123 protein-coding genes, 9 tRNA genes and 1 riboswitch (2 of these 133 only partly in view) are annotated in these 107345 nt (G+C 65.7%); of the genes, 87 read left to right on the top strand and 45 right to left on the bottom strand.

All coding sequences use genetic code 11. The annotated features are described in order from the left end of the window. The 5 genes from ACVOJ1_RS03435 to ACVOJ1_RS03415 all read right to left on the bottom strand — a co-directional run. A protein-coding gene (locus ACVOJ1_RS03435; protein WP_346480021.1) for a lipoprotein N-acyltransferase Lnb domain-containing protein crosses the window boundary here: on the bottom strand, positions 1 to 1062 show its 5' portion. 168 nt of this gene lie to the left of the window's left edge; only the first 1062 of its 1230 coding nucleotides appear in the window; it begins with the start codon at positions 1060 to 1062; the stop codon falls past the left edge of the window. Next, positions 1059 to 1940, bottom strand: a complete 882-nt coding sequence (locus tag ACVOJ1_RS03430; RefSeq protein ID WP_053516583.1) for an HlyC/CorC family transporter — start codon at positions 1938 to 1940, stop codon at positions 1059 to 1061. The genes ACVOJ1_RS03435 and ACVOJ1_RS03430 overlap by 4 nt, the downstream gene beginning before the upstream one ends. A 64-nt stretch (positions 1941 to 2004) precedes the next feature. Then, complete coding sequence (locus ACVOJ1_RS03425; RefSeq protein WP_053516584.1) at positions 2005 to 2559, bottom strand: hypothetical protein; 555 nt, start codon at positions 2557 to 2559, stop codon at positions 2005 to 2007. 65 nt (positions 2560 to 2624) lie between these two features. Beyond that, positions 2625 to 3110 carry an rRNA maturation RNase YbeY gene (gene ybeY / locus ACVOJ1_RS03420; protein WP_346480020.1) on the bottom strand — a complete coding sequence of 162 codons (486 nt, stop codon included), beginning with the start codon at positions 3108 to 3110 and terminating at the stop codon, positions 2625 to 2627. After that, the gene (locus tag ACVOJ1_RS03415) at positions 3107 to 4093 is read right to left on the bottom strand and encodes a PhoH family protein (protein WP_346480019.1); all 987 of its coding nucleotides are present in this window, start codon (positions 4091 to 4093) and stop codon (positions 3107 to 3109) included. Before ACVOJ1_RS03415 ends, ybeY begins: the two co-directional genes overlap by 4 nt. 297 nt (positions 4094 to 4390) lie before the next feature. On the opposite strand from ACVOJ1_RS03415, the gene ACVOJ1_RS03410 reads away from it, so the two are divergent. From ACVOJ1_RS03410 to ACVOJ1_RS03400, 3 genes are all read left to right on the top strand, one after another. After that, complete coding sequence (locus ACVOJ1_RS03410) at positions 4391 to 7570, top strand: type VI secretion system Vgr family protein (RefSeq protein ID WP_346480018.1); 3180 nt, start codon at positions 4391 to 4393, stop codon at positions 7568 to 7570. 167 nt (positions 7571 to 7737) lie between these two features. Continuing rightward, complete coding sequence (locus tag ACVOJ1_RS03405; RefSeq protein ID WP_346480017.1) at positions 7738 to 10881, top strand: phospholipase D-like domain-containing protein; 3144 nt, start codon at positions 7738 to 7740, stop codon at positions 10879 to 10881. Beyond that, a complete protein-coding gene (locus tag ACVOJ1_RS03400; RefSeq protein ID WP_146256252.1) occupies positions 10878 to 12434 on the top strand; it encodes a hypothetical protein in 1557 nt (518 codons plus the stop codon). Before ACVOJ1_RS03405 ends, ACVOJ1_RS03400 begins: the two co-directional genes overlap by 4 nt. Before the next feature lie 245 nt (positions 12435 to 12679). On the opposite strand, the gene miaB is transcribed toward ACVOJ1_RS03400, so the two are convergent. Beyond that, complete coding sequence (gene miaB / locus ACVOJ1_RS03395) at positions 12680 to 14101, bottom strand: tRNA (N6-isopentenyl adenosine(37)-C2)-methylthiotransferase MiaB (protein WP_053516592.1); 1422 nt, start codon at positions 14099 to 14101, stop codon at positions 12680 to 12682. A gap of 133 nt (positions 14102 to 14234) precedes the next feature. Continuing rightward, complete coding sequence (locus ACVOJ1_RS03390; RefSeq protein WP_053516594.1) at positions 14235 to 14855, bottom strand: glutathione S-transferase family protein; 621 nt, start codon at positions 14853 to 14855, stop codon at positions 14235 to 14237. An 81-nt stretch (positions 14856 to 14936) separates the two neighbouring features. Here ACVOJ1_RS03390 and ACVOJ1_RS03385 point away from each other — a divergent pair, with 81 nt between their 5' ends. From ACVOJ1_RS03385 to ACVOJ1_RS03355, 7 genes are all read left to right on the top strand, one after another. Further along, on the top strand, positions 14937 to 15845 hold the full coding sequence (locus ACVOJ1_RS03385; RefSeq protein WP_346480016.1) for a helix-turn-helix transcriptional regulator: 909 nt from the start codon (positions 14937 to 14939) through the stop codon (positions 15843 to 15845). 106 nt (positions 15846 to 15951) lie between these two features. Further along, positions 15952 to 16869, top strand: coding sequence for a lytic transglycosylase domain-containing protein (locus ACVOJ1_RS03380; RefSeq protein ID WP_253119571.1), 918 nt, complete (start codon positions 15952 to 15954; stop codon positions 16867 to 16869). Positions 16870 to 17058: 189 nt separating this feature from the next. Continuing rightward, positions 17059 to 17679 carry a ubiquinol-cytochrome c reductase iron-sulfur subunit gene (gene petA, locus ACVOJ1_RS03375; RefSeq protein WP_053516597.1) on the top strand — a complete coding sequence of 207 codons (621 nt, stop codon included), beginning with the start codon at positions 17059 to 17061 and terminating at the stop codon, positions 17677 to 17679. After that, positions 17679 to 18938 carry a cytochrome b gene (locus ACVOJ1_RS03370; protein WP_053516598.1) on the top strand — a complete coding sequence of 420 codons (1260 nt, stop codon included), beginning with the start codon at positions 17679 to 17681 and terminating at the stop codon, positions 18936 to 18938. Before petA ends, ACVOJ1_RS03370 begins: the two co-directional genes overlap by 1 nt. Continuing rightward, on the top strand, positions 18931 to 19680 hold the full coding sequence (locus ACVOJ1_RS03365; RefSeq protein ID WP_346480015.1) for a cytochrome c1: 750 nt from the start codon (positions 18931 to 18933) through the stop codon (positions 19678 to 19680). The genes ACVOJ1_RS03370 and ACVOJ1_RS03365 overlap by 8 nt, the downstream gene beginning before the upstream one ends. Before the next feature lie 134 nt (positions 19681 to 19814). Further along, on the top strand, positions 19815 to 20450 hold the full coding sequence (locus ACVOJ1_RS03360) for a glutathione S-transferase N-terminal domain-containing protein (RefSeq protein WP_053516601.1): 636 nt from the start codon (positions 19815 to 19817) through the stop codon (positions 20448 to 20450). Positions 20451 to 20535: 85 nt separating this feature from the next. Then, positions 20536 to 20988 (top strand): ClpXP protease specificity-enhancing factor, encoded by a 453-nt coding sequence (locus tag ACVOJ1_RS03355; RefSeq protein WP_053516602.1) that lies wholly within the window; start codon positions 20536 to 20538, stop codon positions 20986 to 20988. A 116-nt stretch (positions 20989 to 21104) separates the two neighbouring features. Here the strand turns inward: ACVOJ1_RS03355 and ACVOJ1_RS03350 are convergent, their stop codons facing one another. The 4 genes from ACVOJ1_RS03350 to ACVOJ1_RS03335 form a co-directional block, all read right to left on the bottom strand. Then, on the bottom strand, positions 21105 to 21455 hold the full coding sequence (locus ACVOJ1_RS03350; protein WP_053516603.1) for a DUF3301 domain-containing protein: 351 nt from the start codon (positions 21453 to 21455) through the stop codon (positions 21105 to 21107). A 68-nt stretch (positions 21456 to 21523) separates the two neighbouring features. Beyond that, positions 21524 to 22504 (bottom strand): DUF2272 domain-containing protein, encoded by a 981-nt coding sequence (locus tag ACVOJ1_RS03345; RefSeq protein ID WP_065175856.1) that lies wholly within the window; start codon positions 22502 to 22504, stop codon positions 21524 to 21526. Positions 22505 to 22672: 168 nt separating this feature from the next. Further along, entirely contained in the window at positions 22673 to 23524 is an 852-nt protein-coding gene (nadC, locus tag ACVOJ1_RS03340; RefSeq protein ID WP_111186038.1) for a carboxylating nicotinate-nucleotide diphosphorylase, read from the bottom strand. Then, positions 23521 to 23790 (bottom strand): Trm112 family protein, encoded by a 270-nt coding sequence (locus ACVOJ1_RS03335; RefSeq protein ID WP_005408847.1) that lies wholly within the window; start codon positions 23788 to 23790, stop codon positions 23521 to 23523. The genes nadC and ACVOJ1_RS03335 overlap by 4 nt, the downstream gene beginning before the upstream one ends. Before the next feature lie 58 nt (positions 23791 to 23848). On the opposite strand from ACVOJ1_RS03335, the gene purE reads away from it, so the two are divergent. The 3 genes from purE (at position 23849) to ACVOJ1_RS03320 (ending at position 25933) form a co-directional block, all read left to right on the top strand. After that, complete coding sequence (gene purE, locus ACVOJ1_RS03330) at positions 23849 to 24352, top strand: 5-(carboxyamino)imidazole ribonucleotide mutase (protein ID WP_053516607.1); 504 nt, start codon at positions 23849 to 23851, stop codon at positions 24350 to 24352. After that, complete coding sequence (locus tag ACVOJ1_RS03325) at positions 24349 to 25494, top strand: 5-(carboxyamino)imidazole ribonucleotide synthase (protein ID WP_053516608.1); 1146 nt, start codon at positions 24349 to 24351, stop codon at positions 25492 to 25494. The genes purE and ACVOJ1_RS03325 overlap by 4 nt, the downstream gene beginning before the upstream one ends. A gap of 97 nt (positions 25495 to 25591) precedes the next feature. Beyond that, positions 25592 to 25933, top strand: a complete 342-nt coding sequence (locus tag ACVOJ1_RS03320; RefSeq protein WP_053516609.1) for a carboxymuconolactone decarboxylase family protein — start codon at positions 25592 to 25594, stop codon at positions 25931 to 25933. Between the two features lie 58 nt (positions 25934 to 25991). On the opposite strand, the gene ACVOJ1_RS03315 is transcribed toward ACVOJ1_RS03320, so the two are convergent. Further along, the gene (locus tag ACVOJ1_RS03315; protein WP_346480014.1) at positions 25992 to 26570 is read right to left on the bottom strand and encodes a superoxide dismutase; all 579 of its coding nucleotides are present in this window, start codon (positions 26568 to 26570) and stop codon (positions 25992 to 25994) included. Positions 26571 to 26691: 121 nt separating this feature from the next. Between ACVOJ1_RS03315 and grxD the strand changes: the two genes are divergently transcribed. The 11 genes from grxD to ACVOJ1_RS03260 all read left to right on the top strand — a co-directional run bounded on the left by grxD (position 26692) and on the right by ACVOJ1_RS03260 (position 40877). After that, positions 26692 to 27012: a Grx4 family monothiol glutaredoxin gene (gene grxD / locus ACVOJ1_RS03310; protein ID WP_053516610.1), complete on the top strand. Its 321-nt coding sequence runs from the start codon at positions 26692 to 26694 to the stop codon at positions 27010 to 27012. Further along, entirely contained in the window at positions 27009 to 27785 is a 777-nt protein-coding gene (locus ACVOJ1_RS03305; RefSeq protein ID WP_346480013.1) for an SDR family NAD(P)-dependent oxidoreductase, read from the top strand. The genes grxD and ACVOJ1_RS03305 overlap by 4 nt, the downstream gene beginning before the upstream one ends. A gap of 232 nt (positions 27786 to 28017) precedes the next feature. Next, entirely contained in the window at positions 28018 to 31254 is a 3237-nt protein-coding gene (locus ACVOJ1_RS03300; protein ID WP_111186041.1) for a TonB-dependent receptor, read from the top strand. 252 nt (positions 31255 to 31506) lie between these two features. After that, entirely contained in the window at positions 31507 to 32895 is a 1389-nt protein-coding gene (gene ppnN / locus ACVOJ1_RS03295) for a nucleotide 5'-monophosphate nucleosidase PpnN (RefSeq protein ID WP_065175860.1), read from the top strand. A gap of 162 nt (positions 32896 to 33057) precedes the next feature. After that, entirely contained in the window at positions 33058 to 33576 is a 519-nt protein-coding gene (locus ACVOJ1_RS03290) for a GspH/FimT family pseudopilin (RefSeq protein WP_346480012.1), read from the top strand. After that, the gene (pilV, locus tag ACVOJ1_RS03285; protein WP_053516615.1) at positions 33573 to 34040 is read left to right on the top strand and encodes a type IV pilus modification protein PilV; all 468 of its coding nucleotides are present in this window, start codon (positions 33573 to 33575) and stop codon (positions 34038 to 34040) included. Before ACVOJ1_RS03290 ends, pilV begins: the two co-directional genes overlap by 4 nt. Continuing rightward, positions 34040 to 35227 carry a PilW family protein gene (locus ACVOJ1_RS03280; RefSeq protein ID WP_065175861.1) on the top strand — a complete coding sequence of 396 codons (1188 nt, stop codon included), beginning with the start codon at positions 34040 to 34042 and terminating at the stop codon, positions 35225 to 35227. Before pilV ends, ACVOJ1_RS03280 begins: the two co-directional genes overlap by 1 nt. A gap of 7 nt (positions 35228 to 35234) precedes the next feature. Continuing rightward, complete coding sequence (locus ACVOJ1_RS03275) at positions 35235 to 35723, top strand: pilus assembly PilX family protein (RefSeq protein WP_053516616.1); 489 nt, start codon at positions 35235 to 35237, stop codon at positions 35721 to 35723. Then, positions 35720 to 40297: a PilC/PilY family type IV pilus protein gene (locus ACVOJ1_RS03270; protein WP_197600452.1), complete on the top strand. Its 4578-nt coding sequence runs from the start codon at positions 35720 to 35722 to the stop codon at positions 40295 to 40297. Before ACVOJ1_RS03275 ends, ACVOJ1_RS03270 begins: the two co-directional genes overlap by 4 nt. A 23-nt stretch (positions 40298 to 40320) precedes the next feature. Further along, complete coding sequence (locus tag ACVOJ1_RS03265) at positions 40321 to 40734, top strand: type IV pilin protein (RefSeq protein ID WP_053516619.1); 414 nt, start codon at positions 40321 to 40323, stop codon at positions 40732 to 40734. Positions 40735 to 40800: 66 nt separating this feature from the next. Beyond that, positions 40801 to 40877, top strand: a tRNA-Asn gene (locus ACVOJ1_RS03260). Positions 40878 to 40934: 57 nt separating this feature from the next. Here ACVOJ1_RS03260 and ACVOJ1_RS03255 read toward each other — a convergent pair. Then, the gene (locus tag ACVOJ1_RS03255) at positions 40935 to 41465 is read right to left on the bottom strand and encodes a GspH/FimT family pseudopilin (RefSeq protein WP_111186044.1); all 531 of its coding nucleotides are present in this window, start codon (positions 41463 to 41465) and stop codon (positions 40935 to 40937) included. 128 nt (positions 41466 to 41593) lie between these two features. Here ACVOJ1_RS03255 and uvrB point away from each other — a divergent pair, with 128 nt between their 5' ends. The 3 genes from uvrB (at position 41594) to ACVOJ1_RS03240 (ending at position 43970) form a co-directional block, all read left to right on the top strand. After that, positions 41594 to 43618, top strand: coding sequence for an excinuclease ABC subunit UvrB (gene uvrB / locus ACVOJ1_RS03250; RefSeq protein WP_053520440.1), 2025 nt, complete (start codon positions 41594 to 41596; stop codon positions 43616 to 43618). A gap of 105 nt (positions 43619 to 43723) precedes the next feature. Then, a tRNA-Val gene (locus tag ACVOJ1_RS03245) sits at positions 43724 to 43798 on the top strand. 97 nt (positions 43799 to 43895) lie between these two features. Then, positions 43896 to 43970, top strand: a tRNA-Val gene (locus tag ACVOJ1_RS03240). 93 nt (positions 43971 to 44063) lie between these two features. On the opposite strand, the gene ACVOJ1_RS03235 is transcribed toward ACVOJ1_RS03240, so the two are convergent. Continuing rightward, a complete protein-coding gene (locus tag ACVOJ1_RS03235; RefSeq protein WP_111186045.1) occupies positions 44064 to 44405 on the bottom strand; it encodes a hypothetical protein in 342 nt (113 codons plus the stop codon). A gap of 181 nt (positions 44406 to 44586) precedes the next feature. On the opposite strand from ACVOJ1_RS03235, the gene ACVOJ1_RS03230 reads away from it, so the two are divergent. Continuing rightward, a complete protein-coding gene (locus ACVOJ1_RS03230) occupies positions 44587 to 44727 on the top strand; it encodes a hypothetical protein (protein ID WP_181452099.1) in 141 nt (46 codons plus the stop codon). Between the two features lie 84 nt (positions 44728 to 44811). Here ACVOJ1_RS03230 and ACVOJ1_RS03225 read toward each other — a convergent pair whose 3' ends face one another. Together ACVOJ1_RS03225 and ACVOJ1_RS03220 are read right to left on the bottom strand one after the other, a co-directional pair. After that, the gene (locus tag ACVOJ1_RS03225) at positions 44812 to 45096 is read right to left on the bottom strand and encodes a hypothetical protein (RefSeq protein WP_065175865.1); all 285 of its coding nucleotides are present in this window, start codon (positions 45094 to 45096) and stop codon (positions 44812 to 44814) included. A 28-nt stretch (positions 45097 to 45124) separates the two neighbouring features. Next, on the bottom strand, positions 45125 to 45892 hold the full coding sequence (locus ACVOJ1_RS03220; RefSeq protein ID WP_346480011.1) for a MipA/OmpV family protein: 768 nt from the start codon (positions 45890 to 45892) through the stop codon (positions 45125 to 45127). A 137-nt stretch (positions 45893 to 46029) separates the two neighbouring features. Between ACVOJ1_RS03220 and ACVOJ1_RS03215 the strand changes: the two genes are divergently transcribed. The 19 genes from ACVOJ1_RS03215 (at position 46030) to ACVOJ1_RS03125 (ending at position 64473) form a co-directional block, all read left to right on the top strand. Further along, positions 46030 to 46701, top strand: coding sequence for a response regulator transcription factor (locus ACVOJ1_RS03215; protein WP_065175867.1), 672 nt, complete (start codon positions 46030 to 46032; stop codon positions 46699 to 46701). Position 46702: 1 nt separating this feature from the next. Beyond that, entirely contained in the window at positions 46703 to 48046 is a 1344-nt protein-coding gene (locus tag ACVOJ1_RS03210) for a sensor histidine kinase (protein WP_053519968.1), read from the top strand. Between the two features lie 59 nt (positions 48047 to 48105). Then, positions 48106 to 50505 (top strand): DNA internalization-related competence protein ComEC/Rec2, encoded by a 2400-nt coding sequence (locus ACVOJ1_RS03205; RefSeq protein WP_065175868.1) that lies wholly within the window; start codon positions 48106 to 48108, stop codon positions 50503 to 50505. Between the two features lie 3 nt (positions 50506 to 50508). Further along, a complete protein-coding gene (locus tag ACVOJ1_RS03200; RefSeq protein ID WP_053519966.1) occupies positions 50509 to 51177 on the top strand; it encodes a MotA/TolQ/ExbB proton channel family protein in 669 nt (222 codons plus the stop codon). A 3-nt stretch (positions 51178 to 51180) separates the two neighbouring features. Further along, positions 51181 to 51603 (top strand): ExbD/TolR family protein, encoded by a 423-nt coding sequence (locus tag ACVOJ1_RS03195; RefSeq protein WP_053519965.1) that lies wholly within the window; start codon positions 51181 to 51183, stop codon positions 51601 to 51603. Continuing rightward, positions 51600 to 53348 carry a lipid A export permease/ATP-binding protein MsbA gene (gene msbA / locus ACVOJ1_RS03190; protein ID WP_053519964.1) on the top strand — a complete coding sequence of 583 codons (1749 nt, stop codon included), beginning with the start codon at positions 51600 to 51602 and terminating at the stop codon, positions 53346 to 53348. Before ACVOJ1_RS03195 ends, msbA begins: the two co-directional genes overlap by 4 nt. Then, positions 53348 to 54367, top strand: coding sequence for a tetraacyldisaccharide 4'-kinase (gene lpxK, locus ACVOJ1_RS03185; protein WP_346480010.1), 1020 nt, complete (start codon positions 53348 to 53350; stop codon positions 54365 to 54367). Before msbA ends, lpxK begins: the two co-directional genes overlap by 1 nt. A 75-nt stretch (positions 54368 to 54442) precedes the next feature. Further along, positions 54443 to 55216 (top strand): 3-deoxy-manno-octulosonate cytidylyltransferase, encoded by a 774-nt coding sequence (kdsB, locus tag ACVOJ1_RS03180; RefSeq protein ID WP_346480009.1) that lies wholly within the window; start codon positions 54443 to 54445, stop codon positions 55214 to 55216. Next, the gene (locus ACVOJ1_RS03175; protein ID WP_346475510.1) at positions 55213 to 55701 is read left to right on the top strand and encodes a low molecular weight protein-tyrosine-phosphatase; all 489 of its coding nucleotides are present in this window, start codon (positions 55213 to 55215) and stop codon (positions 55699 to 55701) included. Before kdsB ends, ACVOJ1_RS03175 begins: the two co-directional genes overlap by 4 nt. Next, positions 55698 to 57110, top strand: a complete 1413-nt coding sequence (locus tag ACVOJ1_RS03170) for a hypothetical protein (protein WP_253119602.1) — start codon at positions 55698 to 55700, stop codon at positions 57108 to 57110. The genes ACVOJ1_RS03175 and ACVOJ1_RS03170 overlap by 4 nt, the downstream gene beginning before the upstream one ends. Further along, complete coding sequence (gene uvrC, locus ACVOJ1_RS03165; protein WP_340044796.1) at positions 57107 to 58951, top strand: excinuclease ABC subunit UvrC; 1845 nt, start codon at positions 57107 to 57109, stop codon at positions 58949 to 58951. The genes ACVOJ1_RS03170 and uvrC overlap by 4 nt, the downstream gene beginning before the upstream one ends. A gap of 18 nt (positions 58952 to 58969) precedes the next feature. Then, on the top strand, positions 58970 to 59599 hold the full coding sequence (gene pgsA / locus ACVOJ1_RS03160; protein ID WP_053519958.1) for a CDP-diacylglycerol--glycerol-3-phosphate 3-phosphatidyltransferase: 630 nt from the start codon (positions 58970 to 58972) through the stop codon (positions 59597 to 59599). A 113-nt stretch (positions 59600 to 59712) separates the two neighbouring features. After that, positions 59713 to 59788, top strand: a tRNA-Gly gene (locus ACVOJ1_RS03155). A 180-nt stretch (positions 59789 to 59968) separates the two neighbouring features. Further along, a tRNA-Gly gene (locus tag ACVOJ1_RS03150) sits at positions 59969 to 60044 on the top strand. 155 nt (positions 60045 to 60199) lie between these two features. Continuing rightward, a complete protein-coding gene (locus ACVOJ1_RS03145; RefSeq protein ID WP_346480008.1) occupies positions 60200 to 63511 on the top strand; it encodes a hypothetical protein in 3312 nt (1103 codons plus the stop codon). Between the two features lie 55 nt (positions 63512 to 63566). After that, positions 63567 to 63642, top strand: a tRNA-Gly gene (locus ACVOJ1_RS03140). A gap of 155 nt (positions 63643 to 63797) precedes the next feature. Beyond that, positions 63798 to 63873: transfer RNA gene (locus ACVOJ1_RS03135), tRNA-Gly, on the top strand. A 67-nt stretch (positions 63874 to 63940) separates the two neighbouring features. Continuing rightward, positions 63941 to 64014 (top strand) — tRNA-Cys (locus ACVOJ1_RS03130). Positions 64015 to 64203: 189 nt separating this feature from the next. Then, positions 64204 to 64473 carry a hypothetical protein gene (locus ACVOJ1_RS03125; RefSeq protein ID WP_053520307.1) on the top strand — a complete coding sequence of 90 codons (270 nt, stop codon included), beginning with the start codon at positions 64204 to 64206 and terminating at the stop codon, positions 64471 to 64473. Here the strand turns inward: ACVOJ1_RS03125 and ACVOJ1_RS03120 are convergent. Both ACVOJ1_RS03120 and ACVOJ1_RS03115 read right to left on the bottom strand, forming a co-directional pair. Beyond that, positions 64470 to 65549, bottom strand: a complete 1080-nt coding sequence (locus ACVOJ1_RS03120; RefSeq protein WP_346480007.1) for an alpha/beta hydrolase — start codon at positions 65547 to 65549, stop codon at positions 64470 to 64472. The genes ACVOJ1_RS03125 and ACVOJ1_RS03120 overlap by 4 nt on opposite strands. A 73-nt stretch (positions 65550 to 65622) precedes the next feature. Then, positions 65623 to 66117: a DUF6265 family protein gene (locus tag ACVOJ1_RS03115; protein ID WP_346480006.1), complete on the bottom strand. Its 495-nt coding sequence runs from the start codon at positions 66115 to 66117 to the stop codon at positions 65623 to 65625. 133 nt (positions 66118 to 66250) lie between these two features. Here ACVOJ1_RS03115 and ACVOJ1_RS03110 point away from each other — a divergent pair, with 133 nt between their 5' ends. Further along, positions 66251 to 67084: an AraC family transcriptional regulator gene (locus ACVOJ1_RS03110; RefSeq protein WP_065175878.1), complete on the top strand. Its 834-nt coding sequence runs from the start codon at positions 66251 to 66253 to the stop codon at positions 67082 to 67084. A 4-nt stretch (positions 67085 to 67088) separates the two neighbouring features. On the opposite strand, the gene crcB is transcribed toward ACVOJ1_RS03110, so the two are convergent. Continuing rightward, positions 67089 to 67481, bottom strand: a complete 393-nt coding sequence (gene crcB, locus ACVOJ1_RS03105) for a fluoride efflux transporter CrcB (protein WP_053520303.1) — start codon at positions 67479 to 67481, stop codon at positions 67089 to 67091. A gap of 81 nt (positions 67482 to 67562) precedes the next feature. Next, positions 67563 to 67626: riboswitch (Fluoride riboswitch) on the bottom strand. Positions 67627 to 67648: 22 nt separating this feature from the next. Beyond that, on the bottom strand, positions 67649 to 68050 hold the full coding sequence (locus ACVOJ1_RS03100; protein WP_053520302.1) for a hypothetical protein: 402 nt from the start codon (positions 68048 to 68050) through the stop codon (positions 67649 to 67651). A 111-nt stretch (positions 68051 to 68161) separates the two neighbouring features. Here ACVOJ1_RS03100 and ACVOJ1_RS03095 point away from each other — a divergent pair, with 111 nt between their 5' ends. Both ACVOJ1_RS03095 and ACVOJ1_RS03090 read left to right on the top strand, forming a co-directional pair. After that, positions 68162 to 68371: a helix-turn-helix domain-containing protein gene (locus ACVOJ1_RS03095; RefSeq protein WP_065175879.1), complete on the top strand. Its 210-nt coding sequence runs from the start codon at positions 68162 to 68164 to the stop codon at positions 68369 to 68371. A 349-nt stretch (positions 68372 to 68720) separates the two neighbouring features. Further along, positions 68721 to 68957 (top strand): hypothetical protein, encoded by a 237-nt coding sequence (locus tag ACVOJ1_RS03090; RefSeq protein ID WP_010486041.1) that lies wholly within the window; start codon positions 68721 to 68723, stop codon positions 68955 to 68957. A 1-nt stretch (position 68958) separates the two neighbouring features. Here ACVOJ1_RS03090 and ACVOJ1_RS03085 read toward each other — a convergent pair whose 3' ends face one another. Beyond that, positions 68959 to 70005, bottom strand: a complete 1047-nt coding sequence (locus tag ACVOJ1_RS03085; protein ID WP_263177901.1) for a 4Fe-4S dicluster domain-containing protein — start codon at positions 70003 to 70005, stop codon at positions 68959 to 68961. Further along, the gene (locus ACVOJ1_RS03080) at positions 70002 to 70289 is read right to left on the bottom strand and encodes a hypothetical protein (RefSeq protein WP_053520310.1); all 288 of its coding nucleotides are present in this window, start codon (positions 70287 to 70289) and stop codon (positions 70002 to 70004) included. Before ACVOJ1_RS03080 ends, ACVOJ1_RS03085 begins: the two co-directional genes overlap by 4 nt. A gap of 180 nt (positions 70290 to 70469) precedes the next feature. Here ACVOJ1_RS03080 and ACVOJ1_RS03075 point away from each other — a divergent pair, with 180 nt between their 5' ends. Then, entirely contained in the window at positions 70470 to 70910 is a 441-nt protein-coding gene (locus tag ACVOJ1_RS03075; protein WP_065175929.1) for a group III truncated hemoglobin, read from the top strand. A gap of 44 nt (positions 70911 to 70954) precedes the next feature. After that, positions 70955 to 72364, top strand: coding sequence for an oxygen-independent coproporphyrinogen III oxidase (gene hemN, locus ACVOJ1_RS03070; RefSeq protein WP_065181388.1), 1410 nt, complete (start codon positions 70955 to 70957; stop codon positions 72362 to 72364). A 227-nt stretch (positions 72365 to 72591) separates the two neighbouring features. Here hemN and ACVOJ1_RS03065 read toward each other — a convergent pair whose 3' ends face one another. The 22 genes from ACVOJ1_RS03065 to ACVOJ1_RS02960 form a co-directional block, all read right to left on the bottom strand. Beyond that, positions 72592 to 73620: a tyrosine-type recombinase/integrase gene (locus ACVOJ1_RS03065; protein WP_346480045.1), complete on the bottom strand. Its 1029-nt coding sequence runs from the start codon at positions 73618 to 73620 to the stop codon at positions 72592 to 72594. 2 nt (positions 73621 to 73622) lie between these two features. Further along, complete coding sequence (locus ACVOJ1_RS03060) at positions 73623 to 73871, bottom strand: DUF4224 domain-containing protein (protein WP_346480005.1); 249 nt, start codon at positions 73869 to 73871, stop codon at positions 73623 to 73625. Positions 73872 to 73882: 11 nt separating this feature from the next. Further along, a complete protein-coding gene (locus ACVOJ1_RS03055; RefSeq protein WP_346480004.1) occupies positions 73883 to 74065 on the bottom strand; it encodes a hypothetical protein in 183 nt (60 codons plus the stop codon). Then, positions 74062 to 74349, bottom strand: coding sequence for a hypothetical protein (locus ACVOJ1_RS03050; RefSeq protein ID WP_346480003.1), 288 nt, complete (start codon positions 74347 to 74349; stop codon positions 74062 to 74064). Before ACVOJ1_RS03050 ends, ACVOJ1_RS03055 begins: the two co-directional genes overlap by 4 nt. Before the next feature lie 726 nt (positions 74350 to 75075). Further along, positions 75076 to 76239, bottom strand: a complete 1164-nt coding sequence (locus ACVOJ1_RS03045; protein WP_346480002.1) for a hypothetical protein — start codon at positions 76237 to 76239, stop codon at positions 75076 to 75078. Then, positions 76236 to 77600, bottom strand: a complete 1365-nt coding sequence (locus ACVOJ1_RS03040; protein ID WP_346480001.1) for an RNA-directed DNA polymerase — start codon at positions 77598 to 77600, stop codon at positions 76236 to 76238. Before ACVOJ1_RS03040 ends, ACVOJ1_RS03045 begins: the two co-directional genes overlap by 4 nt. After that, the gene (locus ACVOJ1_RS03035) at positions 77597 to 78040 is read right to left on the bottom strand and encodes a four helix bundle protein (protein WP_346480000.1); all 444 of its coding nucleotides are present in this window, start codon (positions 78038 to 78040) and stop codon (positions 77597 to 77599) included. Before ACVOJ1_RS03035 ends, ACVOJ1_RS03040 begins: the two co-directional genes overlap by 4 nt. A 26-nt stretch (positions 78041 to 78066) precedes the next feature. After that, a complete protein-coding gene (locus ACVOJ1_RS03030) occupies positions 78067 to 78492 on the bottom strand; it encodes an Lcl C-terminal domain-containing protein (RefSeq protein WP_346479999.1) in 426 nt (141 codons plus the stop codon). 32 nt (positions 78493 to 78524) lie between these two features. Continuing rightward, entirely contained in the window at positions 78525 to 79073 is a 549-nt protein-coding gene (locus tag ACVOJ1_RS03025; protein WP_346479998.1) for an Lcl C-terminal domain-containing protein, read from the bottom strand. A 34-nt stretch (positions 79074 to 79107) separates the two neighbouring features. Further along, positions 79108 to 79314 carry a hypothetical protein gene (locus tag ACVOJ1_RS03020; protein ID WP_346479997.1) on the bottom strand — a complete coding sequence of 69 codons (207 nt, stop codon included), beginning with the start codon at positions 79312 to 79314 and terminating at the stop codon, positions 79108 to 79110. 10 nt (positions 79315 to 79324) lie between these two features. Further along, entirely contained in the window at positions 79325 to 79600 is a 276-nt protein-coding gene (locus ACVOJ1_RS03015; RefSeq protein ID WP_346479996.1) for a KTSC domain-containing protein, read from the bottom strand. Positions 79601 to 79746: 146 nt separating this feature from the next. Then, positions 79747 to 81453 (bottom strand): lambda-exonuclease family protein, encoded by a 1707-nt coding sequence (locus tag ACVOJ1_RS03010; RefSeq protein ID WP_346479995.1) that lies wholly within the window; start codon positions 81451 to 81453, stop codon positions 79747 to 79749. Positions 81454 to 81455: 2 nt separating this feature from the next. Then, on the bottom strand, positions 81456 to 82292 hold the full coding sequence (locus tag ACVOJ1_RS03005; protein ID WP_346479994.1) for a hypothetical protein: 837 nt from the start codon (positions 82290 to 82292) through the stop codon (positions 81456 to 81458). Beyond that, the gene (locus tag ACVOJ1_RS03000; RefSeq protein WP_346479993.1) at positions 82289 to 82561 is read right to left on the bottom strand and encodes a hypothetical protein; all 273 of its coding nucleotides are present in this window, start codon (positions 82559 to 82561) and stop codon (positions 82289 to 82291) included. The genes ACVOJ1_RS03005 and ACVOJ1_RS03000 overlap by 4 nt, the downstream gene beginning before the upstream one ends. Next, entirely contained in the window at positions 82558 to 82776 is a 219-nt protein-coding gene (locus ACVOJ1_RS02995) for a hypothetical protein (protein WP_346479992.1), read from the bottom strand. The genes ACVOJ1_RS03000 and ACVOJ1_RS02995 overlap by 4 nt, the downstream gene beginning before the upstream one ends. Further along, positions 82773 to 82913 (bottom strand): hypothetical protein, encoded by a 141-nt coding sequence (locus ACVOJ1_RS02990; RefSeq protein ID WP_346479991.1) that lies wholly within the window; start codon positions 82911 to 82913, stop codon positions 82773 to 82775. The genes ACVOJ1_RS02995 and ACVOJ1_RS02990 overlap by 4 nt, the downstream gene beginning before the upstream one ends. Next, positions 82910 to 83119, bottom strand: coding sequence for a hypothetical protein (locus ACVOJ1_RS02985; RefSeq protein WP_346479990.1), 210 nt, complete (start codon positions 83117 to 83119; stop codon positions 82910 to 82912). Before ACVOJ1_RS02985 ends, ACVOJ1_RS02990 begins: the two co-directional genes overlap by 4 nt. Further along, positions 83116 to 83472 (bottom strand): hypothetical protein, encoded by a 357-nt coding sequence (locus ACVOJ1_RS02980; protein WP_346479989.1) that lies wholly within the window; start codon positions 83470 to 83472, stop codon positions 83116 to 83118. The genes ACVOJ1_RS02985 and ACVOJ1_RS02980 overlap by 4 nt, the downstream gene beginning before the upstream one ends. Before the next feature lie 306 nt (positions 83473 to 83778). Beyond that, on the bottom strand, positions 83779 to 84516 hold the full coding sequence (locus tag ACVOJ1_RS02975) for a hypothetical protein (protein WP_346479988.1): 738 nt from the start codon (positions 84514 to 84516) through the stop codon (positions 83779 to 83781). 21 nt (positions 84517 to 84537) lie between these two features. Beyond that, a complete protein-coding gene (locus ACVOJ1_RS02970) occupies positions 84538 to 84867 on the bottom strand; it encodes a hypothetical protein (protein ID WP_346479987.1) in 330 nt (109 codons plus the stop codon). 435 nt (positions 84868 to 85302) lie between these two features. Further along, entirely contained in the window at positions 85303 to 85527 is a 225-nt protein-coding gene (locus ACVOJ1_RS02965) for a hypothetical protein (RefSeq protein ID WP_346479986.1), read from the bottom strand. Between the two features lie 474 nt (positions 85528 to 86001). After that, a complete protein-coding gene (locus ACVOJ1_RS02960) occupies positions 86002 to 86199 on the bottom strand; it encodes a hypothetical protein (protein ID WP_346479985.1) in 198 nt (65 codons plus the stop codon). A 35-nt stretch (positions 86200 to 86234) separates the two neighbouring features. Here ACVOJ1_RS02960 and ACVOJ1_RS02955 point away from each other — a divergent pair, with 35 nt between their 5' ends. From ACVOJ1_RS02955 to ACVOJ1_RS02920, 8 genes are all read left to right on the top strand, one after another. Continuing rightward, the gene (locus ACVOJ1_RS02955) at positions 86235 to 86795 is read left to right on the top strand and encodes a hypothetical protein (protein ID WP_346479984.1); all 561 of its coding nucleotides are present in this window, start codon (positions 86235 to 86237) and stop codon (positions 86793 to 86795) included. After that, positions 86795 to 87109 (top strand): winged helix-turn-helix domain-containing protein, encoded by a 315-nt coding sequence (locus ACVOJ1_RS02950; protein WP_346479983.1) that lies wholly within the window; start codon positions 86795 to 86797, stop codon positions 87107 to 87109. The genes ACVOJ1_RS02955 and ACVOJ1_RS02950 overlap by 1 nt, the downstream gene beginning before the upstream one ends. 104 nt (positions 87110 to 87213) lie before the next feature. Then, complete coding sequence (locus ACVOJ1_RS02945; RefSeq protein ID WP_346479982.1) at positions 87214 to 87426, top strand: hypothetical protein; 213 nt, start codon at positions 87214 to 87216, stop codon at positions 87424 to 87426. A 3-nt stretch (positions 87427 to 87429) separates the two neighbouring features. Beyond that, the gene (locus ACVOJ1_RS02940) at positions 87430 to 88311 is read left to right on the top strand and encodes a hypothetical protein (protein WP_346479981.1); all 882 of its coding nucleotides are present in this window, start codon (positions 87430 to 87432) and stop codon (positions 88309 to 88311) included. After that, the gene (locus ACVOJ1_RS02935) at positions 88304 to 88858 is read left to right on the top strand and encodes a hypothetical protein (protein ID WP_346479980.1); all 555 of its coding nucleotides are present in this window, start codon (positions 88304 to 88306) and stop codon (positions 88856 to 88858) included. The genes ACVOJ1_RS02940 and ACVOJ1_RS02935 overlap by 8 nt, the downstream gene beginning before the upstream one ends. Continuing rightward, positions 88848 to 89054, top strand: a complete 207-nt coding sequence (locus ACVOJ1_RS02930; protein ID WP_346479979.1) for a hypothetical protein — start codon at positions 88848 to 88850, stop codon at positions 89052 to 89054. Before ACVOJ1_RS02935 ends, ACVOJ1_RS02930 begins: the two co-directional genes overlap by 11 nt. After that, positions 89051 to 89359, top strand: coding sequence for a hypothetical protein (locus tag ACVOJ1_RS02925; protein ID WP_346479978.1), 309 nt, complete (start codon positions 89051 to 89053; stop codon positions 89357 to 89359). Before ACVOJ1_RS02930 ends, ACVOJ1_RS02925 begins: the two co-directional genes overlap by 4 nt. Beyond that, the gene (locus ACVOJ1_RS02920; protein WP_346479977.1) at positions 89359 to 89763 is read left to right on the top strand and encodes a recombination protein NinB; all 405 of its coding nucleotides are present in this window, start codon (positions 89359 to 89361) and stop codon (positions 89761 to 89763) included. Before ACVOJ1_RS02925 ends, ACVOJ1_RS02920 begins: the two co-directional genes overlap by 1 nt. 5 nt (positions 89764 to 89768) lie before the next feature. Here ACVOJ1_RS02920 and ACVOJ1_RS02915 read toward each other — a convergent pair whose 3' ends face one another. Then, on the bottom strand, positions 89769 to 90407 hold the full coding sequence (locus ACVOJ1_RS02915) for a hypothetical protein (protein ID WP_346479976.1): 639 nt from the start codon (positions 90405 to 90407) through the stop codon (positions 89769 to 89771). 50 nt (positions 90408 to 90457) lie between these two features. Here ACVOJ1_RS02915 and ACVOJ1_RS02910 point away from each other — a divergent pair, with 50 nt between their 5' ends. The 27 genes from ACVOJ1_RS02910 to ACVOJ1_RS02780 all read left to right on the top strand — a co-directional run. Then, the gene (locus ACVOJ1_RS02910; RefSeq protein ID WP_346479975.1) at positions 90458 to 90730 is read left to right on the top strand and encodes a hypothetical protein; all 273 of its coding nucleotides are present in this window, start codon (positions 90458 to 90460) and stop codon (positions 90728 to 90730) included. Then, a complete protein-coding gene (locus tag ACVOJ1_RS02905; protein WP_346479974.1) occupies positions 90727 to 91179 on the top strand; it encodes a RusA family crossover junction endodeoxyribonuclease in 453 nt (150 codons plus the stop codon). The genes ACVOJ1_RS02910 and ACVOJ1_RS02905 overlap by 4 nt, the downstream gene beginning before the upstream one ends. Continuing rightward, complete coding sequence (locus ACVOJ1_RS02900) at positions 91176 to 91412, top strand: hypothetical protein (RefSeq protein ID WP_263178053.1); 237 nt, start codon at positions 91176 to 91178, stop codon at positions 91410 to 91412. Before ACVOJ1_RS02905 ends, ACVOJ1_RS02900 begins: the two co-directional genes overlap by 4 nt. Further along, positions 91405 to 92118, top strand: coding sequence for a hypothetical protein (locus ACVOJ1_RS02895; protein WP_346479973.1), 714 nt, complete (start codon positions 91405 to 91407; stop codon positions 92116 to 92118). Before ACVOJ1_RS02900 ends, ACVOJ1_RS02895 begins: the two co-directional genes overlap by 8 nt. 122 nt (positions 92119 to 92240) lie before the next feature. Next, positions 92241 to 92314 (top strand) — tRNA-Gly (locus ACVOJ1_RS02890). 77 nt (positions 92315 to 92391) lie between these two features. Further along, positions 92392 to 92910 carry a glycoside hydrolase family 24 protein gene (locus ACVOJ1_RS02885; RefSeq protein WP_346480044.1) on the top strand — a complete coding sequence of 173 codons (519 nt, stop codon included), beginning with the start codon at positions 92392 to 92394 and terminating at the stop codon, positions 92908 to 92910. Beyond that, positions 92907 to 93224 carry a hypothetical protein gene (locus ACVOJ1_RS02880; RefSeq protein WP_227255505.1) on the top strand — a complete coding sequence of 106 codons (318 nt, stop codon included), beginning with the start codon at positions 92907 to 92909 and terminating at the stop codon, positions 93222 to 93224. Before ACVOJ1_RS02885 ends, ACVOJ1_RS02880 begins: the two co-directional genes overlap by 4 nt. Beyond that, the gene (locus ACVOJ1_RS02875) at positions 93221 to 93463 is read left to right on the top strand and encodes a hypothetical protein (protein WP_111185530.1); all 243 of its coding nucleotides are present in this window, start codon (positions 93221 to 93223) and stop codon (positions 93461 to 93463) included. The genes ACVOJ1_RS02880 and ACVOJ1_RS02875 overlap by 4 nt, the downstream gene beginning before the upstream one ends. Next, on the top strand, positions 93450 to 93884 hold the full coding sequence (locus tag ACVOJ1_RS02870; protein WP_111185532.1) for a hypothetical protein: 435 nt from the start codon (positions 93450 to 93452) through the stop codon (positions 93882 to 93884). The genes ACVOJ1_RS02875 and ACVOJ1_RS02870 overlap by 14 nt, the downstream gene beginning before the upstream one ends. After that, entirely contained in the window at positions 93860 to 94147 is a 288-nt protein-coding gene (gene lysC / locus ACVOJ1_RS02865) for an Rz1-like lysis system protein LysC (RefSeq protein WP_346479972.1), read from the top strand. The genes ACVOJ1_RS02870 and lysC overlap by 25 nt, the downstream gene beginning before the upstream one ends. Positions 94148 to 94173: 26 nt before the next feature. Next, complete coding sequence (locus ACVOJ1_RS02860) at positions 94174 to 94764, top strand: putative metallopeptidase (protein ID WP_346479971.1); 591 nt, start codon at positions 94174 to 94176, stop codon at positions 94762 to 94764. A gap of 31 nt (positions 94765 to 94795) precedes the next feature. Beyond that, on the top strand, positions 94796 to 95269 hold the full coding sequence (locus tag ACVOJ1_RS02855) for a DUF2280 domain-containing protein (protein ID WP_346479970.1): 474 nt from the start codon (positions 94796 to 94798) through the stop codon (positions 95267 to 95269). A gap of 1 nt (position 95270) precedes the next feature. After that, entirely contained in the window at positions 95271 to 96692 is a 1422-nt protein-coding gene (terL, locus tag ACVOJ1_RS02850; protein ID WP_346479969.1) for a phage terminase large subunit, read from the top strand. Then, positions 96689 to 97969, top strand: coding sequence for a phage portal protein (locus ACVOJ1_RS02845; RefSeq protein WP_279924383.1), 1281 nt, complete (start codon positions 96689 to 96691; stop codon positions 97967 to 97969). Before terL ends, ACVOJ1_RS02845 begins: the two co-directional genes overlap by 4 nt. Positions 97970 to 98082: 113 nt before the next feature. Then, positions 98083 to 98760 carry a phage head morphogenesis protein gene (locus tag ACVOJ1_RS02840; RefSeq protein ID WP_346479968.1) on the top strand — a complete coding sequence of 226 codons (678 nt, stop codon included), beginning with the start codon at positions 98083 to 98085 and terminating at the stop codon, positions 98758 to 98760. A 9-nt stretch (positions 98761 to 98769) separates the two neighbouring features. Next, positions 98770 to 99837, top strand: coding sequence for a DUF2213 domain-containing protein (locus ACVOJ1_RS02835; RefSeq protein ID WP_346479967.1), 1068 nt, complete (start codon positions 98770 to 98772; stop codon positions 99835 to 99837). 6 nt (positions 99838 to 99843) lie between these two features. Next, a complete protein-coding gene (locus ACVOJ1_RS02830; RefSeq protein ID WP_346479966.1) occupies positions 99844 to 100302 on the top strand; it encodes a structural cement protein Gp24 in 459 nt (152 codons plus the stop codon). 66 nt (positions 100303 to 100368) lie between these two features. Then, on the top strand, positions 100369 to 101322 hold the full coding sequence (locus ACVOJ1_RS02825) for a major capsid family protein (protein ID WP_279924377.1): 954 nt from the start codon (positions 100369 to 100371) through the stop codon (positions 101320 to 101322). Then, positions 101322 to 101666: a hypothetical protein gene (locus ACVOJ1_RS02820; protein WP_346479965.1), complete on the top strand. Its 345-nt coding sequence runs from the start codon at positions 101322 to 101324 to the stop codon at positions 101664 to 101666. The genes ACVOJ1_RS02825 and ACVOJ1_RS02820 overlap by 1 nt, the downstream gene beginning before the upstream one ends. A gap of 2 nt (positions 101667 to 101668) precedes the next feature. Next, complete coding sequence (locus ACVOJ1_RS02815; protein WP_312557749.1) at positions 101669 to 102073, top strand: DUF4054 domain-containing protein; 405 nt, start codon at positions 101669 to 101671, stop codon at positions 102071 to 102073. Then, on the top strand, positions 102061 to 102510 hold the full coding sequence (locus ACVOJ1_RS02810; RefSeq protein ID WP_346479964.1) for a hypothetical protein: 450 nt from the start codon (positions 102061 to 102063) through the stop codon (positions 102508 to 102510). The genes ACVOJ1_RS02815 and ACVOJ1_RS02810 overlap by 13 nt, the downstream gene beginning before the upstream one ends. Beyond that, the gene (locus ACVOJ1_RS02805; protein WP_111185553.1) at positions 102510 to 102881 is read left to right on the top strand and encodes a phage collar protein; all 372 of its coding nucleotides are present in this window, start codon (positions 102510 to 102512) and stop codon (positions 102879 to 102881) included. The genes ACVOJ1_RS02810 and ACVOJ1_RS02805 overlap by 1 nt, the downstream gene beginning before the upstream one ends. Next, a complete protein-coding gene (locus ACVOJ1_RS02800; RefSeq protein ID WP_346479963.1) occupies positions 102878 to 103387 on the top strand; it encodes a phage neck terminator protein in 510 nt (169 codons plus the stop codon). The genes ACVOJ1_RS02805 and ACVOJ1_RS02800 overlap by 4 nt, the downstream gene beginning before the upstream one ends. Before the next feature lie 70 nt (positions 103388 to 103457). Continuing rightward, on the top strand, positions 103458 to 104540 hold the full coding sequence (locus ACVOJ1_RS02795; protein ID WP_346479962.1) for a DUF3383 family protein: 1083 nt from the start codon (positions 103458 to 103460) through the stop codon (positions 104538 to 104540). 11 nt (positions 104541 to 104551) lie between these two features. Beyond that, complete coding sequence (locus tag ACVOJ1_RS02790) at positions 104552 to 104983, top strand: phage structural protein (protein WP_346479961.1); 432 nt, start codon at positions 104552 to 104554, stop codon at positions 104981 to 104983. Next, entirely contained in the window at positions 104983 to 105474 is a 492-nt protein-coding gene (locus ACVOJ1_RS02785) for a phage tail assembly chaperone (RefSeq protein ID WP_346479960.1), read from the top strand. The genes ACVOJ1_RS02790 and ACVOJ1_RS02785 overlap by 1 nt, the downstream gene beginning before the upstream one ends. A 148-nt stretch (positions 105475 to 105622) precedes the next feature. Next, positions 105623 to 107345: the 5' portion of a tape measure protein gene (locus tag ACVOJ1_RS02780; RefSeq protein WP_346479959.1), read on the top strand. The gene runs 335 nt beyond the window's last position; the window shows 1723 of its 2058 coding nt (coding positions 1-1723); it begins with the start codon at positions 105623 to 105625; the stop codon falls past the right edge of the window.

Genomic DNA, 107345 nt, shown 5'->3' with positions numbered 1-107345 from the left:
CGTGAACATGCGGCCCGGCGGGCGACGGCGCAGCAGCCGGACCGCGCCCGGCAGCAGCAGCACGCACAACGGCGAAAGCAGCAGCAGGTTGCGGTTGGCCCAGGCGGCGTAATGGGTGCTGAAACCCCAGAGGAACACCAGCAGGCCACCTGCGACGGCACACAGCAGCCACAACGGCAGTCCCAGTCCGGCCAGCAGGCGCGGCCGGTTGCGCAACGCCAGCACGCCGGCAGCGATGGCCAGACCGAACAGCAGCCACGGCCACCAGCGGCGCGGGAATTCCTTGGGCTCCGGATCGATGCGGTGCGGCAGCAGTTCCTGCTCGGACTGCACCAGCGGACGACCGTCGCTGTTGCGCGCCTGGCGCAGGGCATCGGCCAGGCGCATCGGCACGAAGGCTTCCTGCCAGCGTGACAGCGGCTGATCGGCGAACGGGCCCAGGCCCACGTCGAAGCCCAGCCACATCCACGGCGCGGGCGAGGCCAGGCGGACCGATTCGCTGCGGTAGGTATTGCCGCGCGAGCGTCCGGACAGCTGAGCATGCAGTCCACCACCCAGCGCCTTGTCCAGCGTGTCGCGCACCATCGTCGCGCAGTTGGCGGTGTAGTAGTCGTAGTGGTAGCGCGCGTTCTCCGGCCTGGCCCGCTCGGCCAGGTCGGCGGCCAGTGCGCGCGCCTGGTCCGGGCGCAGATCCAGCCACTGCACGCTCGCTCCGCGGCCGGTCTCGTCGTAGTACGACAGGTCCTGCTGAAGGGGCAGCGCCACCAGGTAATACATCATGTCGCCACGCACGAAACGACCGATGAAGTCATCCTCGGACGGATCGAAGTAGCCGAAATTGTACGACGTTGCTTCACCACTGGCCGGATCGAGCACCACGATGGCGTCATGACCGAAACGCTCGAAGAACACCGTGCCGGGCTGCATCGTCACCACGCCGATGCGCGGCGCCGGGGTTCCGGCGACTGTAGCCGTCGCCTGCGCGAAGGCGATGGCAGGCACGGCCGTGGCCAGCATGCACAGCGCCAGCCACAGGGTGAGGATCAGCCCGCGCCGCTTCAAGCGTCGTCCTGCGCGTCCGGTGGCAGCACCGTCACGTGGAAGGCCTGTACCCGGCGCGCATCGGCACGCGCGACACGGAACATGAAGCGGTCCAGCGCCAGTTCGTCTCCGATCTCCGGAAGGTGACCGACCGCTTCCGTGACGAGGCCGCCGATGGTGTCGTAGTCCTCGTCGGAGAACGTGGCACCGAAGCGCTCGTTGAAATCCCCGATCGGGGTCAGGGCATCGACCACGTACTGGCCGTCGGCCTGGATCGCGATCTGTGCCGACGGATCCTCGGCTTCGTCGTGCTCGTCGTCGATGTCGCCGACGATCTGTTCCAGCACGTCCTCGATGGTGACCAGGCCGGCGACGCCGCCGTACTCGTCGACCACGATGGCCATGTGGTTGCGCGACAGGCGGAACTCCTTCAGCAGCACGTTGAGCTTCTTCGCTTCAGGAATCAGCACCGCCGGGCGCAGCAGTTCGCGTACGTTGGCCGGGCCGTGGTCGGCAACCACGCCGCGCAGCAGGTCCTTGGCCAGCAGGATGCCGAGGATGTCGTCCTTGTTCTCGCCATGCACCGGGAAGCGCGAATGGCCGGATTCGACCACCTGCTTCATCAGTTCCAGGAAGGGCGCTTCGACCGGCAGCGAGACCATCTGCGAACGCGAGATCATCACGTCGCCCACGGTCAGCTCGGCCACCGAAATGGCGCCTTCCATCATCTTCAGGGTATCGGCGGCGATCAGACCTTCTTCCTGCGCGGTGTGCAGGACAGCGACCAGCTCGTCGCGGGTATGGGGTTCGCCGGAGAACGCGGACGTCAGGCGTTCCAGCCAGCCGCGCTTCTTTTCACTGTGCTCCTGCAGGGAGCTACTACTGTCGTCTTCAGACATCTCTGGAAAAAGGGCACCCGGCATGCCGGGCGTTGGCGCCAGTCTAGCAGGATGTAGCGGCCTGTCAGCGCCCCCCGCTGCCGGGGCCGGTGATCGGGGGCGGCGCCAGTTCAGGCCGGGACGCCGGTGCTTCGGGCAGGTCCAGGCTGTAGGTGCAGCCGGCCAGCGTCCGGCCTGGGTGGGAGGCCACCGTTGAGACACTGAGGATGATCGACTCGATCTGCGCCTCGCCGGTGGTCGGGTCGGTCACGTCACGGCTGACCAGTTCGCGCCCCGCCATGAACTTGCCGTCCTGGTCGTATCCGGTCTCCAGCCCGAGCCGCCTGGCCAGTGGCCGGGGGTCGGCCTCATCGAGGATCGCCATGATGCTGGCACCGGCCATTGCGACCCGGTCCGTGCGGGTGCCGAACACCGTGATGGGCTGCGCCAGACGGTACTCGCTCAGGAACCGGTTGCCCTGCGGCAGGGGTTGCAGGCCGCTGGCGACCGCTTTCAGCGGGTCGGCCAGCAGCGGTGCCAGCGCGGCATGGGCGGCCACGTCCTGGCGGCATTCGATCAATGCCGGCAGGTCCAGCGGAGCGGCGGACGCAGAGGTGGCAAGCAGCAGGGGCAGGAACACAGCGGCACTCCGTGGTGGCGCCGAGCCTGGGCTCGGCTGCCTTCCGGTCGGGGAGGGGGGCGGGCTCAGCGCTCGCCGGCGTAGGGGTCGGCGATGCCGAGCTCGGTCAGGATCTCGCGTTCCAGCTGCTCCATCGCCTCGGCTTCCTTGTCGTCTTCGTGGTCCCAGCCGAGCAGGTGCAGCACGCCGTGCACGGTGAGGTGCGCATAGTGGGCGTTGAGCGCCTTGCCCTGCTCACCGGCCTCGCGCTCGACCACCGGGGCACAGATCACCAGGTCGCCCAGCAGCGGGAACTTCACGCCCTTGGGCAGGCCTTCGGGCACTTCGGCCGGGAAGCTGAGCACATTGGTGGCGTAGTCCTTGCCGCGGTAGTGGCGGTTCAGCGACTGCCCCTCCTTGGCATCGACCACGCGGATCGCCAGGTCGGCTTCGCGGATCCGCCCCTTCAGGGCCGCGGCAACCCACCTGCGGAAGCTCACCGCGGCCGGCAGTCCGGCGCGGGGCAGGGCGTAACTGACGGCGACGTCCAGCCGTACGGGACCACGGGTCATGATGTCGCTCCGGGTTGGATCTGATGCAGGTCGCGGCGGTCGTAGGCACTGACGATGCGGGCCACCAGCGGATGGCGGACGACGTCGCGCGATTCGAAGAAGGTGAAGCTCACGCCCTCGACATCGCGCAGCACGTCGATGGCATCGCGCAGGCCCGATTTCAGGTGCTTGGGCAGGTCGGTCTGGGTCAGGTCGCCGGTGACCACGGCGGTGGAGCCGAAGCCCAGCCGGGTCAGGAACATCTTCATCTGCTCGATGGTGGTGTTCTGCGCCTCGTCCAGGATCACGAACGCGTCGTTGAGGGTGCGGCCACGCATGTACGCCAGCGGTGCGATCTCGATGACGTTCTTCTCCAGCAGCTTGACCACCTTCTCCACGCCCATCATTTCGTACAGGGCGTCGTACAGCGGCCGCAGGTAGGGATCGACCTTCTGGGTCAGGTCGCCGGGCAGGAAGCCGAGCTTCTCGCCGGCCTCGACCGCAGGCCGCACCAGGATCAGGCGCTGCACGCGCGACTCGTTCAGCGCTTCCACCGCGCTGGCCACGGCCAGGAAGGTCTTGCCGGTACCGGCCGGGCCGATGCCGAAGTTGATGTCATGGGTGGCGATCTGGTGCAGGTAGCGGCCCTGGTTGGCGCCGCGACCGCGCACGGTGCCACGCTTGACCCGGATCGCCACGTCCTGTGCTTCGTACGAGCGTTCGGCGATCTGCTCCACGTTGGCCTGGGCCAGGCGCAGGTGGATGGCGTGGTTGTCGAAGGTGGTCTCGCCGGCTTCGGCGTACAGGGCCTCGATCAGCTTCTGCGCTTCCACGCTGGCTTCCTTCGGTCCACTGATACGGAACACGAAGCCGCGATTGGCGATCTCCACGCCGAGTTTCAGTTCGATCTGTCGCAAATGGCCGTCGAACGGGCCGCACAGGTTGGCCAGGCGCGCGTTGTCTTCCGGCGACAGGTTGAAGTCTCGATGCTCGATGTTTTTCATTGCTGGAGGTGGGGCGGAAGCCTTCCACCACAGTGTCTTCAAGGGGAAACTAGGGTAGCGCGCGGGGGCGCACACGGCCAGTACGGGGGCTGCGACGCGGTTTTCCACACGGGGTGTGGATCGGGCCTGCGGGAACCTGTGGATAGACGTTCGCAATGCTTGTGCCACAAGCTTCCTGCGCCGGTGGTGAAAAAAGCGTCACGATCGGGTGGGGAACGGAAACCGGAAGCAGCGGTGGCCACGGGAAGGTTCACAGGCATTGAGCGTCGGGGCGGAGCGCCCGGCCAGGGAGAGGTCATGGATGTTTCACATACGGCAGCTGCGCACGCGCCGCTGGCGGGGCTCGGGTCGAACGGGCAACTGCATCGGCTGCAGGCTGAGGGCCTGCCTCCCTTGTTCGTCGAACAGTGGTGGGGCCACGAAAGCCTGGTCAACGGTTTCGATTACTGGGTAGATGCCGTGCACCCGGATGCGGGCCTGTCATGCGCAGACTGGCCGGGACTGAGCGCCGCGCTGGTCACCTGCCTCGATGATGGCCAGGACCACCATCGCTGCGGCTACATCGCCGCCGCTCACCTCCTTGGCGCAGACGGCGGTCTGGCGCGCTATCGGCTGCATCTCGTGCCATGGACGTGGTTCCTGCGGCATGCGCGGCGCAGCCGTGTCCATCAGCAGCGGACCGTGCGGGACATCGTCGAGGACGTGTTCGGCACGCACAGCGGACTGGCCCGCTGGCGCTGGAGCGACGATGCCCTGGCCGCTCTGGCCGCCGCATCCGTGCGCGACTGCTGCATCCAGTATCGGGAGCCGGACCTTGAGTTCGTGCAGCGGCTGTTGGCCGATGAAGGCATTGCGGGCACGTTCGAGAGCGACAGCAGCGGCGGATTGACGCTCGTGCTGTTCGCCGACAGCAGCGTGCAACCTGAGAATCCACAATCGGCCCGAGACGGCGGTATCCGTTTCCACCGTGACGACGCCACCGAGCGCGCAGATGCCCTGCAGCAGCTGGGCAGGTGGCGTCGGCTGGGCAGCAGCCGGCTCTCGCTTGTCACCGACGATGGCCCGGCGGCCACCGTCCGACATGCGCAGATGCCACTGCAGGACGCCGGGCGCAGCCCGCGCGAGGTCTATGAGCCGGTGGGCACCCACGCCCTGGCTGGCGCCGATGAGGGGTATCGTCGCGCGCGGCGAGCAGCTGAAGCGCACGAGGCCGGCAGTGCAGGCTGGCTGGCGGCAGGCAGCGTACGCAGCCTGCAGGTCGGTCGCTTCATCCGCGTTCTGGCCGCGGGCGCTGGTTCGACGCCGAGCCTGCTGCCGACCGAACTGCTGCATTACGGGTGCAATCCGCCGCCGATCACGCAGGGGGCGGAGCAACCACGCGCTGCGGCACCGGCCCGCTGGCTTGAGGCCGGTTCAGCCATGCCCGGCGTGGCGCTGGAGACAAACGCGCCCCTGGGTTATGCCAATCGCTTCCGCGCCGTCGATCGGAATCGACCGTGGCGGCCCGTGCTGGCCGATGGCACCGGCGAACGCATCCACCCGCGGCCGCTCGCGCCAGGCCATCAGACCGCTACGGTCATCGCTGGCGATGGCCGTGATGATGCCGCTCTGTACGCCGATCACCTGGGCCGGGTACGGGTACGTCTGCATCTTCAGGACGCCACAGATGCCGGTACGACCTGTTGGCTGCGGGTCGCGCAGCGCTACGCTGGACCGGGCGTCGGTGCACAGTTCCTGCCGCGTGTCGGCCAGGAGGTGGTGATCGGCTTTCTGGACGGGAACATCGATCAGCCCTTGGTGCTGGGCGCGCTGTACAACGGTCGTGGCGAGGCGGGCGTTGCGCGCACCCCGGCCGGAGCAGCGGCCGCAGACGAAAGCGGCGGCCTGTTCGGGCATGCCACCGACTCCCGCCCGAGCGCACAGGGCAATGCGGCCGGCGGCCATGCGCCTGTCTGGCACGCGATGGCACCGGGGCAGGACCAGCACCGGCATGCCGGGGCGGTATGGGGCATCCAGTCACGGGAATGGTCCGGAACGGGTTACAACCGGCTGGCCTTCGATGATTCCGACGCACAGCTGCGCGTGCAGCTGGCCAGCAGCCACGCCAGCAGCGAGCTGAATCTTGGTCATCTGCTGCACATGGCTGACAACCATCGTGGTTCCCTGCGCGGAGAAGGCGCGGAACTGCGCACTGACGCGTGGGGCGCGCTGCGTGCCGAACGGGGCGTCTGGTTGACCGCGCGTGGCCACGCTGCGCTGTCACCCGCAGGCGAGGTGTCTGCGGCCGGCGCGCTGCTGCAGCAGGCCGCCCTCCTGGCCGCGTCCAGCCATGGCGCGGCTACGATGCACGGCACGGCTGGCTTGGACAGCCACGCAGTACGGGAGGACAGCACCGGCGTGGCAGGTCTGCAACGGGTTGCGCGGGCCAGTGTGAACGGACTTTCCTATGCGCAGGCCAGCGCCGATGAGGAGGGCCGCCCCGCGCCCGGCGATGTTCCGCATACCGGCCAGCCAACGCTGGGCCTGCATGGGCAGGCCGGTCTGATGATGGTGGCCGGGCAGGCACTGCACTGGGGCGGTGCCCGGAATGTGGCGCTGTCCAGTGGCGGGCACACCGATGCCAACGTGGCCGGCGGTGCGCGCCTGCACGCGGCGCAGGCGGTGGGCATGCTGGCGGCCAGTGGCCGCAGCTTTGCCGGTGATGCGGCATTGACCATCGTCGCTGGGCAGGAGGTACTGGACATCCGGGCCCAGTCCGAAACGATCCACCTGCAGGCGCGCAGCACCGTGCGTGCAGCGAGCGGGCAAGGGGCTGTGGAGCTTGCCGCACCGCGCACCCTGCACATCGCCACCGCCGGTGGCGCCAGCATTGCGCTGGAAGATGGCAACCTGGTGCTGGTCTGCCCCGGCACGGTGACCGTGCAGGCCGGGCAGCGCACCTTCGTCGGCCCGGCGCAGCTGACCCGTCCCCTGCCGGACATGCCGTCCAGCGCGCTGGACGGGCAGGTTCCGAAGCTTGCCTTCAGGCTGCAGGACATCCCGGGCCCACAGGGTGTGCCGCTGGGCGGGCAGCCCTGGAGGATCGTGCGCACGCACCGCGCCCTGGACGATGAGCAGCGTGACAGCGCCCTGCTGCCGGAACGCTGGGCCGAGACCCTGGCCGAAGGTGAGGCCGACGCACAGGGCGATGTCAGCCTGGACGATGCGCTGTGCGCGAGGATCTGGAGTGACGCAGGCCGCCATCCCGGCTGCCTGTTCCTGGTACACGGAATCGACGTGATCCCGCTGCAGCGGCCCCGGCCATACAGCGGCTCCCCGGGGGTGCGGGCAACCCTGGACACGCTGGAGGCGATCAACTATGGCAAGAGTCTGGCCGACCTGCCCGACGATGCCGCACTGCATGCCTACCGGCAGCGCGCCGAGTACGAGTTCCAGTCCCACATCGACGCCAGCCCGGCCCGGCGCAAGGAGATCTGATCATGGCAGACGCCAACGCATGGGGCAGGGTCGAGCGCGCCTCCCTCATCTGCAGGGATGGCCAGAAAGGCACGACCAGCGGCGACTACTACGCACCACCGGACCGTCAGTTCGCGCCGGTGCGGCACGGGAACCGCGTCGACGCGTTCACCGACGGGCGCTCGGCCATGAAGGCGATGGCCGATGCCATCCGCGGCGCGCAGAAATTCATCTTCATCGCCGACTGGCAGATGAACTTCGATACCGAGATGGACGCGCGCGGCGACGCGCACTCCGCGCGGCTGAGCGAGCTGCTGTTCGACGCTATCAACCAGCGCGGCGTGGATGTGCGGGTACTGCTCTACGACAGCGTGGAGGCGGCCGCCTACACCCACGAGAACGAGGTACGCACGGCGCTGTACAAGATGCAGGATGACAAGACGCCCGGGCAGATCCAGGTGGGCCTGCACAACCCGGCGACCGGCCGCGCTGATGCCTTCAACATCGCCTTCTCGCACCACCAGAAGATCCTGGTGGTGGACGGACGCATCGGCTTCGTCGGAGGACTCGACGTCGCCCATGGCCGTTGGGACGACGGCAACTTCGACGTGGTCTGCGACCCGACGCTGCACGTGATCAATGACCATTACAACAACTGCCTGAGCAAGTATCGGAGCATGACGGATGATGAGACGGAGCTCACGCTGGACAAGCCCGATACCAGCCCGGATGCGGCAGGCCGCGTCCGTCCCGGCTTCGCACAGGCGTATGTGCCCGGCATGGCCATCGCACTGGACCAGATGAAGGCGCAGTGGGATGCCGGTGCCGCGTTGGCGGAGCTGCAGGACTATGCAGACAAGCTGGGCGTACCCGAAGCACTTGAGCGCGAGGGCATCCGCAAGCTCGCCGAGTGGGTCATCCCCGGCATGGAGCAGGGCATGGCGGTCAAGCGCACCGTCGCACGCACGTTCCTGGCGATCCAGACGACACTGGAGGAGATCGGCAAGGAATATGCAGATGTCATTGCCGCGTCGAACCGTGCCGCCGATGAAGCCATCAAGCTGAATCCGGTCGAGGCGGCTGCCGCAGCAGGGCGTGCGGTGGCAGGCTTCCGCGCCATCCAGGCGAAGAAGTTCGGCAATTGGCTCAACCAGCAAAAGAAGGACATCCGGGCGGCAGTGCTGCGCCCCTTCCAGACTGCAGAGAAAGCGGTCGGCTACCTGCTCGATCCGCGCAGCCTGCGCGCGGACATCGAAGGCAGACTCAGCGAAATAGAAGCAAAGATCGACAAGGCGAAGAAAGACTGGGAATCGCTGGTGCAGTGGATCAATACGCCGGTTGATCGCACCCAGCGACTGCTCGACAGTGGCCGCCAGCCTCGCATGCCCTGGCAGGACGTGCACGCGCAGATCGCGGGCCCGGCCGTATTCGATATCTGCAGCAACTTCATGCATCGCTGGAATGCCATGGTCTGGCAGAACCAGCGCGGTGACCGGACTGTCGGCTCGTGGGTACGCAAGGGGCTGAACACGGGTCTTCGCAAGACCAATGAATGGCTCGACACAGCGCTGCCCGAGCAGACCACCCTGGCGCGTGGCATGGAACTGACGCCATTGAGCGATCAGTGGCTGCAGTCCATGGGGGGCATGCAGGCGGTGTTCGGTGACCTGACGGTGCCGGGCACGGCGGGAAAGATCAGCGTGCAGATCGTGCGTTCCTCGGGCACCGCCCTGCATGCGCTGGAGAAGAAGGGGTGCAGGGAACTCGGCCTGAACCTGGACGACGCCAGCTGCCTGCAGCCGTACTGGGAGCGTGAGCAGCCGATGCACTCCATTCTCGACGCAATGGTCAACTGCATCGCATCGGCCAGTGCCTGCATCTATCTGGAAACGCAGTTCCTCATTTCCGATTGCGGCTGGTCCGACGCGGATCCGGGCAGCGTGGTGGAAACCGCAGTGAAGGGCGGGGAGCGGCGGGATGCGACGGATGCCGAAAAGGCGAAGCTTGGTCACGTGGGGCGCGGCGTGGGGATGAGCGGCCCGGTAGGCAGGGCCGACATCGTGCAGGATGTGGTGGAACGCAGGCAGGGAGTGAAGTCGGCGGCCAGCAACCCGCTGGTGGCCGCCCTCGCCGCGCGCATCCGCCGCGCGATCCTGGCCCGGCAGGGCTTCCATGTGTACATCACCCTGCCGGTGCACCCGGAGGGCAGCCTGGCGGACGGTGCCGTGGTGAAGCAGCAGTACTGGGTGCAGCAGACCCTGCTGCGTGGTGACGACAGCCTGATCCGGCGCATCTGCCGATCATTGATCGCACGTGACAAGGACATCCGCGAGGCCAGCGTGGAGGAGGCCGACCTGCAGGCCGAGGTCAAGACCGGGCGCTGGAAGGAATACCTGTCGGTGATGAATCTGCGCAGCTACGGCGTACTGGCCGAAACGCGCAGAAGCGATCATCTGCCGCCGCACACGATCGGCTCCGAGCATGGCCCCTCCCTGTATGTGGTGACTGAGCAGTGCTATGTGCATTCCAAGCTGCTGATCGTTGATGACGCGGTGGCGATCATCGGCAGCGCGAACTGCAATGACCGCAGTCTGCTGGGGACGGGCGATACCGAGATCGCCGCGGTGATCGTTGATGGCGAGGCGAAGCGGATGGATCTGGGCAACGGCGTGCAGGTAATAACCCGAACGTTTGCTCGGGAGCTGCGGTTGAAGTTGTGGAGGAAGTTTCTGGGGCAGGAGATTCAAAAGCTGCCCGAGAAGGGGAATCAGCACTTCGTGTTCTCTGAGTTGACCGAGGGCTACTACCCGTGGTTCAACAAAAACGTGCCAACCTTGACGGTGGACAGGCCAGCAAGTGCCGAGACGTGGAGAAGCATCAGAAATCTTGCCGATTCAAATTCCGTCGCTTATCAGCGAGTCTTCACCAATGTGCCCCGCGACTCGTTCCCTCGCTACGACGCCGTGCTTCATGGATTCCCTGCCGCAGGCCTGAGTGACAAAGGACACGTCAAACGCATCCTGTACGCGCAGCCGGCGGACCTGCAACCAGAGTTCATGCTGGAGCCAAGCGTTGTAAGCAACTACGTGACCGGTGCCGTGGGTCGGCACGATGCAGAAAGGGCGACAAGGATGCTGAGAGGCAATGAAGAGCGCAAGGGCATTCAGGGCTTCTGGGTCACCATGCCGCTGCTCTGGGGCAGCGGCATGGATGACCCTGCTGCCGCGATGCCGAAAGAGATCATTGCAGCCGCGCCTGTTCAGAGGGACAGGTCAACTGAACTGGCTTACTCCAGTCGGGAGGTCCCCGGGGAACAAGGAGAGCAGGTATGAGTGGTTATCAACTGTTGAGGGGATTCTTCGTTCTTGGTGGCCTGTGTGCCGTACAGACTGCGCCTGCCTATTGTGATTCGTCAAACGAGAAGAATGCGCCGATCTACGGCAATGAAGTAGTGCTCAAGTTCTCGCCGAGGGAGTTTGGTGGAGGGTCTGCAGTAGCCGCCAGTCTTGATCGTGTGAACGCGACTGCCCCCTTTGTGCGGATTGACATAAGCCCCCATGTCAGTGAGCTGCACAACAAGCCATTCAACTCGAGTGGTGGTTCGGTCTACTACCTGGAAAGAGGCGTTCAAGGGCAACGGATATGTCGCGCCGAGCAATGGAAGAGGCGAGAGTCCCAATTGATTGACGCACAGGCTCCTGAAAGCCTGCACCCTGCAGTCAGGCATGTGTATCCATATTTCGAGCTTTACAAGACGCAGGAGCTTGATTACGACGGGTCAGGTCAACTGACGTCGATTCATGCAACTGACGCCAAAGGGCATAGGGCGACAACCTTCTGTGCGCTCTATGATGGTGATGGTCGCATAGAAGTAGCGAATGAGAGCTCTGGGTTGATTGTCTCGGATAAGCCAGATTTTCAGTGTGCGCAGCTCCGCGATATGCCATCCCGCACTTCAACTCGATACTTCACTTATCGACCGGATGGATCGCGAGCTTCCGACGTAGTCAAGGAAGCCACGCGTAAGCCAGGTGAGAATCCCAATCGCGAGGACACCGGCTTTGGAACCGAGGCAACCGATGGTGCATGGACTGTGAGTGGCTTCATCAATGTCGACGATGCTGAGTTGAAGCGGGTCGTGGGTATTCGCTTCCATGGCAGTGAAAAGCGCGGGCTTCGTGGTGTTGAAAGTGCTTCATTCTCCATGGCGCCGTCGGACGCCACGGCTGTCTTCGCGCAACGCAGCCAAGAGCCCACTAATAAGCTGAAATACAGGTTCCCCGGCGAGCGTGTGCCAGCAGAAATCGCCAAGGGGCTGTTCGAGGGGATCACCGACTACACCCGCGTCCGGGAGTACTACCATCGCTCGCATCGACGGATCTTCGAGGTCTTCGGACCGGGTGCCAAGCAGCCCCACGAACGCCAGTGGCGCACGCTGGATCTGAATCGCCAGGAAAACTACGACGCAAACGGCAGGCTCACGCGGGTGATCCTGTTCGGCCCGGTTCCCGGTAGTGGTGGCTACACCGAGAACCTGCGCGCATACGCAGAGAAGGGTGTGTTGAAGCTCACGCCGCTGACCAGCGGCTACAGCTCCTACCGCGTCTACGACTATGACGCAGCAGGCAACGAGACGCTCTCGTTCGTGTGCTGGCGCCATGAAGTCTCGACCAACAAGCCGTATGCCCATTTCCCCTGGTGGGAGCCTGATCCCCGTCCCAAGCGCAGTCGTGAAGCCGAACTGCAGTACGGCAGGACGCAGGTGGGCACACGCTGCGGGACGCCGGACGGCAGGATGATCATAGAGGGCATGGGACCGGTGAAGAAGCTGATGGAGACCCGGTACGGATTCGGGACGACGAAGCTGGGATTCCTGAGCGAGTAGCGCGGTGCGTCCTTCTGAGGCTCAGAGCAGACCCGCTAAGCGAAGGTTGCGGCCAGCAACGAGGCCCGGCGGGCTCGCCCCTGAGACCCACCGCTTTTCCACAATCACTGTGGAACGACGCGCAATCAACCTGTGGATAGGTGACGCAGAGCCTTCTGCACAGAGGGTCTGCGTGGCGTGGTGAGAAAATCACCACGCCTGCTGCGTGGGGCGCAAGCCGTACATGGCTTCCCCCACTCCGGCGATCAGCCTTCCGTCACCACCCGCCCGCGCAGCGAATTGGTCAATGCCTCGGTGATCACCACATCCACGAACTGACCGATCAGGCGTGCCGGCGCCGGGAAGTTCACCGAGCGCATGTTCTCGGTCTTGCCGGTCAGCTCGTTCGGGTTCTTCCGCGATGGGCCTTCCACCAGTACCGTCTGCACGGTGCCGACCATTTTTGCGGAAATGCCGGCGGCGTGCGCGTTGATGCGCTCCTGCAGGCGCGACAGCCGCGCGTGCTTCTCGGCATCGCTGAGCGTGTCTTCCAGGTCGGCGGCCGGAGTGCCCGGACGACGCGAATAGATGAAGGAGAAACTGTGGTCGAAGCCGATGTCCTCGATCAGCTTCATGGTCTTCTCGAAGTCCGCCTCGGTCTCGCCGGGGAAGCCGACGATGAAGTCCGAACTGATCGAGATGTCCGGGCGCACCGCGCGCAGCTTGCGGATCTTCGACTTGAACTCTAGCGCGGTGTAGCCGCGCTTCATCGCCGACAGGACGCGGTCGCTGCCGGCCTGCACCGGCAGATGCAGGAAGTTGGCCAGCTGCGGCACATCGCGGAACGCGTCCACCAGCGAGTCGCTGAACTCCAGCGGGTGCGAGGTGGTGAAGCGGATGCGGCCGACGCCATCGATCTCGGCGATGGTGCGGATCAACAGGCCCAGATCGGCGAACTCGCCATCGCCATACGGGCCACGGTAGGCGTTGACGTTCTGGCCGAGCAGGTTGATCTCGCGTACGCCCTGCGCGGCCAGCTGTGCCACTTCCACCACCACGTCCTCGAATGGACGGCTGACTTCGGTGCCGCGGGTGTAGGGCACCACGCAGAACGAGCAGTACTTCGAGCAGCCTTCCATGATCGACACGAACGCCGACGCGCCTTCAGCGCGCGGCTCCGGCAGGCGGTCGAACTTCTCGATTTCCGGGAAGCTGATGTCCACCTGCGGTCGCTTCTGCTCGCGACGCGCTCGGATCAGCTCCGGCAACCGGTGCAGGGTCTGCGGGCCGAACACCAGGTCCACGAACGGCGCGCGCTTGATGATGGCCTCGCCCTCCTGCGAAGCGACACAGCCACCGACGCCGATGATGACCTCGCGGCCCTGGTTCTTCAGCCCCCTCCAGACGCCGAGCTGGCTGAACACCTTCTCCTGCGCCTTCTCGCGGATGGAACAGGTGTTGACCAGGATGACGTCGGCATCCTCCGGGGTGTCGGTCAGCACCAGGCCGTCGCTGGCGGCGAGCACGTCGGCCATCTTGGCCGAGTCGTACTCGTTCATCTGGCAACCGTGGGTCTTGATGTACAGCTTGCCCTTGATCTGCTCCGGCGTGCGCGGAGCGGAGGGCAGGGCAACGAGCGGGGTGCCGCCCGGCGTGGCGGGCGGAAAGACGTCTGGCGTCCCGGTCATGGCGCTTAATCCATTCGGGTGGCGGGAAAGCGGGCAATTCTACCCGCATCCTGCGCCTCCCGCCGCGGTGCACGCTCATGGGGCACGGCCCCTGCCGCGCCCGGTAGCGCCGGGCCGTGCCCCGAGGGCGCCCTTACGCCGCGATCAGCTCCGCGTCGATCTGCCGCGAGCGGTCGAAGGCCGTCAATGCGCCCATCCGGGCGATGTAGTCCGCCGTGGCGGGGGCGGGCTGCACCAGCCCGAAGTCGGTGGTCCATTTCAGGGCATTGCCCCACAGCACGTCGGCGGCGCTCATCTCCTCACCCAGCAGGTAAGGTCCCTGCGCCAGCTGCGCCTCGATCACCTGCAGTACGGTTTCCGCGTCGTTGTAGGGCGACATCGACTGCGGAGGCGGGTCGCGGCGCATCGCGCGGTCGATCATCGCCGGCTCGAAGCAGGCGCCGTAGAAGGCCATCCAGCGCAGGTAGGGGCCGCGCAGCGGCGAGCCGATCGGCGGCGCCAGGCCGGCTTCGGGGTAGAGATCGGCCAGGTACAGGTAGATCGCCACCTGCTCGGTCACCAGCGCGCCCTCATGGATGATCGCCGGCACTTTGCCCATCGGGTTGATGGCCAGGTAGGCCGGGGCCAGGTTGGCGCCGGCTTTCAGGTCCAGCACATGCAGGCGGTAGTCGGCACCCAGGGCTTCAAGCAGGGCCACGGCGCCGCTCGAGCGTGAACGGGCAGCGTGATAGAGGGTGATCTGGCGGGACGTCATGGCAGTGCTCCTTGCAGCAGAGGGGTGAACTGGGGCCCATGCTGGGGCACTATTGCGGACGACTTCTGTCCTCGATCCCTCATGCGCCATACCGCCCATCGCCTGCTCCGCCTGATCGCCCTGCTGCAGGCCCGCCGACAGTGGTCGGGGGCTGAGCTGGCCGAGCGCATGGGGGTGGACCGGCGCAGCATCCGCCGCGACATCGAGCGCCTTCGTGAGCTGGGCTATCCGGTCAGGGCATCGGCCGGGGTAGGGGGCGGCTATCAGCTGGGGGCGGGCGCACCGGTACTGCCGATGCTGCTGGACGAAGAGGAGGCGACGACCCTGGCCATCGCCCTGCGTGCGGCCTCGGCCACGGTGGCCGGCATCGACGAGACCGCGCGCGGTCTGCTGTCCAAGCTCGATCCACTGGTGCCGACCCGCCGCCGCCAGCAGGCCGGCGAGGTGCACGCCGCCACCGCGACGCTGTCGGATCTGCCTTCCACCGACGCACGTCTGCTGGGGCGCCTGGCCCAGCATTGCCGCCAGGCAACCCGGCTGGCCTTCGAGTACCGCAGCGCGCAGGACGCGGTGACCCAGCGCGAGGTCGAGGCCCAGCATCTGGTCAACTACGGACGTCGCTGGTACCTGCTGGCCTGGGATCTGGGCCGCCAGGACTGGCGCACGTTGCGGGTGGACCGGATGGGCGCGGTGCGCGCACTGGCCGAGCCCGGCCTGCATCGGCGCACGCCCGCACCGCCCGATGTGATGGTGCGGCAGGCGGTCAGCCAGGCGCCGTTCGCGCTGCAGGCGGTGCTGCGCCTGGCCGGCAGCCACACCGAGCTGGAAGGTCGCATTCCCCCCTGGTGTGGCGTGCTCGAAGCCGATGGTGCCGATCACTGCCTGCTGCGCATGGGCGCGGAAAGCCGCGGCATGATGCTGGCGCAGATTCTCAGCCTCGACCGGGTGCCGCTGGAGCTGTGGACCACGCCGCCGGCGCGGCGCCAGTAACTGGCGCAGCGCCTGGGCGGGCTGGCGCAGCTGCTGGCTGTGCCTGACGTCACAGGCTGAGCCGCACAGCTTGGCAACGCGGGGCGAAGCTGGGACACTCGCGGCCATGAAGGGGAGACTGGGGACAACGGCGATCATCATCGCTGCGCTGACCGCTGCGCCGGCCAGCGCCGGCACCCTGTACAAGTGCCAGGGGGCAGACGGGGTCACCAGCTATGTGAGCAAGCGTGTGGCCGGTGCCCAATGCAGCACCATCAGCTACAGCCGGGAGGCCGCCCGCCCGGCCCGCCCGGCAGCGACTGTTGCCAGGCCTGTGCCGGCCACCGTGGCCAGCATCGAGCGCAATCCGGTGGCGGTGGCCGCCAGTGCCGCCGTGCCCGTGCCGGCTGCACCGGCGCCTGCTTCGACTCCGGCGGTTGCTGCCGGCACGCCCCGCACCGCGCGCATGGTCAGTGGCCAGGTCTATTCCTATATGAAGGATGGGGTGCGCCACTACACCAGTGCGCGGCCCAGCCAGGTTGCCCACCTGGGGCCGGTGCGCACCATCCGCTACAGCTTCATGGAGCGCTGCTACGCCTGTGGGGCCAACCCGCGCGTGGACTTCGGCACCGTGCGTCTGAACACGACGGCCTTCCAGACCGAGATCGCTTCGGCCGCGCGCGAGTTCGGCGTGGAGGAGGCGGTGGTCCGGGCGATCATCCATGCCGAGTCGGCCTACAATCCGACCGCACTCAGCCGCGCCGGTGCGCAGGGCCTGATGCAGCTGATGCCGCCGACTGCCGCGCGCTTCGGGGTCAGTGATTCCTACGATGCGGGCCAGAACATCCGTGGCGGGGTGCAGTACCTGTCGTGGCTGCTGAAGCGATTCAACGGCAACCTCACCCTGGCCGCCGCCGGTTACAACGCCGGGGAAGGTGCGGTCGACCGCCACGGTGGCGTGCCGCCTTACAGTGAAACCCAGTACTACGTGCGTCGGGTGGGCCAGCTGGCCGAGCGTTACCGCACTGCCTTGAGTCACCAGTAGTCCGGCCGGTGCCGGTGCCGACTGACGGCCCATCGCCGGCTGCCGGTCGGCACACGGTACAAAGAGTTGTTGCAATGCGTTGTGTGGCGCGTAACGGTTCCGCTACACTCGCCCATGATTCAATGCGGCTCTGGCCCCCACCAGACCGCTGGCAGCCTTAAAGCTACCTAATCAATATCGGAGTGCCGGATGGCCAACGATGGGGTACACGATCCAGTCAATACCGGACGTCGGCGTTTTCTTACTGCCACCACAGCCGTGGTTGGCGCCGTCGGCGTCGGATTCACCGCAGTTCCTTTCATCAAATCGTGGAACCCCAGTGCCCGCGCGAAGCTCGCGGGAGCACCGGTGGTGGCCGATATCAGTGCCCTGCAGGAAGGCCAGCGCCTGATCGTGGAATGGCGCGGCCAGCCCATCTGGATCGTCAAACGGTCCAAGGCGATCCTCGACGCGCTGCATGGGCTCGACGACCGCCTCAAGGACCCGGAGTCCGGCGAGAAGGACCAGCAGCCCGCCTACGTGCTCAAGCAGAATCCCGAGCTGCGCTCGATCAAGCCCGATGTGTCGGTACTGGTCGGCCTGTGCACGCATCTGGGCTGCTCGCCGGAGATGGTGGCCGAGATCCGCCCCGAACCGTATGACCCGCAGTGGAAGGGCGGCTACTTCTGCCCCTGCCACAAGTCGCGCTTCGACATGTCCGGCCGCGTCTTCAAGGACGTGCCGGCGCCGATCAACCTGCTGGTGCCACCGCACCACTACCAGGACGACAACACGCTCATCATCGGTGTCGATCCGGAGGGGGCAGCCTGATGGCCAATATCCTGAGCCGTACCGCGACAGGCGTCGCCGACTGGGTCAACGCCCGCGCGCCGGGGCTGATGCCGATCTACCGCAAGCACGTCAGCGAGTACTACGCGCCGAAGAACTTCAACATCTGGTACTACTTCGGTTCACTGGCGCTGCTGGTGCTGGTCAACCAGATCGTCACCGGCATCTTCCTGACGATGCACTACAAGACCAGCGCGGCGGAGGCCTTCGGCTCCATCGAATACATCATGCGTGATGTCGAGTGGGGCTGGCTGATCCGTTACATGCACTCCACCGGTGCATCGCTGTTCTTCATCGTGGTCTACCTGCACATGTTCCGCGGGCTGCTGTATGGCAGTTATCAGAAACCGCGCGAGCTGGTGTGGATCCTGGGCATGCTGATCTACCTGGTGCTGATGGCCGAGGCCTTCATGGGCTACGTGCTCCCGTGGGGCCAGATGTCGTTCTGGGGCGCCAAGGTGATCATCTCGCTGTTCGGCGCGATTCCGGTGATCGGCAATGGCCTGACCGAGTGGATCATGGGCGATTACCTGCCCAGCGATGCCACGCTCAACCGCTTCTTCGCGCTGCACGTGATCGCACTGCCTCTGGTGCTGCTGCTGCTGGTGGTGCTGCACCTGGGCGCGCTGCATGAAGTGGGGTCCAACAACCCGGATGGCGTGGAGATCAAGAAGGGGCCCAAGGGCAACCGCTGGTCGCCCAATGCACCGGCCGATGGCATTCCCTTCCATCCTTACTACACGCTCAAGGATGGCGTCGGCGCCGGCTTCCTGCTGATCATCGCCGCCTTCATCATCTTCTTCGCCCCCGGCTTTGGTGGCCTGTTCCTGGAGCACGACAACTTCACCGAGGCCAACCGGCTGGTGACCCCGGAACACATCAAACCGGTGTGGTACTACACCCCGTACTACGCGATGCTGCGCGTGGTGCCGAACAAGCTCGGTGGCGTGCTGGTGATGTTCTCGGCGATCGCCATCCTGTTCCTGGTGCCCTGGCTGGACAAGGCGCGGGTGAAGTCGGTGCGCTACCGCGGCTGGATCTCGAAGGTGATGCTGGGCATGCTGGCCGTGTGCTTCGTGTGGCTGGGCGTGATCGGCTCCGGTCCGGGTACCGACGTGCACGAGACCTACATCGGGCGGGTGCTGACCTTCCTGTACTTCGCGTTCTTCATCACCATGCCGCTATGGACAAGGCTGGACAAGACCAAGCCGGTACCGGAGAGGGTGACCACGCATGACTGAGCGCTGGATGGTCCGGCTGGCCCTCGCGGCCGCCCTGATGCTGGGCAGTTTCCTGGCCACCGCTGCCGAAGGCGGCACCAAGCTGCTGCAGGCCGGCAACGACCTCGGTGACCGCGCATCGCTGCAGCGCGGCGCGCAGCTGTACATGAACTACTGCTCCAGCTGCCACGCGCTGAAGTACCTGCGCTACTCGCGGATGGCGCAGGACCTGGGGCTGACCGAGGAAGAGGTGATGAACAACCTCAACTTCACCGGTGCGGCAATCGGCGATCCGGTGCCGGTGGCGATGCCCAAGGAGCAGGCCGAGAAGTGGTTCGGCAAGATGCCGCCGGACCTGAGCCTGATCTCGCGTGTGCGGGGCGGCGACTGGGTCTACACCTACCTCAAGTCGTTCTATCTCGACAGCAGCCGCCCGCTGGGCTGGAACAACGCGTTGTTCGCCAACGCCTCCATGCCCAACCCGCTCTGGGAAATGCAGGGCCTGCAGCATGCCGTGCACGGCAAGGCCGAAGGGCCAGGCATGGACCCGCCGGTGACCGGGCTGCGCATCGACAGCCCCGGCTCGGTTGATGCCGGCCAGTACGACCAGGCCGTGCGGGACATCACCAACTTCCTCGAATACGCCGGCGAACCGGCCGCGCTCAAGCGGCAGCAGCTGGGCGTGTGGGTGATCCTGTTCCTGGCCCTGTTGACCTTCCTGGTGTACCTGCTGAAGAAGGAATACTGGAAGGACGTTCACTGATTCTGCCGCCGGCCGTTGGCTGGGCCTATTGGCTTTTGTGATGGTCGGTTGCACACTCGGGGAGAAGTCGACCGCCGGCACGGTGCTGGCGGCGCCGATGCGGCAGGCGGTCTCCTGTCGTAGGAGAGCCTTTGATGGCGGCGAGCGTACGCATGCGCAATACACTGACGCTGTTTTCCTCGAACGACGATGTACTGTGCCACCGTGTGCGCCTGGTCCTTGCGGCCAAGGGTGTGACGTTCGATTTCGTTGCGGTCGATCCGCAGAATCCGCCCGAAGACCTGATCGACCTCAATCCGTACCATTCGGTGCCGACCCTGGTCGAGCGCGAACTGGTGCTGTACGCCGCTTCGGTGGTGAGCGAATACCTTGACGAGCGCTATCCGCATCCGCCGCTGATGCCGGTCGATCCGCTGTCACGTGCACGCATCCGCCTGGCGATGCTGCGCATCGAGCACGACTGGGTGCCGCAGGTGCAGGCCATCCAGCTGGGCAACAAGACCCAGGCCGAGGCCGGGCGCAAGCGCTTGAAGGAGTTGCTGACCGCGTCGCTGCCGCTGTTCAAGGCCAGCAAGTTCTTCCTGAACCCGGAAATGAGCCTGGCCGACTGCGCGATGGCGCCGATCATCTGGCGCCTGCAGTCACTGGATGTGCCGTTGCCGAAGGACGGCAAGGCCATCGAGGATTACGGCAACCGCATCTTCCGCCACCCGGGGTTCGTGCGCAGCCTGACCGAGCAGGAAAAGAAGCTGCGCGACCTGCCCGTCTGAGCCGGCCGCTGCTTTCCCGTCTGCACGCCGACGGGCGTGCAGGCGATCCGCCCCGGTCGGGGCGTCGGGCGCGTACACTTCACGCATGACCGAAGACTTCTTCCACATGACCAGCCACCGCCCGTACCTGCTGCGGGCACTGGTGGAATGGATCAATGACAACCAGCTGACCCCGCACATCCTGGTCGACGCCGGCGTCCCCGGCGTGCAGGTGCCGCCTTCGGCGGTCAAGGATGGCAGAGTGGTGCTCAACATCGCCGAACGCGCGGTAGTGCGCCTGATGATCGACAACGAGATGGTGAGCTTCTCGGCGCGCTTTTCCGGTACCAGCTACCCGGTGCAGGTGCCGATCAGTGCCGTGCTGGCCGTCTACGCCCGCGAGACCGGGCAGGGCATGGCACTGCCGGATGACATTCCGGGCAGCGAACCGGCGTCGACCGGCGACGAAGTGCTGCATGACGACGACACGCCGCCGGAGGATACGCCGCCGGCAGGACCGCCGCCGAAGGGCCGGCCGAACCTGCGCGTGGTCAAGTAACAGGAGCGTCCAGCGCAACTTTGCGCCTTGCCGTTCTACAGACCTGGTCGCCGGGCATGGCCCGGCGCTACCGATCCCGGATCAGGAAGATCCACGCCACGCGTGGATGTCCGGGATCAGACATCCTCGGCATCGTCCACATCCGGCCGGATCTGGCTGATCCGCGCCGCGCCCGGGCCGGTGAACGACACCAGCTGATCGCCGCGCAGCACCATCCGGCCCACATGGCGATCGATGCCATCGTAGGAATACTCGAATTTGAAGGTGCGCTCGAAACCGAGCCGGCCATCCTCGCCGCGCGACAGGCGCAGGCCGGTGGCATGCACCGCCTGGTCCAGCCACTGCACATTGGCGGCGCGGCAGGCGTTGCGTCCCAGCTCGACCGCGCGCTCGGCGGCGGAGCGGGCAGCGTTCCAGAAGAAGTAGACGATGGCGCCGGCAATCAGCAACAGCAGCAGGGTGGGCATGGTTCCAGGGCGTCAGGTGTCGATGCGGCAAAGATGGCGGCGAATGCCTGCTGGATCAAGCAGAAGATTCAGTTCATCCGCTGCGGATCACCGGAAGCCGGCTGCACTGCGGGCGCTGTGGTCATCGGTGGCGTTGCCGGTGCCGGTGCGATCAACGGCGCGGTCGCAGTCAGCTGCAGCAGTGCGGCCCAATCCTGGCGGTTGAAACTGCATTCGTCCTCGCGCCCGGGCGTGCAGCTGGGCTCGATGCCGGTGCTGTCGCGTTCGCGGGCCGCAGGCAACTGGATCAGTCCGGTCCGATCCAGCGGCAGCAGCCGCATCGCCACGGTGTTCATGACGTTGCCGCCTACCAGGTACAAGGTCTGGTCACCGCCGAGATTGGCCGCGACCACCACTTCGCAGTGCGACTTCCAATGGCCGACCGAGCCATTGCCAAGCGCCTGTACCAGTCCGCTGTAGCTGAGCGTGGTGCTGCGGTCGCGCAGGAAGCACAGAAGATCACCGGGGGCCGGCTTAGCCGTGGCTGGATCGGCCAGCCGGTAAGGCACGCCGGAAGGGCCACCCTGGTAGGCAGCACGGATGTAGTCGATGTGGCGCGGCGAGGTGTTGAAGCCGGGGACCCCGGCGCGCACCATCACCCAGGAAATGAAGGCAGCCGACCAGGGATTGTCGATCAGGAAGGCACGGCAGTCGCTGTCGGTATAGCGCGAGCCCAGTGGTGCGGCACAACTGCTGGCACCGGCGATGCTGCCCATGGCGTTGAGCGTCCCGCTGTCACGCCAGTAGTGGGAGACGCGCTGCCAGGCAATCAGGCCGTTGTCGGCCAGATGCTCGTTCTCGGCTTCCGTGACGCTGAGGCTGGCGGCGCGGCCATCGCGGTCGATGAAGGGGCGGAACCACAGCCGATGCTCGTTGCATGCCGCGTTGCGGATGGCAATGGCCAAGGGGCTCAGGCCGAAGCGCGGCGGGACATCACAGGCCTCGGCCGCTGCGGCGGACAAGGGCATTGACGCGAGCAGCAGACAGGCAGGCAACAGCATCCGGCGCATGCGCGGCTCCAGTGGGGGATGCGCGCAGCGTCGCAGCGCCGTCGTGAACGCCGGGTGGATCCGTCAATGTCGGCCGGGCATGGCCCGGCGCTCCCCAGTGCATGACGCGTCCGGTAGCGCCGGGCCATGCCCGGCGGGCAACGCGGTTGCGTCAGGCGTTACCGGGCCTCAACCCGGCGGTGGGCCCAGCTTCAGTGACAGATCGATGGCCTGTACATGCTTGGTCAGGCCGCCGATGGAGATGCAGTCCACGCCGTCCTCCGCGATCGAGCGCAGGCCGCCAAGGCCGACGCTGCCGGACACCTCCAGCGGAATGCGGCCGGCGGTGATGCGTACGGCTTCACGGCGCAGGTCGGGGCTGAAATCATCGAGCAGGATGCGCTCGCAGCCGGACTCCAGCGCCTGACGGAGCTGGGTCAGGTCTTCGACCTCGACCACCAGCGGCAACCGTGGCCATTGCCGACGCGCGGCCGCCACCGCAGCGGCCAGCGAACCGGCGGCACGGATATGGTTTTCTTTCAGCATCACCGTGTCGTACAGGCCGAAACGATGGTTTTCCCCGCCTCCGCAGCGCACTGCGTATTTCTGTGCAAGGCGCAGGCCGGGCAGGGTCTTGCGGGTGTCGAGAATGCGCGTGCCGGTGCCGGCCACGGCGGCCACGTAGCGCGCCGTGGTGGTAGCGGTGCCGGACAGGGTCTGCAGGAAGTTCAGCGACGTGCGCTCGGCGCTGACCAGGCTGCGGCTGCGGCCGTGCAGCAGCGCAAGTACCGTACCGGCAGTGACGGACTCGCCTTCGGCGATGCGCCATTCGATGCGCACGTCCGGGTCGAGCGCGCGGTGGGTGGCATCGAACCACGGCCGGCCGGCAATCACCGCATCCTGTTTGCACAGCAGGTAGGCGCTGTCAGCCTGGTCGGGCAGCAGGGCGGCGGTGACGTCGCCGCTGCCCAGATCCTCCGCCAGCGCGCGGGCGACATCGGCGGCGACGACGGCCGCATCCGGCGTCGGCAGCATGCTCATGCGGCCGGGAAGTCAGCGATCTGCGCGGTTGGAATGGCCTCCTCGGCCAGCAGCACCGGGATGCCGTCGTCGACCCGGAACACCTGCTTGCGGTCACGGGTGACCAGGGCCTCGCGCAGCGGCTGCGCCAGCGGGTTGCCGTCGGCCTTGTTCACCGCGCCGGCGGAAATCGCCTTGTTGAGGGCTTCCAGGCCCTTGCCATCCAGCAGGGACAAGGGCTGGCGGGTGTCCGGCGACACCAGCAGGTCGAGCAGCTTGCGATCCATGGTTCTTCGTCTTGCGTGGAAGACGGCTAGAATACGTCTTTAAGGCAGGTGACGGCCAATGACCCCCAATCCGAACGCGCCGCTCGTCGGCATCGTCATGGGTTCCCGCTCCGACTGGGAAACCATGCAGCACGCCGCCCAGAAGCTTGAGGCCCTGGGTGTTCCGTTTGAAGTGAAGGTGGTGTCCGCCCATCGGACGCCGGATGTGTTGTTCAGCTATGCCGAACAGGCGGGCGGACGTGGCCTGCGCGCGATCATCGCTGGCGCCGGCGGTGCCGCGCATCTGCCGGGCATGATCGCGGCCAAGACCGCGGTTCCAGTGCTGGGCGTGCCGGTGCAGTCCAAGGCGCTCAATGGCATGGACTCGCTGCTGTCGATCGTGCAGATGCCGGCCGGCATTCCGGTGGCTACCTTCGCCATCGGAAATGCGGGTGCCTCCAACGCCGCGCTGTTCGCCGCCGCGATGCTGGCCAGCGACCAGCCGGCCATCGGCCAGGCGCTGGATGCCTTCCGCACGCGCCAGACCGAAGATGTGATGGCCCACGACGACCCGCGCCAATGAACCTGACTGTCGGCATCCTCGGCGGCGGCCAGCTGGCCCGCATGATGGTCCTGGCCGGTGCGCCGCTGGGACTGCGCTTCGAACTGTACGATCCGGCGGCGGACGCCTGCAGCGGGCCGCTGGCACCGCTCACCGTCGGTGCCTTCGATGACCGCCAGGCGCTGGCGGACTTCGCCGCCAAAGTCGATGTAGTGACGTTCGACTTCGAGAATGTGCCCGCGGACAGTGCGCAGTGGCTGGCCGAGCGGGTGCCGGTGTATCCGCCGCCCGCAGCGCTGGCTGTAGCGCAGGACCGCCTGAGCGAGAAAACGCTGTTCCAGCAGCTGGGCATTCCGCTGCCGCCGTTCGCCGATATCCGCAGCCGCGAGGAGCTCGCAGCGAAGGCGGCCGCGTTCGGCCTGCCGTGCATCCTCAAGACCCGTCGCCTCGGCTATGACGGCAAGGGCCAGTTCCGGTTGCGCAGCGAAGCCGACATCGACGCTGCCTGGCAGGCCCTGGGCGCCCAGGTCGAGCACACCGGCCTGATCCTGGAGGGCTTCGTGGCTTTCCAGCGCGAGGTCAGCGTGGTGGCCGTGCGCGGCCGTGACGGCGGTTTCCAGGCCTGGCCGGTGACCGGCAACTGGCATGTGGATGGCGTGCTTTCGGCCAGTGTGGCGCCTGCCGTGCTGTCGGCCGCCGAACAGGATGCCGCCATCGGCTATGCCCGTCGCCTTGCCGAGCATCTGCAGTACGTGGGCGTGTTCGCCCTGGAGCTGTTCTGCCGCGACGGCGAACTGCTGGCCAACGAGATGGCGCCGCGCGTGCACAACTCCGGCCATTGGACCATCGAAGGCAGCGAGACCTCGCAGTTCGAGAATCATCTTCGCGCCGTGCTGGGCCTGCCGCTGGGCAGTACCCGCATGCTCGGCCACGCCTGCATGCTCAACTGGCTGGGCGAGATGCCGGACCCGGCGCCGGTGCTGGCCCAGGCCAGCGGCCACTGGCACGATTATGGAAAGCGGCCCCGCGAAGGCCGCAAGGTGGGCCACGCCACGCTGCGCGACGACCAGGCCGGCGCACTGGCCACGGCGCTGGAACAGGTGGGCGAGGCACTGGGGCGCCAGCTGCAGGTCGCACCGGCGGTGCGGGCACTGCGCGGTTGACCGCGACGCGGAAGCGCAACGCTGTGACGCGCCGATGCACGCATCGGCGCATCAACCAGGGTGATAGCGTAAGGCTCCTTTCCCCGGAGTCATCGTCATGCTCGACTGGAACGAATACCGCAAGGAACTGAAGGGCCGTATCGGCGAGATCGGCAAGCTCTCGCCGGATACCATCAAGGGTTACGCCACTCTGGCCAATGCCGGTGCCCAGACCCACCATCTCGATGCAAAAACCCGCGAACTGATCGCGCTGGCGGTCGCCGTGACCACCCGTTGCGACGGCTGCATCACGGTGCACGTCGATGCCGCGCTCAAGCAGGGCGCCAGCCGCGAGGAGATCGCCGAGGCGCTCGGGGTGGCGGTTTCGCTCAACGCGGGCGCGGCACTGGTGTACTCGGCCCGGGTCATGGATGCGGTGGCGGCGCACGAGAGCGCCTGATGCCCACCGCGTCGCCAGGCATGGCCCGGTGCTGCCGGGCTACGCCCGGCGGATGCTCTCAGCGCAGCCGGCTCTCGGCGAATTCCCAGTTGGCCAGCTGCCAGAACGCCTCCAGGTAGCGCGTACGGTCGTTCTGGTAGTCGGTGTAGTACGCGTGTTCCCACACGTCGCAGCACAGCAGCGGCGCGCTGTCGCCGGTCAGCGGGGTGCCGGCGTTGCGGGTGGCCTGGATGCCAAGCTGGCCGCCCGGATGCTGCACCAGCCACACCCAGCCGGAGCCGAACAGGCCCAGCGCGGTGCGGTTGAACTCCTCGCGCAGGCGCTGCACGTCGCCGAACTGGCGCTTGACCAGCTCGCCCAGCCGTCCCTGTGGCTCACCGCCGCCGCGCGGGCGCAGGCACTGCCAATAGAAGCCGTGGTTCCAGGCCTGGGCCGCGGCGTCGAACAGGGCGCCCTGGGCATGACGGACGATCTCCTCCAGCGAGGCCTCTTCCCATTCGGTGCCGTGGATGCCGGCATTGACCGCATCGACGTAGGCACGATGGTGCGCGCCGTGATGCAGTTCCACGGTCTGCGCGGAAAGATGGGGCTGCAGGGAGCCGGACAGGTAGGGCAGGGCAGGCAGTTCGACGGGCATGGACAGGTTCGTGGACAGAGGGGCGGCGGCAGCCGGTTCCATCCGCTTACAATGGCGGCTACCTTGGGCAGTCTAGCCGACCATCGCGGTCGGTTTGTCCGGCGAAGCAAGGAGTGTGGTTGTGGCGGTAATGCAGCAAATCCAGGCCGAGGTCGATCGTTACCCGCTCGTGCTGTTCATGAAGGGCACCCCGCAATACCCGACGTGCGGCTTCTCCAGCCGCGCCGTACAGGCGCTGATGGCTGCCGGCGCCGTCTCCCTGCGCACCGTCAATGTGCTGGAGGAGCCGGAAATCCGCGCGAACCTGCCGCGTTTCTCCAACCTGCCAACGTTTCCGCAGCTGTTCATCAACGGGGAGTTGATCGGCGGCTGCGACATCATCATGGAGCTGTTCGAATCCGGCGAGCTCAAGCGCATCGTCGAAGAGGCGACCCTGGGATGAGTGCGCCGCCATCGACGTCACCGACCAACGGGGCGCTCGATGGCCGCCCGTTGCAGGACCGCGTGGTGCTTGTGGCCGGTGCCGGTGGTGGCCTCGGAAGTGCCGCCGCAGTGGCCGCCGCCAGCGCAGGCGCGACCGTGGTCCTGCTGGGGCGCAAGCCGCGCCGGCTGGACCGGGTCTACGCCCAGGTGCAGGCAGCCGGTCCCGAGCCCCTGCTGTATCCGCTGGATCTGGAAGGGGCCGGTCCCGATGACTACGCCGATCTCGCCCAGGCGCTGCAGACGGAGCTGGGGCGACTGGACGGGCTACTTGTCTGCGCCGCCCACTTTCCGGGCTTGACCCCGTTCGAACTGGCCGACCCGGCAAGTTTCGCCCGCGCCGTCCACGTCACCCTGACCGCACCCGCCTGGCTGGCGCAGGCCTGCCTGCCGCTGCTGCGCCAGCGCGAGGATGCGGCGCTGGTGTTCACGGTCGATGCCCCGGAACGGGTGGGGCAGGCCTACTGGGGAGGCTATGGCGCCGCCCAGCATGGCCTGCGCGGCCTGATCGCCAGCCTTCATGATGAGCTGGGCCGCAGTCCGGTCCGGGTCAGCGGCCTGTACCCGGGGCCCCTGCGCACGGCCCTGCGCGCCCGCGCCTACTCGATCGACCAGGACCCGGCTGCGCAGGGGCCCGAGGCCGCCGCGGCCGCGGCCGTGACCCTGCTGTCCAGTGCCGGCTCGGCCTGGCGGGGGGAGATCCTGGATGCAGGCAGCGCACGCCCGGCAGAGTGAAGGGCGACGTAAGGCGGGATGAAGATCCCGTCATGATTGCGTTGCGATCCGGTGCCGTTTGTCGCACAACCGTCACATTGATGGCGTAGCGTGTTAATCTAGTGTTAACCGTTATGGCTGCCTTCAGCCAACACGGTCGGGAACCCCAGATCACTGTCCAGTCGGCCACCCGCAAGGCCGCTTGGATGCGTCTTTTTTCCGCCATCGCCAACTCGTATCGAGGCTACCCTAGATGACCCACCCACTCCGGATGTCCAAGCTCACCCTTGGTCTCGTGGCCGCACTTGCTGCCGCTCCCGCCTTCGCCCAGAGCACCTCTGCAGGTGTCGGCGGCCAGGTCGTGTCCGCCGCAGGCCAGCCTGTCGCCGGTGCTGAAGTCACCATCACCCACACCGAGTCGGGCACCGTTTCGCGCGCCACGACCGATGCGTCGGGTCGCTATGCCGCGCGCGGTCTGCGCGTGGGTGGTCCGTACACCATCACCATCACCAAGCCGGGTGAAGGCACAAAGACCGAAGAGGGTGTCTACCTGAACCTGAACCAGGTCAACACCATCAACGCCAACCTGACCGGCGATGTGGCCGCCACGAACCTGGACGCCGTGCAGGTTGTGGCGGTGGCGGGTGGTTCCGACCTGTTCAGTGCCTACAAGATGGGCACCGGTACCAACGTGGCGCGCGAAACCATCGATGCGCTGCCGTCGGCCAACCGCAACATCCAGGACTACATTCGCCTGGATCCGCGCATCTCGCAGGTCAGCAAGGCTGACGGTGCGATTTCGGTGGGTGGCCAGAACACGCGTTACAACGCGATCCGCATCGACGGCATCAGTGCCGCCGATCCGTTCGGTCTGGAATCCAACAACCTGCCGACCGAGCGTCAGCCGGTGTCGATGGACGCCATCCAGGAAATCAACATCGACGTTGCGAACTACGACACCACCATTGCCGGTGGTACGGGCGCGGTGATCAACGCCGTGACCAAGTCGGGTACCAACAATCTCGGCGGCACCGTGTACTACGCGTACCGCGACAAGGATATGGTCCGCAAGGAACTGGACGGCGTCCGCTTCAACGGCTTCGACGATGAGAAGACCTACGGCATGACCCTGGGCGGCCCGATCGTCAAGGACAAGCTGTTCTTCTTCGCCAACTACGAAAAAATGGAGCGCTCGGCTCCGGGCGTGGCGCTGTCTGATTCGCCGTACGGCAAGGGCACCATCACCGATGCCGACATCACCCGTGCGCAGCAGATCGCGAGCGGCTACGGCTTCGACGCTGGTTCGCTGAACCCGCCGGCCAACAAGACCGAGATCGAAGAGTACGCGCTGAAGATCGACTGGAACATCAGCGAGAACCATCGTGCTGCTGTCCGCTACAACAAGATGGAACAGAACGTGGTCCGCTTCCCGCAGATCAGTTCGAGCGCCATCTCGCTGAGCAGCTTCTGGTACCAGCAGCCGAAGACCTATGAATCCTGGATGGGCGAACTGTTCAGCGACTGGTCCGAGAACTTCTCGACCGAGTTCAAGGTCTCGCACAAGGACTACTCGGCGATCCGTGCCACCGCTTCGAGCCTGCCGCAGATCCAGGTCCGTGGTTTCGGTGCCAGCGGCAACGACTCGCTGTACTTCGGTACCGAGCAGAATTCGCACGTCAACATCGTTGAATCGAAGGAGCTGAGTGCCTTCGGTGCGGCCACCTGGTACGTCGGCGATCACACCGTGAAGTTCGGTTTCGACTATTCCGACAACGACCTGATGAACTACTACGGTCGTAACCTCAATGGCGTGTACGTCTTCAACAACCTGGACGCCTTCGCCGCCGGCACTCCGAGCCAGTACATCGTGCGTGCTCCGCAGGCAGGTGGCAGCTACAGCGATATCCCGGCCAAGTTCACCCTGAAGAACACTGGTGTGTTCGTGCAGGACAGCTGGGCGGTCAACAGCAACCTGACCCTGCAGCTCGGCGTGCGCGTCGACATGCCGGACTTCAGCAGCCAGAAGCTGTACAACCCGCGCGTCATGTCGACCTACGGCTACGACAACACCGTGCTGCCGGATGACAAGCTGGTGCAGCCGCGCTTCGGCTTCAACTACACCTTCGACAGCGAGCGTCCGACCCAGCTGCGCGGCGGCGTGGGCCTGTTCGGCGGTGCTGCCCCCAATGTGTGGCTGGCGGGTGCTTATCAGAACACCGGTCTGAACTACACCGAGTACACCCTGAATAATCCGGGTGCGATCTTCACCCCGAACGTCGATCCGCCGTACATCCCGAACGCCACCGTGACCGGTCGCGACAATGTGGACGTGATCGAGCCGGGTCTGAAGATGCCGTCGGTCTGGAAGTCCAACATCGCCTTCGACCACGAACTGCCGTGGTACGGCATCGTGGCATCGGCCGAGTTCCTGTACACCAAGGTCAACGACGCGCTGTACTTCGAGCGTTTGGATCTGTATGCCGCCAACGGCAATGGTGCTACCCGCATCGGTCAGGATGGGCGTGAGCTGTACTGGAACGATGCCGGGTACGCTCCGTGCGCTGGCGCGAACTGCTCGATCCGTAACGGCACCAACGGCGCCCAGGGCAAGGCGAACCGCCCGGGCAACATGGGCGACGTCATGCTGCTCCGCAATACCGATAAGGGAAGCAGCCGTCAGTTCACCGTCGGCCTGAACAAGCCGCTGACCGAGAACTGGGGTTGGTCGCTGGCCTACACCTACACCGCGGCTAAGGAAGTCAGCCCGCTGACCAGCTCGCAGAACACCTCAAACTGGGGCAGCACCCTGATCGGCACTGCCAACGAGAACGTGGCATATGATTCGCGCTATGCGATCAAGGACCGCGTGACCGCTTCGATCAACTGGAAGAAGGCGTTCTTCGGCGACTACAACACCAGCGTCGGCCTGTTCTATGAAGGCCGCTCGGGTCGTCCCTTCAGCTACATCTACTACAACGATCTGAACGGCGATGCCGCTGCCACCACTGGTGCCGGCTACTTCAACGACCTGTTCTACGTGCCGAACGGCGCAGGTGACGTCAAGTTCACCGGCGGCGCGGAGATGGAGAAGGCCTTCTTCGCCTGGCTGGCGGCGAACCCGCAGCTGGAGAAGTACCAGGGCCAGATTGCCCCGGCCAATGCTTTCCGCACCGGCTTCGTGAATACCTTCGATCTGCGCATTTCGCAGGAGTTCCCGGGCTTCGTGAAGGAGCACAAGGGTGAGTTGGCACTCGACGTGATGAACGTCGGCAACCTGCTCAACAAGAAGTGGGGCCGCATCAATGATTACGGCTTCAATTCGACCGCCCGCGTCGCCAGCTATGCAGGTATCGATCCGGCCACCGGCAAGTACATCTACAACTTCACCGGTTCCACCGATACTCCGACCATCCAGGAAAACAACAACGACAAGGGCAACACTGGCGTGTCGCGCTGGTCGATGCAGCTGACCCTGAAGTACAAGTTCTGATCCGTCGGAACATCACGCAGTAGACGGAAGCGGCCGGGGCAACCCGGCCGTTTCCCGTTCGGGTGAAAGTTCTTGCAGTGGTCACGACATCGGCGTAGCATCCGGTTTCGTGCGCGGCGCCGATGCCGCAGATGCGGTCCCGGAATGGCGAACGCGGTCAGCACATATCCAACGGTCGGGATTCCCGGCCGTTTTGCTTTTTAAGGGGGCGGCAGTACAGTCGGAAACCTTGAAGGAAGCGAAACGTTGGATATGACCACGAACGAAAAGGCAGCCCGTGCGCTGCCGGTACAGGACGCGCGGATCTACCCGCGCGGTGGGCTGGATGTGCTGTCGCGGGCAGAAGTGGCGCGCCTGCGCGACGCCTCCGGCGGCGGCATGCACGAGCTGCTGCGCCGCTGCGCGCTGGCCGTGCTGACCAGCGGCAGCGCATCGGATGATCCGCGCGCGGCGCGCGATCTCTATCCCGACTTCGACATCCAGGTCGCGCAGCAGGATCGTGGCGTGCGCATCGACCTGGTCAATGCGCCGGCGATGGCCTTCGTCGATGGCGAAATCATCCGCGGCGTGGCCGAGCTGCTGTTTGCCGTGGTCCGCGACCTCGCCTACATGGCCATCGAAATGGGCCCGGCCTACGCGGCCGAACTGGAGTCCTCCGAAGGCATCACCAACGCGGTGTTCGGCCTGCTGCGCAACGCCCGCATCCTCAACCCCGGTGACCCGAACCTGGTGGTCTGCTGGGGCGGTCACTCGATCTCGCGCGATGAATACCTGTACACCAAGCAGGTAGGCTACGAGCTGGGCCTGCGCGGCCTGGACATCTGCACCGGTTGCGGACCGGGTGCGATGAAGGGCCCGATGAAGGGGGCCACGATCGCCCACGCCAAGCAGCGCAAGACGGTGACGCGCTACATCGGCCTGACCGAGCCGGGCATCATCGCCGCGGAATCGCCCAACCCGATCGTCAACCATCTGGTGATCATGCCGGACATCGAGAAGCGCCTGGAGGCGTTCGTCCGCATCGGTCACGGCATCATCGTGTTTGCCGGTGGTGTCGGCACCGCCGAGGAGATCCTGTACCTGCTCGGTATCCTGCTGCGCGACGAGAACAGGGACCTGCCGTTCCCGCTGATCCTGACCGGCCCGACCGTGGCTGCGCCGTATTTCGAGCAGATCGACCGCTTCATCCGGCTGACCCTGGGCGATGCTGCCGCCGAGCGTTACGAGATCATCATCGGCGACCCGGTTGCCGTGGCCAGGAAGATGTCCGCCGGCATCAAGCGCGTGCGCGAGCATCGCCTGGCGCAGAAGGATTCGTTCTTCTTCAACTGGTCCATCGAGATTCCGTGGGAGTACCAGCAGCCCTTCGTGCCGACGCATGAGGCCATGGCTGCACTGGATCTGCACCATGGGCGTGCGCCGCATGCCCTTGCGGCGGACCTGCGTCGTGCCTTCTCCGGCATCGTTGCCGGCAATGTGAAGGAGGATGGCATGCGCCGCATCGAGCAGTTCGGGCCATTCCAGATCCACGGTGACCCGGACATGATGCAGGCCCTGGACGCGCTGCTGCGCGCCTTCGTCGAGCAGCGCCGGATGAAGATCTCCGGCGAGTACCAGCCCTGTTACCAGGTGCTGGCCTGAGACCGTGCCGGCGCGATGGGGATCGCGCCGGCAGCGGTGGGGAAGGGCGGTTCGTCAAGCGTTTGACGCCCGTCGCCCCGGATTGACCGTTCATCCTGCCGCCGCTTGCTGGCGGCAGGGTGATGGCCCATGGTGGCGATCAATACGCTGGGGAGCGTCCACATGTCTTTGCGCCGGCAGAACGGCTTCACGCTGGTTGAGTTGATGATCGCGATGGTCGTGCTGGGCGTGCTGGCGACGATCGCGTTTCCGAGCTTCCAGAGCACCATCCGCTCCAACCGCATCGCCACCACCAGCAATGACCTCATCGCGTCGATGGCGCTGGCCCGCAGTGAAGCGGTGAAGAACCGCAGGGGCGGCGGCGTGTGTGCCTCTGCCGGAGGCACGTCCTGTGATGGCGACAGCTGGACCGATGGCTGGCTGGTCTGGGCCGACAGCAACGGCGACGGCGCGCTCAGTGCCGGCGAAACCGTCCTGCGCTACAGCCCCGGACGTTCGGCGCTGGTCGCCGTCGGTACGCCCGACCTGTCGGTGAGTTTCGACCCGCGGGGCCGCAATCGCGCCAATGCCACGCTCGACCTGACGCTGCGCCCGGAAAACTGCGGCAAGCAGCCGCTGCAGCGCACGCTTCGCCTGTCCCCGACCGGGCAGGTGCGTCTGTTGAAGGAGGACTGCAAGTGAGAACGCCCCGTTTCCGTTCCCCGCGCAACGCACAGGGCGGCTTCAGCCTGATCGAGGTATTGATCGCGATCCTGGTGCTGGGGGTCGGTTTGCTGGGTTTCGCACTGCTGCAGACGATGAACGTACGCTTCGTGCAGAGCGCCAACTATCGCACCCAGGCGACCAACCTGACCTACGAAATGCTTGATCAGCTGCGGATGAACCGCTCGATGGCACCGTCCTACGTGGGCGACTACACGGCGACCACCGCGGCCAAGAACTGCCTGCCACCGGTCGGCAACGACATCGGCAAGGACGCGTTCACCCTGGACTGGACCTGCCGTCTCGGCAAGGCGCTGGGGGATGGGGCCACGGCCAAGGTCGCACGTGCCGGCACCCAGTACACGGTCAGCGTGACGTGGGGTGACGAGCGCTGGAACGCTGACGCCAGCGATACCACCTTCAGTGCCGGGAGCCGCCTGTGATGCGCGCGCCTTCCCCGGCCCGGCGCATGGCCGGCCTGTCCATGGTCGAACTGATGATCGCGCTGACCATCGGCGTGATCGTCATGCTCGGTGTCGTCCAGGTGTTCGCGGCCTCGCGTGCTGCCTATCAGCTGTCCGATGGCCTGGCGCGCGTGCAGGAGAACAGTCGCTTCGCCATGGATACCCTGCAGCGCGAACTGCGCATGGCAGGTCATTTCGGCTGCGTCAACGATCAGGCCCGGCAGTCGCCGGATGGCGTCTCGCTGTTTACGACGTTCGCGGCCACGCCTCATCCGGCTCTGGACTTCCAGCGATCCATCCAGGGCTACGAGGCGACCGATACGGCGCCCGGCGATGCGGTGACGCTGCCGGCCACTCCGGCGACGGGCGGCACCGCCTACACACCCGCATTGCCCGATGAATTCGCTGCGGCGCTGCCCAACCGGGTCAACGGCAGCGACATCGTCGCCCTGCGATACCTGATGCCGGACGGCGTGCCGGTCACGGCTTCCGGCGGTACCGTCGCGCAGCCGGTTTTCAGTTTCGACAAGGCGCGACTCGCCGTGCTGCAGAGTGGCGTTGCCGATTCCGGGCTGTACGGCGCTGCCGACTGCGCCAGCGCCACCGTTTTCCAGGCGCGCAGCATCGACAAGGCAGGGGGCACGATCACCTTCGGCGATGCACCGAACAATGCGAGCAACTTCATCCGTCCGGTGACCGCAGGCCAGGCGATGCTGCATCGTGCGGAAAGCGCTGTGTACTACGTGGGCTACGACGCTGCCAGCGCACGTTCCTCACTGTACCGCGTGCGTTTCAACGCCACGCCCAACGGTGCGCTGGTCGCCGGCGCGCCGGAGGCCCTGGTGGAGGGTGTGGAGAACATGCAGCTGCTGTACGGCCAGGATCGTCGCCTGACCAGTGCCTACCCGACCGGCTTCATTGATCGCCAGGGTACCGCTGCCACCGTGCAGGCATCGGCCAATCCCAACATCAACGCCTGGCGGCGCGTGGGCGCCGTGCAGATGGGCCTGGTGATGGCCAGTCCCGATCCCTCGGCAGCCCCTCAGGCCGACCAGAATGCGGTACTGACCTCGATGGGCGTGACATTCACCGCGCCCGAGGACGGCCGCATGCGCGCCGTTTACCAGACCACCATCGCCCTCCGCAATCGCCTCTTCGGCAACTGAGGCCACCATGCATCCGCGCCCGCGCACCCCCTCCTTCGCATCGCACCGCCAACAGCGCGGCGCGGTGCTGTATGTCGCCCTGATCATGTTGATCCTGCTGGCCCTGATCGGCATCGCCGGCATGCAGGTGACCGGCATGCAGGAACGCATGGCCGCCAACTACCTGCGCTCGAACCAGGCGTTCCAGAACGCCGAGGCCGATGTACGTTCGCAGGAAGCGGCGATCCAGGCTGTCATCGACAGCGGCAAGATCTTCGAGGCCAACCAGGAAGAGTGCAGCCCGGTGTTCGACCCGGCGACCTGGGCCGATGGCAAGACCACGGCAACGGCGATCAATACCCGCCGCCTGGACAAATGCGTGCCGGTCGGGCCGCTGGGCCTGGGGCGGCGCAAGAACGAAGAGACCGAGAACATCTACCAGATCACCGTGTTGGCCAGTGACGATCCGGCCAATCCTTCTTCCAGCGCCGTCATCGACACGATCTTCATTCCATGAATACTCCGCGCCGATTCTCCCGCCTTGTCTCCTCCCCGTGGCTGCGTGCAGGCACCGCCGCTGCCGTGCTGGTGGGCGTGGGCGCACTGGTCTATCCGCTGTTCGCTGCGCTTGGCGACTATGACATCGCGCAGGAGCCGCTCTACAGCAAGAAGACACAGCCGCCGCTGATGATGATGGTGATGTCGCGCGACGAGCAGCTGTTCAACAAGGCCTACAGCGACTACAGCGATCTGGACGAGGACGGCACGCTCGACACCACTTACCAGGACAAATTCGACTACTCCGGGTACTTCGACTCCAATCTCTGCTACACGTACAGCAGCAGCCAGTTCAAGGCCACGGCCAAGGCGACCGGCACGCAGAGACACACCTGTTCGGGTACCTGGTCCGGCAACTTCCTCAACTGGGCGACCATGAGCCGCCTGGATGTGATGCGCTACGTGCTGTACGGCGGCCATCGCATCACCGATACCGCCAGCAAGACGGTGCTGGAGCGGGCGCAGATTCCCAACGACCTGCACGCCTGGGTCAAGGTGTACAGCGGCGCCGACATCAACAACTTCACCCCGTACAAGACGACCATGTCGTTCTGCAATGCCAGCATCAGTGCCACCGGCGCACCGCTGATGCGCGTTGCCAGTGGCAGCTGGGGTGAATGGGCCTCGACTGCCGGCTATCAGTGCATCGTGGGGCGCAGCGACGAGGGCAAGGATGACTCCCCCCGATCGGTCGCGGCCGACCTGAATGTCCGGGTTGAAGTCTGCGCCACCGGTTCTGGAACCTTCCAGGAAGCGTTCTGCCGCAAGTACAACGACGGCACCCGGGACTACCTGAAACCGGCGGGACTGCTGCAGTCCTATGGTGAAAGTGGCCGTCTGCGGTTTGGTCTGGTCACCGGCACCTATGTCAATCCGCGCGATGGCGGCGTGGTCCGTCGCAACATCGGCAAGATCGCCGGCAACGGCACGACCTTCTGCGCAGCCGGCGACGAGATCAACCTGTCCAATGGCCAGTTCTGCAACACGCTGACGGGCGGGGCCGAGGGCATCATCAATACGATCTCCAACTTCCGCATCGACCAGTGGAACTGGAAGGACAAATGGACTGACTGTGACGACTACAGCATCCTGAATCGCCAGGGCTTCGACGGCCGGGGCAACCTGACCGACCCGGGCAACGCATCCAAGAAGTGCAGCGCCTGGGGCAATCCGTTGGCGGAGATGTATGCCGAAGCGCTGCGCTACATCAAGGGAGAAACGAAGGGAATCTACAGCGCCAGCGGTGATCTCAGCGGCCTGCCCAATTCGGTGGCCTGGAAGGATCCGTACCGCTCGCCGAACGACGGCGGCAACTCCTACTGCGCTACCTGCAACATCCTGGTGATGTCCTCGGGCCTGCCGTCCTTCGACAGCGACAACATCGGTACGGTCACTGGCCTGACCACGGCAGCGGCGGCGACCGATGCGATCGGCAACCAGGAGAACATCACCGGTGGCAGCTACATGGCAGGCCGTGTCGGCCTGACCAATCGCTATGCCTCGATCAACACCCATGAGGACATCTGCCGTGCGGTCAAGGTGACAGGCCTTTCGCTCGTGCGCGGCATCTGCCCGGACGTGCCGTCCACGGAAGGCAGTTACCTGATCTCGGGGCTGGCCAAGGCCGCTGCCGAGACCGATCTGCGTCCGGGCGTGCAGGACAAACCCAACACCTACAAGCTGACCGCCACCACCTACACCGTGGCCATGGCTGAGAGCCTGCCGAAGTTCGAGATTCCGGTGGGCAATGGCAAGATCACCCTGGCCCCCCTGTGCCAGGCCAACAACACCGAAGGAGCGGGCATCAACAGCAGCGGCTGGCGCAGCTGTTTCCTCGGCTCGGTCGGCGTCGGCACCAAGCGGTCAGCGGTATCGCCGAACTATGTCTATGGCCGTGACTATCGTGCCGATGGCAAGGCCGGCAGCTTCTCGCTGGTCTGGGAGGATTCGCTGTGGGGCAATGACCACGACAACGATGTGGTCTCCATGCTCAGCTACTGCGTAGGCAGCACCTGCAGCGACGGTGGCACGACGCCATTCCGCAACATCTGCTGGCGCTCCAACAGTGGTGAATGCAGCAACAACGCCGTTCGCAACAAGGTCGGCGAAGACGAAGTGCTGGTCCGCATCGAGAACCTGTCCGCCTATGCAGGCAACGCGATGCTGACCGGCTACACGATCGTGGGCTCCAATGCGGCTGACAACGTGCAGCGGCTGGTGCTGCGCCCCGGCAACCGCAACGGTTCGGTGCTGAGCACCAGCGCCGATCCGCCGGCTACCTGGACCGGCGCGGTCGTGATGCGCTACAAACTGGGTACCGGCCAGGCCGGGCAGCTGGAAAGCCCGCTGTGGTACGCCGCCAAGTACGGCGTGCCGGAAGGCAGGAAGTGGGACAGCAAGGTGCCGGGTGTACCGGACAACTACTTCCTGGCGCGCAATCCGGCCAAGCTGAAGTCCGCGCTGGAATCGATCTTCGACAGCGCTGCGGCTGGCGAGGCTCCGGTGGGTGGCAGCGGCACCGGCGCCCGTGTCAACGCCGGCTCCTTCACCGTGTCCGCGCACTACACGGTGCCGTCGGGCTCGAACGACTGGACCGGTGATGTCATCGCCAGCCAGACCACGAGCACCGGAGGCGCCGGCGCTGAACTGTGGCGTGCGTCGACCAAGATGAGCGCCTCCGGGCGGACCATCGTGATGTCGACCGCACCCACCTATGTGAACACGTCCAACCAACTGGTGCCGGTGGCAGCGGCTGATTTCACCGCTGACAACGTTCCCGGGCGGGATCGCGCCGAGAAGCTCGGCAACATGGGTCTCAACACGGTGCCGAACTGGTTCGGTTCGCACAGCGTGGCGGACCTGGTCAGCTACCTGCGCGGCTCACCGGTGAGCGGCTTCCGCCCGCGCAGTTCACTGCTTGGCGATATCGTCAATTCCAGCGTGGAGATCGTGTCCAACAAGGACGACTACGGCTTCACCTCCTGGCAGGCGCAGGGCGGAGTGAGCTGGAAGACCTCGCTGGGTTTGAGCTATCGGGCCTACCTGGCGACCAAGGTGGCAAACGGTGGCCCACCTTCGATGGTCTACGTCGGTGCGAACGACGGCATGCTGCATGGCTTCAATGCCAGCACCGGCACCTCGGCGGGCAGCGAGCAGTTCGCCTTCATTCCATCGGCTTCGCTGCAGCACATGGCGGAGCTGGCCAACCCCACCTATGGACATCGCTACTACGTGGACGGCGGACTGACCTCGTCGGACGTCTACTACGGCGATGCCTGGCGCACGGTACTGGTCGGTTCGACCGGCGGCGGCGGCGCGTCGCGCGGGCCGTCGGCCACGGCAGTGGGCAACGGTTCGGTGTTCGCCCTGGATATCAGCAATCCGACCGGGTTCACCGCCAGCAACGTGCTGTGGGAGATTTCCGGCAAGACCGAATCGGACCTGGGCTTCGTCATGGGCAAGCCGGTCGTGGTGCCCGTTGCCGGCCCCAATGCGGACAGTCCGCCCCGGTTCGTCGCCCTGTTCGGCAACGGTGTCAATTCCAGCACCGGCCGACCGGTGCTCTATGTGGTCGACATCCGCACCGGCGAGATCCTCAAGCGCGTGTACCCCACGGCGGGCAAGTACGCAGTCGCCAATGGCCTCAACCATGTCACCGCGGTAGCGCTGCACAACAGCAGTGGGCTGGCCGATACCGTCTATGGCGGCGACATGCAGGGCAACATGTGGCGCTTCGACCTGCGTGGCGGTGATCCCAGCGCCTGGAATGTGGCCCTCAACGGCACGCCGCTGTTCACCGCCGTGCGCAGCGCTGTCGCCCAGCCGATCACCGGTGCAATCGAAGTCTCGGCAGGGCCGGGCGGTGGCGTCAGCCTGTTCTTCGGTACCGGTCGCTACTTCACCGCTGACGACAATGCAGTGACCCGTAATTCGCCGGTGCAGACGCTGTATGGGCTCTGGGACAACCTCTCCACTGCCATTTCCAGCCGTGATTCGCTGGTGGGGCAGACCGTCAGTGCCAATGGTGCCGGCTTCCGTGACGTGTCGGGCAACGGCGTGGACTACGCGAGCAAGCGCGGCTGGTACGTCGACCTGATCGTGGGTTCCGATGTGGAGGGTGAGCGCTTCTTCGGCTATCCGACGCTGCAGGGCGGCGCGGTGATGTTCACCACCTATGTGCCCGGGCAGGCGGTCTGCGGCACCGGCGGCGGCACCAACTGGCGCTATCGCCTGAACATGCTGACCGGCCAGCCGGCGATGAGCGGCTTGACCGACGAGGTCGGCGGAAACGCGCTGTGCGGCGCCAACTGCGGTGCCGGTGCGCTGACCCGCGGCGGAGACATCGCAACCGGTGCCCCCGTGCTGTCCACCAATGTCAACAGCACCACCTTGAAGGGCTGCGATCCCAGCGATCCGAAGTGCACGGTCGATGGATCGCTGGACCGCTGCATCGTGGCTCTGAACACGCCGGGCGCGGATACTGCGTATGGCCAGCGTGCCTGTGGTCGCCAGTCGTGGCGCCAGATCCGATGACTACCAGGAATACGGGAGCTGCCATGCGCACATCCAGCAGACAACAGCAGGTAACGGGCTTCACCCTGATCGAACTGATGATCACCGTTGCCGTCATCGCGGTACTTGCGGCTGTGGCGCTGCCCTCCTACCAGCGACATGTGCTGAAGACGCACCGCGCGATGGCCAAGGCTGACCTGGTCGAGATCGCGCAGCTGCTCGAGCGGCATCACACCGTGCAGAACAGCTATGACGGATTCTCGCTGCCGTTCAGCCAGTCGCCGCGGCAGGGCTCGGCCCGCTATGCCATATCGTTCGACGGCAAGGCGACCGCCGGGACCTATACCCTGCAGGCGGTTCCGGAAACCGGCCAGGACAAGGACGCGTGCGGCACGCTGACACTCGATCAGGCGGGCCGCAAGACGCCGGACAGCAAGACCAACCCGGAGTGCTGGTAAGACGGCAGCGGCGAGTGTGGAAGGGGCTTGCACCCCACTTCTGGAATTGGCTAGAATGCGCACCCCGCCCGAATAGCTCAGCCGGTTAGAGCACTTGACTGTTAATCAGGGGGTCGTTGGTTCGAGTCCAACTTCGGGCGCCAGTTTCGAGAAAGCCGCGAGCAATCGCGGCTTTTTTCGTTGGGGCAGGCCGCGCCGGATCAGCAGGGCGTAGGCACGCGTGGGCGCAGGCTCCGGATCCGTCCGGGGATGTTGATGATCACGCGGCTGTGTTCCAGGCCCTGCACGCACAGCACGATGGACTGGTTGGTGCCGGCGTTGCGCCCGTCAGCGCGGAATCGGATGTGGGCGCGATGGTCGCTCGCCCGCAGTTCCACATGGCGATGGCGGTTCTCCAGGGTATGCAGCAGGGTGGTCATTCCCCCGCTGGCCACCCGCGGCTCAACCTGAACGCGCCAGCCCTGGCTCCAGCGGTTGTCGCAGCGGCTGCCGTCGCCGGAGCCGCACACGGTGACCGGGCGTCCCTCGGTGATGGCGGTGCTGCGTGCCAGCGACAGACTGCCGACCAGCTGGGCACGCAGGGATTCGGCCTGCAGCTGGCGCATCGCGCGCTGCCAGGGGCGCCAGGCCGCAGCCAGCAGTACGCACAGGATCATCAGGACCACCAGCATTTCAGGCAGGTGGAGCCCCCGGGCCTTGCGCGCGGGGTGTTTGCAGAGGGTCTGGAGCATGCCCCCAGCCTGCCGGCCCCGCCGGCCGGTCTCCATTGGAGGTTGGCGCGTCGGGGTGTCCGGCTTCCCCTCAGCCGGCCGTCACCGGATGCCCCGTATACTGGCCGTTCCCGGGATCTGGCAACATCATGAGCGACAGTTTTGAACTCGTCTCGCCGTATTCACCGGCGGGCGACCAGCCGAACGCCATCGCGAAGCTGACCAGCAATTTCGAGTCCGGCATCGCCAAGCAGACGCTGCTGGGTGTGACCGGCTCGGGCAAGACGTACACCATCGCCAATGTCATCCAGCAGATCCAGAAGCCGACGCTGATCATGGCGCCGAACAAGACGCTGGCCGCACAGCTGTACGGTGAATTCAAGGCGTTCTTCCCGCACAACGCGGTGGAGTATTTCGTCAGCTACTACGACTACTACCAGCCGGAGGCCTATGTGCCGTCGTCGGACACCTTCATCGAGAAGGACAGTTCGATCAACGAGCACATCGAGCAGATGCGGCTGGCGGCGACCAAGACGCTGCTGTCGAGGCCCGATGCGATCGTGGTGGCCACCGTGTCGGCGATCTACGGCCTGGGTGCGCCTGAGGATTACCTGTCGCTGCGCCTGATCCTGTCCAAGGGCGAGCGCATCGACCAGCGCGACCTGATCAATCATCTGACGCAGCTGCAGTACACCCGCAACGAATACGAACTGCAGCGCGGCACCTTCCGCGTGCGCGGCGAAGTGATCGACGTGTTCCCGGCGGAGTCGGACAGCGAGGCGCTGCGCATCGAGCTGTTCGATGGCGAGGTCGAGAAGATCACGATGTTCGATCCGCTCACCGGCGAAACCCTGCGCAACCTGATGCGCTTCACCGTCTACCCGAAGACGCACTATGCGACGACCCGCGAACGCGTGCTCGCGGCGATCGAGACCATCAAGGTGGAACTGAAGGAGCGGCTTGAGCAGCTCTACGCACAGAACAAGCTGGTCGAGGCGCAGCGCCTTGCACAGCGCACCCAGTTCGACCTGGAGATGATGGCCGAGGTCGGCTACTGCAACGGCATCGAGAACTACTCGCGGCATCTCACCGGCAAGGGCCCGGGCGAGCCACCGCCGACCCTGTTCGATTACCTGCCGGCCGACGCGTTGCTGGTGATCGACGAATCGCACGTGACCATTCCGCAGATCGGAGCGATGTTCAAGGGCGACCGGTCGCGCAAGGAAACCCTGGTCGAGTTCGGCTTCCGCCTGCCCTCGGCGCTGGACAACCGCCCGCTGCGTTTCGAAGAGTGGGAAGCGCGCTCGCCGCGCAGCATCTATGTGTCGGCCACGCCAGGCCCGTATGAAATGCGTGAGTCGGGCGACGAAGTGACCGAGCTGGTGGTGCGGCCGACCGGCCTGATCGACCCGATGGTGGAGATCCGCCCGGTCGCCACCCAGGTCGACGATCTGATGAGCGAGGCCAACGAGCGCATCAAGGCCGGCGACCGCGTGCTGGTCACCACGCTGACCAAGCGCATGGCCGAGAACCTGACCGAGTACCTCACCGAGCATGGCATCCGCGTGCGCTACCTGCATTCGGACGTGGACACCGTCGAGCGCGTGGAGATCATCCGTGACCTGCGCCTGGGCAAGTTCGACGTGCTGGTCGGCATCAACCTGCTGCGCGAGGGCTTGGACATGCCCGAGGTGTCGCTGGTAGCGATCCTGGACGCGGACAAGGAGGGTTTCCTGCGCTCCACCGGTTCGCTGATCCAGACCATCGGCCGTGCGGCCCGCAATGTGCGCGGCAAGGCCATCCTGTACGCCGACAAGGTGACCCGTTCGATGCAGGCCGCGATCGACGAGACCGACCGCCGACGCGCCAAGCAGGTCGAGTACAACGAAGAGCACGGGATCATTCCGCGCTCGGTGGCGCGTCCGATCACCGACGTACTGGAAGGTGCCCGATCCGAAGCGGCCGAGAAGGAATCGCGCAAGGGAAAAGGCAAGGGCAGGCCTGGAGTGGCCGAGGATGTGGCCGACTACCGCGCGCTCGGGCCGGCGCAGCTGGCGGCGCGTCTCAAGGCGCTGGAACAGCAGATGTACCAGCACGCCAAGGACCTGGAATTCGAGGACGCGGCCCGCGTCCGCGACCAGATCCGACAGCTGAAGGAGGCCAGCCTGGGCTGAACGCGACAGTGCCGCACGTCTTCACAAAAGTGTTGCGCTTCCGGGCCGGCATCCGTAATATACGCGGCCTGCACCGACGCATTCGCGGACGTTCAGACCCCAAACGGGCGGTTAGCTCAGCGGTAGAGCACTACCTTGACATGGTAGGGGTCACAGGTTCGAACCCTGTACCGCCCACCACGACGTTCTCGAAAGAGGGCGGTCGTGAATTGAAAGCCCGGCCCTGGCGCCGGGTTTTTACGTAAAGAGGCCCGCTGGCGGGCCGCAGTAACACGATGGGCGGTTAGCTCAGCGGTAGAGCACTACCTTGACATGGTAGGGGTCACAGGTTCGAACCCTGTACCGCCCACCACCTGGCTCCCGGCCCTGCCGGTGCAGCGGTGGTAATACGAAAAGCCGGCCATCGCCGGCTTTTTTCATGGGCGCATGCAATGGCCGCGTGATGTCACGTCCGCGCGGCCCGGTGGTCAATGACGAGCGTCCGCCGTATCCGCCAGTGCCCATCGATACGCTCCCACAGCTGGATCATGCGTGCCTCGCCGACGATTTCGCGATGGCCATCGGCCTGTTCCTGCGACAGGCACTGCTGTCCCACCCGCAGCAGTCGATCCTGGCGCAGGTGGAAGAGCCGCAGGCTCGCAGGTTCCAGTTCGCGCTGCATGGCGGGCTGCGCCACCCTCGTCGATGATCCGGACTGTAGGGGCAGATCGACCAGCACGGGCTCGTCGGCACTGGTGGCGTGACCGAACGCGCCAGCGCACAGCAGCAACAGGGCAAGCATCGGCATGGCACGGTGCTCCAGCGGGAAAGTGCAGGCAGACTGGCACTTCGCCGCCGGGACCACAGCCGGCCTGCGACGAACACCGGGATTGAGCCGCCAAACGCAGCCAGGCGCCGATGAATCCGCACCGGGCAGGCGTAGACTTGCGGCGACCGCGCAATCGCGGCCATCACAAGGAGCAGCTGCGATGAGCGATCACGTTCCCGTTTCCAGGCCCAACCCGCTGCTCGAACTGTTGTTCGGCGGCAACATGCTGGCGGGCACGTTCAAGGCCGTGGTCTGGGTGGCCATCCTGTGTGCCGTGCTGGCCTGGACGACCTGCCGCTGATGGCGCACCTGCGTGCCGGCGTGCCGCACACTCGGACACGCGTGGCCCGCATCGGCTGCGGAAGGGTGCCGTTCTGGGGGGCGGTCAGGCGCTGAAGGCCTGGCGCAGGCTGCGCAGTGTCGCCTGGCGGTGCTCCGTCGTGCAGGGCTCACCCATCTCCAGTTCCTGCAGGCGAAGGCCGATCAGGGTCATCGACAGGGCGTAGCCGCGTGCCGCGTCGGCTACCTTCGACAGGCCCACTGCACGACGGGTCAGTGCATCGACGTGGTCCAGGTCCGGCAGAAGGCCGAGATACGCGCGTTCGGCGCTGTCCAGATCGGGGGCGCGCAGGATCGCGTGCGCATCGGCTGCGGGGCTGGGTGAGGCCATGGGGATTCCTCGTCCGGGGAGCGCTCGGTCAGAACGAACGCATCAGGGAAATGAAGGCGGATGTCTGGCTGCCACGGCGCGCCATCGGGCTGTCCTTGACCGCATCGCCGAACCATTGGTTGGCCACTACGCCGGTGGCGCGCCATCTGCTGCCCAGTGGCGTGCTGACCGCGATCTGCACGCTCGGCGAGGTGGCGCTGCCGGGGCTGTAGGCGGCCAGGCCCGAACGCAGTGCTTCCTCGTCGCTGATGCCGTAGTAGTAATCGAGCAGGCGCGCACTGGAGTGCACCACTCCGGCCCTCGGCACCCAGGTGAAACGACCGGCCTGCAGCGGATAGCTGTAGTACAGGCTTGATTCCAGGCCGCCACCATGGCCGCTGATCTCGCGCATCACACTGGCTTCGACGATGCCCCAGTCGGCGCTGTATTCGGCATTGACGCCTCCCATCGCCGACATCTGCCGGCTGTGCAGGCGGCGCAGCTGTGGATCGTTCACGTCATCGGTCTTGAAGCGCAGCGTGTAGGGCGTGAGCGCCGCCGACAGGCGCAGGCCCTCGGCCTTGTACAGGTACATGCCCAGCGAGCCGGGGCTGGCGAAGAAGCGCTCGCCCTGCCAGGAGAGGGCGGGCACGACCAATGGCTTGACGTCGTAGTGCGCGTAGGCGCCCGATGTCGCGCCGACCGTGATCCCGGCCTTCACGCCGGGTGTCTGTTCCGCCGCCTGGGCCAGCAGCGGCATCGACAGCACGGCGGAGAACAGCATCGGGCGCAGAATGGCAGAGGGCGACGAGGGCATCGATCGACAGCTTTGCAGGGGATGAGGCTGCATGCTGCGGTGTCAACATTGTCGCAACATTGCGTCGATGCACACGGAGCGCGACCGGGCCCTGGCTGGCACAATGATCCGAACCGTTTCCCGCAGCAGAGACCTCCATGCGCATTCTTCTGGTCGAAGATGATCCCGACCTCTCGCGGGCCCTGCAGTCCGGGCTGGAGCGGCAGGGCGTGGTCGCCGACGTGGTCGGCAGCCTCGCCGAAGCCGCCATCGCGTTGCGCGAACCGGTGCACCAGCTGATGCTGCTCGACCGCCAGCTGCCGGACGGCGATGGTGCCACCTTCGTCGCCACCGCACGCACGTTGCGGCCGAATCTGGCGGTGATCATGCTGACCGCCAAGGGCACGCTGTCGGACAAGGTCGAGGGCCTGGATGTCGGTGCCGATGACTATCTGGTCAAGCCGGTGGCGATCGAAGAACTGATGGCACGCATCCGCGCGGTATCGCGTCGGCCATCGGCGATGGTCACTCCCAGCCTGCGGCTCGGGCAGCTGGAATTCGACTTCGAATCGCTGCAGGCGCAGGTGCAGGGCCAGACACTGGCACTGCCGCGCCGCCAGGTGCTGGTGCTGCAGGCGCTGGCGATGAGGCAGGGGCGCACGGTCACGCGCAGCGCATTGGAGGCGGCGGTCTACGGTTTCGATGACGAGATCCAGTCCAACGCGCTGGATGCGCACATCTCCAAACTGCGCAAAGCGCTGCAACAGGCGGGCGCTGGCGTGGAGATCCATGTCATCCGCGGCGTCGGCTACCTGCTGGCGGAGGCCTGACATGGCGCGACCGATCCGATCGATCACCCTCGGCCTGGCCTGGCGGTTGTTCCTGGCGCAGGCGTTCACCGTGCTGTTCGCCGTGGTCGCACTGATCCTCACCTGGGGTGACAAGGATTCCTGGGGCATGGACATGTTCACCGCCGAGGCGGTGGCCAAGGCCGTGCACAGCCAGGATGGGGGCCTGGCGCTGGACGAGGCACGCTGGCAGAAGCTGGATGCGCGCGCCGGTGGCAACCTCTGGTTCGCCGCCGTCGATGACCGGGGAGCCTGGCTCGAGCGTGGCAAGGTACCGGCGATCCATGCGCCGCTGCTGGCGCGGCTGCCGACGCTGGGTGCCACCGAACTGGGTTCACTGGTGCCGCCCTATCTGGACGTGGCGCGGGTGATGATCCGCAACGAGGACGGGCGGCGCATCACGGTGATGGTGGGGGGCGCACCGAAGGGCGGCCTGCTGGATGGTGCGCTGATGGTGCTGCGCCTGATTGGCCTGTGGTTCTTCCTGCCGCTGATCGTGGTCACCCTGCTGGTGATGCCGACCGTGATCCACCGCGCGATGCGAGGTGTCCGACGCTCCGCGCAGCAGGCCAAGGAACTGGACATCGGCCAGCCGGGCGCGCGGCTGGACGCGCAGCTGGTCTCGACCGAGGTGGCACCGCTGGTGGAGGCGTTCAACGATGCCATCGACAAGGTGCAGCAGGGCTATGCGGCGCGTGACAAGTTTCTTGCTGATGCCGCGCATGAGCTGCGCGTGCCGATTGCCGTGGTGCAGGCGCGCCTGTCGCAGCTGCCGCAGGGCGAGTTGAAATCGCAGTTGCTGACCGACATTGCTCGCCTGGGCAACGTGGCCGAGCACCTGCTGGATCTGCAGCGGCTGGATCGCAACACCAGTGCGATGCAACGGTTGGATCTGGCCCTGGTGGTGCGCGAAGCGGCGGCCGAACTGGCTCCGCTGGTGGTGGGCGCCGGCTACGGTTTCGAGGTGGACGCACCAGAGACGCCGGTGTGGATCCACGGCGACAGCCTGGCGCTGGGTCGGGTCATCGCCAATCTGGTGCACAACGCCATCGTCCATGGCGGCGGGCGTGGCACGATCTGCGTACGTCTTGACCGGACCGGTCTGCTGGAAGTCAGCGACCAGGGCGCGGGCGTGCCGGTCGGCGACCGCGAGGCGATCTTCGAGCCCTTCCATCGACTGCGTGCGGCGGGCAGTGGCAGCGGGTTGGGCCTGCACCTGGTCAAGGAGATCGTCCAGCATCACGGTGGCTCGGTCAGTGTGGGTGAAGCCGTCGGCGGCGGCGCCAGCTTCCGGGTCAATTTCCATCGCGGCAGCGTGCGGCGCTGACCGCTGCGCGGGTCGTTGCCTGATAGGAGGACAGGGGCAGCATGCGGCAGGCTGATGCGATGGCCGCCGATACTCCGTTGCCCGCTCCCATTGGCGGGGTCTGCACTGCCGCGTTCGTCAGCGGCGCCCTGGCGTGCGTGCTGCTGCCCGCGTTGCCACCGCTCTGGAGCTGCGCGCTGGCGAGCACCGTGGCCGGCCTGGGGTGGGCGCTGCCGTGGCGCGGCCGCGCGGTTGCCGCGCTGCTGTTCGGCGCAGCGTGGGCGGCCCTGCATGGTCAATGGACGCTGCAGCAGCAACTGCCGCCGGCCATGCCGGTCCGCGATGCCGTGGTCAGCGGGCGCGTCGTCGATCTGCCGGTAACGGCGGGCGGCCATACCCGTTTCGTCCTGCAGGTCGGCGATGCACCGGGGCATCCCGCACTGGCGGGCAAGCGCCTGCAGATCACCTGGAGCGATCCATGGCCCGGAACCCGCACGCGCGTTGAGGGTGGGGGCCGTCATCAGGTCCGTGCGGGGGCGCAGTGGCGGTTGCCGTTGCGGCTGCGGGCGCCACGCTCGCGGATCAATCCTGGCGGCTTCGACGCGGAACGTCATGCTGTGCTGGCGGGCATTGCCGGTCACGGCACGGTGCGTGCAGCGGGCAGTGCGCGTGAACTGCAGGCGCCGGACGGGCTGCTGGCCTGGCGCGAGCGCAGCAGCGATGCGATTGCAATGCAGGTTCCCAGCCCCGCATCGCGCTTCATCCGCGCGCTCGCGCTGGGCGATACCCGATGGCTGTCCGACACCGATTGGAATCAGTTGCGTGCGCTGGGGCTGACCCACCTGATCGCCATCTCGGGCTTCCACGTGGGCCTGGTGGGTGGCTGCGCGGCACTGCTGTGCAGCGCAGTGTGGTGGCTGTTGCCGTCGCTGGCCCGTCATTGGCCGCGTCCGCAGGCCGCTGCGTGTTCCGCCGCGCTGGCAGCGGCCGGCTATGCCCTGGTGGCCGGCGCGGAACTGCCGACCGTACGCACGGCGTTGATGATCGGGCTGATCGCCCTGGCACGCGGGGGGCGGCGACCTCCCGACGTGGTCCAGGCCGTGTCACTGGCGGCCCTGGTGCTGCTGTTGCCAGCACCGCTGTCCGTGCTGTCGGCCGGCTTCTGGCTCAGCTTCGGTGGCGTGCTCTGGCTGCTGTGGTGCCTGCCGACGGCAAGCGCCGACAGTGTGGGGAGCCGCCTGCAGGCCTTCTTCGCGGCCCAGGGGGTGGCCAGTCTCGGCCTCCTGCCGCTGTGCGTGGCCCTGTTCGGAGGCGCCGCGCGCCTGGGGCCTCTGGTCAATCTGCCGGTCATCCCGTGGTGGAGCCTGCTGGTGGTGCCACTGGCACTGCTTGGCACCGCTCTGGATGCCCTGTACAGCGGGGCGGGACGATGGCCCTGGCGCGCAGCGTCCTGGCTGTTCGACCTCAGCTGGCAGGCCCTGCAGCCGCTGGCAGACCACCCGCAGGCGATGTGGTGGCTGGCCGAGGCTCCGGCGTGGACCGTGCCAGCGGCCTTGGCGGGCCTGTTCTGGTGGTTGCTGCCGCGCGGGGCCGGCGGCGTGCTGGCCGGCGCGCTGCTGTGCCTGCCGCTGTCATGGCCGTCACGTGACATACCGGCTGCCGGGGAGGTGCAGCTGCTGGCGCATGATGTCGGGCAGGGCACGGCGGTGCTGGTGCGCACGGCACGGCATGCATTGTGGTACGACGTCGGCCCTGCGATCGGTGGCGATGGCGACGAACGGGTCCTGCTGCCGGCCGTACGTGCGCTGGGTCAGGTGCCGCCCGGTCGCGTGGTGCTCAGTCATGACCATCTGGATCACACCGGCGCACTGCCGCGGCTGCGCAGGCAGCTGCCGCACCTGGAGCTGCTGGCACCCCCAGGCAGCAGCCTCGACGGTGCCGGCAGCTGCCATCGCGGCGTTCGCTGGCGATGGGACGGGGTGGACTTCAAGGTGCTGCATCCCGGGCCCGACGTGCCGACGGCCGGCAACGAGGAGAGCTGCGTGCTGCGCATCGCCAGCGCACATGGCGTGATCCTGCTGGCCGGCGACATCGGCGCGGCGACCGAACGGCGCCTGGTGGAGCGGGCGCCCGGCGAGCTGCGCGCGGACGTGGTCCTGGTTCCGCATCATGGCAGCGGGGGCAGTTCGGATCCGGCCTGGGTGGCAGCGGTGGCTCCCCGGCTGGCCGTGGTCTCGGCCGGGCACCAGAACCGTTTTGGCCACCCGAAACGTGACGTGGTGCAGCGCTGGCGCGCCGTGGGCGCCGAAGTGCTGGCTACGGCCGAATCCGGCGCGATCCGCATATGGCTTGGCGCACAAGGCCTGCAGCTGCGTGAACAGCGCATCCACGCGGCCCGGTGGTGGGATGCCGCTGGGCGGGCGCGGTCGGCTGCTATCCTATCGCCGATCGAACAGGCGGCCGCTGGGCCGGAGGGTTGAAACGTGTGGGAACTGGTCAAGGCCGGTGGCTGGCCGATGGTGCCGCTGCTGCTGTTGGGCGTACTGGCTTTGGCAATCGTCCTGGAGCGCTTCTGGTCCCTGCGGCGCGCTGAAGTGCTGCCACCGGGGCTGGGCCAGGAAGTGCGCAACTGGGCTGCGCGCGGCAAGCTCGACCCTGCCCATCTGCAGACGCTGCGTGCCAACTCGCCACTGGGAGCGCTGCTGGCCGCCGCGCTGGAAGCACGCAATCGTCCGCGCGACCAGATCCGCGAGCGCATCGAGGACACCGGCCGCCACCTGGTACACCGCATGGAGCGGTTCCTCAACGCGCTCGGCACCATTGCCTCGGCCGGCCCGCTGCTGGGCCTGCTCGGCACGGTGATCGGCATGATCCAGATGTTCCTGGGCATCCTCGACCACGGCGTGGGCGATGTGAACCAGTTGGCCGGTGGCATCGGCAAGGCCCTGGTCTGCACGGCTACCGGCATGATCGTGGCGATTCCTGCGCTGATGTTCCATCGCTATTTCAAGGGCCGGATCCACGGCTATGTGGTGGAGATGGAACAGGAAGCCAGCGCGTTGCTGGATACGCTCGATGGTCGTCCCGGCGTGATGGCGCCCGCACCGGCATCGGCTGCACGTGCCGCTGCGCCCGCCCCGGCGAAGGCCTGATCGATGCGTATCGGCAACGACCGATCCCAGGATGAGCCGCATATCGATCTGGTACCGTTGATCGACGTCATCCTGGTGCTGATCATCTTCTTCGTGGTCACCACCACCTTCGATGCGCGTTCGACGCTGCAGGTGCAGCTGCCCACCGCCAGCCAGCAGCACAGCGATGAACCACCGCGTTCGTTGAGCGTGCTGATCAATGCCGATGGCCGCTATTTCATCAATGACCAAGAAGTGCTGCGCAGCGACGTCGAGTCGGTCAAGCAGACCATTGCCGCTGTGGCGGGCAGTGATCGCGAACAGACCGTGCTGCTGCGTGCCGACGCGCGCACTCCCTACCAGGCCGTCGTGACCGCGCAGGATGCGCTCGGTCAGCTCGGTTTCCGCCGTATTGCAATCGCCACTGCGCCAGAGGTGCGTCCATGAGTTCCAAACACGCGCCGGTGTGGCCGATCTACAAACGCCTGCTCGGCTATACCCGGGCCTATTGGGTGTTCATGGTGGCCGCGGTCATCGCGATGGTGGTCGAAGCACTGGCCGGCTATCACTTCACCAAGCTGATGGAGCCGCTGGTCAACCGGGGCTTCGTCAACCCGGAGCCGCGCATGGCGGTGATCCTTCCGCTGACCATCCTGGGCCTGTTCCTGATGCGCAGCCTGGCCACCTGGGTCAGCGACTACACGCTGGCCAAGACCGGGCGCAGCGTGGTCCGCGACCTGCGCGAGCAGGTTCTGCAGAAGTACCTGCACCTGCCGTCTTCGCACTTCGACAACGAGGCGACGCCGGTGATGGTCAGCCGCCTCAACTTCGACACCGAGCAGGTCACCCAGGCCAGCGCCGACGCACTGAAGACCGTGGTCGCCGACACCCTGACCATCATCGCCATGCTGGTGGTGATGCTGCAGATGAGCGTGAAGGTGACCCTGGCGATGCTGCTGGTGGTGCCGCTGATCGGCGGCATCGTGTCCTATGTCGGCAAGCGCTACCGCCGCATCAGCCGCGGCATCCAGGACGGCATGGGCACGATGGCGCAGACGGCGGAACAGTCGCTCGCCGCGCAGCAGGAAGTGAAGGTGCATGGCACGCAGGCGCATGAGATCGCCCGTTACTCGCGCCTGGCCAACCGCATGCTCGCGCTGAACATGAAAGTCGAAGTGACGCGTGCCGCCGCGTCCAGCGTGGTCCAGTTCCTCGCTGCGCTGGCCCTGGCGGTGATCGTCTGGGTGTCCACCCGCGAAGCACTGGCCGGCAAGCTCAATGCGGGCCAGTTCATGGGCCTGATGACCTCGATGATGGCGATCATCCCTTCGCTGCGGCGCCTGACCAGCGTGCAGACCTCGATCTCGCGTGGCGTCGCGGCGGCCGAGCGCCTGTTCGGCATCATCGACATGCCGGTCGAGCGCGACGACGGCACGCATGTCGTGCAGCGCGTACGCGGTGAACTGTCGTTCGAGCACGTGATGCTGCGTTATCGCGAAGACAGCGGCATCGCCCTGGATGACATCAGTTTCGTTGCCAGGCCCGGAACGGTCACCGCCATCGTTGGTCGTTCCGGCAGCGGCAAGACCAGCCTGATCCGGCTGGTGCCACGCTTCTACGAGCCCAATGGCGGCGTCATCCGGCTGGACGGCGTACCCCTGGATGACTATCCGCTGGCTGACCTGCGCCGGCAGGTGGCGATCGTCGGGCAGAAGGTCATGCTGTTCGACGACACCATCGCTGCCAACATCGCCTATGGCATGGATGCGACCGACGAGCAGATCCGTGCCGCGGCCGAAGCGGCCAATGCCTGGGAATTCATCGCACGCATGCCACAGCAGCTGCAGACGCCGGTGGGCGAGAACGGTGCGCTGCTGTCCGGTGGCCAGCGCCAGCGCCTGGCGATCGCCCGCGCGATCCTGCGTGATGCGCCGATCCTGATCCTGGATGAAGCCACCGCGGCGCTTGACAATGAATCCGAACGGCTGGTGCAGGACGCGCTGCAGCGACTGATGCCGGAGCGCACCACGCTGGTGATCGCCCACCGCCTGTCCACCATCGAGCACGCCGACCAGGTGCTGGTGATGGATCACGGCCGCATCGTCGAACGTGGCACCCATCATGAGCTGCTTGCCATGGGTGGCCTGTACCAGCACCTGCACAGCATGCAGTTCCGCGAAAGGCAGGACTGATGGCAGGCAAGGGTACCCAGACCCCGCCGTACTGGTATGACGGCAGTTCGGTTCCATGGCCCATGCGCCTGCTGGCCCCGCTGTATGCCGGCGTCACCGCGCTGCGGCGACGCCTGTACCAGCGCGGTTGGCGCAAGCGCCACACGTTGCCGGTGCCGGTCATCGTGGTCGGCAACATCACCGCTGGCGGCACCGGCAAGACGCCGTTGACCATCGCCCTGGTCGAGCGGCTGCGCGCGGCCGGCTGGACGCCAGGCGTGGCGAGCCGTGGTTATGGCCGCGAGAACGCCGACAATGCGCAGTGGGTAAAGGCCGATACGCCGGTTGCAACCGGCGGCGATGAGCCGGTGCTGATTGCCTGGAAGACCGGCGTGCCGGTGCGCGTCGATCGCGATCGGGTGGCGGCGGGCCGTGCGCTGATCGAGGCCGGTTGCGATGTGATCGTCTGCGACGACGGCCTGCAGCACTACCGGCTGGCCCGTGACATCGAAATCGAAGTGGTGGATGCGCAGCGCCGCTATGGCAACGGCCGGATGATCCCGGCCGGCCCGTTGCGCGAGCCGGTGAGCCGCGCTGCCGAGTGCGATTTCCGCGTGGTCAACCTGGGCCAGACGGATGAGGACGGCGCGGAGCAGGCCTGCGGATTCGGTCAATGGCCGATGGCCCTGCATATCGACACTGCACAGCCTCTCGCGGGGGGGCGTGCGCGCCCGCTGGGCTATTTCAAGGGCCAGCGCGTGCATGCCGTGGCGGGCATCGCCCATCCACAGCGCTTCTTCGACATGCTGCGTGCGCGTGGCATCGGCGTGGTGCCGCATGCCTTCGCCGATCACCATGCCTACCAGCCGCAGGAACTGTCCTTTGGCAGCCAGCTGCCGGTGTTGATGACCGAGAAGGACGCCGTGAAGTGCCGCGCGTTCGGCAATGACTGGCATTACGCCGTGCCGTTGCGCGCTGAACTGCCTGCCGCGTTCTGGGTGGCGCTGACCGATCGCCTGGACAAGCTGCGACCGAACTGAGGGGCCGGGCGACGCTTGCAATCAGGCGCCGCTGGCCACATTCCCGTTGTAACGAGCCTGCCGAGTACCGCCCGCATGACTGAATTCGTCGTTGCCATCCCCGCCCGCTATGCCGCCTCGCGGCTGCCGGGCAAGCCACTGCGCCTGCTCGGCGGCGAGCCGCTGGTGCTGCACGTGGCGCGCCGTGCGCTGCTGGCTGGCGCGCGCGAGGTATGGGTGGCCACCGACGATCAGCGGATCGCCGATGCACTGGCGGGCCTGGGCGAAGTGAAGGTGGCGATGACCGCCGCATCGCATGCATCCGGCACGGATCGCCTGGCCGAGTGCGCGCGCATCGCCGGCTGGGATGACGACACCGTGGTGGTGAACCTGCAGGGCGATGAGCCGTTCGCGCCGGCGGCCGGCATCCGCGCCGTGGCCGAGGCGCTGGTCGATGGCGCGGCGCCGATGTCGACCCTGGCTACGACGGTCGAGGACGCCGAGACCTTGTTCGATCCGAACGTGGTCAAGCTGGTGCGCAATGTGCGCAACGAGGCGCTGTACTTCAGCCGCGCCCCGATCGCCTGGCACCGGGACGGTTTCGCACGCAGTCGCGAGGCCCTGCCTGAAGGCCACCAGTGGCTTCGTCACATCGGCATCTACGGTTATCGCGCCGGCTTCCTGCAGCAGGTCGCGGCGATGCCGCCGGGCCGGCTGGAGCAGATCGAAGCGCTGGAGCAGCTGCGCGTGCTGGAAGCCGGCTTTTCGATCAGCGTCGCCATCTCGCCTGAAGCGTTTCCGCCTGGCATCGACACCCCGGAGGACCTGGAGCGGGCCGAGGCGGTGCTGCGGGCCATGACCCCGCAATGAAGCTGCTGGTCGTCTGCCTGGGCAACATCTGCCGCTCGCCGATGGCCGAGGGGGCATTGCGCGCGCGCCTGGAGGCATCCCCATTGGCCGGCCGTGTGCAGGTCGATTCGGCCGGCACCGGCGACTGGCACGTGGGCGAGCCGCCGGACCGGCGGGCGATCGCCTGCGCAGCCGGCCATGGCGTTGACATCAGCGGGCTGCGTGCCCGCCAGCTGCGCGCCGATGACTTCCAGCGCTTCGACTGGATTCTCTGCGCCGATGAGGCCAACCTGCGCGATGCCGGACGGTTGGCCACCGCGCAGGAGCGCCAGCGCCTGGCCCTGTACCTGCCATGGTCAGGCGGGCAGGGCGCGGCCGCCATTCCGGATCCGTATACCGGTGGCAGCGATCATTTCGAGCAGGTCTGGGCCCTGGTTGACCAAGCGGCAGAACGTGCGGTGGCACGACTGTTGCATGACGTCGACTCCGGCATAATCACGGCATGAACGCCCAGCCTGTCCCGGACCTGCCCGAGTTCGCCACCTGGCTCAACGCCACCCCCTGCACCCTGGCGGAATTGCGCGGCCGGCCGGTCGCGCTGCTGTTCGTCAACGCTGCCTCTGCCTGGAGCGCACAACGCCTGGCCGAGTTCGGCCAATGGCTGTCGCGCCATCCGGGCAAGCTGCAGCCGCTGGTATTGCAGGTGCCGCGCTTCGACTTCGAGCGCGATGCCGATGCCGCGTTGAAACTGCTGCGCCGCCAGGGCCTGACCGCCCCGGTACTGCTGGATGCGGATTGGGACGGCTGGCGCCGTTTCGGTGTCACCGCGTGGCCGACCCTGATCCTTCTCGACGCGCAGGGACGCGAGCGGCAGCGGCTGGTCGGGCAGGGCGCTGCCGGCGAGCTCGAGCGCGCGCTGAACGCACTGTGCGAGGGTGCACCCTCGGCCCCGCCGCGCGGTGGCAACGAGCTGCACCCCGAGCCGCGGCATGCGTTGCGCTTTCCGCTGGGCCTGGCGGTCAGCACCGAGCGCCTGTACATCGCTGATAGCGGCCATCACCGCATTCTCGAATGCAGCCACGGCGGCCGCGTGCTTCGTCAGTTCGGGCTGGGGACCGCGGATTTCATGGATGGCAATCTGGCCGAGGCCGCCTTCCACAGGCCGCAGGCACTGGTGCTCGAGCGCGACGCCCTGTACGTCGCCGACACCGGCAACCACGCCATCCGCCGGATCAACCTGTTGACCGGTCTGGTCGACACCCTGTGCGGCAATGGGCGCCCGGGCGCGCCGGTGGAAGGGCCTGTCGCCCAGCCGCGGCAGGTGCCGCTGGATCATCCGGTCGGCCTCGCCATCGCCGACAACCAGCTGCATATCGCCATGGCGGGTGACAACCGGATCTGGAGCTACCACCTCGGCCAGCGCAGCCTGCAATGGCGCGCAGGCAGTGGCGCGATCGACGAGCGCGACGGCAGTGGGCATCTGGCTGCCTTCGCGCAACCCACCGCGCTTGCCGTAGTACAACAGGTCCTGTACGTGGCCGATGCGCTGGGGTCTTCGATCCGCGCGCTGCAGCTGCGTGGGGATCTGGTGCAGACGCTTCTCGGGCAGGGCACATGGCGCTTCGGTGAAGCCGACGGCCCGCGTGCCCACGCCAGCCTGCAGTTCCCGCAGGCGATTGCACTGAGTCCGGGCGCACCGCTGCTGTGGATTGCCGATACCGGCAACGGTCGCCTGCGCACGCTGCGCCTGGGCGGCGGCGAACTGACCACGCAACCGTTGCCACGGCGCCTGCATGGCCCGGCCGGCCTGGCCGTGGGCGCGGGCGCGGTGTGGATCGCCGAGACCGACGCGCACGCCGTGCTGCGTTTCGACCCTGACAGTGGTGTACTCAGCGAAGTACCGATCAGCGAATGACCGACGTCCCCGTCCCGGCCTTCGACGGCAAGGCCTTCGCGGCCCAACTCAGTACCGCCCCCGGGGTGTACCGCATGTACGCCGCCGACGACACCCTGCTGTACGTCGGCAAGGCACGCGCGCTTCGCAACCGCGTGGGCAGCTATTTCAATGGCAGCCCGAAGAACGCGCGGATCATGTCGATGATCTCGCAGATCGCGCGGATGGATGTGACTGTCACGCGCTCGGAGGCCGAGGCGCTGCTGCTGGAAAACCAGCTGATCAAGTCGCTGGCACCGCGTTACAACGTCTCCCTGCGTGACGACAAGACCTACCCGCACGTGCTGCTGACCCGCGAGGAATGGCCACGCATCGCCCTGCACCGGGGGCCGCGTGCGATCCCCGGCCGCTATTTCGGGCCGTATCCGGGTGTCACCGCGGTGCGCGAGACGCTGAACCTGATGCACAAGCTGTTCAAGCTGCGCAGCTGCGAGGACAGCGTGTTCCGCAACCGCTCACGGCCGTGCCTGCAGTACCAGATCGGCCGCTGCAGTGCCCCCTGCGTCGAGCTGGTACCGGCAGGCGAGTATGCCGAGTCGGTGCGCCGCGCGGCGCTGTTCCTGGAAGGCAAGAGCGATGAGCTGACCCGGGAACTGGGTGAGCAGATGCAGGCTGCCAGTGAAGCACTGGAGTTCGAGCAGGCCGCGCGCCTGCGTGATCTGATTTCGTCGCTGCGCAGCATGCAGACCCGCCAGTACGTCGATGGCCGCGCCGCCGACCTGGACGTGCTGGCCGTGGCCATGCAGGGATCGCAGGCCTGCGTGCTGCTGCTGGCATTCCGCGATGGGCGCAACCTGGGCACCCGCCCGTTCTTCCCCCGCACCAATGGCGAGGACAGCCCGCAGGAAGTGCTGGCGGCGTTCGTCTCCCAGTACTACATCGAGTTCGAGCCACCGCGCGAGATCCTGCTGGATCGCGAGATTCCGGATGCCGATCTGCTGATGGCCGCGCTGTCTGCTTCGGCCGAGCGCAAGGTGCAGCTGAAGTGGAACGTGCGCGGCGAGCGCGCCGGTTATGTAGAGCTGGCCAGCCGCAACGCGCAGCTGACGCTGGCCACCGAGCTCAACAGCCGCAACGCGCAACACGTACGCAGCGAAGCCCTGCGCGAGATGCTGGGCCTGGCCGAGCCGGTCAAGCGCGTGGAGTGCTTCGACATCAGCCACACGCTGGGTGAGGCGACCGTGGCGTCCTGCGTGGTTTTCGATGCGGCCGGTCCGGTGCGTGCCCAATATCGCCGCTACAACATCAGCGGCATCGAGCCGGGCGACGACTATGCCGCCATGCGTCAGGCCATCGACCGCCGCTTCCGCCGTGCCGTGGAAGAGCAGGGCGTACTGCCCGACGTGCTGCTGATCGACGGTGGCGCCGGCCAGCTGGCGCAGGCGCAGGCAGCGCTGGCCGACCTGGGCGTGGAGGGCGTATTGCTGGTGGGCGTGGCGAAGGGCGTGGAGCGCCGCGCCGGTCATGAGGCGCTGGTCATGCCCGACGGCCGCGAGCTGCGCCCCGGTGCCGCCAATCCCGCCCTGCAGTTCATCCAGCAGGTGCGCGATGAGGCGCACCGCTTCGCCATCACCGGTCACCGCGGCCGCCGGCAGAAGGCGCGCATGACCAGCAGGCTGGAAGACATCCCGGGCATCGGCCCGCGTCGTCGTGCCAGCCTGCTGAAGCATTTCGGTGGGCTGGTCGGCCTGAAGGCGGCCGGTGAAGCGGAGATCGCCAAGGTGGAAGGCATCAATGATGCCCTCGCGGCCCGTATCTACGCTAACCTGCACGGGTTGGCCACGCCCGATGCGGCCGATTAGAGAGAGAAGCGCGCAAGCATGAAGTTGACCCTGCCCACCTGGCTGACGCTGTTGCGGATCGTGATGATCCCGGTGCTGGTGCTGGTGTTCTACCTGCCCTACACCTGGACCAACTTCGCTTCGGCGGCGATCTTCGGCTTGGCCGCGATCACCGATTGGCTCGATGGCTGGATCGCCCGCCGCTATCAGCTGGAATCGGCGTTCGGCGCCTTTCTCGACCCGGTGGCGGACAAGTTGATGGTGGCGGTGGCGCTGTTCCTTATCGTGCAGGGGCATCCGACGCCGTGGATGGCGTTCTGGGCCGCCGTCATCGTTGGCCGCGAAATCGCGGTCTCGGCATTGCGCGAATGGATGGCCGAGCTTGGCCAGCGTGCCAAGGTGCGGGTGGCGATGATCGGCAAGGTGAAGACAACCGCGCAGATGGTTGCGCTGCTGTGCCTGCTGTACTCGGTGGCGCCCAGCGTGGCGGTCGAGGACATCTGGATGGGCTGGCCGATCTTCCACATCGGTGACTGGACGCTGGCCATCGCGGCGGTGCTGACGCTGTGGTCCGGCCTGCAGTATCTGCACGCGGCCTGGCCGAGCCTGCGCGAGGACGAGCGTGCCGCACGCGAGCGCTCACGACAGAAGAAGCTGGGCAACGGTTGATCCGCGGCACACGGGATGCCCGTCAGGTTGCGAAGCGCGCTGGTTGCTGGATGCGCGCGGTTGAAAAAAGGCCTTGACGCCCCTTCCAGAATGGGTAGAATTTCGCCTCCCAAGCGGGAATAGCTCAGTTGGTAGAGCGCAACCTTGCCAAGGTTGAGGTCGCGAGTTCGAGTCTCGTTTCCCGCTCCAGATTCTGAAAGAGAGGCCTTTGGCCTCTCTTTTTTTTTATGTCGTGCCGGCCCTGGATTGCCGGGCTTTCCGCTCATCCGAACCTGAACGGAAAACGCGAATCGCCGACGAGATTTCTGTTGACGCATTGCTGCAATCTCGACACAATAGCGCTCCTTCGACGCAGGTCGAACGGAATCTGCGGGAATAGCTCAGTTGGTAGAGCGCAACCTTGCCAAGGTTGAGGTCGCGAGTTCGAGTCTCGTTTCCCGCTCCAGATTCAAGAAAGAACGCTCCCGCAAGGGGGCGTTTTTCGTTTCCGGTCAGGCCGGACCCTCCTGCCCGCCATTGCGGACCGGGCCGAATGGATATCATCCGCTGTAGTCGTCGGGGTGACGCAGGGAGCGGGGCAAGGGCTGGCAGATGGAGGCTGTGCACGAAACGAGGCAGGACGGTGGGCAGACCGCCTACCGGGCGTACCGTGATCGGATGCTGGAGGGTTGCCGGGGACGATCCGCGGGTGCGTTCCACGACGACATCGACGATGAGCGGACGGATGACCGGCCCGAAGCACCGCGCAACCGCATCCGTGGCTTCCGCATCGCAGTGGCCGATGCGCTGCGCGGGCAAGACCCGACTGTGGTCACCGAGGAAGACATGGCGCGCCGTGCGCTGGGCATTCCGGCGGACATCGCGCTGCATCCTGGCAAGGGCCGCGGGTGGCCGCTTCTGGTGCAGGTGTTCATGCCGTTCCCGTGGGTGCTCAGGTACGTGCGACACGCGCTGTCGCGGATCCGGACGTTCGAGGGCCGCCAGTACGTGTACTGCCAGTTCCACGCACGGCTGTTCCTGCATGCGGAAGCACGCATGTACAGCCGCAGCCTGGACATCGCCCTGCGCCGCTTCGAAGCCACGTCGTGGGAAGAACTGCGGGCGCTGCAGCTGCGGGATGCCGGCTGGCTCATCGCTGCCCATCGCCTGGGCCTCCGTCGGCTGACGGACCTCGACCGGTGCGCTGGACGGTCTGAAGCGCCTGGATGGTTTGCGCGGTGGATGGTGGATGAAGGCATCATCCAGCACAAGGAAGAGCTGCAGTGGCTGCAGTTCGCGCACACCGCGCACAGGGCATGGAGCGTCGGCTGGCGGCCGCGGCGAACGCAGCGCGAGCCGGTGCGTTCCGTTGTGCGCCAGCTGATGCTTGCGGGCGTTGCGCGGCCGCACCTGGCGCGCCTTCATGATGTCGACCTGGAAGAATCTGATGCGGCGCGTCTGGCCGCGAATCTGACACTGCTGGCCGGTGCCGGCATTGCGCCGGTGCACGAGGTATTCGATTCTGCACGTTATCTGTTGTGGCGCACGCCGACGAAGACGTGGGCCTGGGTGCTGGGGGCAGCCGGCGCATGCACACCGGCAGATATCCACACGCTGCGCGGCTACCTGGGGTTTCATGCTCCACCCCCTGACTGGATCGCCCATCATCTGATCGCACGTGGTGCAGGCCTTGATGCACTTGCCACTTGCTGTCGGTTGCTGGCCGAGCTGAGCGATGATGCCCCGGCCGAAGATGTGGAGGCCGCCATCGACCTTCTCCTGGCAGCACCTCATTGCCTCGACTTCACGCAGTTGGGCGCCTGCGGCCAGTATCTGCGACGGCCCGACCGGCTGGATCGATTCCTGCAGGTGCTGGTTCGCCATGATCTCGGTGCAGCGGGCCACGTTGTTGCGTTCCAGGCCTGCTATCGCGTCGGTGACGCCGATCGCCTGGACGCGTGGTTGACCCTCATTGCGGGGCGCACAGCGGGCATGGACGTCGATGTCCTGGTCGAATGGGTGGGTCGAATGCTTGCACAGGGGAGCCTGGACGCATTCCAGTACCTGCATTCGGCCATTGCGCCTGCTGATTTTGCAGAGCTGCGGAAGCTGGAAGTGCTGGCGTCCCTCGGTCCGGGACTGCTGCGTTACCTGGTTGAAGACAAAGGCCTGGATTCGGTAAAAGCGCTGCGCGACTGGTACTTCGCTACCCGGGGCCTGCACGGGGTGACCTGGTGGGGCGGCAGCGATCCCGAACTGTGTCGGCTGCTGGCGGATGACGCCTTCCAGCGCCACAACTTCGGCTTCATGATGCAGAACCATCGATGCGTCCTGGAGGTGGTCGAACGACGGGCACACCAGGTGGTTCCGCGCCCGCAGAGAAACGTCGATGCAGATGCCATGGCGCGCTACTACGATGCGCTGGCCACGCGGCGTCGCGAAGAGATGGCGCGCCTCCTGCCGCAGTTGCCCGCGATGCTGGAAGGAACCGGCGGACTTCTGCTCGCATCGGTCCTTCGCGCAGGCGGAACGTCGATGAAAGCACTGCAGGACAGGCTGGCCCGGTTACAGCCCGCGGTCGAGCAGTTGCTGGCCGGGCAGGGAGCAACGTCAGCCGAGCTGGACGAGGTGGATGCGGAGCTCATTTCGATGGTCTACCGCACGTCCGTCGATGTCGTTCGTGGAAGTTGGGCGGCGGCACGCGGATTCCAGTCGCACCTGGATGGATGGAGGCTGGAGCCGTTCCATCCGATGGCCTGGCAACGCTCGATCAGAAAACGCACAGGCGTGCTGGAGCGCAGCGGCCTGCTGGCACTGAAACGCGCCAGCGAACATGCGACGCGGTTCCAGCACGGCCCGGATGAGGGGCCGCGAACGTTCCGTGACCTGCGATCGAAGCGGTTGCTGGATCCCGCGCGGGATCCGTGGTCGGTCTCCGCCCATCTCGGCCTGCTGCTGGCTGCCGCAGGCAATGATCCGGAGATCCTCCAGTGGCGGCGCAGCACCTTCAGCGAGGTCGCCAGCATGCCGGAGGACGGTGCGCAGACCAGCGCGTACCTGGAGCAGCTGGATCGGTTGTTCAACAGCGCATTGCCGGATGCCCTCGACGAACATGCTCAGCGTTTTCTGCATAGCCTCGCTCCCGATGACGCCAGGCAGCTGCTGCAGCGGCTGCTGCCGCCATCGCCGTCCGCTGACAGCACGGTACCGGTCATGTCACTGGATCAGGCCTTCGCGCAGATGCGCAAGAACGTTCTGGATGTGTGCGTGCGCTGGGTGAAGCGCGAGAAGGGCAGGTATGGCCGCCCGGACCCTTCCGGATCGTGCACGCATCTGCATGCGACGTTGACCAAGCACCCGGCGGCGTACTTCGCCAAGCATGCCGCCAATCTATGCTCACGCGATCGCGTTGCGATGTGGCAGGAGGCGCGCCACGCCCACCTGGTCGTATTCGATCCGAGGCAGCGACGATTGGCGGGCATGGCCATGGTGAACATCGAGGTCGTGCCGTCCCTGCACGCTTCCGGGAGCTGCCTCATCATCCGCGCGATCAATCCCATGGAAGACATGCTTGCGACGCATTGTCTCCGGTCCATCGTGGAGTCCTTCCTGGACATCGCCATCCAGATCGCAGAACGCAACGACCTGGTTGCGGTACTGATGCCCTGGCACAACGGGGCGCATCTGTTGTCGAACCTTCCCGGGATCGAGAAGTACCTCGAGAAGCAGTACCTGCAGAAGGCCCAAGCGGCGTCTGCCGACCGGTCTGGCGAGCTGATGGCCAGCGACGACCTGCGCCGCCGCCCCCGCAAGGTGAAGGCCAGATTCTCGGCATTCGAGCAGGGAATGGAGATCGTCGGAACGCTGTATGCGATCTGGCAGCGGGCCCCGGTGGACCAAGCCACGCGTCGCACGCCATCGGAAGACGGTTGACGGCGTGAAGGAACTTCGACACAATGGCGCTCCTTCGACGCAGGTCGAAGAATCTGCGGGAATAGCTCAGTTGGTAGAGCGCAACCTTGCCAAGGTTGAGGTCGCGAGTTCGAGTCTCGTTTCCCGCTCCAGATTCTACAGGGCCCCGGTTGGGGCCTTGTTTTTCTCCCGCCCTTGGCAAGGCGGGGCCCGTTGAGCCACAAGGCTTTTCGCGCAGTCAGAAAAGTGAAATAAGGTGTGAAATCGCTGGTGTGAGTTCCGGGCTTCCGGTATCATGACAGCCTATGCGGGAATAGCTCAGTTGGTAGAGCGCAACCTTGCCAAGGTTGAGGTCGCGAGTTCGAGTCTCGTTTCCCGCTCCATGTTCCGACAGGCCCCATCGCGGGGTTTTGTCATGTCAGGGGCTCCATTCCTGGCGCGCAGTACGTTGGCCTCATGGCAGAGTGGCTATGCACCGGATTGCAAATCCGTTTACAGCGGTTCGATTCCGCTTGAGGCCTCCAATTGAAAAGCCCTGACTTCGGTCAGGGCTTTTTTTTTGCGCCGTCATCCTGCGCTGCCAAACGTGCCTGACGTCCCAGTCTCAGCCGCCTACGACATGGGAAGGGGGTATGGTCAGTGCAGAGGCCTTCGGGCGCGGCAATGGCAGGCAGGGAGACTATGGCGCGTGGCGGACAGGCGGTGGATCGGCAATGAGCAAACCCACAACGGAAGTACGCTGGCTGACATTCCGGCTGATGAACGGACAATCGATCGGACCGGAGCGCCTGCGCGATGGCTGGAGCACCGCTTCGGAAACCCGCCACTGCGGGGTCCGGCGCGAGGCCATCGAGGGGGCAGGTGTGGTCTACGCGCTGTACGGGCCTGCCAACCTGGCATCGCCGCGTCGTGCCGAGATGCGCATGCGTGAGTTCCTGATGAGCAGCGGCTACACCTTCACCATGGGCACGCTGGGCGGCTAGCGCATCGCGGCGGCCTTCAGGGCCGCGACCACCTGTTCTCCGGAGAAGCCACAGTGGCCCGTGCCTGCTGCGGGCAGTACGCGCGGCAACGGCGTCGCACCCGCGTGCGCGGCCAGTTGCGGGTAGCGCTCCTGCATGCGCGGTGCGATGGTGGGATCGTCGTTGTTGAACTGGATCACCAGCGGCCGCTTCAGCGCCCCGGTCAATCCGAGTGTTTCGCGCACACGCGCCTGTGCTGCGGGAACGGCAGCGATGCGCTGCACCCCTGCATTGAACGCGACGTCATCGCCGAATCCACGATAGACGACGCCGATGTTGCCGACTGGCATGCCTCCACTGCGCTTGGCCAGTTCGTGCAGGACCAGCGCGTGCAGGCTGATCGTTCCGGGCAGCGCATCGGATGCGACCTGCAGTTGTGCGGCCAGCAGTGCAGCGGAGTGCGGCGCGCGTTGCAGGGCGTTGACGATGCCTTGGTACAGCTCGCCCTGTGGTACCGAAGCGGCTTCGCTGGATGCCAGGCCAGCAGCAGGCAGTCCTTCGGCATGCGGGAAGAAGTAGTCGAACGCGACCACGGTGGTGAGCAGGTCGCCGGCCAGCTGCTCGCCTGACAGGTTGGCGCCGCATAGCGAAACACCACCGGCGTAGTGGGCCGGATGCCGTTCGAGACTCGCCACGGTCACCGCACCGCCCATCGAAAAACCGAGCAGCCAGGTATTGCGCACGCCCTTCAAACCGGCCAGCGTGTGCTGACGCAGGCGTTCCACATCGTTGATGGCATCGGCCACCGCCCACCCCTGGCTCGCGTAGGCGCTCTGTGCGACCGCGTAGCCGGCCGCCAGCAGAGGTGCGGTCGCCTCGTTGGCGGCCATCGGCGATTCGCGTGGCGTGCCCACCGGCTCGTAACCGTGCGCCAGCATCACCAGATCGCCGTTCCAGTCCGCAGGGATGTCCAGGCGCCACGGCGCACCCTGCAGCTCGCCACTGAGCATGCGTGGCGGGGCGGGCGGCGCCGCGAGCAGCGGCATGGAAGGCAACGCCAGGGCCAGTGCCAGGGTCAGTCGGAGAAGGGCACGCATCGTGTTCATCCGGGCAGGTGATACGCCGAGCATAGAACCGGCCGCGGTGCCGTGCCCGCTGCAATGCGTCAGGTCAGGGGGCAATCACCGGCCCGCCGCAGGCGACGCGGTGCATCGGAAAATCCATGGCCTTTGCCGGATCGTCCTGTGCGATCTCGATACGTGCGTGCAGGCGCTGCCCAGCGATGCGGCGATAGGTGATCCGTTGCGGGAAATCATTGGCCGGATTCTCGAAGACGACCTCGTCGGCCTCCACCCGGACGGCACTGAAATCAGTAGCGTTGCGGCCGGAGGGCAGCGCGGTGAACACCAGCCGCCCATCGTCGTGCTGGCGCAGCTGCATGAACTCGAAACCCACGGTGCGCCCGTCGCGCAGGCTGCGGCTGCTGCCGAACATCGTTCCGCCGGCCACGGTGGACCACTGCTCACCGGCTCCAGGTGGCTGCCCGTCCAGCTGCCAGCAGCCGGAGAGCCAGCCGAGCTGTTCAATGTCTGCGGTTGCAGCGGCGTGCGCATGGGCGGCGAAAAGCAGCAGAGGCAACACGGCGCGGGCGATCCGGTTCGACATCGTGGGCTCCATGCGCGGGACGGTGGCCCCTGTATAGCGCCGCGCAGCGCCGGCGGCCAGCGCCGCACACAATGACGCCGAATTCGATACGATCTGCAGGTTCCTCCCCCTTCTGCTTGCCCTGGAGTCCGACATGGTGGATCGCCTCGCCGTCCTGCTTGAGCGTTTCGCGGTCACTGCGTCGGTCTTCCACGCCGGTGCACTGTGCGGCATCAACAGCCTGGAGGGGGAGGACGAAGCCGGCCAGCTGCATCTGGTACGGCGTGGACCGGTGCAGGTCAGCCATGGACAACAGACCGTGCAGGTCGAGGTGCCCAGCCTGCTGCTGTACCCGAGGCCGATGCCCCACCGTTTCCAGACCGACCCGCACCTCGGCGCCGACATGGCCTGCGCCAACCTGCATTTCGAAGGCGGCCGGCTCAATCCGATCAGTGCCGCATTGCCTGATTTCATCTGCCTGCCACTGGCGGACCTGCACGGCAGCGATGCGGTGCTGGAAATGCTGTTCGAGGAGGCGTTCGAGCAGCGTTGTGGCCGTGCGGCAATGGTCAATCGTCTGTTCGAGGTGGTGATGATCCAGGTGCTGCGGCAGCTGATGGAAGGCGGTGAGATGCGCGGCGGTCTGTTTGCTGGCCTCGGTCATCCGCGCCTGCGTCTGGCATTGGTCGCGATGCACGAGGCGCCGTCGCAGGCATGGACGCTGGAAGACCTCGCCGACGTCGCAGGAATGTCGCGCAGCGTATTCGCGGCGAGCTTCCGTGAGGCGATGGGCACCACCCCCGGCCAGTACCTGCAGGGCTGGCGCGTAGGCCTGGCGCAGCAGGCCCTGCGGCAGGGCCGACCGCTGAAACGGATTGCCGACGAGGTGGGCTACGGCAGTGAAGCGGCGCTTTCGCGTGCGTTCAAGGCGCACACCGGGCAATCGCCCCGGCAGTGGCGGGGGCAGGTGCGGACCTCGGCAGCCTGAGCGTTCAGCCCAGCGCCAGGCGGGCCAGCTTCATGCCCACGAACAGGCCGGCCAGTCCCAGTGCGATCGATCCCCCTGCATACAGCGCGGCCAGTCCGTGCTGCCCCCGTTGCAGCAGCAGGCCGATCTCCAGCGAATAGGTGGAGAAGGTGGTGTAGCCCCCCAGGATGCCCGTGGTCAGCAGCAGCCGCAGCTGCGGCGATGCGCCGTTGCGCAGGGCGAAGGCCTCGACGACCGCCCCCATCAGCAGGGCGCCGCTGATGTTGACCAGGAAGGTGGACCAGGGCCATGGACTGCCGACGGCGAACCGCGTGCCGATCAGGTTGCAGGCATGGCGCAGGCAGGCGCCGGCGCCGCCTCCCAGGAAGACCAGGACGTAATTGTTCAGTGCTTGCATGGCGGGCCTCGAGTACGTGTTCGCAGATGCGGAGGCGAACGCGATGGCGGGCACGGCCTGCCATCGACGAACGCCCGGTTCGTCACAGCAGGAGCCATCAGCCATGCCTGGCGGTTATCGGGGGAGCCCCATCCCCATCGGTCCCCATGCTACCAGCGCCGACCCGGTCAGGGCAGGGAGGTCATCACCACGCGCGCCACCCTGCTGCGGCTGACGCCATCCATCAACAGTTCGAATGCCAGCAGATCCAGTGCCGCGTGGCGCCGGTGGTCGATCTCCAGGCCCTTCTCGGCGACCAGCACGCTCACCAGTTCATAGGCATCCTGCCAGACATCCAGGTGCGCTTCGCTGGGCATGTAATAGCTGGTGCGTTCGCCGACGCCCCGCCCATGGATGCCGTACAGCAGTTCGCGTGCATCCAGCTTGGCTGCGTCGGCGATCCGGAACAGCTGTTCGGCCTTCACATGTGAGGGGCTGACGTGGTCGTTGAGCCAGTTGCTGATGGTCGCCGTCGTTGAAGCGGCGGCGCGGGCCAGATCGGCCGGGCGTGGGTGCCCGGCTTTCTTCATGGCAATGGCGAGTCGTTGGCCGAGAGTATTCATCTATGCAAGCCAGCTTAACGCGTGGAAGCGAAAGAATCCTTGCCGCAAGAATAAGTCTGGTTAACGACAGGACCGACCATGACCGATTTCTGGAGCAAACGGCAGGTGCGCGCGCGCCTGGGATTCCAGACCGACGCCGAGCTGGCGCAGTTCTTTGGCATAACGCGATCCGCTGTGTCGCAATGGCCCCAGGAAGCGCCCATTCCTCCATTGCGACAGTTCATCCTCCACCAGCGCCATCCCGACCTGTTCCCTTGGGCTGAGGCCTCTGAAGACGAATCAAGCTAGGTTGCGTCTGCAAGTGTCGTATTTAGCACGCTTTGCGGTATGTGTTAAGCATGCTTATCAATATAGGGAAAATTGATCGAAACCCGCGTTGCGATTGATCGCGCCACGAGGCTGCCCTGGTGACGGACGCACCACGGCGTCGGGATCGGCCCCTTCTTTTGCCTGTGCCGATCACAGACCGTTATGTGAACGATTAATAATTTCAATCGAAAAAGTCGCCGCATGTAATTGACCTGTCGTGAAATCTGTGACTAATTGAGGTCAACCGGTCGTGAAGCCCGGGAGTCTTTCAGCACGCAAGTGAGTCGGTAGACCGTCAACGATGCAGGACAAGTCCAACGGAGGTCGTATGGAATACGGCATGCATGGCTTGGCTGAACGGGTACGCCGCGAACTGGAAGCCAGCTATCACAAACACGGATGCGGCCCTGCCTTCTGGGACACGTACCAGCAGGTGCTGGACCGCTTGGTCCCGCAGGGGACCGAGCGCACGGAAGTGACCAATGAAATGGCGCTGATCATCGAGCAGCTCGGAATCGTACGGCGTGCCCAGCTGGTGCCTCCGCACGCCAACGGGGCGCGCTGATTCAGAGCAGGTGCCAGGCGCCAGCGCTCAGCAGCACCAGCAGCAACGATGCCAGGACCACGGTTCGCGGTCGCCACCCGCGCCGCGGCTGCCCTGCCATCGTCTGCGGGCTGCAGTAGCGGATCAGTCCCGGGCCGAAACCGGCCCGGGACTGTTGCTGCTCGCAGGCATCCAGGCAGGCGCCGCACGCCAGGCAGTCGGCCTGCGGGCCCTGGCGGATGTCGAGCTGCATCGGGCAGGCGTGGAGACAGGCCGCGCAATCGGTGCAGTCGCCGAGGCGGTCGGCGCTGAAGGTGGGCATGGGGCCGGCCAGCCATGGGTGCGCGGCGCGGAACACGTAGTCCTGCGCGGAGGTCGGATCGAGCAGGCCGCGACCGCGGCCGATCACGCCGCCAAGGCCAGCGGGCCGGGGCCCGCGGGGTTCGCCGCGGCGCGCGTCATACAGCATCCGGGGGGTCTGGGGGTCGACCAGCAATGGCTGCGCGCGCGCGAAGGGGCACAGCGAACGGCAGACCTGCTCCCGCAGGAAGCCGGCGTTGCCCCATGTGGCTGCCGCGTAGAACAGCACCCAGAAGGTTTCCCAGCCACTCCAGCCGCCCTGGACACTGGCGGTGACGAGGCCGGTGATCGGGCTGAACAATCCCACGAAGGTGATGCCGGTCCATAGCGACAGCAGTAACCATGCAGCCTGCGTGGCAGGACGCGCCAAGGCGCGTGGCAGGCGTTGGGCAAGAAAGCTGTCGATCAGGCTGAAGGCGTAGCTCCACACGGTCTGCGGGCAGGCATGGCCACACCAGATGCGGCCGGCGAGGTGGGTCAACAGCGCCAGTGCCATCGCCAGCGCCAGCAGCAGGCCCAGCAGCAGGCCAACGTCGTCGGGCCACAGGGTCCAGCCGAACAGGTCGAAGCGACGTGCGTCCAGGTCCAGCAGCAGCGCCTGGCGGCCGTCCCAGCGCAACCAGGGCAGCCCAAGGAAGCCAACCAGCACACCGAGCCGCAGTGCGCCACGCCATCGCCACGGTGGGGAAGGGGGCCGTAGTGCGTTCATCCCAGAGGCAGCTCATCATCTGCGTCTGCCGGCATCGGCCGCAGCAGATATCCGGTGATCGCGCTGGACAGCGCCGTCACCGCCCAGAACATGAAGAAGCCGACCGTGTAGCCGAGTTCGCGACTGATCGCCGTGCCCGGAAAACTGATGGCCTGAAGGCGCAACGGGTCGACGAAAGCGAAGAACACCACGCTGGCCAGCCCGGCGGCGATGAAACTGGGCCAGAGGATGGCGCCCCAATGCTGGATCAGGCGCTGACGCGGGGACGAAGTGGGTGTATTCATGCGGTCGCGGGTCGGGAAGGGGGCGGCGCGTATACTCCGCCATGGCTGGCGCAGCATCTGCAGGGCATGTTTCCTGCAGGCATGTCAGCCTAGGCGCGCCCACGCGCGCCGACATTGATCTGGATCAACGGCGGTGCCGGCCGGTTGGCGCACCCTGCCGGCAATCGCCTGGTGCCTCTGATGAACGCTACGCCATCACTCGTCCCTCCTGTCGCCTCGCCCGCGCTGTGTACCGAAGAGGACGTGACCCGTCTGGTCCACGACTTCTATGCACGCGTGCGTGAGGAGGAGCGTCTGGGCCCCGTGTTCGACGCGCATGTGCACGATTGGCCCGGGCATCTGGCGCAACTGGTGGATTTCTGGTCCGCAATGCTCAGGGGAACGCGTCGCTTCAAGGGATCGCCCATGTCCAAGCACATGGCCATCGCCCTGGACAAGGACCTGTTCGACCGCTGGCTCGCGCTGTTCCGGCGCACCACCGCCGAATGCGGCAATCCACCGATGCAGGCGTTGGCCGATGATGTGGCCGCGCGCATTGCGGAAACGTTCTGGCGCCGATACCAGATGCTGCGCTGGCCGCAGGTGGCGCTGCCGGTGCTGGGCGTTCCTGCGCGGGATTGATCTGGGTCAAGGCGGCACTGACTGTCCGGCGCGATGCTGGCGGCATGGACACGTTCTCTCCCGCTGCCGGCGGCCTGGCCTGGACCTTCGACCCCGATCTGCTGCGCCGGCATGACCGGCCCGGACCGCGCTACACCTCGTATCCGACCGCTCCGCACTTCCACGATGGTTTTGGCGCGCCCGCACTGCGCCAGGCGATCGCGGACAGCGACGTGCTGGCGCGCGCGCTGTCGCTGTACGTGCATGTCCCGTTCTGCTCCAGCCCGTGCTTCTACTGCGGCTGCAACCGGGTGATCACCCGTGATCGAAGCCGTGGCCACAGCTACGTCTCACGGGTCCTGGCCGAGGCCGATCTGCTGGCGCCGCAGTTCCAGAAGGGCCGTGAGGTGATCCAGCTGCACCTGGGGGGCGGAACGCCGAATTTCCTGGATGCCGAGGCAATGACCACGCTGATCGACGGCCTTCGCCGGCGTTTTGACTTCAGCTGCTCGGCCGAGCGCGATTTCTCGATCGAGCTTGATCCACGCTTCATCGAAACGCGTGACGTGGCGATGCTGGCACGGCTGGGCTTCAATCGCGCCAGCCTGGGCGTGCAGGACTTCGATCCCTCGGTCCAGGCGTCGATCAACCGTGTGCAGGGGGTGCAGCAGACCCTGGACATCCTGCATGCCTGTCGTGACAGCGGCATGCGATCGGTCAACGTGGATCTCATCTACGGGCTACCGGGACAAAGCCAGGAAGGATTCGGCCGCACCCTCGAGCAGGTGCTGGCGCTGCGGCCGGACCGATTGGCGGTGTATGGCTACGCGCACCTTCCGCATCTGTTCCGCGCGCAGCGGCAGATCGACGAGCGCGCGCTGCCCTCGCCGGAGGACAAGCTTGCGCTGCTGGGACTTGCCGTGCAGCAGCTGTCGGCAGCGGGCTATCAGTACATCGGCATGGATCATTTCGCGCTGCCGGAAGAGGATCTTTCGCGCGCCCAGCGCGCTGGCCAGCTGCATCGCAACTTCATGGGCTACACCACCCATGCCGATACCGACCTGCTGGGCCTCGGCGTCAGCGCGATCAGTCATATCGGTGCGACCTACAGCCAGAACCCACGCGACCTGCCGTCCTGGGAGAGTGCGGTCGATCAGGGCCAGCTGCCGGTCTGGCGTGGCGTGGCGCTCAGCGCCGACGATCAGCTGCGCGCAGACCTGATCCAGCAGCTGATGTGCCAGGGAGAGGTCGATGGACGCGCGCTCGGCGATCGCCACGGCATCGTGTTCGACGACTACTTCGCCGAGGACCTGTGCGCCGTGCAACGGCTTCAGGACGATGGCCTGGTCGAGTATCGCGATGGCGTGGTCCGTGCCAGCGAACGCGGCCGGCCGCTTCTGCGCCTGCTGGCGATGTGCTTCGATCCCCATCTGCGTGCAGCGCACGAGCAGCCGCGCTATTCGCGCGCGATCTGAAGTGGTTGGGAGGTTCACGCCACTGCGTGTCGCATTCTGCCCGAAAGCCCTGGTGCCCGGAGCCGGAATCGAACCGGCATGACCTTGCGGTCGGCGGATTTTAAGTCCGCACAGAATTCCTTGTGCCACAAGGGATTCAGGGTGATTTCCGCTCCGCAATGAGTGCAATCGTGGCGCCTCGAAACCATTGGCGCACAAGCGTGCCTATGCCGTTGCGGAGCGGATTTTCAACGCGTCGGCGTGGACTTCTGACCGCGGCGCTTGCGCGTGTAATGCTCGGTCATCGACACCGTGGTGTGGCCCAACTGCTGCTGTGCCTTGCGGATGTCGCCTGACGACTCGGCCTTGTCCGTCGCTGCCTTCGCGCGCAGGTCGCGGAACTGAACGCCCTCGATCCCGGCAATTTCGCAGGCCTTCGCCCAGCGCCTGGACATGCTGGTCACGCTGACCGCTTCCCCGCGCTCGCTGACGATGAGCAGGGTGTTGCGGACAGCATGCCCGGCCTTGCGCGCTCGCAGGCGCTCCAGCAGCGAGGCCAGTTCGCCCTCGACGGCGATGCGCAGCTTTGCCTTGGTCTTTCCCTGTCGGATGTTGATGACCCCATCTCGCACGTCCATCTCGGTCAGCGACAGCACGTCGGCCGGCCGCTGGCCGATCAGGTAGGCAAGGTCCATGGCGTCCTGCACGACCACGTCGGCGGCCGCACGGATCGCCTGGTACTGGTCGTCCTCGATGTAGACGTCACGCCCGGTTTCCTTGAAGCCCTTGATGCCGGCGCAGGGGTTGGGCAGGGAGGTGTAGCCCTTGTCGCGGGCGAAGTTCCAGATGTGCGAGAGCAGCGCCTTCTCTCGGTTGGCGCGCACCATGCCCTTGCCGCCCTTCGTGCGCCAGGTCAGGTACTGCCGCACCGTCACCGGCTGGATTGCGTCCAGCGGTGCCGGCGGGTCGTCAAAATACTCCAGCAGCTTGGCCAGCTCGTGGCCGTTGTCGATCTGGGTCCGCGGAGCCTTGTGGATTATGACCTCCTTTCGGTAGGCGTCGCTCACGTGGCGGAAGGTGATGACCGCCACGGCCTGGGCCTCGCGGGTTCCTTCCAGCTCGGCCCACTTCTTGATCGCCAGCGCGTAGTTGCTGCCCAGGGGCAGCTCCTTGCGCGGCTTCCCGCCCAGATCGTAGTAGTAGTGCACCACTCCCGACTTCTGCTTGCGCGGCCGGAACCGCGGAATCGCGCCCGGCTTGTTCGGCTTCCGCCCCATCGTCATGCCGCCTTGTTCGATTTCCAGCCGGCGATAACCGTCGCCTTGTCGGTTTCCACGTTGCTATCCCCTTCGAGGGTGGCCCACAGTACGCGCGGCCAGCCGTCCAGACCCTTGAAATGAGGGATGCCGTTCAGCACCAGGAACGCGATCTGACGATCCTTGTACGGCGTGTCGCACAGCTCCCGCATCGTTTCCCGGGACAGGCACAGCGCCCCCGCGCCCGGGGCGGCCTTATTCTTCTTGGCCATGTTGTCCTCCTTCAGTTCGTTGCCAGCGCAGCGCGCAGCTGCTCGGTGGCCTGGGTTGCTGCATCGCGCAGGCGCAGAACCTCTGCGCGCAGGCGGATCACTTCATCGGCCGCGACCACCAGCTGCTCGCGCAACACGTCCTTGGCCGGCTGCTTCATGCGGCGCGGTTCGCGGGGGAAAAGCTGGGGTTTCATCGGCGCCCCTTATGTCGCCCGACAGGGTCGATCCCGTACGTATCGGCAAGCGCGCTGGTGAGCCGGTACGCAGTTGCGCGGCTGACTCGGAAACGGGCGATGACCTCTTCCGTGGTGGGGAACTTCTCCTGCTCGTGCGCCCACTTCATGAAGAGCATGATCGAGCGCATGTAGCCGTAGCCAGCAAGGTCGTGCCTGACCCTGCGGACCTTGACCACCGGCGGCATCGAGGCGTCGGCGGAGAAGTCCCGCGCGCCGAGTCCCATCGACGGTGAGAGGTTCATGCGAACAGATCCAGTTGGGCCGGCAGCGCCGGCGGCGGGGGTGGGGCAGTAGCGCGCATGCGTGCGCGCTGCGCAGCATTGAATGCGAACCACCACCCGTGGGCGTTCCGGCGGGCACGGCATTCCGTGATGAACACCCGCGCGGTGTGCTTTGCCTGCGCAGAGGTGAGCAGCCGGTCAGCCATTGCTGACACCCTTGGGCATAGTTCGTGCGTTGTGTATGCTCAGGAAGGGGAATTGCTGTTTAGGGGTTGATGCGTGACAGGAGAAATGCGCTGGTATGAGGATTGGAGCTTCAAGGTCAGAGGGCGCGATGTAATCGTTCGAGTTGCCTTGCATCGACCCGGACAGGGCGTCCTTTCCGCGTTCCACGTGGTATACGGACCGAGTCAGACTGGCCTCGACATTCCGGTGAACTCCCGCGAGGACGCTCGTGAGAAAACGGAAGCACTGCTTTGCGAGTTGATGGGGGCCAACTGGTATTGAGGTGAGCAGCTGGTCAGCCATGGGCCAGTTCCTCCGCGTGATCCTTGTCTGCGGTGGCGAAGAGCTTTCGGCACGCTGGCGCATTGCACCTATCGGCAGGAGGGATAGACGCTGCGGCGAACGGCTGGTGGACAACAGGGATGTAGCTGCTGCACGCGGCAGTACCGTCTGCACGGATCGCGTGGTACTTCAGGTTCGACCTGCCCTGTTGGACGAGGCCGCAGCGGATGATCGGCCGGCTCATTTGCCCACCGCCTTGCCGTCGATCAGGGCCAGCACCGCTTCTGCCTCCGCCTCGATTGCAGCGATTCCCGATTCCTCCGGCGTTTCCGCCCAGTCATCAATCCAGTGCAGCAGCGACTGCAACGAAGCACGAACCCGGCCCAGGTCCACGGCCTGCGCGGGTGGGGCTGCGTAGAGCGGCACGATGCGCGGTGGGTCGGTCAACGCGCTCACCTCCGAAATGCGAGATGCGCTTCTTGTCACCTCGGGCGATTCCATCGGCATATCGGACCAATGGACAAGCCAAGCCACCGGCTCCCCCACCAGCTGGCTCGCTGCCATGCGATAGACGGCCCGGTCCCAGGCGACGCCTGACATGCCGCCGTTGTGCTGTCCGCTGTCGACCATCTCGCGGTAGAGGGCATTGAGCCGTGCGTCTATTTCGGTGTCGGTGATCTGCCCCACCGGCTGGCGGGCGGCAACGGTCAAGGAATCCTTTACGGTTGCGCCTTCCGGCTGACGGGCGGCAGCCTCGTTGATGAGGTCGAGGTCGGATTGAGGAAGGCGTACATATCGCACCGGCTGGCGGGCGGCGAGGTAGACCGGCACGCTGTCGGCCCTTTCCTCAGCGTGGACCATTACGCCGGTCACTTCGTCGTCTTCGCGCAGCGCCTTGATCGCCTCGACGTGGACATAGCCGAGCAGCGCACCCTGACCACCCGGGGAGGGCTGGCCGGCGAGGTGCTGCGCGATGCGGCCGTGCAGGTCCTCCATCGGTGCATGGCTTCCGATGCAAGCGCCGCAGTCCAGGGATTCAAGCTGCGCGCAGACTTCCCGCAGCAGGCGCTCCCCATTACCCGGGGAGGGCTGGGCGGAGAGGGCGGCTTGCCAGCTCTTCCACGTCAGCTGGGCGAGCGGGGCGGCGTAAACGTCCGGATGCCCTGCATCGCGGGCGGTGGGAATGTTTCCGCCCCGATGGCTCTGTGCCTGCGCCCACGCCTCAAACCGCGCCCGCTTGTCCTGCACACCCTCGCGCGGCCCCAGCAGCGCCGGCCCATCCCCGCGCAGCTCGCGCACGCGGTTGGCTACGTCCATCTTGCTCATGCCCGGCTGGCCGAACAGGGCATCCGCGATCTGTGCGTCGAGGCGATCATGGGCGCCGTCTGCCATCGTGGTGTTCATGCAATCTCCTTGCGCTGGTGCCACTGAATCGAATGGATGCGACGCTCTGCCTTTGGGCTGAAACGGCGCGGTCGGGCTGCGGATCGCAGCCAAGGGAAGCGGGCGTGAACGCGTCGCATCAGGCGATGGCTGCTGGCGTGCTGCAGGTGGCCGGCAAAGCTGGCGATGCGATTGGCCATGTCACGAAAGTCGGCCGGCGTGCCACGCAGGCGGTCGCCCTGGACGTGCTGGCCTTCCCACTCCGCCAGCGCCGTATGCAGATGGCCAACGACGCGGCGGCGGGCCAGCGTGTGGGTCGGGTAGATCACGTAACCAAGGAAGTCCAGGCCGTCGGTAAGGCGGCAGAGCTTTTGCTCGGCCTTCAGACGCAGCCCGAGCTGATCCCGCAGGAAGGCTTCAATCTGGTCACGCCATGCCGCCAGTTGTTCGCGGTCGCGGTGGAACAGCACGAAGTCATCCACGTAGCGCAGGTAGCGCTTGGCCTTGAGGGTGTGCTTCGCGAACTGATCCAGCGCGTCCAGGTAGACGTTTGCGAAGAACTGGCTGGACAGGTTGCCGATGGGCAGGCCACGCCCGGCCGGCGCGTTCGCCAGCCGCTTGTGCGGCGGCACCTGCGCCTGCTCGGCGGCCGTGGCCCGGTACTGGACGCCCGCGTGCAGCGGCGAATGGCGCAGCAGCGCATGGGTGGCCCGCTGGACGACCAACGGTGCGCCTTGTCGGCGCAGCCGGGTGCGAAGCATCCGCCAGAGCGTGGGCCGGTGGATGCTGTTGAAGAAGTTGGCCACGTCCAGCTGCAGATACCAGCCGCCGCCCTGGCCGCTGTGAACCTGGCGCACGAACTGCTGGGCCCGGCGTACGGCCGCGTGGCTGCCGCGCCCCTTACGGTTGGCATAGCTGTCGTGGATGAACGTAGGCTCCCACAGCGCTTCCAGCTGCGGCACCAGCCAGTGGTGCACAACCCGGTCAGCGAAGTCCGGCGCGTGGATCTCGCGCGCCTTGGGCCGCGTTGCCACGAAGCACGTCGAGGGCCGTGGCTGCCAGCGGCCGGCCATCAGCTCGCGCTGCAGCTGCAGCAGGCCATCGGCCCAGCGGTAGTCGAATCGCAGCTGGTTGAAGCTTGGAACCTTCTGGCGGCGCGCACGCCGCCATGCCTGATACAGCTCCTGCAGGCCTACCTCTCCCTGAAACTCACCGGCACGACGCACGGCCAACGCGAACCCGTTGTTGTTGCGGTGGTTGTTGTTGACGTTGCCGTTGTTGAAATTGACGTTCCACGCGGACGCCGAGGACCAGGCGGCCGCCTCCCCATACACTTGCGACCAGGCCGCGCAGCCCGGATGCGGATAGCGCGGCTTCGTCATGAGTTGGCCCCCGCAAGGGCGGTACGGGTACTCAGTTTCTTGCCACGCTGCGCGACGCCATCGGCTTGCGCACTCTGGGCATGGGAGACTTCGCGCAGACGGCGGCGCCAGCCGCCGGCCTGCATGCCCAGCTCTTCGGCCAGGCGGATGAGCATTTCAAACTGGCGGAAGCTGGCGAAGGCGCCAACCCCCTTGCCAATCTGCAGGAGCTGCTTGAGGGCGTCGATGTCCCGAACCAGCACCGCCACCCACCGCGCCTGCTCGGCGCGTTCACGCCAGGCGTTGTTGGCGTTGATGAACACCTGTTGGGCACGTGCGCGGAGGTCGCTGCCGATCTGGTAGCGATGGTAGCGAGCGAACTTGCGCACGGCATTCTCGATCTCGACCGCCATGCGTTCGGCGGCCTTGATGATGGGTGGTGGCTGGAAACGGGAGGTCATCGGGAAAGCCTCAGCAGAACATCAAATCACTGACCGGCACGACGCACGGCCAACGCGAACCCGTAGTTGCCGCGGTGGAGGTAGCTGACGCCGCCGTAGCCGAAATCGACGAGCCACGCGGACGCCGAGGACCAGGCGGCCGGGGTTTTCGACCAGTACCAGTCGTTCTCGATGTCCTTGAAGAAGTCGGTGTTGATGGCCGGCGAGTAGCGACTGCGGTCGATCAGCAGTTGCAGCTCTTCGATGGTCGGCAGATCCCAGTCGCTGTGACCGAGCAGGGTCAGTGCCTTGGCGGCCGCTTCGCACTCGGCGTGCGGCACGTCGCCGTCCACGATGCTGGTGGCAGTGAAGGTCAGGCCGTAGTCGGGCAGGAACACGGCGACGTGGTCGTTGGAGTCGTCCGGCAGCTGGTTGCGGTCGGCACCGATCTTCTTGAGGGTGATGGGGTTCATGATTGCTCCAGGGAAAGGATCAAAAGGGCCAATTACTGACCGGCACGACGCACGGCCAACGCGAACCCGTTGTCGTTGCGGTGGCCGTTGGAGACGTTGCCGAGGTTGAAATCGACGCCCCACGCGGACGCCGAGGACCAGGCGCAGGGCGTGCTGGTCCAGTGCCACCGCGCCAGCACGCCGGGGAAGAGCGAGCTATCGATGGCCGGCTCATGGCGGGTGTCATCGACCAGAGCAGCCAGCTCGTTGCGGGTGGGCAGGCGCCAGTCGTCGTGGCCCAGCAGCCGCAGCTCGCTGCAGGCCTTATCGCAGTCGGCCTGGCTCATCGGGTCGCCATCGCTGTCGCCGATGGACTTCACTGCCCACATCAGGCCGGTGGAGTGATCGATCACCGCGACGTGGTCGGTGCGCGGGTCGCTGCCGGCGGCCCTGGTTCCGTCGGCAAACAGCTTCGTGTGCCCGGTGACGTGGTGGTGGATAGCCTGACCGCGCTCGAGTTCGATGAGCTGGCCGGGCTGGAAGGATCCCGCAGAGATCGAGATCTCGGCTTCACCCTTGGTGCGGATGGTGATGGCGTTCAAAGTGCGTTCCTCGCGTTGCGGTGGGTATCCGCTGTTAGGCGGCCTGTGAAGGGGTGCAGAGAGCGGCCAGGGCTTCCAGCCGCACTGCCTCTGCCATGTAGTGGTCGTGCCGCTCCTGCCTGATTGCCGGCGGGAACTGCACGTCAGTGAGGGCGTGCGCGGCGGCATCTCGGTTGGCCTTGGCCAGCCGCGCCGGATCGTGGTCGAAAATGTCCAACTGCGTGCGCAGCTGCCTGGCCATTGCAGTCTCCTTAAGCCGCCTTCGCCGGCTCTTCGACCTTGTGATACGGGTACTTCGCCGGGAACGGCTTGATGTACTGCCCGAAGTGTTTGCCCAGGGATTCGGAGTCGCGGAACGCGGCGAACTCTGCTGCATCGAAGTTGGCGTAGTGGTACAGGCTGCCGGGCCCAATCACGCCGCCGCGATGGCTGGTGAAGCGGATTGCCAAGGTGCTGGTCTCTGCATCGTGGCCGATGCTGTGAATCTGGGAGGACTCGACGTCCTGCATGTCGATGCGGATTGCCATGATGGTCTCCTTCGGAATAGGGGCCGGTCTTTCCCGGCAGTCAGCGGCGTTGCGTCCGCACCACTCGTTCACCCATGAGCTTTCGCTGGGGCGGGTTACGTCTCCCGCGCGGCCCGCTGCTGCAGCAGCCCCGCCGTGTAGGTCTGTCAGGCCGCGAGCGGATAGCTCTGGCCGTTGGCTGCCGACTGCAGGACGCGGACTGCGGCGGCGAGGATCGCCGGCACCTGGTCGGCGGCATAGAGCTTGGCCCCGCGTTCGGTCGCTACCGGATCGAAGCCAAGCCGACGCAAGCCCTCTGCATCGATCTTGAGTGGCGCGATCAAATCCACGATCTCGCCGAGCTTCAGCCTCTTTCCCTCAGCCACCCAGGGCGCGCGGTCCTCCGTCGCTACCGGGTCCGGCACTGCCTGGACGGCTGGGTGCGGCTTCGCCTCGGGCTTGGGCTCCGGCGCCGCGCTTGGCTGCGCGGCCGCAGCTACCAGATCCCGCGCGCGCTCCTCCTCCTGTTTGCGGATCTGCTCGCGCTCTGCGTCGAGGCGGGCCTGCTCCGCCAGCTCGTGCTGGGCGATACGGGCGGCGATCAGGTTGCGCAGATCCTCCGCCGACTTCGTGGAGCACAGCTGAACGCGGTCGGGGAACAGCGCGGCATGGGTGCCGACCTCCGTTTCCATCACGCGGATGTTGGCGCGGATGCGCTCGGCCGACTGGCTGGCATCGACCTTCGCATTGGCGGCGACGGCATCTACCGCTTCCTGCATGCTGGCGAACGAGCGCTTGCCCTTCATCGCGTCGCCGATATCGGCAATCAGCGTTGCCGGCATGGGGATGGCGTGCTCGCCCAGCGTCTCGTTGATCGCCAGCACGTGCTGCTGCACGGCCCGGCGGGCAGCGTTGCCGATCTCGGTGCGGCGTTCGTCCTTGCGAGTCTTGACGCGCTTCTCCAGCGCCAGGCGCTTGGATCGGGCTTCCTCGGCGATGGCGTCGATGGTCTTGAACAGCAGGTCAATGCTCTGGGTCTGGCTGAGGGCGTGCTGCTTGGCTGCCTTCAGCTGGTCCTCGATGTCGCCGCACCACTTCACGGTCTTCTCGGCATCCGCGAAGTCCTGGTCGCTGACCAGCTCGGTGCTGATGCCTTGGAACACGGCAATGGCCTGTTCCTTCCACTCGGCAAGGTTCGACGCGGTGACCATGCCGGTCACCTCAATGCGCAGTGCGGGCATCTGATCCGGAGCGCGGCCAGCGGCCACCGGCTCAGCCTCCGGCACCGGCTCGTAGGCGGCTACGTCGGCCTCAAACTGCGCCCAGCCGGCCACGATCTTTGCGCGCAGTTCCGGGTTCGGGGTGTACCAGCAGTGGCGTTCCTCGACCAGTTCGTCGCCGGCCCACTTCGAGGCCATGAACAGCACGCGCTCGGCGCCGCTGACCATGGCCTGGTGCTCCATCTGCACCTGGTAGTGCAGCGGCAGGCAGGCGTCGGTGCCATCCAGCGGCATGGCCAGACGCAGGTCGTCGTTGAGCGACTTGTGCTCAAAGGCCTTGTCCTCCAGCAGGGTCAGACCGTCGAAGCTGGCCGAGAACTTGCCGTCGACACCGACGCAGGGGTAAAGCTCCTCGCCGATGATGCGCTCGGCCAGTGGCCGGGCGAGGTCTTCGAAGCGGTGGCCATCGGCAAAGCGCTGCAGGGTGCCGGCGTCGTGCTCGATGGTCGCGCCGGTGGCGAACTCGCGCAGCAGCTGGCTGCGGGTCTTATACGGGCTGCAGCCCATCATTGCCGGCGCGTCGCTGGCGTTGAAGTGGCTGGCGCGGTGGGCATGCCACTCCGGGGTGCCCTGGATCAGGCTTACGGTGCGCATGTTCAGCCCTCCACCGCAGTCTTGGGAGTGGCGTCGGTTTCGCCCTGCGGCTCACCGTTGTCGCCCGCCTCAGCCTTCGGAGTGGTGCGGATCTCCGCTAGCTGCTGAGCGGTAAAGCGCGCACGGGTCTGCAGCGTGGCGATCAGATCCTCAGCGGACTTCTTGCCGCTCGCGATGATCTCCCGCCACTTCGGCAGGTTGGCTGAGAAGTCGGCCTCGGAGTAGAGCGGCAGCTGCTTGTCGGCCTGACCCTCGATGGCCGCGCGCGCCTGCTCACCGGTGGCAGCACCTACCTGCGGGATGTCCATGACTTCCTCGGCGATGGGCATGCCGCGCAGGACGTCGGGGAAGACGTCGCGCAGGGCGAAGGCGCGGGCACGCATCTGGCGCATGCGCTTCGGGTACTGCGTCCAAGGGCCGCTCTTGCCCAGCAGGCCGGCCACCTTAGCGTCGTCCATGCTGAAGGTGCGCACTTCCTCCGACCCGCCGCGGCGCTTCACGCGGCAGACGGCTGTCGCGCCGTCGTCGCCCTCGGTGATGTACTCGCACAGCGGCGAGCTGCGCACCAGCGCGATTACAGCATCACCCCACAGAGCAGGGCGGCCGTTGATGATCGCCAGGTTCTGCAGCGCCTGCAGCGGCTTCAGGCCGAGTTCGGCGCCCCACTGGATTGCGATCAGGCAGTTGCCTGGCTTTCCCTTGAAATCCTTGGGGACGAAGTCGCTTTCAGCCAGGTAATCGCAGAACTGCAGCGCTTGGTCAAAGGTCTGCGGGCTAAGGTCGAACTGCTGGCGGGTCTGGGCGGAAAGTGCGGTTTGCTGCTGAGCAACGGCGTTCATCGAATGTCATCCTTAGGAAGGTTGATGCGAGTCAGGGGCGCGGAATGGCGAAGCGCGCGGCGGCAGGCGAGGCCGGCAGTGAACGGGCGCCAGGCTTGGCGCGTTTCAGTCACTGCGCGGCAGCCGAAGAAAAGAGCGCCAGCAGCGCCGAGTAGAACGAACGTGTCCGCGTCGCGCGGGTTGGCGAACAGCGCCAGCCCAAGGCAGAAGCTGGCCAGCAAGACGCACAGGGCTGCGGGCACCATCAGCACAACCGGATGGCGGCTCATGCGCGCACCATTTCGAAGTGGCCCGAGGTCCGCACCCACTTGTGCACGGTCTCGAAAGGGTCGTAGCCGTGGCCGGTTCGATAGTTGTAGTTCGTAACCGTGTCTTCCATCAGCGCCCACCACGCGCCGTCGCCTTTGTCGGCAGCTGCGATATGCATGTCGTTGAGCTCTTCCATCAGCTCCGGGTGGAGCGGGCGTGACTTGCGGCGGCTCACGGCGCCACCGCCTTGGCCAAGTCCTGCACCAACAGAACACCGATCACGCCGAGGCCGGTCATGCAGCAAGCCATGCCCAGGTAGATGCCTAAGCCCTTCAGGGCATCCAGGTGCAGCTGGAAAGTCGTTCGCTTCATGCTTCATCTCCATAGGCCATTGCCATGCGCTTGCGGCGGCAACGCTCGCTGATTTCGTTGTGCTTCGGACGCGAGAAGCCCGAAGCGATGAACTCGCGCTCGACCGACTGAACGTCCAAGCCGGCACGGCGGGCGACCATGCGGACGCTTTCCAGCAGGTACTTCTCGCTGCGGGTCCGGATGGGGAAAAGGGCGACGGCGCTCATGCGGCACGCTCCACGTCGACCGACAGGGCAAACGGGTTGGGCAGGGCGCGGCATGTATCGATCAGTGCTTGGCGGCGCTTGCGGGCTGAGGCGACACTGTCGAGCGCACGCGGGAAGCCGTGGCCACCGCGCTCTTCGATCTCATCCGGAAAGCCGATCAGAATCAGCTCGTGGCGACGCGCAGCCTCCCACGCCATCTCATCGGTCGCACCGGCCATCAGAGCGGCGCGGTAGGCGATTTCGACGCCAGGCATGCGCAGGCCGGTGTTCTGCAGGTTCGACATCAACACGGCGCGGTTGCGGCGCTGACGACGAACTTCGGACTCGGGGTGCAGTTCCGTGACGGCGGCCATGGTCAGCACTCCAAGCCGAACAGCCGTTGGCCGAAGGCGATGCCGGCCGCCACGGCGAACACGGTCCCGGCGTACAAGGCACCAATCCAGATCCACAGGGGACGACGCTTTGGGCGCATCTCGTTTCTCCATGCCCCCGGAGCGGGGCGCAGGAGAACTATGCGTTACGCGTAGTTTGTCGTCAATGCAATTTGCGTAGTTGTCTGTGCACTTTGCGTAGTTATTTATCCGGCGTTCATGTTCGGAGGCTGGGCAAACAAAAGCCCCGCCGAAGCGGGGCTGTGGTAAGCGGAAGGCAGATCGTCTTTAGCCTTGGGGTGCTTCGAGCTTCGAGCCGTCTGCGAAGACAATCACCTGGGGGTTCCAGACGACCTTGTACTTGGAATCATCGAGACTGACCAACTTCCGGTCGTTGTTGTCGCCGATGGAGTATTTAACGCTTCGCTGGCCGCTCCAGGTGACCGTATGGCCGACTGCAATGGTCTCATCCATGGAAATGGCGAATTCAGTGATTTTGTCCCCAAACAGATCGCTCACTACGAGCGTTCCTTTGACGCCTGAAACTGGCTTCTGGGTGTTGTTCTGGTAGCCCACGCGAATAGCGAGCATTTCGTCAGTGACGATACCGCTGAAGCCACGCTCTTCAACGATGTCTTTGCTGATCAAGGCGACCGTAACGGCGTCTCTCATTTCCTTGACGGCTGCATCGCGCTTTGCGTTGAGCTCTGCCTTGAGGGCGGCCTCTTTCGCTTCTTGAAGTTGCTGGTCTGCAATGAACTTCTTCTGCTCTTCGATAGCGGCACCTATCGTCGTTCCTTCCGGGATTGGTGCTTTGCCAGCTTGGTTGCCGCCAGCCAGAGCGGACTGCATCACGCGGCGCATCACGTAGGCCGCAACTAGCGCTTGGTCATCGGGAGGCAGCTTCTCTACAGAACTTTTGATTGTCTCGAGCTTGGACGGATCGCTAGGGATGACCGTGTCCTTTGGTCCACTACATCCGGCCAGCAGTGCGGCCATGGTCAGTGTGAGTGCAGCCTTGCGCATTGTTCCCCCTGTTTGGCGGCTCTAACCGCCCTTCATTGCTCTGATAGTGGCCAACACTGCCTCCTGCTGCGTGGCCGTCAGGCCAGACAGCTCTCTGACGATGCTTGCCGGAAGTGGCCCTTCTGCAACCTCGACTTCGTCGCCGGTGAGCGTGTTTAAGTCTGTTTGCAATACCTCACAAAGCGCTTTCAAGTGCTCCATCTTTCTGACACCCCTGCTGCCATTGAACCAACCGTAGACGGTCGAATCGGCGACATTGATCCCAAGCAAGGTAAGAGCCTTGTGCACTTGAGGAACGGTCAGCCCGAGGGATTCTCTACGGGCTGTGAGATTGATTGATAGCGCGCTCATATCGTGAGACGCAGCGTAGAGCTAGTGCTTGCACAGCAGCTACGCGTTATGCATACTCTGCAACTACGCGAAACGCATAGAGCGCCATGAGCCAGAACAATAGCCCCCGCATCTACTGGAATCACTACGCTGACCGCAACGGTGGCCCTACCGGTGTGGCAACAAAGCTGGGCCTTCCGTATTCCACGATCGCCGGCATCTGCAACGGGAGCAGGGGCATCGGTCGATCGCTGGCCAGGCGTATGGCGGAAGCCGATCCAATGCTCGATGAATCGGTCCTTGTGTGGGTCGAGGCTGAAAGGCCGGACGCGGGAGAGGAGCTTGGCCGTGCAGCGTAATTGGTCCCCGAATCGCGGCACCGCATTCGCCATCTGGGCGTTGGTTGGTGTGGTGGCGTTTGCCACCGCCTCCTTCAATCTTCGTATGTCGCGGATCTCAGAGCAGCTTCTCCACTGCGATCTCCACCAGTTTTCCGGCGGCAGCGCCAGCAAGAGCGACCCACAGCCATTGGAGCTTCGCCAGGCGGCGTCCGGCCGCTCTGACCACCATCCAAGTGCGGCGCAGAAATGGAATACGGGGCTGCCGGACGAACCTGCCGCCCGAGTAGATCGGCTGCGGGATGTCCCAGTGCCTATGCTTCCAGCGAGTTTTCCAGTCCATGGAGGGGATAAGTGATGGGGTACGCAAAGCATATCCGTGCGGAGGTGTCCCGTGCCGCCTGACCGCTGGAATCCACGGCTGTGGCTGCGGGATTGGCTGAATGCTCCGTCGCACGGAGAGAGGGCGTTCAAGGCTGCGTTCAGAGAGGCATTGAGCGAGTTCCATCGGAAACAGGACGAGATCGATGCCGCCTCTAAGGCAAGCGGGCAGGAGGCTAGTGATTCATGAGCTGGCGAACTGCCCGGCGCAAGGCTTCGCCTTCTTCGGGGGGGCACCGCGCTGCTACTTCGTCGGTCAAGGCGCCGATCTGTGATTGCACGTTGGGATCCTCTCGTCGCTGCCTGATTAGCGGAGTGACAACGATTGTGAGCGCAGCGATCTCCGTCTTCAGTTTTTGCAGGTCCATGTCGCCCTCCTTGCGGGCTGTTCGTGTGGAAACAGCAGCCTATCGCAAGGAGGGCGACACCCTCAGCGTCACGCGTCGCCATCGACGCCACCCCACATCCATAAGATCTGGCCGCCGCCTTCGGGCACTGGCCCAAGGTCGGGCAGGTTGAGCGGGAAGGCCTTTGCCTTGCCGTCCACTCGCCGAAGCACAAACGGTTTGCCGCACATGCGGACCAGCGTTACCACGCCATCCCTGGCGCTGCTTTCTGAGTAGTTCATCTCCATGGCGCAGATGGTGCGCTGCAAGAGGCACAACGCAAATGAAGCCCGAGTTTCACAACAACGAGCCGAGGTCGCAGGTGGTGTTCCGCTTCCACCAGCGGGTCTTGTTCGAGACCGGCACCTGCGAGAGGTCCTTGGCTGCCGCGATCGTGGACAACTACCTGGACGCAGTGCCGGCCGCGCACCGGATCGTGGAGTTCCACGTAGGCACCACGGCAGAGACCGCCGACAGGGCGATGAAGGCCAACGCCCAGATCATCAAGCGCTATGTCACTGGCGCAGTGAAGTTGCCGGTGGACCTCGAAGAGTCGTGGGTGAAGGCTTTCCCAGACGACATCCGGCTGGAGTGTAAGCGGGAGCTTGCCCGTCGCTACGGATTCCTTGGGGCCAAGGCGCCGACGGCGGAAGTGGGCCGGGCCATCACGATCAGCTGCGTAATGCGTGAACACGCTGACGTCATCGATGCCTATGCGCAGAGCAAGACCTGCGGCAGCCTGGCATCGAAGCAGAGGCTCATGAAAGAGATTGCCGACGCCCAAGCGGCGCTGGCCACCCTGCAGGCCGAGCTGGCTGCGGAAATCACAGGAGATGCCGAGTAATGGCCAACTATCCCGCACGCAACACCGACCCCGATACCAGCCACGAGGCCGCGCGCCACATCGTGGATTCCGGCGCGCGCAAGGCCCAGCAGCAGCGCGTCGCCGCTGCGGTTCGACAGCATCCCGGGCTGACCAGTCGTGAGCTGGCTGACGCGGCCGGCATGGACCGACACATGGTCGCGCGCCGGCTGCCGGAGCTTGAAGCGGACGGCGTTGTTGTTCATGGCGCACCGCGCAAGTGCCGTATCAGCGACATGAGGTGCCAGACGTGGCTGCCGGTGTTGGACCACGACGAGACGCCGCTGGCGGCCTAACGACAGTCTTGCCGCTTTCCTAACCCCGGGTAGCTCCCGGCGGGACAGCCCGAGCCTAGCGGGTTGGAGAGGCGGCTTCATCTAGGCACCTAGGAGCAAAAGCAATGAGCGACAAGTTCAACTGGTCAACCACCGACGCCGACACGATTGTCGTTCCCAGCGTCCGCGGTGTGGCCGTATATGAGAACGACCGCGGCGACGTAGTCATTCGCCAGGAAGCAGATCCGTTGGATGACGAAGATTCCTTCGTGATCGTGCCCAAGACGTTCCTGCCGGCCTTGATCAAGGCCATCCAGGCCGTCGACGGCGAGGGCTAAGCAGTGGCCGGCGACTGGATCAAGTTCGACGTAACCACGCCCGACAAGCCCGAGGTGGTGAAGATGGCTGCCGTGTTGGGCGTCGACCAGGATGCGGTCGTCGGCAAACTGCTGCGCGTTTGGGTGTGGGCCGATCAGAACTCCATCACCAGTAACGGTGGATGTAACGGCGTCACCGTTACATCGGCGTTTCTTGATCGGCTCACCTTCTGTCCTGGCTTTACCGAGGCGATGCGATCTGTCGGTTGGCTGGTTGGGGAGGACGGCAACCTCTCTCTGCCGAACTTCGAGCGCCACAACGGGAAAACCGCGAAGGAACGGGCAGTTACGAACCGCCGCGTCGCGAAGAGTCGTTCCGGAAAGGGCTCCAGTAACGGTGAGGGAGTTACTGATGTAACGGTGACACCGTTACAAAAACCGTTACCAGAGAAGAGAGAGAGAAGAGAAGAAGCTATTACTCCAGATACATCACTGCACGCCTTAGAGATCCCTGAGGGGATGACCGCAGCGGGCTGGGCGGGCGTGCTGATGAAGCGCGCCGGTTGCCACACCGCCAGCTCCAGCCATCCCGACCTGATCGACGCCGTGGAGGTGGAGGGCGTGCCGTTCCAAATGCTTGTCGACCTGGTCGAGGAGGGGAGGGCGCGCGCTCCACCGCCGAAGAACCTCTTCACTTGGGCCATCGCCGCCGCGCGAGGCCGACATGCCGAGGGCGCCAAGCCCGTCAACTCGAGCAACGGATCAAACCATGGAACACGTCGCCTCTCACCTGCCGAACGCACCGCGCAGCTTGCCCTCGAAGGCGAGCTCGCCGACGCCGCACACGCCGCCACCCTCGCAGGCACCGGCCACGGCTATGCGGACGCTCTGGGTGCGGATGGCTGAAATCTACGGTTTCAAGTGGTCCAGCGCATACGGCGAGAACCCGAACGTCGGCGCCGCGGTGACGTGGGCGAAGGGCTTGGCTGGCTTGAGCGGCCGCCAGCTGGCCGATGGCCTGGCCGCGTGCATCGCCAGTGCAGAGCCGTGGCCGCCGACGCTTCCGCAGTTCCGGATGATGTGCCTGGGCATCCCGCCGTTCGACGCAGTGCGTGCCGATACGGGCAAGCAGGACGGATTCACCCGGCTGGTGTGGCAGTACCTGGATGGCCATCGCTACCGGCTGGCCAGTGCCGACAAAGCCGACAAGCTGCTGCTGGCGGCCTACAACCGGGCCAAGGAGGCGGTGATGCGCGGCGCGGAACTGCCGCCGGCGCCCGAGGCCCACATTGCGCACGAGGTGGCTCGGTCCGCACCGGCAACGCGCGAGCAGGTTGCACGGCACATGGACGACATCGCCCGCGAGCTCGGTATCGGCATGGCGGCCGATCCCCAGCCTGCGGCCCAAGAAGAGACCACTCACGAGCCGGAGAGCGTGCGCAATGCCGCGTGAACTGCCGTGCCTGGTTCTGCAGCTGCGCGATGCAGCCGATCCGGTGTCCGAAGCGGGCTGGTACGTCTGCTACGGCTACGGCGAGAAGCCACTGGTCATCTACGCCACGCGCGGACAGACCCAATGGCGACTGGGCATGCGGCTGGTGCCAATCACCCACTACGCAGGCCCCCTGACGAAGAAGGACGCAGCATGAACGACATCGAGAAGCGGGCGCGGGAGCTGTTGGCTGCGGAGATGGAACGGTCTGGCCGGAAAGGCACCGCGAACAAGATCCGGCAGGGCCGGCCCGCCATGTTCCGCGAGGAGCTACGCGCCCTGATCGCCGCCCTCACGCCGCCCGAGGGCTACGTGCTCGTGCCGGTCCGGCCCACCGACGCCATGAAGGACGCAGTGGAGAGCATCAAGATGCCTCATGCGTATCTACGCACCGGCATCAGGATTGCGGACTTCCACGAGCGATATTCCGCCATGCTCTGCGCTCGCCCGGAGGTGCCGTAATGGTGACCATCCGCCCCGAAGACTGGAAGCAGCGTGGCGAGGGGATGATGACCCCCAAGCAGCAGCGCATGCTCAACGCCATCTGCGGCGACTTGGCCAAGGGCCTGTCCTGGCACGGCCAGCGCCTGACTAAGGACGACTGGCGGCACATGGTCGCGGGCACGATGCTCGGCTGGCGCCTGATGCCGGCGATCGACCGTGGGCAGGGCGCCGCCGGAATGATCATGCTCGGCGGCTCAAGCCTGAAGCTCACCAGGTCGATGGCATGCGACGCAATCACCGTGCTGGTCCAGATCGGTGACCACCCGGAAGAGCAGGGCCTACGCGCCAAGCCGGTTCGCTGGTCCGACACTGTGCTGCTGGGGCTCGGTTTCAACCCTCGCGATTTCGCCGAGGCTGCATGAAGACGTCAGCTTCGCTTTTCATTTCGATTTCCAGTTATCAACGTTTGTATTTCCACGAGTGCAAAGTCCACTATAGGCCTGGACACGCCAAAATGATCTCTAATCCACTGCTCGTCGTCATTGATGTAGCTATCGCGCAAGGCGCACGCTTCGAGAAAAAGGTATGCGCGCTCGGCTCGCTCCACAACGGTCAGGACAATATCCGTTGCATTCAGGAGTTCCAGCGAATCCAATGCCCTGTGCCTGATTGCGAAATGATCCTTGATACGATCGAGAAGGGCGCGCGGAGAGCGGCCATGTTCTCCGTTGTGAAGGACGTTTACGACGGAAGCAAATGCCGTGAGTTCGGATCGGATGGCTATCGCCAATGCTCGTGCGCGAAGAGCCTGGCTTCTAGATATATCAGCTCGTCGCTCAGCCTCAGCGGCCTTTTGATCACTCAGATGGGCCTGCTTTTCCTGGAGCAACTCCTGCGCAGCGACCTTCTTTTCATAGGCCGCTCTGTCGTTAAAAACTTTCTGCCGCCACATGGCAAAGGCAAATGTCCCAACGGTAAATCCAGCTTGCGTCCATGCGGCCCACTCGCTCTGGGTTATACAGAACCCTTTCACCAGCCAGCTGCAGTAATTTACCGGGTCCGCCACGTCACATCCCCTGTGTCTGATCGCGGGATTGTATGCGGGGGACGTGCCTGATGCACAGCAATTACCGCGACCGCGACCTGCTGGATTTGGCTTACCGCATCCAGTGCACCCTCCTCATCCCTGGCGTCTGCGTGGGCGGATACGGCGAGCCCTGCCACAGCAACCAGAGTCGTCACGGTAAGGGTGGGGCGATGAAGGCCCACGACTGCTTCTTCGCGAGTGGCTGCCGGGCGTGCCATCAGGAGCTGGATCAGGGCCGCAGATACACCGAGGAAGAGAAAGCCCTCATCTGGCAGGCCGGGCTGGTAATGGTGGCCGTATGACCATCCGGATAGTGGTCTACGGATCCCCGGCACCTCAGGGGAGTAAGGCCTTCAAGGGCACCTACAAGGGCCGGGATGGGCTCGTTCACGCCAAACTTGTGGAGGCGTCGAAGAAGGTGCGCCCATGGCGACAGGACGTGAAGCTGGCGGCCGAACAGGTGCGCAAGGCACTGGGTCTTGCCGTGCTGGACGAGCCGCTGCAAGTCCGGATGACCTTCACGTTGTCCAAGCCGCTGAGCGCCCCGAAGCGCCGAAGGGTCTTCCCCAGCAAGTTGCCCGACCTGTCCAAGCTCGTGCGATCGACTGAAGACGCTCTGACCGACGCCGGCATCTGGCGCGACGACGCCCGAGTGGTGGAGTGCACCGCGGCGAAGCGCTACCCGGGCGAGGGGGCGGACGCGCTCGACGCACCTGGTTGCGTCATCGAGATCGGAAGGGTCGAGCCATGAGCCTCGCCGCCGCTGTCCGGTTCTGGATGGGAGAGCACCCTGGCTGGCACCTCGCTTCCGAGATCGCCGATGGCATGCAGGCGTGCGGAATCAACAGAAGGAAGGCCATCAAGGCGCTTTGCAACATGGCCGACGCCGGGCTTGTCCAGGTGGCCGGCAACCGCCGACACATGCGCTACACCATTGACCGGCCAAGCCGGGACCATATGCAACAGGAGAGAAGAGATGGCTGACCGACGCGAATTGCTGGCACGGCTCAATCCCCAAACCTGCAGGTTTGATGTCGGGCAGGGCGGTGGCACGCCCTCGTTGCAGACATCCGACATCGCCGCCGCGCTGGGAATGGTTCCTCCCGGGCTTGGCCGTGAGGTGATGGAGGCCGTCTACCTGCCAGACGGGGCAATGCGGCATCGGGCTAAGTTGGCCGAGGCGGTGCTTGCGATCGTGCGCCCAGAGTTCACCCGGCGTGCGCGTGCGCTGGCCGAGGCCGAAGAGGATCTGAGCTTCTCCAAGGAAATGGTCAGCCTGAGCCGGCGCGGTCTGTCCGACGCTCAGCGGCGGATCCTGCGGGAACGGGAGGCTGCGGTGGCGAGCGCACGCGCCAACGCCTGGCCGAGGAACACCTACCAGCACCTCTCACGCATGGTCGACGCAGTGGTGGCGGAGCTGGCCAGCGGCAACCGCTGCCCCAACTGCAAGGGCACGGGATTGGTGAACGACAAGGGCTGCCCTGAGTGCAGGTGCACCGGGATCGAGCCCTTGCCGGATCGCCGGCGAGCGATGGCTATGGGTTGCCATCCTGTCGACTATCCCAAACGCTGGAAGCAGGTGTTCGAGTGGCTTCTCTCAGAGCTCAATCGAGAGGCCGAACATGCGGCAAGGCAGTTCTCTCGCGCGTTGAGTGATCGCGAATGGCGGGCACAGGCGCAAGCTGCATAGGTCTCGCGGATGTAAGGTTGCAGACTTTACATTTTGGCGTGCAGAATCCTCACCATCGCGAGGTTTGGCCACCGGCCAACCTCACTGCCTCAGCCCCGCCATCGTGCGGGGCTTTTTGTTATGCGGGTCTGGCCGAGTGGTCAGGCTGCAGCCTTCCAAGCTGCCCACGTGGGTTCGATTCCCATGGCCCGCTCCATCTACGCCCGCAACCCCCGACCGGATCAACCCTCGCGCCCAGCCGGCAGCGGGGCGGGCACCTATGCAGGGAAGGTCATGACCCACATCACACCCCAACAGGCTGGCGGCGTGAACGTCGTGGCCTTCCTCGACATGCTGGCCTGGGCAGAAGGGACGAGCACAAGCCCGGCGACCAAGGACCGCGGTTACGACGTGATCGTGACCGGCGCTGACCGGGTGCCGGAGGTGTTCACCGACTACTCAGTGCATCCGTTCTCGCGCGGCCGGAAGTCCAAGCGCATCAACAGCAAGGGCCTGACCTCGAATGCGTCGGGCCGTTACCAGTTCATGCTGAAGAACTATGCCCACTACCGGGACCTACTGAAGCTGCCGGACTTCGGGCCGTTGTCGCAGGATCGCTGGGCCATCCAGCTGATCCGGGAGCGCCGAGCGCTGCCGCTGATCCAGTCGGGTCGCATCGCGGAGGCCATCGCCAAGGTCCGCAACATCTGGGCGAGCCTGCCGGGGGCCGGCTACGGCCAGCCCGAGAAGAAGCTGGCCAACCTGCTGGACGTATACCGACAGGCCGGCGGGAAGGTGGGCGGGAGCGCATGAGCATGGAAACCCAGCCGAGCCAGGACGGCCGCACTCGCCTCTCATTGGGACCAGTCGAAAAGTGGATCGTCGGCGCGTTCGCCGGCGGTGTGGTTGCCGGCGTGCTTTGGCTGGTGGGGTCGGTACAGACCCTGCTCAGCCAGCAGCAGGTCACTAACCAACAGGTCCTGACCGTGCAGCAGCAGCTGCAGACCATCAACACCCAGCTCGCGGACGTGCCAGCGCTGAAGCTTGAACTGGCGAAGCAGGCCGTGCAGGTCGAGCAGAACAAGCAGGACATCCGCGAGCTGAAGCAGCTCAGGGGGCTGAAGTGAAGGACCGTTTCAACTGGCATGGCGTGGCCGGACGCGCCAGCACCTGGCTGGCCACATTGGCGGCTGCCGCCGCTGCCGCACTCGGCGCCTACGCCTTGATGCCCGAGCGCGCGCAGCAGCTGTTCCCCGAATGGGGCCTGATCGTGCTGGGCGGCCTGGCCGTCGGCGGCGCGTTCCTGGTGCCTGTGGCGACCAGCTTCAAGCAGAAGCCGAGGGGAGGTAGCCGTGCTGATCCCTGACCCGATCCGTCCCTATACCGATCTGCTTCGCTGGGGCCTCTTGATCCTGCTGGCCGGTGGTCTGTTCGTCGCCGGATGCCAGCGCGGCGAGGATCGCGCGGTCGCCAAGGCCCAGGCCAGCATCGCCAAGGCCGAGAAGCAGCGCGACGACGCCCGAGATCAGGCTGCCGAGAACCTGCGCGCGGCCAATGCCGCCGGTGAGCTTCTGCGGGAAGTGAACCGGCAGACACAGGCGTCGATCGACGCCGCAGCCCGGCAGAAGGTGGCAGCCGATGAGGCCGCGCGTCGGGCAGAAGCGGTCGCCGCCGAGAGTCAGCGCCGCGCTACGGCGGCCGAGAAGGCACTGGCGGCCGCCAAAGCCATACCGGCTTGCCGGTCTCAACTGGAGATGGCCCTGTGCGATTCCATTCCCTTGCTCTGATCCTGATGCTGCCTCTGTGTGGCTTCGGCACATGCTCGAAGAAGCCGGAGCAGCCGAAGCTGCCGGAGAAGGTCTATGTGCCGGTGGAGAAGCTGGTTCCGGTTGATTCGCGCCTGACCAAGCCGTGCCCAGCCAGACGCGCCGAGTCGCGCACAGTGGAGGCAGTGGTGGACGCCTACAACGCGAACCTGATTACTCTGCAGGACTGTGACGCCCGCATGGGCGAGATCCGGGAGCTGGGGAAAGCAGGCGCCGAGCCGTGAGTAGGCCGCTGCCGCCCCCAACTTTGTTGGAGATCGACCTGGAGGACCTGACCCAGCAGTTCAGGCCAGCGCCCGAGGTGTGGGCATGGATAGAGGGGGAGGTCCTGGACGAAGGGGGGAACCTCCACAACTCGGATCACCAGCACCTCCAAGGCGCAGACGTTGCAGTCCTCTGGGCGTCCTCCTCGTTCACCAAGCAGGGCAGGACCGTGGTGGGGCAGGCCGAGCTGGTCGCCTTTCGGGCCGGTGGGTGGCAGAAGGCCCGTATGGAGCGCCAGATGGTCGACTGGTTCGGCCGGGTGCCGGATGCAGTCATAACCCTGGCCGCCGACTACTGCGCCGAGTGCAGCGATACCGACTTCTGCGCGCTGGTCGAGCATGAGCTCTACCACCTGAGCCAGGAGACGGATCAGTACGGTGCCCCGAAGTTCCACAGGGACGGCACCGCCTGCCTGGCCATGCGAGGGCACGATGTGGGCGAGTTCGTCGGCGTGGTGCGCAGGTACGGAGCCAGCGAGGAGGTCCAGCGGATGGTAGACGCAGCAGGCAGGCCGCCCGAGGTGGCCAAGATCAACATTGCCCGGTCATGTGGGACCTGCCTCCTGAGGGCGGCATAGACACGACCGGGCACGACAAGGCTGAACAGAGATGCCCGCCCTTGATGCCCATGTGAAGACCTTCATCGTCCAGCAGTTGGCGTGCTTCGACACGCCCAGCACGGTGGTGGAAGCGGTCAAGAACGAGTTCGGGGTGACGGTCAGCCGCCAGACGGTTGAGTCCCATGACCCGACCAAGCACGCCGGCCGGAAGCTGGCGGCCCGCTGGGTGGACCTGTTCAATAGCGCCCGAGAGCGTTTCAAAGCCGAGACGGCGGACATCCCTATCGCCAACCGGGCAGTGCGGCTCCGGGCGCTCAATCGCATGGTGAACCAGGCCGAGAAGATGAAGAATCTGGGGCTTGCCGCGCAGCTCATCGAGCAGGCGGCAAAGGAGACTGGTGGGGCGTATACGAACCGCCAGCAGGTGGAGCACAGCGGACCCAACGGAGGACCGATCCAGAGCGCGGACATGACGCCCGGCCGGTTCCGTGACGTGGCGCGGGGGCTATTAGAGGACGTGTGACGTGGCTGAGCTGACCGCCGAACAGAAGATGGTGGCGGCGGAGCTTGCACGTGAGGACTTCTACTTCTTCAGCCGCTACACCTTCATGCGCAAGAAGGGGTTCCCGTGGATGCGCGCCCGGCACCACGCCGAGCTGTGCGCAGCCTTGGACCGGGTCTATCGGGGCGAATGCAAGCGGCTGGTGATCAACCTACCGCCGCGCTACTCCAAAACCGAGCTGGCGGTGGTGAACTGGATTGCTTGGTGTCTGGGCAAGGTGCCGGAGTCCGAGTTCATCCACATTAGCTATGCGGCGGACTTGGCGCTCAACAACAGCGCCAACACCCGCGAACTGGTGCAGCACGAGGTATACGGGGAGATCTTCCCTGAGGTGCAGCTACGAAAAGACAGCAGCGCGAAGGGTGACTGGCGTACCACCAAGGGCGGTGTGGTCTATGCCACCGGCGCCGGCGGCACGGTCACCGGCTTCGGCGCTGGTAAGGCACGGCCAGGCTTCGGCGGCGCGATCATCATCGATGACCCGCACAAGCCGGACGAAGCAGGGAGCGACAAGGTCCGTAGCGGCGTCCTGGACTGGTTCAACAACACGCTGCAGTCGCGCGTGAACAGTCCCGAGACGCCGATCATCGTCATCATGCAGCGCCTGCATGAGCGGGACCTGGCTGGTTGGCTTCTGGGCCGCAAGCCCGGCGAACCGGCGCGGCCGGGCGGCAACGGTGAGGTCTGGGAGCACGTTTGCTTCCGGGCGCTGTCCGATGACGGCGGCGCTCTCTGGCCGGAGAAACACACGGCGGCGGACCTTGACCGCATGCGCGAGGCCATGCCCTACGTGTTTTCCGGGCAATACCAGCAGGAGCCGTCGCCGGGCGAGGGCGGCATCATCAAGACTGGCAAGATCGAGACAGTCGACGCGCTGCCAGCGGGCCTGCACTTCGTGCGCGGCTGGGACTTGGCCGGAACCGAGGCCAAGATGAAGAGGGGCGACTACACAGCGGGTGTGAAGCTCGGTCGCTCATCGGAAGGGGTCATCTACATTGCCGATGTGCTGCGCGAGCGCATGGGGCCGGATGAGGTCGAGACGGCCATTGGCAACACCGGTAAGGCCGATATGTGCCTTCAGTCGATCCCCCAGGACCCCGGTCAAGCAGGCAAGGCGCAGGTGATGCATCTGAGCCGGAAGCTATACGGCGTGCCCTCGTCCTTCTCGCTGGAGAGCGGCGACAAAGTCACCCGGAACGCGGGCTTCGCCGCTCAGGTGAACGCCGGCAACGTGAAGATGCTGCGGGCTCCTTGGAACGACCCGCTCATGAACGAATACAAGATGTTCCCCAACGGTCAGTTCGATGATCAGGTGGACGCGAGTTCCCGCGCGTTCAATGCCCTGGACGACGAGTTGGCCCTCTTCATGGCACAGGCCCAATGAGCAACCACCTGCAGCAAGACGGATACATGGATGCGGTGTTGGGTGACAAGAGCCTGGGGGCGGTCGTCTCCGCCGCGCTGGTCAGCGACTCCCATCTGTACGCCGAGGGCGGGCTGCCCGCGCGGGTAGTGGATCTTCCGGCGGACAACGCGGTCAAGGGCGGTGTGACGATCTCCGGTGACACGGATGGTGTCATCCAGGTGGAGCTGGAGCGCTTGAACGTGCTTCCGTTGCTCGCCGATGCTGCGCGCTGGTCTCGGCTGCGGGGCGGCGGATGCCTTCTGGTGATTGCCGCTGACGGCGGGTTGCTGAGGGACCCGCTCAAACCTGAGCGCTTGGACACCATCGAGGAACTGCGTGCGTTCGAGATCGATGATGTGTCGATCGATCGGTCCTACAACGACCCGAATGCCCGGAACTACGGGCAACCCGAGTTGTACCGGCTTCGGGTACGTGGGGCAGGCACGCAGGTTCTGGTGCATGAGTCGCGGCTGATCGAGGTGCCGGGTGAGCCGCTCCCGGCACAGATGCGGCAGGACAACATCCCCTGGCGGGGGAGGGCGGCAGCTACCCGCGCTTTCCGCCGGATCCGCGACTACATCGAAGCGACCAGCCTCGCCAAGGAAATCCTGCGGCGCAAGCAACAGGCCGTGCACAAGATGAAGGGCATGGCCGCCGCCATCGTCGCGAACCAAGAGCAGGCCATCCAGAAGCGCCTGACGATGGTGGACCAAGCCCGCGGGATCCGAAACAGCGTCGCTGTGGACGCCGAGGACGACTACGACATCCGCGACACCAACGTGGGCGGGGTCAACCAGCTCCTGCAGGAGTTCCAGATAGCGCTGTCGGCGGAGACAGGCATCCCCGTCACGCTGCTGTTCGGCCGCTCGCCAGGTGGCCAGAACGCTACCGGGGACGCCGACTTCGAAGGCTACTACAACCTGGTCGAGCAGCTGCGCAGCCTGAGGATGCAGCCGGCACTCGAGCGCGTCATCGCGTTGATCTGTGCACAGCGGGCGCTGGCGGGGAAGGCTCCCGACAACTGGAAGGTCCAGTGGTCGCCGTTGAAGCAGCTGACGGAGAAGGAACTGGCCGACATTGAGAAGACCAAGGCTGAGGCGCTGAAAACCGAGGCCGAGGCTGTGGTTGCCATCACCGGCACAAGTGCGGTTTCGGAGGAAGATGCCCGCAGCTATGTCGAGCAGCGCGGCTTGTTCGGGCTGGTGCCGAAGGACAGCACACCGGGGACCGCGGCGAGTTATGCGGGCGGCCTGTGAGCCGGCCGGCTCGCAAACCTCGGCGCTGGCTCTATCCGGCTGGCGTCGAGCGGGACTATGAGCAGGCACTGACGGCCATAGCTACCGAGCTAACTGCGGTCGTGGGGCCGGCGGTGATCCGCGCGCTGGGCTATCGGTCCGACGCGGTCGACCCGTCGATCGCGGCAGGTTGGTACGACGAGCTTGTGCAGGCACTGGCAGCGGCCACCTCGCTGTCATCGGTGCAGGACCAAGTGCTCGGGCCACTGGTGTCCGAGTTCGCCAGGCGCACGACTGCCTTCAACAAGCAGCAGTTCCATGCCGTTCTGAGGTCCGCCTACGGGGTGAACATCCTGACGGCGGATCCGGACCTTCGCGGCCTGATGCGAGTCTGGGAGGCGGAGAATCTATCGCTCATCCAGTCAATCCCCACGCAGTATGTGGAGCAGCTGCGGGGGCGAGTGACGGCGGCGGTCCAATCGGGCCGCAGCCTCAGGGACGTGATCAAGGTCGTGCGCGACACCTACGACCTGCCCAAGCACCGAGCCGAGCTGATCGCTCGGGACCAGATCGGCAAGCTGAACGGCGATATCACCCAAGCCCGGCAGCAGGGCATCGGCGTCGAAGAGTACCGCTGGCGCGGCGTGCTGGATGGCCGCGAGCGATCCGAGCACGTCGCTCGCGAGGGGAAGACGTATCGCTGGGATCAGCCGCCAGCCGACGGCCATCCGGGGCAGCCCATTCGCTGCCGGTGCAGTGCTGAGGCCGTACTGCCTGATCTGGATGACCTCGCGGCACTCATCGTTCACTAGGAGGGCAATATGCCCGCACAACGCTTTGATCGGGTGGAGCTGAAGGCGACCACCACCGTCGAGGGCTTCATCCAGGACGCCCCGATCCTCACCCGCACGGGGATCTTTGATTACCGCGGTCCTGACGGGAAGCTGCGCCGGGAGTACCGACCGCCGGAAGAGGTCTTCCACGCGGATTCGCTGTCCAGCTACCGCGGCAAGCCGATCACGGACGGGCACCCCGGCCTGGTCACTGCCAGCAACGCCAAAGTGCACACCGTTGGCACCCTCCTGACCGAAGGACGGCGGGATGGCGACGACGCGCGCGGCGACGTGGTGATTTACGACACGGCGCCCATCGCGGCCGGCAAGAAGGAACTGAGCCTGGGCTACACCCTCGACATCGAGGAGACGCCCGGCGAGATCAATGGCGAGCGGTACGACGCCATCCAGCGAAACATCAGGGTCAACCATCTGGCCCTGGTCCCCCGTGGCCGTGCGGGCAACGCCCGGCTCAATCTTGACGCGGCAGACGCCGACACAACCGAGGAAGACACCACCATGACCATGGTCAAGGTTCGCCTGGACTCCGGCATCTCCTACGATGCCGCGCCCGAGGTCGCCAACGCCCTGCAGGCAACGCAAGACGCGCTCACCGCCGCTCGCTCCGACATCGACAAGGAGAAGGCTCGCGCCGATGCTGCCGAGGCCAAGCTGGTCGATGCCGAGAGGGCAGCCGACAAGATCCGCGCCGATGCTGCCGCGGCTGCCAAGGCCCGCATCCTGCTGGAGGACAGCGCAACCAAGATCGGCGCTAGCTTCAAGCCCGACGCCACCGACACCGAGATCCGCAGTGCCGTGATCAAGAAGGTGCGCGGCGACAGCTTCGACCTGACCGGCAAGAGCGACGGCTACATCGAAGCCGCCTACGACTTGGCCATCGCCGAGAAGGGGCAGCGCCAGGACGCGGTCGCCAGCCAGCGGCAGGACCTGGTCGGCCAGCGCCCTGCCGGCAACAACCCCGAAGTCCGCCAGGACGCCCGTTCCGCGCGCGAGCGCATGATCGCCCGCAACAGCGGCGAAACCACCGAGGAGTGATTCCCCATGTATGAGGACTACCAGTCCCGCGCGTTTGCGGGCATGAAGGGCGATTCGGGCGACGACCGCGTCGAATCGTTCCCGGTTGGCGCTGCTGGCCTCGGCCTCGGCCTGGTCACTGGCACGGACGCGAGCGGCGTGCTGGTCGCAGGGGCTGGCACCAAGGTGCGCGGCATCAGCCTGCACAGCCACACCATCAACGGTGCCGGCTATGTCCAGTACGACTGCGCTTCGGTCATGACCAAGGGCCATGTCTGGGCACAGGTAGCCGCAGGCGGTGCCGTGACCGTCGACGGTCCGGTCTCCTTCGCCGCAGATGGCCGGGTGGCCAACGCTGGCACGGCCCTGCCCAACGCGGTGTTCCGCAGCGGCATCGTCGCCGTCACGGATCCGGCTGGCGTGTCGTCCAACGTCGCCCTGGTCGAGCTGCACAACCCGTTCGCGGTGCCGCCGGCCGCTCCGTAATCCGGTCTGCAACCGACACCCCTCCCAAGCCGCCTTCGGGCGGCTTCTGCATATCAGGAAACCACCATGCACGAGCACTACGACGAGGCTGACCTCTCGGCAGTGGCGCAGTTCCAGCAGAACACCGGAGCCGATCTGGTCCGGCAGGATGCTGGCATCTTCACTGCCCGCCAGCTGGACTACGTCCGCACCCGCACCTACGACCGCAAGCTGCCGCCGATGAAGGGGCTGATGCTGGTCCCGCCGTCGAGCGACGTCCCCGAATGGGCCGAGACCGTGACCTACTCGGTCTACGACTCGGTGGGCATCGCCAAGGTCATCGCCAACTACGCCGACGACCTGCCGCGCGCCGACGTGGCCCGCGTCGAGAAGACCATCCGGGTCAAGACCATCGGTGACAGCTACGGCTACAACGTCAACGAGCTGATCGCCTCGAACGCCACCGGCGCCAATCTCCCGACCCGCAAGGCCAACGCCGCGCGCCTGGCGGTGGAAATCAAGCTGAACCTGATCGGCATGGTTGGCGATGCCGCCTATGGTCTGTACGGCCTGACCAACCACCCGAACATCGGCACCACGACCATCACCGGCGGCTGGACCATGGCCACCGACGCGGACGTGATCCTGGCCGACCTGGACGCGATCTACAACGCGGTGCGCGTGCAGTCGAAGGGTGTGCACACCCCGAATCGCTTCGCGATGGCCACCGAGCCGCTGTCGATCATCAGTTCCAAGCGCCTGCCGGACTCGAACGGCCTGACCGTGGCCGAGTTCTTCCGTCGCAAGCATCCGGGCTTGGAGTTCGAAGAGATGGCCGAGCTCTCGGGCGCTGGCCCGGGCGGCGATGATCTGATCATTGCCGGCGAGTTCGCGCCGGACAACATCACCCACGACGTGCCGATGCAGTTCAACCAGCTGCCGGCGCAGGCCCGCAACCTGGAGCTGGTGGTGCCGTGCATGGCCCGCAGTGCCGGCGTTTCGGTCTTCTATCCCCTCGCGTTCACCAAGGCGGTGCTGTGATGGCGACCTACAAGAACAAATCCGTGGGCGCCCACGTCCACGATGGCAAGGTGATCGCCCCCGGCGGCACGTTCGACGCCCAGCCGACGAAGAACCTCGGCAAGCTGGTCAAGGCGAATCTGCTGGAAGTGGTATCGGGCGCACCCAGCGCGCAGGCCGGCACCGGCGGCGACGGCGAAGACAAAGCCGCGCTGGTCGCCCGCGCCAAGGAGCTGGGCGTCCCCAACGCCGGCGCCAACTGGGGCGTCGAGAAGCTGAAGGACGCCATCGCTGCGTTCGAGGCTGGGCCTGGGTCCATGCGCCTGGACCAGATCCGAGAAGAAGGCAACAAGAAGGACGCATAACCATGGCCATGGCCGACGTCATCGAGATCCTGGACTTCCTCGCCCCGGGCCTGACCGCCACGCCGGAAGAGAAGGCCACGGCCATCTCGATGGCGGAGGCCTACAGGCCGGCATGCCTCACGGAGAAGAAGGCGGACGAGGCGGTTGCGTGGTACGCCGCGTGGCTTCTCTACAGCCGCCAGCAGCAGAAGGAGGCTGCGGACAACGGCGAGGTCGTCCCGCTGGGTGTGAAATCCCAGACGGACGGCGACCTCAGCCGCACCTACTTCGACGGCGCCACCGGCGGTGGCGTTGCCGATCCGGCGGGCTTCTACGCGCGCTGGGCCGCCCTCAACGACATCTGCGCGCGGCTGGGTGCCATCACCGTCAGCCCAAAGCCCATGGGGTGTTGCGGATGGCCGCGATAACCAAGAGCAGCGGCGATGGCTTGGCGCAGTACCTGAAGCAGGTCGATGCGCTGGATGGCCGGGGGATCAAGGTCGGGGTGCAGGCCAAAGCCGGCACCCAGGACGGGGTCAGCCTGCTGGACATTGCCATCTACAACGAGCTGGGGACGCAGGACATCCCCGCCCGACCCTTCATCCGGGACTTTGCCCAGAAGAACGAGCGGGTGCTCGGGATGGCCATGGACCGAGTCGCTACACGGGTGGAGCAGGGCGCCCCGATCGACGCCGCGCTGGCGCAACTGGGCGAGTTCGCTCAGCAGCAACAGCAGGCCCACGTCAGGGCATCGAAGAGCTGGGCCGTGCCCAATGCGCCATCCACCGTCGCCCAGAAGGGCAGCGATGTGCCACTGGTCGACCACGGCACGTTGGTCAACGCCATCCGCTGGGAGAAGGTCTGATGGGCATGCTCGGGGAACGGACACATCCGCGAATCACCCGGGGCGAAGGCGCCTATGTCGATGGTCGCTGGCAGGATGGCCAGGAGACGCAGATCGACCTCAGGGCCAGCATTCAGCCGGCCAAGAAGGAGGACTACGACCAGCTGCAGGCGCTGGCCGAAGGCCGTCGCGTCGAGTCGGCTGTTCGCATCTATACCCGGACGCAGTTGGCGGTTGCTGGCGACACCGGCAGTAACGGCGACATCGTCATCTACCGCGGCGATCGCTACCTGGTCACCGCCGGCAGCGATTGGAACATGGGCATGCGCGGGGTGAACCACTACCGCTATCTGGCGGTCCGGCAAAAGCTGTCGAGCGAGGAGGGCGCATGATCGAAGATGAAATCCGTGCCCTGATCGGCAAGGCAACCACCCTGCAGCTGATCTTCGCCAACCAGAATGGTCCTCGCCCCAAGCTCCCCTACATCACTGTTCGGGTTGATACGGCGCCGCGCGCGCCGCTGTTGGAAGCAGACCTGAGCGACGACGGGGTTCAGACCTACGCCGCCCACCGGGATGCCACCGTCGAACTGCAGTGCTTCGGAGATGGATCCTTCGATGCGCTTGACGATCTGTCCCAGCGCCTGAAGGGACCATACATGGTCGCGGCGGGGTATGCGTCCAACATTGCTGTCTACGCCACCGACTCGGTGCAGAACATTCCGGTCCTGCGCGATGGGGCGAAGTACGAGCCCCGAGCAGTGCTGGATATCGGCATCCGCTACACCAAGCAGCACGACGAAGAGGTCGGGCTGATCAAGACCGTGCAGGGCGAGATGACCCTGCAGGACCACGGCACAGACCTGGTCGACACGTTCGACGCCACCAGCGCCACCTGAGCGCCCGGCATCTGCACCACGCCCTCCCGCGCCGCCAGGCGTTCGTTTCTATGCCCAGGAGCAACCTGCAATGGCATCCATTGACCGCATCGCCAAGGTCGAGATTTCGCTGGCGACCACCTCGATCAACCAGCAGTCCTTCAGCGACCTGCTGTTCCTCGCCCCGTTGCCGGCCTCGGCCGACCGGGTGTTCCTGGTCACCTCCGCCGACGAGCTGTTGGACCGTGGTGTCGCACTGACCGATGCCCTGTACACGGCCGTCCAGACTGTCTTCCAGCAGGATCGGGCGATCGATCAGGTGTACGTCGGCCGCCGCACGGTGGACGAAGACGGCGACCCGACCGAGACCATCACCGAAGCCCTGGTGGCGATCCGGGCCGCCCATTCCGGTTGGTATGGCCTGATCCAGCTGTCGCGCGTTGCGGCCGAAATCATGGAAGCCGCCGCCTGGGTGGAGGCAAACGACAAGCTGCAGCTGGCCAGCAGCGGCGACGCCGGCATCATCACCGCCGGCGACGCGGATATCGCGAGCCAGCTGAAGGCCCTGAACTACAACCGCACGGCGCTCTGGTATCACGCCAGCGCCGGCACGGAGTGGGTGGAAGCCGCGCTTGCCGCCAATCGCTTCACCTATGACCCTGGTGCCGAGACTTGGGCGAACGTGCGGCTGAGCGGTGTGCAGACTGACCCGCTGACCGAGGGGCAGTCGCAGATCGTGCGCAGCAAGAACGCGAACACCTACGAACAGTTCCGCAATCTGGGCCTGAGCCAGTACGGGACCGTCGCCAGTGGCGAGTGGATCGACATCATCCGCTTCCGCGACTGGCTCAAGGATCGCGTGCAGACCGGAATCGTGGACGTCCTCGCGAAGGCCGACGGCAAGATTCCGTACACGAGCGCGGGCATCCAGGTGATCGTCACCGCGCTGCGCGCGGCACTTGACGCTGGTGTCACCGCCGGAGGCATCGCACCGCGCGAAACCGACGCCAACGACAACGTGCTGGAGTCGTACCGGATTACCTATCCCGGCCTGGCCGAGATTGCCGACAGTGTGAAGTCTCAGCGGCTGCTGGAGGGCATCAAGTTCTCCGCGCGCCTGGCCGGCGCGATCCACACGACCGAGATCACCGGCACCCTCTCCTACAGCATCTAAGGACCTCGAACATGGGCGTCAAGACCTACGATTCCTCGCAGGTGATCATCACCTTCGGACCGCACATCATCTCCGGCTACGCCGAGGACACCTTCATCTCGGTGGAAGAGATGGGGGACGGCATCGCCTCGGTGGTGGGTGCCAACGGCGAGAAGGGCCGTTCGATGTCGCAGAACCGGTCCTTGCAGATCACCCTGACCCTGCTGCAGACCAGCAAGAGCAACGATGCGCTCTCTGCCGCAGCCGACTTCGACCGGGCTTCGCACGGGCAGGGCGCGCTCCCCTTGGCCATCACCGATCTCACCGGTCGGACCCTGATCGCCGACCCCGGAGCGTGGATCGTGAAGAAGCCGAACACCGAGTTCGGCGCGACCATCAGCAATCGTGAGTGGACGATCGAAACGTCCAACGAGGCGACCTACCACGTCGGAGGCGCACGCTGATGGCCAAGAAGGAAGTGAAGATCGGGCAGACGACGTTCTACCTGACGACCTTCGCACCGCGCGACCAGCTGCGGATCTTCGGCGACCTGCAGAAGGAGCTGCTGCCCGCTGTGGGAACCCTGCTCACGGCTGCAGCCGGCAAAACCGACGAGGACGATGGCGAACTCGATGAAGCGGTGCTGCTGGGGGCAATCCGGTCGTTCTCCGGATCGCTGGATGGCAAGGGCCTGGATGCCTGGTGCAGCAGACTGATCGAATCCGAGCGGGTCGCCTACGAGAAGGCCGGACGCGACGCGCGCAAGTTGACACCGAACCAGATGGACGACGCGTTCGATGACTTCGGGGAGATCCTGGAACTGCTCTTCGAGATCATCAAGCTGAACTTCGCCGGCCCTTTGGGGCGATGGCTCGGCCTCTTTGGGTCGGGCCTCGGGGAGAAGCTGGGCGGGTTGCTGGACGGTTCGAACCCGAGCTCGAACGGGAGTTCCTGATCTTCCGGCCGGTGATGGCCGGCATCGTCTCCATGACCGAGATCAACCAGGGAACGGTTGATCTCATGGACCTGATCAAGCTCAACGCCTTGCTGGACGCCCGCGAGGCGTCTGAGGCGTCGGGCAAGAAGCCGAAAGGGAAGTAACCATGGCCTTGCGCGAACTGGTCACCGTCCTGCGCTATGAGCTGCGGGAGGGCAACCTCAAGAAGTATGTCGACGGCTACCGGCGGGCGGAGAAGGCGGTTAACACGGCCGCCAAGGCCGCCAACGACCAGCTGAAGCGCGGCGTACAGGTCGCCAATCGCGAGCTGACAAGCATGAACCGGACCGGCAACCAGTTGACCCGCACGATGGGCCGGCTGACCCGCGAAGCCCGGGAGTTCGGGATTGGCCTGCGGCAGGGCGCGCGTCAGGGATATGGCGAGGTCCTCCGGCAGATGGATCGGGTGGAGGCCCGGCAGCGCCGCATGCGGCGTAGCAGTGGGGCGGGCGCGGTTGGTGGCGGAGTTGGCTTTGCAGGCGGCATGCTGCAGGGAGCCATCCAAGGCGTCCTGGCAACGATCAGTGGCAAAGCCTTCATGGATGCCGCCGACACCTGGTCTACGACCAAGGGGCAAATCGCTCTGCAGAACGAGTCACCGGCAGATCGTGCCCGGACCCGGGAGTTTCTGTTCAGCAAGGCTCAGCAGCAAGGCCAGGACTATTCCACGTCGGTTGGCACCTACACGCGCATTGCTCGCAACCGCCAGGTGTTGGGTTTGAGCAACGACGAAGTGTTGCAGCTGACCAGCACACTGGGGGGAATGCTCTCGCTCGGCGGCGGATCCGCGCAGGCTCAGCAGGCGGCTTTGGAGCAGTTCGGCCAGGCAATGAGTAGCGGCGTTCTACGCGGCGAAGAGCTGAACTCGGTTCTGGGGGGAGCGCCGGTCCTGGCCAACGCGATCGCGAAGGCATTCGGGATCACAGCCGACCAACTTCGGAAAGTGGCAGCAGAAGGAAAGTTGACGTCGAAAGGGATTGCGGACGGACTTCTGGGGCAGACGAGGGAGGTAGACGCAGCGATGGAATCGCTGCCCATGACGTTCCAACGGTCTTTCACGCAGATCCGTAACCAGTTCACGCGTCTTGCTGGCGAGCTCAACGAGAAATACCAGTTGGCGGAGAAATTCAACGTCGCTGCGCAGTGGGTCGTCCGCAACATGGCTAGCATCGGAGCGGCTCTTGGGGCTGTAGCGGGGAGCGTGGCCGCTGTAAGGGTCTTCCGAGTACTCGCGGCCGTGCTCGAGACCCTGCAAAGCGCTGGGCGGCCGCTTCTGCTGTTCTTCGATAGGCTTGCGAGGGGACGAACTGCTCAAGCGTTTGCCAAGCTCGGGGGCGGCGGATTGCGCTTCCTGCGTGTGATTCGGGCGGTTGGCACGGTGCTCTCTGGAGTCGGAGCAGTGGGCGCGATGGCGTTCGCTGTCATCGCTGCCGCAGTGATAGCTGCGGGCGCTCTCATCTACAAGTACTGGGAGCCGATCAAGGCGTTCTTCGGTGGCGTGTGGGAAGGCGTTGCGGCAGCCGGTAGCGAGGCGCTCCAGGAACTGACCAATGCGCTTTCACCGCTGATGCCTGCGTTTGAAACCATCGGCGGCTGGCTGCAGCAGATCTGGGACTGGTTCGTTCAGTTGATCAAGCCGGTCCAGAGCACATCGCAAGAGCTGGAGAATGCCGCGAACTACGGGAAGCTGTTCGGTGAGGCTCTGCTGTTCCCGTTGAAGATCAACATCAAGCTCATCGGGATGATCATCAAGTTGGTAGTCGGCCTGGCCGAGGCCATCGGTACTGCCATCGGCTGGATCGTGGTCACGGCTGATAGCGCTTGGTCCT

The sequence above is a fragment of the Stenotrophomonas sp. STEN225 genome, from assembly GCF_056756445.1.
Note: the sequence above shows the minus strand (reverse complement) of the source record. Positions and strands in the feature narration are given on the sequence as shown.

Bases quoted from the DNA above. Each gene is read 5' to 3' on its own strand.
- ACVOJ1_RS03430 (WP_053516583.1), bottom strand. From the start codon at position 1,940: ATGTCTGAAGACGACAGTAGTAGCTCCCTGCAGGAGCACAGTGAAAAG.
- ybeY (WP_346480020.1), bottom strand. From the start codon at position 3,110: ATGACCCGTGGTCCCGTACGGCTGGACGTCGCCGTCAGTTACGCCCTG.
- ACVOJ1_RS03415 (WP_346480019.1), bottom strand. From the start codon at position 4,093: ATGAAAAACATCGAGCATCGAGACTTCAACCTGTCGCCGGAAGACAAC.
- ACVOJ1_RS03410 (WP_346480018.1), top strand. From the start codon at position 4,391: ATGGATGTTTCACATACGGCAGCTGCGCACGCGCCGCTGGCGGGGCTC.
- ACVOJ1_RS03405 (WP_346480017.1), top strand. From the start codon at position 7,738: ATGAAGGCGATGGCCGATGCCATCCGCGGCGCGCAGAAATTCATCTTC.
- ACVOJ1_RS03400 (WP_146256252.1), top strand. From the start codon at position 10,878: ATGAGTGGTTATCAACTGTTGAGGGGATTCTTCGTTCTTGGTGGCCTG.
- miaB (WP_053516592.1), bottom strand. From the start codon at position 14,101: ATGACCGGGACGCCAGACGTCTTTCCGCCCGCCACGCCGGGCGGCACC.
- ACVOJ1_RS03390 (WP_053516594.1), bottom strand. From the start codon at position 14,855: ATGACGTCCCGCCAGATCACCCTCTATCACGCTGCCCGTTCACGCTCG.
- ACVOJ1_RS03385 (WP_346480016.1), top strand. From the start codon at position 14,937: ATGCGCCATACCGCCCATCGCCTGCTCCGCCTGATCGCCCTGCTGCAG.
- ACVOJ1_RS03380 (WP_253119571.1), top strand. From the start codon at position 15,952: ATGAAGGGGAGACTGGGGACAACGGCGATCATCATCGCTGCGCTGACC.
- petA (WP_053516597.1), top strand. From the start codon at position 17,059: ATGGCCAACGATGGGGTACACGATCCAGTCAATACCGGACGTCGGCGT.
- ACVOJ1_RS03370 (WP_053516598.1), top strand. From the start codon at position 17,679: ATGGCCAATATCCTGAGCCGTACCGCGACAGGCGTCGCCGACTGGGTC.
- ACVOJ1_RS03365 (WP_346480015.1), top strand. From the start codon at position 18,931: ATGACTGAGCGCTGGATGGTCCGGCTGGCCCTCGCGGCCGCCCTGATG.
- ACVOJ1_RS03360 (WP_053516601.1), top strand. From the start codon at position 19,815: ATGGCGGCGAGCGTACGCATGCGCAATACACTGACGCTGTTTTCCTCG.
- ACVOJ1_RS03355 (WP_053516602.1), top strand. From the start codon at position 20,536: ATGACCGAAGACTTCTTCCACATGACCAGCCACCGCCCGTACCTGCTG.
- ACVOJ1_RS03350 (WP_053516603.1), bottom strand. From the start codon at position 21,455: ATGCCCACCCTGCTGCTGTTGCTGATTGCCGGCGCCATCGTCTACTTC.
- ACVOJ1_RS03345 (WP_065175856.1), bottom strand. From the start codon at position 22,504: ATGCGCCGGATGCTGTTGCCTGCCTGTCTGCTGCTCGCGTCAATGCCC.
- nadC (WP_111186038.1), bottom strand. From the start codon at position 23,524: ATGAGCATGCTGCCGACGCCGGATGCGGCCGTCGTCGCCGCCGATGTC.
- ACVOJ1_RS03335 (WP_005408847.1), bottom strand. From the start codon at position 23,790: ATGGATCGCAAGCTGCTCGACCTGCTGGTGTCGCCGGACACCCGCCAG.
- purE (WP_053516607.1), top strand. From the start codon at position 23,849: ATGACCCCCAATCCGAACGCGCCGCTCGTCGGCATCGTCATGGGTTCC.
- ACVOJ1_RS03325 (WP_053516608.1), top strand. From the start codon at position 24,349: ATGAACCTGACTGTCGGCATCCTCGGCGGCGGCCAGCTGGCCCGCATG.
- ACVOJ1_RS03320 (WP_053516609.1), top strand. From the start codon at position 25,592: ATGCTCGACTGGAACGAATACCGCAAGGAACTGAAGGGCCGTATCGGC.
- ACVOJ1_RS03315 (WP_346480014.1), bottom strand. From the start codon at position 26,570: ATGCCCGTCGAACTGCCTGCCCTGCCCTACCTGTCCGGCTCCCTGCAG.
- ACVOJ1_RS03305 (WP_346480013.1), top strand. From the start codon at position 27,009: ATGAGTGCGCCGCCATCGACGTCACCGACCAACGGGGCGCTCGATGGC.
- ACVOJ1_RS03300 (WP_111186041.1), top strand. From the start codon at position 28,018: ATGACCCACCCACTCCGGATGTCCAAGCTCACCCTTGGTCTCGTGGCC.
- ppnN (WP_065175860.1), top strand. From the start codon at position 31,507: ATGACCACGAACGAAAAGGCAGCCCGTGCGCTGCCGGTACAGGACGCG.
- ACVOJ1_RS03290 (WP_346480012.1), top strand. From the start codon at position 33,058: ATGTCTTTGCGCCGGCAGAACGGCTTCACGCTGGTTGAGTTGATGATC.
- ACVOJ1_RS03280 (WP_065175861.1), top strand. From the start codon at position 34,040: ATGCGCGCGCCTTCCCCGGCCCGGCGCATGGCCGGCCTGTCCATGGTC.
- ACVOJ1_RS03275 (WP_053516616.1), top strand. From the start codon at position 35,235: ATGCATCCGCGCCCGCGCACCCCCTCCTTCGCATCGCACCGCCAACAG.
- ACVOJ1_RS03270 (WP_197600452.1), top strand. From the start codon at position 35,720: ATGAATACTCCGCGCCGATTCTCCCGCCTTGTCTCCTCCCCGTGGCTG.
- ACVOJ1_RS03265 (WP_053516619.1), top strand. From the start codon at position 40,321: ATGCGCACATCCAGCAGACAACAGCAGGTAACGGGCTTCACCCTGATC.
- ACVOJ1_RS03255 (WP_111186044.1), bottom strand. From the start codon at position 41,465: ATGCTCCAGACCCTCTGCAAACACCCCGCGCGCAAGGCCCGGGGGCTC.
- uvrB (WP_053520440.1), top strand. From the start codon at position 41,594: ATGAGCGACAGTTTTGAACTCGTCTCGCCGTATTCACCGGCGGGCGAC.
- ACVOJ1_RS03235 (WP_111186045.1), bottom strand. From the start codon at position 44,405: ATGCCGATGCTTGCCCTGTTGCTGCTGTGCGCTGGCGCGTTCGGTCAC.
- ACVOJ1_RS03230 (WP_181452099.1), top strand. From the start codon at position 44,587: ATGAGCGATCACGTTCCCGTTTCCAGGCCCAACCCGCTGCTCGAACTG.
- ACVOJ1_RS03225 (WP_065175865.1), bottom strand. From the start codon at position 45,096: ATGGCCTCACCCAGCCCCGCAGCCGATGCGCACGCGATCCTGCGCGCC.
- ACVOJ1_RS03220 (WP_346480011.1), bottom strand. From the start codon at position 45,892: ATGCCCTCGTCGCCCTCTGCCATTCTGCGCCCGATGCTGTTCTCCGCC.
- ACVOJ1_RS03215 (WP_065175867.1), top strand. From the start codon at position 46,030: ATGCGCATTCTTCTGGTCGAAGATGATCCCGACCTCTCGCGGGCCCTG.
- ACVOJ1_RS03210 (WP_053519968.1), top strand. From the start codon at position 46,703: ATGGCGCGACCGATCCGATCGATCACCCTCGGCCTGGCCTGGCGGTTG.
- ACVOJ1_RS03205 (WP_065175868.1), top strand. From the start codon at position 48,106: ATGGCCGCCGATACTCCGTTGCCCGCTCCCATTGGCGGGGTCTGCACT.
- ACVOJ1_RS03195 (WP_053519965.1), top strand. From the start codon at position 51,181: ATGCGTATCGGCAACGACCGATCCCAGGATGAGCCGCATATCGATCTG.
- msbA (WP_053519964.1), top strand. From the start codon at position 51,600: ATGAGTTCCAAACACGCGCCGGTGTGGCCGATCTACAAACGCCTGCTC.
- lpxK (WP_346480010.1), top strand. From the start codon at position 53,348: ATGGCAGGCAAGGGTACCCAGACCCCGCCGTACTGGTATGACGGCAGT.
- kdsB (WP_346480009.1), top strand. From the start codon at position 54,443: ATGACTGAATTCGTCGTTGCCATCCCCGCCCGCTATGCCGCCTCGCGG.
- ACVOJ1_RS03175 (WP_346475510.1), top strand. From the start codon at position 55,213: ATGAAGCTGCTGGTCGTCTGCCTGGGCAACATCTGCCGCTCGCCGATG.
- ACVOJ1_RS03170 (WP_253119602.1), top strand. From the start codon at position 55,698: ATGAACGCCCAGCCTGTCCCGGACCTGCCCGAGTTCGCCACCTGGCTC.
- uvrC (WP_340044796.1), top strand. From the start codon at position 57,107: ATGACCGACGTCCCCGTCCCGGCCTTCGACGGCAAGGCCTTCGCGGCC.
- pgsA (WP_053519958.1), top strand. From the start codon at position 58,970: ATGAAGTTGACCCTGCCCACCTGGCTGACGCTGTTGCGGATCGTGATG.
- ACVOJ1_RS03125 (WP_053520307.1), top strand. From the start codon at position 64,204: ATGAGCAAACCCACAACGGAAGTACGCTGGCTGACATTCCGGCTGATG.
- ACVOJ1_RS03120 (WP_346480007.1), bottom strand. From the start codon at position 65,549: ATGCGTGCCCTTCTCCGACTGACCCTGGCACTGGCCCTGGCGTTGCCT.
- ACVOJ1_RS03115 (WP_346480006.1), bottom strand. From the start codon at position 66,117: ATGTCGAACCGGATCGCCCGCGCCGTGTTGCCTCTGCTGCTTTTCGCC.
- ACVOJ1_RS03110 (WP_065175878.1), top strand. From the start codon at position 66,251: ATGGTGGATCGCCTCGCCGTCCTGCTTGAGCGTTTCGCGGTCACTGCG.
- crcB (WP_053520303.1), bottom strand. From the start codon at position 67,481: ATGCAAGCACTGAACAATTACGTCCTGGTCTTCCTGGGAGGCGGCGCC.
- ACVOJ1_RS03100 (WP_053520302.1), bottom strand. From the start codon at position 68,050: ATGAAGAAAGCCGGGCACCCACGCCCGGCCGATCTGGCCCGCGCCGCC.
- ACVOJ1_RS03095 (WP_065175879.1), top strand. From the start codon at position 68,162: ATGACCGATTTCTGGAGCAAACGGCAGGTGCGCGCGCGCCTGGGATTC.
- ACVOJ1_RS03090 (WP_010486041.1), top strand. From the start codon at position 68,721: ATGGAATACGGCATGCATGGCTTGGCTGAACGGGTACGCCGCGAACTG.
- ACVOJ1_RS03085 (WP_263177901.1), bottom strand. From the start codon at position 70,005: ATGAACGCACTACGGCCCCCTTCCCCACCGTGGCGATGGCGTGGCGCA.
- ACVOJ1_RS03080 (WP_053520310.1), bottom strand. From the start codon at position 70,289: ATGAATACACCCACTTCGTCCCCGCGTCAGCGCCTGATCCAGCATTGG.
- ACVOJ1_RS03075 (WP_065175929.1), top strand. From the start codon at position 70,470: ATGAACGCTACGCCATCACTCGTCCCTCCTGTCGCCTCGCCCGCGCTG.
- hemN (WP_065181388.1), top strand. From the start codon at position 70,955: ATGGACACGTTCTCTCCCGCTGCCGGCGGCCTGGCCTGGACCTTCGAC.
- ACVOJ1_RS03065 (WP_346480045.1), bottom strand. From the start codon at position 73,620: ATGGGGCGGAAGCCGAACAAGCCGGGCGCGATTCCGCGGTTCCGGCCG.
- ACVOJ1_RS03060 (WP_346480005.1), bottom strand. From the start codon at position 73,871: ATGGCCAAGAAGAATAAGGCCGCCCCGGGCGCGGGGGCGCTGTGCCTG.
- ACVOJ1_RS03055 (WP_346480004.1), bottom strand. From the start codon at position 74,065: ATGAAACCCCAGCTTTTCCCCCGCGAACCGCGCCGCATGAAGCAGCCG.
- ACVOJ1_RS03050 (WP_346480003.1), bottom strand. From the start codon at position 74,349: ATGAACCTCTCACCGTCGATGGGACTCGGCGCGCGGGACTTCTCCGCC.
- ACVOJ1_RS03045 (WP_346480002.1), bottom strand. From the start codon at position 76,239: ATGAACACCACGATGGCAGACGGCGCCCATGATCGCCTCGACGCACAG.
- ACVOJ1_RS03040 (WP_346480001.1), bottom strand. From the start codon at position 77,600: ATGACGAAGCCGCGCTATCCGCATCCGGGCTGCGCGGCCTGGTCGCAA.
- ACVOJ1_RS03035 (WP_346480000.1), bottom strand. From the start codon at position 78,040: ATGACCTCCCGTTTCCAGCCACCACCCATCATCAAGGCCGCCGAACGC.
- ACVOJ1_RS03030 (WP_346479999.1), bottom strand. From the start codon at position 78,492: ATGAACCCCATCACCCTCAAGAAGATCGGTGCCGACCGCAACCAGCTG.
- ACVOJ1_RS03020 (WP_346479997.1), bottom strand. From the start codon at position 79,314: ATGGCCAGGCAGCTGCGCACGCAGTTGGACATTTTCGACCACGATCCG.
- ACVOJ1_RS03015 (WP_346479996.1), bottom strand. From the start codon at position 79,600: ATGGCAATCCGCATCGACATGCAGGACGTCGAGTCCTCCCAGATTCAC.
- ACVOJ1_RS03010 (WP_346479995.1), bottom strand. From the start codon at position 81,453: ATGCGCACCGTAAGCCTGATCCAGGGCACCCCGGAGTGGCATGCCCAC.
- ACVOJ1_RS03005 (WP_346479994.1), bottom strand. From the start codon at position 82,292: ATGAACGCCGTTGCTCAGCAGCAAACCGCACTTTCCGCCCAGACCCGC.
- ACVOJ1_RS03000 (WP_346479993.1), bottom strand. From the start codon at position 82,561: ATGAGCCGCCATCCGGTTGTGCTGATGGTGCCCGCAGCCCTGTGCGTC.
- ACVOJ1_RS02990 (WP_346479991.1), bottom strand. From the start codon at position 82,913: ATGAAGCGAACGACTTTCCAGCTGCACCTGGATGCCCTGAAGGGCTTA.
- ACVOJ1_RS02985 (WP_346479990.1), bottom strand. From the start codon at position 83,119: ATGAGCGCCGTCGCCCTTTTCCCCATCCGGACCCGCAGCGAGAAGTAC.
- ACVOJ1_RS02980 (WP_346479989.1), bottom strand. From the start codon at position 83,472: ATGGCCGCCGTCACGGAACTGCACCCCGAGTCCGAAGTTCGTCGTCAG.
- ACVOJ1_RS02975 (WP_346479988.1), bottom strand. From the start codon at position 84,516: ATGCGCAAGGCTGCACTCACACTGACCATGGCCGCACTGCTGGCCGGA.
- ACVOJ1_RS02970 (WP_346479987.1), bottom strand. From the start codon at position 84,867: ATGAGCGCGCTATCAATCAATCTCACAGCCCGTAGAGAATCCCTCGGG.
- ACVOJ1_RS02965 (WP_346479986.1), bottom strand. From the start codon at position 85,527: ATGGACTGGAAAACTCGCTGGAAGCATAGGCACTGGGACATCCCGCAG.
- ACVOJ1_RS02960 (WP_346479985.1), bottom strand. From the start codon at position 86,199: ATGGAGATGAACTACTCAGAAAGCAGCGCCAGGGATGGCGTGGTAACG.
- ACVOJ1_RS02955 (WP_346479984.1), top strand. From the start codon at position 86,235: ATGAAGCCCGAGTTTCACAACAACGAGCCGAGGTCGCAGGTGGTGTTC.
- ACVOJ1_RS02950 (WP_346479983.1), top strand. From the start codon at position 86,795: ATGGCCAACTATCCCGCACGCAACACCGACCCCGATACCAGCCACGAG.
- ACVOJ1_RS02945 (WP_346479982.1), top strand. From the start codon at position 87,214: ATGAGCGACAAGTTCAACTGGTCAACCACCGACGCCGACACGATTGTC.
- ACVOJ1_RS02935 (WP_346479980.1), top strand. From the start codon at position 88,304: ATGGCTGAAATCTACGGTTTCAAGTGGTCCAGCGCATACGGCGAGAAC.
- ACVOJ1_RS02930 (WP_346479979.1), top strand. From the start codon at position 88,848: ATGCCGCGTGAACTGCCGTGCCTGGTTCTGCAGCTGCGCGATGCAGCC.
- ACVOJ1_RS02925 (WP_346479978.1), top strand. From the start codon at position 89,051: ATGAACGACATCGAGAAGCGGGCGCGGGAGCTGTTGGCTGCGGAGATG.
- ACVOJ1_RS02920 (WP_346479977.1), top strand. From the start codon at position 89,359: ATGGTGACCATCCGCCCCGAAGACTGGAAGCAGCGTGGCGAGGGGATG.
- ACVOJ1_RS02910 (WP_346479975.1), top strand. From the start codon at position 90,458: ATGCACAGCAATTACCGCGACCGCGACCTGCTGGATTTGGCTTACCGC.
- ACVOJ1_RS02905 (WP_346479974.1), top strand. From the start codon at position 90,727: ATGACCATCCGGATAGTGGTCTACGGATCCCCGGCACCTCAGGGGAGT.
- ACVOJ1_RS02900 (WP_263178053.1), top strand. From the start codon at position 91,176: ATGAGCCTCGCCGCCGCTGTCCGGTTCTGGATGGGAGAGCACCCTGGC.
- ACVOJ1_RS02895 (WP_346479973.1), top strand. From the start codon at position 91,405: ATGGCTGACCGACGCGAATTGCTGGCACGGCTCAATCCCCAAACCTGC.
- ACVOJ1_RS02885 (WP_346480044.1), top strand. From the start codon at position 92,392: ATGACCCACATCACACCCCAACAGGCTGGCGGCGTGAACGTCGTGGCC.
- ACVOJ1_RS02880 (WP_227255505.1), top strand. From the start codon at position 92,907: ATGAGCATGGAAACCCAGCCGAGCCAGGACGGCCGCACTCGCCTCTCA.
- ACVOJ1_RS02855 (WP_346479970.1), top strand. From the start codon at position 94,796: ATGCCCGCCCTTGATGCCCATGTGAAGACCTTCATCGTCCAGCAGTTG.
- ACVOJ1_RS02845 (WP_279924383.1), top strand. From the start codon at position 96,689: ATGAGCAACCACCTGCAGCAAGACGGATACATGGATGCGGTGTTGGGT.
- ACVOJ1_RS02835 (WP_346479967.1), top strand. From the start codon at position 98,770: ATGCCCGCACAACGCTTTGATCGGGTGGAGCTGAAGGCGACCACCACC.
- ACVOJ1_RS02830 (WP_346479966.1), top strand. From the start codon at position 99,844: ATGTATGAGGACTACCAGTCCCGCGCGTTTGCGGGCATGAAGGGCGAT.
- ACVOJ1_RS02825 (WP_279924377.1), top strand. From the start codon at position 100,369: ATGCACGAGCACTACGACGAGGCTGACCTCTCGGCAGTGGCGCAGTTC.
- ACVOJ1_RS02820 (WP_346479965.1), top strand. From the start codon at position 101,322: ATGGCGACCTACAAGAACAAATCCGTGGGCGCCCACGTCCACGATGGC.
- ACVOJ1_RS02815 (WP_312557749.1), top strand. From the start codon at position 101,669: ATGGCCATGGCCGACGTCATCGAGATCCTGGACTTCCTCGCCCCGGGC.
- ACVOJ1_RS02810 (WP_346479964.1), top strand. From the start codon at position 102,061: ATGGCCGCGATAACCAAGAGCAGCGGCGATGGCTTGGCGCAGTACCTG.
- ACVOJ1_RS02805 (WP_111185553.1), top strand. From the start codon at position 102,510: ATGGGCATGCTCGGGGAACGGACACATCCGCGAATCACCCGGGGCGAA.
- ACVOJ1_RS02800 (WP_346479963.1), top strand. From the start codon at position 102,878: ATGATCGAAGATGAAATCCGTGCCCTGATCGGCAAGGCAACCACCCTG.
- ACVOJ1_RS02795 (WP_346479962.1), top strand. From the start codon at position 103,458: ATGGCATCCATTGACCGCATCGCCAAGGTCGAGATTTCGCTGGCGACC.
- ACVOJ1_RS02790 (WP_346479961.1), top strand. From the start codon at position 104,552: ATGGGCGTCAAGACCTACGATTCCTCGCAGGTGATCATCACCTTCGGA.
- ACVOJ1_RS02785 (WP_346479960.1), top strand. From the start codon at position 104,983: ATGGCCAAGAAGGAAGTGAAGATCGGGCAGACGACGTTCTACCTGACG.